This is a genomic window from Plantactinospora sp. GCM10030261, from assembly GCF_042666615.1.
GTDB lineage: Bacteria > Actinomycetota > Actinomycetes > Mycobacteriales > Micromonosporaceae > KBS50.
The window spans coordinates 1-114,843 of the sequence record NZ_JBHTDD010000016.1 but is presented as its reverse complement, the minus strand read 5'-3'; the positions used below and the strand labels follow the sequence as shown (position 1 = coordinate 114,843).

Below are 114,843 nucleotides of genomic sequence, written 5' to 3'. Positions count from 1 at the left end.
CCTCGGACTCGTACTGCGCCGCGACACCGGCGATCAGCCGCTGCTTCTCCGCCTCGGGGATGCCCAGCTTGTCGTAGGTCCGCTTGATGTCCTCGGGCAGATCCTCCCAGCTGGCAGCCTGCTTCTCGGTGGACCGGACGAAGTACTTGATGTTGTCGAAGTCGATCCCGCTGAGGTCGGCCCCCCACGCCGGCATCGGCTTGCGACCGAACAGGCGCAGCCCCTTGAGCCGCAGGTCGAGCATCCAGGCCGGCTCGTTCTTCTTGGCGGAGATGTCCCGCACCACCGCCTCGTTGAGGCCGCGCTGGGCGGACGCGCCCGCGATGTCGGAGTCGGCCCAGCCGTACTCGTACTTGCCCAGGGCGGCGAGGTGCTCCTCCTGGGTGACGGGCTGGACGATCTGCTCGGTCATCTATCTGTCCTCACAGTGGTGACGGTGTTTCCGGTCTGCCGCCGCGACGCGGCGACGGTGTTGCTGGACGTGCGGGTGCCGGCCGGTCGCGGCGCGGCGGTGGCGATCGACGGTCGGTGGGCCTGAGCCGGAATGTGCGTGGTACACACCCCGTCCCCGTGCGCGATGGTGGCCAGCCGCTGCACGTGGGTGCCGACCAGACGCGAGATCACCGCCGTCTCGGCCTCACACAGCTGGGGAAACTCGGCCGCGACGTGGGCCACCGGGCAGTGGTGCTGGCAGAGCTGGCCGCCACTGGCGATCGTCGAGGCGTTGGCAGCGTAACCCTCCGCCGTGAGCGCCCCGGCCAGGGCCTCCGCGCGGGCCAGCGGGTCGTCGCCGGCGCCCTCCATGGCCGCCCGGCAGCGCGCCTCCAGCGCGGCCACCTGCTCGGCGGCGAACGCGTCGACCGCCGGCGGGCCGCCGTACCGGGCGATCCAGCGCAGCGCGGCGGTGGCCATGCCGTCGTACGTGTGGGTGCCGCAGCGCACCCGACCGGCGTCGGTCAGCACGAAGACCTTGGCCGGACGCCCCCGGCGACGGTTGCCGCGAACCGACTGCTCCCGGGGCTCCACGTCGCCATCCGCCTGCATGGCGTCGAGGTGCCGGCGGATCGCCGCCGGGCTGAGCCCGAGAGCGGCGCCGAGCTGGGCGGCGGTGGCCGCGCCGCGGGCCAGCAGCAACTGGGTGACCCGGTCCCGGGTCCGGTCGGTCGCCGCTGGGTGGAGGTCGGCGGTCCCATGGGATTCGACGCTCTCGCGGAGTTCGGCGGCGCCGTGGGGGTCCGCCGGCACGGCGGCATCGGCGGCCGGGCCGGCCACCGATCCGTGCGCACGGAGCGTCCCCACGTTTTTCACAACGCCAACGTTACGTAATTGGCCCTGAGCCCGCAAACTCGGGTCCCGGTGATCCGGACCACCGCGCTCCCGGCGTCGCCGCAGTGATCATAACTACGATGCGTAGGATTCACGCCGTGACCCGAATCTCCCGGTTGCCGCTCCCCCTCGCCCGGCTGCGCCGTCTCGCGCTCGCGTCGATCATCGCGAACGTCGTCATCGTCGTCACCGGTGGGGCGGTCCGCCTCACCGGCTCCGGGCTCGGGTGCCCGACGTGGCCCCGGTGCACCGAGGAGTCCTACGTCAGCACGCCGGAAATGGGAATCTATGGGGCAATCGAGTTCGGCAACCGGCTGGTGAGCTGGGTGGTCGGCCTCGTCGCGATGGTCGGCCTCGTGGCCGTACTGCTGCACCGGCCGCGCCGGCGGTCCCTGGTGACGCTGGCCGCCCTGGTGCTGTTCGGGGTCGTGGCCCAGGGTGTGATCGGCGGAATCACCGTGCGGACCCAACTCCACCCGTCCATCGTCGGGATCCACTTCGTGGGCTCGATGCTGCTCCTGCTGGCCGCGTACGCGTTCTGGAAGCGCACCGCCGAGCCGGACGGCCCGACCCGCCCGGTGGTGCCCGGACCGTTGCGCGCCCTGACCTGGCTCACCGTGGCGGCCAGCGCCGCCGTCGTGCTCGTCGGGGTCGCCGTCACCGGCAGCGGCCCGCACGCCGGAGACGCCGACGCCGCCCGCAACGGTCTGGACCCCGCGACAATCTCCCAGATCCATGCCGACCTGGTCTTCCTGCTGCTTGGCCTGACCGTGGCGCTGTGGCTCGCCCTGCGCGCGGTCGGCGCCCCGGCCACCGCCGTACGGGCGGCCGGCGTCCTGCTGCTTGTCGAACTGGCGCAGGGCGTGATCGGCTTCGTGCAGTACTTCACCAACCTGCCCGCCCTGCTGGTCGGCGCGCACATGCTCGGCGCCTGCCTGGTCTGGCTGGCCACGCTCGCGGTGCTCTGGTCGACCCGGGAACGGCTCCCCGCTCCGCGTCCCGGTGCCCCAGCCGCCGCAGCCGGCACCGGCCCCGCTATCCCCACCAGCGACGCGAGCCACGGTGGCGATCCGAGCGACGGTGGCGACCGGCGTGACTCAGGCGGCCTTGGCGACCCGCGACACGCTGGTGACCTGAGCGGGCTCGGAGATCCGAGCGGCCTCAGCGACGCGGGGATCGACCGCGCGCCGACCACCACCCGCTAGCTGACGCCTTCGCACCGACCGCCCGGCCCTCCCGCAGGCCCACCGACACGCGCCCCGGCCCTCCCGCAAGCCCACCAACACGCGCCCAGGCCGCCGCAGCGGGCGGCAACTGGGCTCGACGGCACCGTCCAGGCGGGACAACCCGGTTCGCCGGTCCGTTGACCGTGATCTCATGATCATTGGAGGAAAACGGTGCGATCTGTCGGCGTGTCGACTCCATAATTTGGCAACGATCAAGAGGGCGCGGGCCGAAGCCGGCCCGGAGCACGGCCGCGCGGACCCCGCACAAGGCCGCGCGGACCCAGCACAAGGCCGCGCGGACCCGAGCACGGGCCGCGAGGCGGGTCAGCCGAGCCGGGCGGCGATCGCCTCGGCCAGCCGGTCCGCCGCGCCCTGCCCATAGGAGAGGAACAGGGACGGCTCGGTCAGCTCCACCTCCACCAGCATCGGTGTGCCGTCCGGACCGGGGATGACGTCGACCCGGGCGTAGAGCAGACGGTCGGCTCCGCCCGGTACGGCCGCCAGCACTCCGTCGGCCAGCTCCAGTTCGGCCGTCCGGGGCTCCCGAGCCTCGATCTTCTCGGCCAGGTAGAGGCCGCTCGTCCCCGGGTCGGGACCGGTAAGCATCGGACCTTTGCGGACCGCGTGACTGAACTCCGGCCCCCGCGGACCGACGACGTACATCAGAGCCGTCTCGCCGGCCTGGTCCACGGCGGTGAGGTACGGCTGCACCATTGCCACTCGGCTGCTCGCGGCGAGCCTGTCCAGGTGGACCACGGCGGCTCGTCGATGTTCCGGATCCGCCAGGTTGTAGCGACCGGTGTCCCGGCTTCCGCCACTGACCGCCGGCTTGATCACGTACTCCCCGGTGGCCGGCGGTCGCCAGGTCTCGTCCGGGGCGATCCACTCGGTCGGCACGGTCGCCACACCGGCGGCGGCGAGCTGCCCGAGATATCGCTTGTCGGTGTTCCACTCCACGATGTCGGCGGGGTTGGCCAGGCCGGGAACGGTGCCGGCCCAGGCGACGAACTCGTCCCGGCGGGTCGGGTAGTCCCAGGTAGAGCGGATCACCGTGAGGTCCGCCCGGGTCCAGTCCACGGCCGGGTCGTCCCATACCGCGGGGACCGCCTCGATGCCGCGTGCCCGCAGCGGGGCGATCAGCAGGCGATCGTCGGGATCACCGTCGGGCAGTTCACCGCAGGAAACGAGAGCGACCCGGGGCAAGCCCCGGGTCGGCTGGTACGCGGACAAATTCAGCGAGCCATGGTACGACGGGCCATCGATCGCCAGAGGTCGTTGCTGGGACGCATCTGGTCCATCAGCTCCCGCTCCCACGCGTTCTCGACGGAGACGCCAGCGCTGGCGCACGCCTGCCGCGCCACGTCGGTGTCCTCGGCGAACTGGTCCGCCCACTCGCCGTCGGATCCGACCAGCACGATGCGGGCTCCCCGCTTCCCGACGTACTCGATGACCGCCTTGGCGCCGCCGTGTCCGGCGGCGAACGCCCGGATACCGGCTACCAACCCGCTGGGGGCCTGCGCTGCCGCCTTTTCGGTCGTCAGCGTCGTATCGGAACCATCTGCCATGGACGAAGAGTAAGCAGACGCGAGGTTCCGTGCGGGCGAGTTACCGACAATATGTGACGGCAATTACCAGAGGGTTTGAACCAAGGCCCATGGAGAATGTCCATTTTCACTGGTTAGCACCCTAGAATTATCCCGAAAAATCGGGCGTAACCCCATATCTAGTGGCCTCGGGCGGCGCTGTCGTCCATCGCCGAACGTAAAACTGTGCACCTGGTGAGAAATTAGACCAGAGTGTCCACGGCGAGCGCGACAAACAGCAGCGTGAGATAAGTCGTGGACCAGTGGAAAAGCCGCATCGGCTTCACCGCGCCGCCGGCCCGCGCCCGCCGGGTCAGCTTGTGCGCCTCGATCAGGAAGACCGCCCCCACCACGACGGCCGGCACCCCGTACACGGGGCCGAGGCCGGCACCCAGCGGCCACACCGCCACCGTGGCCAGCACGGTCAGCCAGGAGAAGATCAGGATCTCGGCGTTGACCCGGCTCACCGGAGCGACCACCGGCAACATCGGGATGCCGGCCCGGGCGTAGTCGGCCCGGTACTTGATGGCCAGCGCGTAGAAGTGGGGCATCTGCCAGAAGAAGACCACCGCGAAGAGCGCCCAGGCCGCCGGTGCCAGCGACCCGGTCACCGCCACCCAGCCGATCAGCACCGGCGTGGCGCCGCAGATCCCGCCCCAGAAGGTGTTCCACGGCGTGGTCCGCTTCAACCACAGCGTGTATACGAGGTCGTAGTAGGCGATCGACGCCAGCGTCAACGCGGTCGCCAGCCAGTTGGTGAAGACGGCCATCAACACCGTCGACACCGCCGCCAACACCAGGCCGAAAATCAACGCGTTACGCGGAGTGACGGTGTGGGTCGGCAGCGGACGACGCTTGGTCCGCCGCATCACCTGGTCGATGTCCCGGTCGATGTAGCAATTGATCACGCTCGCCGCGCTGGCCGCCAACGAACCGCCCACCAGCACCACCGCGACCAGCCAGAGCGAGGGCAGCCCGCCGGCCGCCAGCATCATCGGCGGCACGGTGGTGACCAGCAACTGCTCGACGATGCGAGGCTTCGTCAGCATGACGTAGGCACGAACCACGGCCCGCCAGTCGCCACGGACGGCCGCACCGGGCGCCGCGTTCGCCACTGCCGGCGGCGCGGCGGCGGAGACGGGGCGCTCGGTGATCATGCTCACGATTGCCACCTTCCGGCATCGGCACGGGGTCCTGGCTGGCGACGGCCTCACGTTCCGCTGCCGACGACAGCGTACGCGTCGCCATTCGCGCAGCCCGGCCGACCCGACCACGGTGCGGGCGATCACACACGTCCGGGTGGTTGGCGGGCGATCGCACCCACCGGGGCGCGGGCGCCAACGCTCCCGCCCCGCGCCGCCCCGCCCAGACCCGCCGGAAGCGTCGTGGCGACCGATGACCGTTGCCACTTCTCGGTGGCGACACGTCGGGGTTCCGCACCATTTTCGTACAACGATCATGACGTTGCTCAGGCTGCCCGGTCCGAGTAGCCAACGCTGGGTCGGGGTACCCCCCACCATGGGTGACCACGCGACCGGGCGTTGCCCAGATCACCGCTCGGGCGTTTAGTTGCGCTCGATAGGGTCATCACTGAGGGTTCCGCCCACTTGTTGAGGAGCAGATTCATCGTGGCTGAAAACCGACGCGGGCAGAGCCCGCTGACCTGGTCCGACCTCGACCGCCGGGCTGTCGACACCGTCCGGGTGCTGGCCATGGACGCCGTCGAGAAGTCCGGCAACGGGCACCCCGGCACCGCGATGAGTCTCGCTCCGGCCGCGTATCTGTTGTTCAACCGGCTGATGCGGCATGACCCGACCGATCCGGACTGGGCCGGACGGGACCGGTTCGTCCTCTCCGCCGGGCACAGCAGCCTCACCCTCTACATCCAGCTCTACCTTTCCGGATACGGGCTGGAGCTGTCCGACCTCCAGGCCCTGCGGCAGTGGGGCTCGCTGACCCCGGGACACCCGGAACACGGCCACACCGCCGGGGTGGAAACCACCACCGGGCCGCTCGGCCAGGGTGTCGGCAACGCGGTGGGGATGGCGATGGCCGCCCGCCGGGAGCGTGGGCTGTTCGACCCGGACGCCGCCCCGGGACAGTCGATCTTCGATCACCACATCTGGTGCATCGCCTCCGACGGCGACATCGAGGAGGGCATCAGCCACGAGGCCAGCTCGCTCGCCGGGCACCAGCGACTGGGCAACCTCGTCCTGATCTACGACGACAACGAGATCTCGATCGAGGACGACACCCGGATCGCCAAGAGCGAGGACGTGGCCGCCCGCTACGAGGCGTACGGCTGGCACGTGCAGACCGTCGACTGGCGCGCCGGCCACGCCGACGAGGGCGAGTACCACGAGGACGCGGCGGCGCTGTACAGGGCGCTGGAGGCGGCCAAGGCGGAGACCGACCGGCCGTCGTTCATCGTGCTGCGGACCATCATCGCCTGGCCCGCGCCCAACAAGCAGAACACCGGCAAGTCGCACGGTTCGGCACTCGGCGCCGACGAGGTGGCGGCCACCAAGAAGCTGCTCGGCTTCGACCCGGCGCAGAGCTTCGCGGTGGACCAGGAGGTGCTCGCCCACGCCCGTGAGGTGGTCCGCAGGGGCCGGGACGCGCATGCCGAGTGGAACCAGGCCTTCGACAAGTGGGCCGCCGACAACAAGGAGCGCAAGGCGCTCTACGACCGGATGCGTACCCGTACCCTGCCGGCTGGCTGGACCGACGCGCTGCCGGTGTTCCCCGCGGACGCCAAGGGGGTGGCCACCCGGGCCGCCTCCGGCAAGGTGCTGGGCGCGCTGGCTCCCGTGCTGCCCGAACTGTGGGGCGGCTCGGCCGACCTCGCGGAGAGCAACAACACCTCGATGGCGGGAGAACCCTCGTTCGTCCCGGCCGAGCACGCCACCAAGGAGTTCCCCGGCCACGAGTACGGGCGCACGCTGCACTTCGGCATCCGCGAGCACGCGATGGGGGCGATCCTGAACGGGATCACCCTGCACGGCGGCACCCGTCCCTACGGCGGCACGTTCCTGGTGTTCAGCGACTACATGCGTCCGGCGGTCCGGCTCGCGGCGCTGATGAAGCTTCCCGTGGTCTACGTGTGGACGCACGACTCGATCGGCCTCGGCGAGGACGGGCCGACGCACCAGCCGATCGAGCACCTGTCCGCGCTGCGCGCCATTCCCGGGCTGGACGTGGTCCGCCCGGCCGACGCCAACGAGACCGCGTGGGCCTGGCGGCAGGCGCTGGAGCACACCGACCGGCCCACCGCGCTGGCGCTGAGCCGGCAGCCACTTCCGGTGGTGGACCGGGAGTCGCTGGCGGCGACCGACGGGGTGGCCAAGGGCGGTTACGTGCTCGCCGACGCCACCGACGGCCAGCCGGAGGTGATCCTCATCGGCACCGGGTCCGAGGTCACGCTCTGCCTCGCCGCCCGGGAGCGGCTGGAGGCCGAGGGCACCCCGACCCGGGTGGTCTCCATGCCGTGCCAGGAGTGGTTCCGGGAACAGGACGACGCCTACCGGGAGTCGGTGTTGCCGCGCGGCGTCAAGGCCCGGGTCAGCGTCGAGGCGGGCGTCGCGATGTCCTGGCGGGACCTGGTCGGCGACTGCGGCGAGAGCGTGAGCATTGAACACTACGGGGCCAGCGCTCCGTACCAGGTGTTGTTCGAGCAGTTCGGCTTCACCCCCGACCGGGTCGTGGCGGCGGCGCACGCCTCGCTGGCCAGGGTCGGCACCATCACCGGCAGCACCACCGGCAACTGAGGAGCGAGGGATGACGGACAGATTGGGCGAACTGACCGCCGCGGGCGTGGCGGTCTGGTTGGACGACATTTCCCGGGTACGGCTCACCAGCGGTGGTCTGGACCAACTGCGCCGGGAGAAGCACCTGGTCGGGGTGACCAGCAACCCGACGATCTTCGCGAAGGCGCTCAGCGACGCCGACGAGTACAACTGGCAGCTACGCGACCTGGCCCTGCGGGGCGTCTCCGTGGAGGAGGCGGTCCGGGTGATCACGGCGTACGACGTGCGGTGGGCCTGCGACGTGATGCGCCCCGCCTACGACGCCAGCTCCGGTGTGGACGGTCGGGTGTCCCTGGAGGTGGACCCCAGGCTGGCGTACGAGACGGAGAAGACGGTCGCCGAGGCGAAGGCCCTGTGGTGGCTGGTCGACCGACCGAACCTGTTCATCAAGATCCCGGCGACCGAGGCCGGCCTCCCCGCGATCACCGAGGCGCTGGCCCACGGGATCAGCGTCAACGTGACCCTGATCTTCAGCCTGGACCGGTACTCGGCCGTGATGGACGCCTTCCTCGCCGGCATGGAACAGGCCAAGGCCAACGGCCACGACCTGTCCACCATCGGCTCGGTGGCGTCGTTCTTCGTCTCCCGGGTCGACTCCGAGGTCGACAAACGATTGGATCGGATGGCCGACGAGGCCGCGGACAGTGACGGTAAAGAGCGCGCGCTGGGACTCAAGGGACGCGCCGCCGTGGCGAACGCCCGGCTGGCGTACGAGCGCTACTCCAAGGTCTTCTCCTCGGACCGGTGGCAGGCCCTCGCCGACGCCGGGGCACACCCGCAGCGGCCACTGTGGGCGTCCACCTCGACGAAGAACCCCGACTATCGGGACGTGATCTACGTCGAGGAGCTGGTCGCGCCGGGCACGGTGAACACCATGCCGGAGTCGGTGATCGAGGCGTACGCCGACCACGGCGAGACCCGTGGCGACACGGTGACCGGAGCGTACGACGAGGCCCGTCGGGTGTTCGACGACCTGGCCTCGGTCGGCGTGGACATGGCCGACGTCATCGAGACGCTGGAGCGCGAGGGTGTGGAGAAGTTCGAGGTGAGCTGGCAGGAGCTGCTCGACGGGGTGGCCAAGTCGTTGACCGCCGCCGCCCGCGGCCAGGACAGTCCGAACGAGGCCGCCAAGGACAACGCGCAGGCCGCCGAGCAAGCAGGAGGCAACGCGTGAGCGCGAGGAGTGAGCCGGTTCTGCGAGCCCCGCAGTCGCGAACGAAAGGACAAGCAGCGTGAGCGACGCCCTCCTGCAACCCCCGGTCGACTCGGCGGGCGGACTCGCGGTGCACGGAGCGGCGGCGATCGACGCCGCCGCCCCCGCGTCCACCCGTGCCGCCCTGGTCCAGAACGACGTCCCGCGCCGGCTGGCCGCCAAGGACTCCACCCTGTGGGGAGCGGACGCCGAGGACGAGGCGAAGATCCGACTCGGCTGGGTGGACACCTTCCGCCGCAGCCGCGAACTGCTCCCCCAACTCGCCGAGCTGAAGGCCGAGCTGGGTGACCTGGACCACGTGGTGCTCGCCGGCATGGGCGGCTCGTCGCTGGCGCCTGAGGTCATCGCCCGGACCACCGGGCGGCCGTTGACCGTGCTCGACACCACCGACCCCGGTCAGGTGCGCGCCGCACTGGGCGACAGGCTGGACCGCACCGTGGTGGTCGTGTCCAGCAAGTCCGGCTCGACGGTAGAGACCGACAGCCACCGGCGGGCGTACTGGCAGGCGTTCCTGGACGCCGGCCTGAGTGAGGCCGAGGCGGGACGACACTTCGTGATCGTCACCGACCCGGGTTCGCCGTTGGAGGCCACCGCTGCCGAGATGGGAGCGTTCGTCGTGCTGGCCGACCCGGACGTCGGTGGCCGGTATTCGGCGTTGACCGCGTTCGGGCTGGTACCGGCCGCGCTGGCCGGGATCGAGGTGGCCGACCTGCTGGACGAGGCTGAGGCGGTCGCTGAATCGCTCGTCGGCACCGAGGACAACCCCGGGCTGGCGCTCGGCGCCGCGCTCGGCGCCGCCGCCACCACCGGCCGGGACAAGCTGGCATTGGTCTCGGACGGCACCGGCATCGAAGGGCTCGGCGACTGGATCGAGCAGTTGATCGCCGAGTCGACCGGCAAGAGCGGCGTCGGAATCCTGCCGGTGGTCGTCGAGTCACCGCAGAGCCCGGGTCTGGCCGGTGCCGACGTGCTGTCGACCAGCTACGGCGGCGCCCTGTCCGCCGGCGCCATGCCGGGCGGCGGGACCAGCCCTGACCTGGCCGTCAACGGCCCGCTGGGGGCCCAGTTCCTGACCTGGGAGTACGCCACCGCGGTGGCCGGGGCGGTGCTCGGCATCGACCCGTTCAACCAGCCGAACGTCACCGAGTCCAAAGAGAACACCAACCGGATCCTCGCCGGCGGCCTGCCGACGGAGGAACCGCTGTTCACCGAGGGTGCGGTGCGGGTGTACGCCCCGACGGCCACCCCGCATGACCTCGTCGGCGCCTTGTCCTGGCTGCTCACCGGGGTTCCTGATGGCGGCTACCTGGCCGTCATGGCGTACCTTGACCGGTTCGCCGATGCCGACGCGGCGCAGCTCCGGCCGCTGTTGGCCGCCGCCACCCAGCGGGCTGTGACGTTCGGCTGGGGTCCCCGGTTCCTGCACTCGACCGGGCAGTACCACAAGGGCGGACCGCAGCTCGGATCGTTCCTCCAGATCACCGGCGACGTCGCCGAGGACCTGCCGGTGCCGGGCAAGCCGTACAGTTTCGGGGAGCTGCAGGCGGCGCAGGCCGCCGGTGACCGGGAAGCCCTGGCCGGGCGGCAGCGTCCCCTGCTGCGCCTGCACCTGACCGACCGGATGGCGGGCACGGCCCAGCTACTGGACGCGGCCCGCGCGCTACGGAGTTGAGAATGAGCCAGTCGACGACGACGCAGGGGCCACCCGCGAACCCGCTGCGCGACCCCCAGGACCGGCGCCTCCCCCGCATCCCCGAGCCGTGCGCACTGGTGATCTTCGGGGTCACCGGTGACCTGGCCCGCAAGAAACTCATCCCGGCCGTGTACGACCTGGCCAACCGCGGCCTACTGCCGCCCGGCTTCGTGGTGCTCGGGTTCGCCCGACGGGACTGGGGCGACGGCGACTTCGAGTCGCTGGCCCGCGAGGCGGCCCGCAAGCACGCCCGGACGCCGTGGCGGGACGAGGTGTGGGCCCGGCTGTCCGGCAACATCAAGTTCGTCGGTGGGTCGTTCGACGACGATGCCGCCTTCGACCATCTGGCTCGGACGCTGGAGGAGCTGCGCGACAGCCACGGCATTCCGGGCAACGCGGCGTTCTATTTCTCCATCCCGCCGGCCGCGTTCCCGGTCGTGCTCAAACAACTGGCGCGGACCGGGATGGCGGACAACGAGCGGTGTGGCGGTTGGCGCCGGGTGGTGGTGGAGAAGCCGTTCGGCAGTGACCTGCAGACCGCCAAGGAACTCAACGATCTGGTGGACGACGTGTTCACCCGGGACGACGTGTTCCGCATCGACCACTATCTGGGCAAGGAAACCGTCCAGAACATCATGGCGTTGCGGTTCGCCAACAACCTGTTCGAACCGTTGTGGAACTCCAAGTACGTCGACTCGGTGCAGATCACGATGGCCGAGGACGTGGGCATCGGCAGCCGGGCCGGCTTCTACGACTCGGCCGGCGCCGCCCGTGACGTGCTACAGAACCACCTGCTCCAACTGCTCGCCCTGGTGGCCATGGAGGAACCGACCAGCTTCGACGCCGCGGAGATCCGGGCCGAGAAGCTGAAGGTGCTCAAGGCGATCACCCTGCCCGCCGATCCGCGTACCGGCACGGTGCGCGGACAGTACCTGGCCGGTTGGGTGGGTGGCGAGCGAGCCGTCGGCTACCTCGACGAGGAGGGCGTGCCGTCCGACTCCACCACCGAGACCTACGTGGCGGTGCGCCTGGGCATCCAGAACCGCCGGTGGGCAGAGGTGCCGTTCTACATCCGGGCCGGCAAGCGGCTGCCGCGGCGGGTCACCGAGGTCGCGATCATCTTCAAGAAGGCACCCCACCTGCCGTTCAACCCGGAGGACATGGAGATGCTGGGCACCAACCAGCTCGTCATCCGGGTGCAACCGGACGAGGGCGTGGTGCTGAAGTTCGGCTCGAAGGTGCCGGGCACCACCATGGAGGTCCGCGACATCGCGATGGACTTCCAGTACGGCGAGGCGTTCACCGAGGCCAGCCCCGAGGCGTACGAGCGGTTGGTGTTGGACGTGCTGATCGGTGACCGGACGCTGTTCCCGGACGCGGCCGAGGTGGAACAGAGCTGGCAGGTCGTCGACCCGCTGGAGGAGGCGTGGGAGGGCACCAAGCCGGAGCCGTACCGGGCCGGCGAGTGGGGTCCCCGGGCCGCCGACGAGATGCTGGCCCGCGAGGGCCGGTCCTGGCGGCGGGCATGACCGCGACCAACGAGCGAACCGGGAGGTTCCTGTGATCGGCCTCTGGGACACCAGCGGTAACGAGGTGGTCAAGGCGTTGGCCGCCGAACGGCGCAGTGCTGGCGGCGTGGCCAGCGGTATGGCGCTCACGCTGATCGTGGTGGTCGACGAGAAGCGGGTCCGGGAGGCGGAGGCGGCGGCGACCGTCGCCGCGGCGGCGCACCCGTGCCGGCTGCTGGTGGTCGTCCGTTCGGACATCGAGCGGGAACGCACCCGGCTGGACGCGGAGATCGTCGTCGGCGGCCGGTTGGGCCCGTGCGAGGCGGTGGTGATGCGGATGTACGGCCGGCTCGCGCTGCACGCCGAGTCGGTGGTCATGCCGCTGCTGGTGCCTGACGTGCCGGTGGTCACCTGGTGGCACGGTGATCCGCCGGACCAGATCGCCAACGACTTCCTGGGTGTGGTGGCCGACCGGCGGATCACCGACGCCGCGCAGGCCAAGGATCCGATTGCCGCGCTGCACCAGCGGGCCGTGGACTACGCCCCCGGCGACACCGACCTGGCCTGGACCCGGATCACCCCGTGGCGCACCCTGGTCGCCGGGGCGTTCGACACCACCGAGGCAAAGGTGACTGAGGCGACAATCGTGGCGCCGAGCACCGATCCGACGGCGGCGTTGATGTCCGGCTGGTTGACCGCGCGCACCGGGATCAAGCCGGTGTGGCAGCACACCGACGACTTCCCGCGGCTGCGGTCGGTGCTGCTGCGGTGCGCCAACGCCGACACACTGGAGCTGGTCCGGGACGATTCGCTTGCCACGTTCCGGCGTACCGGGCAGGCGGACCGGCAGTTGCCGCTGGTGCGCCGGCCGCTCGGCGACGAGTTGGCGGAGGAGCTGCGCCGGCTGGACGCCGACCAGGTGTACGCCGCGGCGCTGTGCGCCGAGAGCGGGGTCCGGGGACTGGACAACCGGCCCCGGCAGCGGGTGCACATCTGGAAGGACCCGGTCACGGCGGAGCGCGCCGAGGCCGGTGTCAGCGCGCACGCCGGTCCCAGCGGACCGGCGACCGAGGGCGGTCACCGGGGTACGCCCGCCGAGGCCGGTCCCGGCGGACCGGCCGCGCAGGCCGGGACCGGGGGTCTGGGGAGTTGAGCGAGGCGAGTGTCGTCGTGCACGCCGATCAGGAGGTGCTCGCCCAGGCGGTCGCCGCCCGGCTGGTCGTCGCCCTGATCGACGCCCAGGCCGCCCGGGGCGAGGCCAGCGTCGTCCTGACCGGTGGACGGATCGCGTCCGCCGTCTACCGGGCGATCGGCGCGCTGCCGGCCCGGGATGCGGTCGACTGGCGGCGGGTCGACGTCTGGTGGGGAGACGAGCGGTTCCTTCCCCGGGGCCACCCGGACCGCAACGAGACCCAGGCCCGCGCGGCGCTGCTGGATCAGTTGCCGCTCGACCCGGCCCGAGTCCGTGCCATGCCGGCCGCGGACGGGCCGGCCGGACCGGATCCGGAGCAGGCCGCCGCGACGTACGCCACGGAACTTGCCGCCGCCCGGTCCGGAACGGCCGCACTGCCGCACTTCGACGTGCTCATGCTCGGCGTCGGGGAGGACGGCCACGTCGCCTCGGTGTTCCCGGACCATCCGGTGGCGCACGAGACCCAGCCGGTCAGCTTCGTCCGCGACAGCCCGAAACCGCCTCCCGTGCGCATCACCCTCACCCTCCCGACGATCAACACGGCGGAGCAGGTGTGGCTGGTGGCGGCCGGTGCGGACAAGGCTGAGGCGGTCAGAAAAGCGCTGGCCGGAGCGGGCACGGTGCCGGCGGCCGACGTTCGGGGGGTGCGGCGCACCCTGTGGCTGCTGGACCGGCCCGCCGCGGCGTGACGCACAGACCCATCGGCGTCCGGCGGGCGAGCATCAGTTCTCGGCGCCCTGTCGTTCGTCTCGGGTGGCACGCCGGCGGGCGAGCATCAGGCGATAGCCGAACAGCACCACATAGCCGGTGAGCACCGCGCCGAGCACGCCGGTGCCCCGGCCGCCGGCCGGATGCGCGACCGTGTCCAGGAGCACCCCGAGGACCGCGGCCGCCACCACCAGCGACACGTGATTGGAGGCCCAGAACACCACAGGCGTCATCCGTTCGGGCTTCAGGTCGCGCATCGCCCCGCCGCGGAGTTGGGCGACCAGCCACCCCGACAACACCGCGGTGGCCATCATCGGAATCCAGACCAGCCAGGGCACCCAGCCGGCAAGCGCGAAGCCGGTGAGCATGAGGTAGGCAACCGGCTGGGCGAGCACGATCACGGTTACGGCACGCCGGTAGCCGACGAGGACGGGCAACGTCCGCTTGCCGACCGTGGCGTCGGACCGACGGTCGCCCAGGTTCATCACCATCATCCGGGCCGCCTGCAGCACGGCCGTCGGCAACAGGATGGCCACGAGCAGTCCCGGAACCGTCCCCAGTTGCAGGACGACCGCCACCGCCGGCCACAGGCCGTTGAGAATGGCGGCCACGGTCAACTCTCCCAAACCTCGGTAGTTGAGCCGTGCCGGTGGAGCGGTGTAGAACCAGGCCAGCGCCACGGTGACGGTGGCCAGCAACCGGGCCGGCCAGGACGGCATGGCGACCACCAGCAGGTGGGCGACGGACCAGAGCAGGAATGCGGTTCCGAGGGCGACGACCGGGGCGACCCGGCCGTCCACGAGTGCCCTGCTGCCGCCGGTCCACGGGGTGAAGTACATGTTCGCCCGATCGGCGTCGAGGTCGAAGTACTCGTTGCAGTAGTGGGTCATGACGTGCACCGTCCAGGCGAACACCTGCGCGAGGACGTACCAGCCGAGGTGCAGGGCGTGCCCCTGGTGCACGGCGACCGCCGCGCCGAGCGCGACCGGTAGCAGGTTGTAGAGCAGGAACCGTAACCGGGCGAGTTGGATGAAACCGGTCACCGAGGTCCGCGGAAGGGTGGCTTTCTCCAGCGTCGTCATTCGTCCCCCATGCCACATCGACAACCCGCCCATGGTTGCCGACGGGGCCGCCAGGTTGATTGGCAGAGACGACCATCGGACACCGGCGGAGGCGGTCGGGTAGTCGACGTCACCGGAGGCCATCAATGATCGACTCGGATTGCGGGATGTCGTGGGGTTGCGGGCCCGCAACTCCACGACATCCCGCATCTCGAGTCGATCTCGAGTCGATCCCGCGGTCGATCTCGCGTCGATCCGCGGTCGATCTCGCGTCGATCCGCGGTCGCTCTTGGCGCGAGGCACGACGACCGCGCGGGACCCGGTCAGGGTCGCCGCGCGGTCGTGGGACGCGTGCCGGGACTCGCCCGACGGGCGGGTCAGGCGGTGCCGGCCATCGCCAGCTTGAGCCAGAGCCCCAACCCGACAATGCAGGCGAACCACACGACGCCTACCAGGATCGTGTAGCGGTCCAGGTTCTTCTCAGCCACCGACGAACCTGCCAGGCTGGAGCTGACTCCGCCGCCGAACATGCTCGACAGGCCGCCACCCTTGCCCCGGTGCAGCAAGATGAGCAGCATCAACAGCACGCTGGTGATGATCAGCAGTACGACCAGCGTGTAGGCGAACCAGATCGGCATGGTCTTCGGTCAGTCCTCTCGTGATGAGCCTCACCCGGGTGTCGACCAGGTAGCGGCACGACCGGTGGGCGGGGCCCGTCAAGGATAGCGAGCCGTCAGCGCGCGATGTGCTCCGGGAACCGACAGATGTTGGCGAACTCCTCGGCGTCGATGCTCGCCCCGCCGACCAGCGCGCCGTCCACATCCGGCTGGGCCATGATCCCGGCGATGTTTGCCGCCTTGACCGACCCGCCGTAGAGCACCCGGACCTGCTCGGCCGTTTCCTTGCCGAACGTCTCCGCGAGGCGTTCCCGGACCGCGCCACACACCTCCTGGGCGTTCTCCGGCGTGGCCGTCTTGCCGGTGCCGATCGCCCATACCGGCTCGTACGCGACGACGACCCTGCTCACCTGCTCCGCGGTGAGCCCCTTGAGCGCCGCGTCGAGTTGATCGCAGCAGTGCGGCACGTGCCGCAACTCCTCGCGGATCTCCAGGCCCTCCCCCACGCACAGGATCGGCGTCAGGTCGTTGGCCAGCGCGGCGGCCACCTTGGCATTGACCAGCGCGTCGTCCTCGTGGTGGTACTGGCGCCGCTCGGAGTGCCCGACCATCACGTACGCGCAGCCGAGCTTGGCCAGCATCGGGCCGGAGATGTCGCCGGTGTAGGCGCCCGCCTGGTACGGCGACAGGTCCTGGGCGCCGTACCCGATCGCCAGCTTGTCGCCCTCGATCGCCGTCTGCACGGTACGCAGATCGGTGTACGGCGGCAGCACGACGCACTCGACGTCGGCGAGCTGCTGCGGGTTGAGGCTCGCCGCCAGCTTCTGCACCAGCAGGTTCGCCTCGAAGTGGTTGAGGTTCATCTTCCAGTTGCCGGCCATCAGTGGCCGACGAACGGGACCCGCTGCCATCAGTTCTCCAGTGCGGCGATGCCGGGGAGGGGCTTGCCCTCCAGGTATTCCAGCGAGGCACCCCCGCCGGTCGAGATGTGGTCGTATGCGGACTCGTCCAGGCCGAGCGTACGCACGGCCGCCGCCGAGTCCCCACCGCCGACCACGGTGATGCCCTTGACGTCGGCGATCGCCTCGGCCACCCCGCGGGTGCCGCCTGCGAAGGCCGGCATCTCGAACACACCCATCGGTCCGTTCCAGAACACCGTCCGGGCCGGCGCCAACTCGTCCGCGAAGGCCGCGACCGTGTCCGGGCCGATGTCCAGGCCCACCCGGTCACGCGGGATCGAGTGGGCGGGTACCACCTCGTGCGCGGCGTCCGGGGCGAACGCCGCGGCCGCCACGATGTCCACCGGCAGCACGATCTTGCCCTGCCCGCGGTCCAGCAGCTCCCGGCAGGTGTCCACCATCTCCTCCTCCAACAGGGAGGTGCCGATCGGGTGCCCCTGCGCCTTGAGGAAGGTGAAGCACATGCCGCCGCCGATGAGCAGCCGGTCCACCGTGGGCAGCAGCGCCTCGATCACGCCGAGCTTGTCGGAGACCTTGGAACCGCCGAGCACCACCACGTACGGGCGCTTGGGCTCGCCGGTGAGCTGGGAGAGAACCTCCACCTCCCGCAGCACCAGACGCCCGGCCACGTGCGGCAGCCGCTGCGGTACGTCGTACACGCTGGCGTGCTTACGGTGCACGGCGCCGAACGCGTCGTCCACGTACGCCTCGGCGAAGCCCGCGAGCTGGTCGGCGAAGGCCCCCCGCTCGGCGTCGTCCTTGCTGGTCTCCCCCTTGTTGAAACGCAGGTTCTCCAGCAGCAGGAACTGGCCCGCGGCGAGCTTGTCCGCCTCCGCCCGGGCCGACTCGCCGACCGTGTCCGAGGCGAACGCCACCGGGGCGCCGAGCAGCTCGCCGAGCCGCCCGGCCACCGGTGCCAGGCTGTACTGGGGGTCCGGGGTGCCCTTGGGACGGCCCAGGTGCGAGCAGATGATGACCGTAGCGCCGGCGTCGCGCAGTGCGGTAAGCGTGGGCAGCACCGCCCGGATCCGCCCGTCATCGCTTATCGCACCGGAGCCGGACTCCAGCGGGACGTTCAGGTCGGCGCGCACCAGGACGCGCCGACCCGAAACACCCTCGGCCAGGAGATCATCGAGGGTCCGGATGCTCACCGGGACTGACCCACCAGCTTGACCAGGTCGACCAGCCGGTTCGAGTAACCCCACTCGTTGTCGTACCAGCCGACCACCTTGACCTGGTTGCCGATCACCTTCGTGAGCGGCGCGTCGTAGATGCAGGAGGCCGGGTCGGTGACGATGTCCGAGGAGACGATCGGCTCGTCGTTGTAGGTGAGGATGCCGTTCAGCGGGCCGTCCGCCGCCGCCCGGTAGGCCGCGTTGACGTCCTCGATCGACGCGGCACGGGTCAACTCGACGGTGAGGTCGGTCGCCGAGCCGGTCGGCACCGGTACCCGCAACGCGTACCCGTCGAGCTTGCCGTTGAGCTCGGGCAACACCAGGCCGATCGCCTTGGCGGCGCCGGTGGAGGTGGGGACCACGTTGAGCGCGGCGGCGCGGGCCCGGCGCATGTCGGAGTGCGGGCCGTCCTGGAGGTTCTGGTCCTGGGTGTACGCGTGGATGGTGGTCATCAGGCCGCGCTCGATGCCGAACTGGTCGTGCAGCACCTTCGCCAGCGGCGCCAGGCAGTTCGTGGTGCAGGAGGCGTTGGAGATGATGGTGTGCTTGGCCGGGTCGTAGCTGTCCTGGTTGACCCCCATCACCAGGGTGACGTCGTCGTTCTTCGCCGGTGCCGAGATGATGACCTTCTTGGCTCCGGCGTCCACGTGCGCCTTGGCCTTGTTGCCGTCGGTGAAGAAGCCGGTCGACTCGATGACGATGTCGGCACCGAGGTCACCCCAGGGCAGCTTGCCCGGGTCCTTTTCGGAGAACACCTTGACGTGCTGACCGCCCACGGTGATCTCGTCAGCGCTCGCCTTGACCTCCTCGGAGAGCCGGCCGAGGATGCTGTCGTACTTGAGCAGGTGCGCCAGCGTGGCGTTGTCGGTCAGGTCGTTCGCGCCGACGATCTGGATGTCGGCCCCGGAGGCCAGCGCGGCCCGGAAGAAGTTGCGTCCGATCCGGCCGAAGCCGTTGATGCCAACCCGGATGGTCACAGGTCCCATCTCCTCGCATTCTGGTCCGCCAGCGCGGGCCCAACCGGCGACGGCACGACGTGCCCGCCGGCCCGGAGGGCCTGCGGCTGCTAGTCATCTCGGCCACCTCGCCGCGGTCGCAAGCGACCTGACCGCCCGAGGCGGTGCGTACGACGAGAAGCCTCGCGTTCGGCCTCGTCGCCGTACGCTTGGACCCTATCGGAGCACGGCGGGTCGCGCTGCGCAGGGGCGCAATCCGTACCCCGGACGGCGATTACCGGATCAGACGGCGAGCATGTCGGGGGTGACGGCCGCCTCGGTGTCCGGGATGCCGAGGTCCCGGGCCCGCTTGTCCGCCAGCGCCAACAACCGGCGGATCCGGCCCGCGATCGCGTCCTTGGTAAGCGGTGGGTCGGCCAACGCGCCCAGTTCCTCGAGGGATGCCTGCCGGTGTTCCAGCCGCAGTTGGCCCGCCGAGGTGAGGTGGTTGGGCGCGTCGTCGGCCAGGATCTCCAGCGCCCGGGTGACCCGTGCCGCCGCCGCGACCGCCGCCCGGGCGGACCGCCGCAGGTTGGCGTCGTCGAAGTTGGCCAGCCGGTTGGCGGTCGCCCGCACCTCGCGGCGTACCCGGCGCTCCTCCCAGGCCAGCACGCTGGCGTGCGCGCCGACCCGGGTGAGCAGCGCGGCGATCGCGTCGCCGTCCTTGACCACCACCCGGTCCACCCCGCGCACCTCGCGGGCCTTGGCGGCGATGCCGATCCGGCGGGCGGCGCCGACCAGGGCGAGCGCGGACTCCGGCCCTGGGCAGGTGATCTCCAACGCGCTGGACCGGCCCGGCTCGGTGAGCGAGCCGTGCGCCATGAACGCGCCGCGCCACGCCGCCACCGCGCAGCAGACGTTGGCCGCCACCACGTGCGGCGGCAGGCCCCGCACGGGCCGCCCCCGGACGTCCAGCAGACCGGTCTGGCGGGCCAGCGCCTCGCCGTCCTTGACCACCCGTACGATGTAGTGGCTGCCCTTACGCAGGCCACCCGAGGCCAGCACGTGGATCTCGCTGGAGTATCCGTACACGTCGGCGATCTCCCGGCGCAGCCGGCGGGCCACCGCGCCGGTGTCCAGCTCCGCCTCGACCACCACCCGTCCGGAGACGATGTGCAGCCCACCGGCGAAGCGGAGCAGGGCGGCCATCTCGGCCCGCCGGCAGCAGGGCTTGGGCACGTCCACCCGGCTCAGCTCGTCCTTGACCGCCGCCGTCATCGCCATCGTGTCGCCACCTCATGTGCCGGGTCCGGCCCCGGGCCGGGAGTTCGTACGTGTGTGGTGCCGGGAAGTTCGTATTCGCCTAACGATTCGTACTCACTTAACGATCGGCGCCCAGGAGAGGCACCAGCGCGGTCCCCAGAGCGGACGGATCGTGCCGCGGAGTGCCGTCGTCGACGGCCACCGGGGCGAGCACGAGCCGAGCGCCAAGTGATTCTGCCGCACGGCCGACCGGTTCGGGATCGCCGACCGCCTTGCCGTCGGCGAGAACCAGGTCGATCGAGATACCCGGCAGGTACCACCGCAGGGCCGCGAGGTGATCGGCGACCGACAATCCGAGGGTCTCCTTCTCCGCCGCCAGGTTGAGCGTGACCAGCCGTCTGGCCGGGCTGTCGACGATCGCGGCGGCCAGCTCGGGCACCAACAGGTGCGGAATGACGCTCGTGTACCAACTGCCCGGCCCGAAAATCAGCCAGTCAGCCTGGGCGACCGCCTCGACGGCCTGCTGGCAGGCCGGCGGGGCGACCGGCGCCAGGTTCAACGACTCCACCCGGCCGCGGGTTACGGCCACCGCGTGCTGGCCGCGCACGAGGGTCACCTCGTCGGGTCGGGCCGGGTCCAACCCGCGTACGGCGGCCTCGATCCCCACCGGCTCGCAGGACATCGGCAGCACCCGGCCCACGCTGCCGAGCATGGCACCGGCGTGCTCCAATGCCGCCACGGGGTCACCCAGCAGCTCCATCAACCCGCACAGGACCAGGTTGCCGACCGCGTGTCCGGCCAGCGGATCGCCGGCACCGGCGGGCACGCTGCCCGCGCCCGCCGGAACACTGCCCGCCCGGCCGGAAACGAACCGGTGCTGGAACAACTCCGCGCTGCGGCGGGTGGCCGGATGGTCCCCGGCCAGCGCGACCAGCGCCTGCCGCAGGTCGCCCGGCGGCAGCGCTCCTCGCTCGGCGCGCAGCCGGCCGCTGGATCCGCCGTCGTCACCGACCGTCACCACCGCGGTGATGTCCAGGTCCAGCTCGGGCGCGCACCGCCGGAGCGCGCGCAACGAGGCCGCGAGGCCGTGCCCGCCGCCGAAGGCGACCACTCTGATCATTCGCGCCCCAGATCACGATGGTGGGCGTGCGCCGCGAGCCGGGCCTGCCGCAGCCGGTCGGCCAGTTCCTCCGCGATCGCGACACTGCGATGTTTGCCGCCGGTGCAGCCCACGGCCACGGTCAGGTACCGCTTGCCCTCCCGTTCGAAGCCCGACGCGGTCGCCGCGATCAACCCGGCGTACGTCTCGACGAAGGCCAACGCGCCACTCTGGTCCAGGACGTACCGGCTGACCGCCTCCTCGCGACCGTTGTGCTCCCGCAGTTCGGGAACCCAGAACGGATTCGGCAGGAATCGGGCGTCGAGCACGAAATCGGCGTCCGGTGGCAGTCCGTACTTGAAGCCAAAGGACAGTACGGTGACCCGCAGCCGGCGGGCGTCCTCGCCGCCGAACAGCTCCTCCACCCGGCGACGCAACTGGTTGACGTTCAGGTGGCTGGTGTCGATGATCACGTCGGCCTGCTCGCGAGCCTCCTCGAGCAGGCCGCGCTCCACCGCGATGCCGTCGGCCAGCCGACCGTCACCCTGCAACGGGTGGGACCGGCGGACGCTCTCGAACCGGCGGATCAGCACCTCGTCGTCGGCGTCCACGAAGACGACCCGGGGTTGGAATCCCCGCTCCTTCAACGCCCTGATGGCCTCGGCGAGGTCGGTCGAGAAGGCCCGGCTCCGCACGTCGAGGACCATCGCGGTGCGCCGGGCGGCACCGCCGGCGGCGAACGCCAGCTCCGCCATGTCCAGCATCAACGCCTGCGGCAGGTTGTCCACCACGTAGTAGCCGACGTTCTCCAAAGCCCGGGCGACCGTGCTGCGACCGCCACCGGAGACACCCGTCACGACCACCAGTTTGGTATCCGAGCGCTCCGGTGCCCGGGCCGCCCCGTTGTCGGTGTGCGCCATCCGCGCCTCAGTCACGTCTTCCCGACCCCCCAGCCGTACCGACCATTCCCCCGTAGGCCCGGTTTCCGCGGGGCCCGGTCCGCCCGCGACTCTATCGCGCCGTCGAAGGCGGGTCGGACCGCGACCGAGACCGACCGTCAACTATCGGACAGATCGACACATTGTGACGATCTGTCATCATCCATATGCTCGCTGTGCTCGCCGCCACTTCGGCGAGCCGATCGGAGGCTGTGATGCACGATCTCGGGGACAAGAACAAGTACATGGGCTTCCTCCTCATGAAGGTGAGCCCCGAGTACTTCGCGCTGGGTGAGGAGCGGATTCGGGAGATCTCCCGCGAACACGCCCGCGACATGGCCCGTTTCGCCAACCAGCTCACCCACGTCGTGTGCACCGGCACCAACGGGACCTTCGACCAGGTCACCATCGTCGAGGCGGACAGCCTTGAGGAGATCAACGCCGCCGCCACCGCCTTCCGGCTGGGCGGCAAGGCCCGCTACATCGAGATCAACGACATCGTGATCGGCATGAAGGCCCCGCCCCGCGGCGCCGCCACCCGCCCCCTGGGCCTCTGACCCGAACCCCACCCCCAGCCCCGCCGGGCGTCCCGCTCCCGTTGATCAAGAGGTTCGCGTCAGATTTCCCCGGGAACCTGACGCGGACCTCTTGATCAACACGGGCGGTCCGGCTGGAGTGCCGCGTCCGCAGTGCCCGCAGGTGCCGCGGCGGCGCAGGTGGTACGCGATCGTCGCCACCCCGAGCGCGACGCCCCAGCCGATCCACAGCAGACTCGGCACGTTCAACGCCCAGCCGACCCGGCTGACGTCCGTCCACACGAACATCAGACCGGCCGGGATGGCGGCCACGGCCACCAGCGACGCGGGAACGACCGCGAGAGCCGGCGGCACCCGCCGCCCGGCCCGGAACCAGATCCACCGGGGATAGGTCTCGCCCCAGCGGCTCACCAGTCCATGGGTGAGGACGCCGCCGATGATCGAGGCCACGGCCAGGCCCAGCCCGACCTCCAGCATGCCCGGGGTGTCCTGCATCATCCGCAGGAACTCCGGGGTGATGCCGAGCGGCCACCCGGCGTACCAGGCGAGCCGCGTGACCTCGTACGGCAGCGGGGCGAGACAGGCCGCCAGGACGGCCCACCGGCCGATCCGGAGCAGGGTGGACCGGGACAGCGCGGCCTCCCGGTCGGGCCGCCTACCGCAGCGCGCGCACCCGCCACGGACCCGCCGTTGGTACGCCAGGGTCGCGGCGGCCCACAACACGCCGCCGACGAAGATGACGATCAGGTTGACGCGGTGCCAGTAGAGGATGTCGCCGATGCCGTCCTGCGGTCCCGGCACCCCGGTGAAGGCGAAGATCAGCAGCGCCGGCGCGAACGCGATAAGCGCGATGAGCGTGTAGTCCGGGATGACCAGCGTGAGGGCGACCGCCGCCACCCAGCCGAAGCCGACCAGGCCGACGGCAAGCCGGCCGGTGGTCGCCCCTGGGCCGGCGCCGGCGCTGCGCGCGGCGCCGACCCCGCGCGCCATCGCGATCGCGACCACCGCCCCGACCAGTCCCAGGACGGCGATCACCGGCGCCACGATCTCCACCCGGCTGCCCTCCAGTATGGAGCCGGAGGAGCGATCCGGAACGGTCGGCGCGAACGGGAAACCGGCGCCGCCGGCCCACCAGAACACCCCCAACACCGCGTACGCCGCCGACCAGCCCGCCGCCGCGTAGCCCGACCAGGCCGGCCAGCCGTACGCCACCCTCCGTATTGCGGTCCCGAACACGTGATCCCCCTCGAACGGTGATGGGTTGTCGCGTTCGAGCCTCGTCGCGCCGGTAGGCGCCGGTATCCCGCGCGAGAGCCGACCTTCTCCCCCGACCGAGGCAGCATCGATGATCAACTCTGCGTGGGGCGTGTCGCGGGGTGAGCGTCGGTCGGAACACCCGACCTGCCGCACACCCAGTCGATCATGAATCGATGGGCTGTCAGGACTCCGCGCCGTCGTTACGCAACGCCGCGATGATCGCCTCGGCGGTCCGCCGGCCGATCCCCGGCACCTCGCTGATCTCCTCGACGGTGGCCGCCGACAGCCGCTTCACCGAGCCGAACCTGCGCAGCAGGGCCTTGCGGCGCACCTCACCGAGGCCCGCCACCTCGTCCAGTCCGGAGACCGTCATCCGCTTCGACCGACGCTGCCGGTGGTAGGTGATGGCGAACCGGTGCGCCTCGTCGCGTACCCGCTGCATGAGATAGAGCGCCTCCGAGCCGCGCGGCAGGATCACCGGGTAGTCGTCGTCGGGCAGCCACACCTCCTCCATGCGCTTGGCCAGGCCGCACAGCGCGATGTCGTCGATGCCCAGTTTGGCCAGCGTCGCCGCGGCGGCGGCCACCTGCGGCTGGCCGCCGTCCACCACCACCAGCTGCGGCGGGTACGCGAACTTGCGCGGCCGGCCGGTCGTCGGGTCGACCAGGGCGCCGATCCGGGTCTCTTCGGCGGCGGCGTCGCCGCCCGGGGCCGCGGACAGCTCGTCAGCCGGCCGGTCCGGGTCGCTTGCGGTTTCCACCGCCAGCTCGCCCAGTTCGGCGCGGCTTTCCAGGTAGCGCGCGAACCGGCGGCGCAGCACCTCGGACAGGGCGGACAGGTCATCGGTCGCGCCACGGACCGCGAACCGCCGGTATTCGCTCTTACGTGCCAGCCCGTCCTCGAAGACCACCATGCTGGCCACCACGTCGGTGCCCTGGATCTGCGACACGTCGTAGCACTCGATACGCAGCGGCGCGGTGCTCATGCCGAGCGCCTCCGCCAGCTCGTCGAGGGCCTGGTTGCGGGTGGTCAGATCACCGGAGCGGCGCAGCTTGTGCCGGGTCAGGGACTCCCCGGCATTGCGGCCCACCGTCTCCAGCAGGGCCCGCTTGTCACCGCGTTGCGGCACCCGCAGCGACACCCGGCTGCCGCGCTTCTGGGACAGCCAGTCGGCGAGCGCGTCGGCGTCCGCCGGCAACGCCGGCACCAGCAGCTCCCGCGGCACGTCGGCCTCGCCGTGCTGCTCGCCGTACACCTGGGTGCAGAAGTGGTGGACGAGGTCGCCGGTGGTCAACTCCTCGACCTTCTCCACCACCCAGCCCCGCTGGCCACGGACCCGGCCGTCGCGGACGTGGAATACCTGGACGGCGGCCTCCAGCGGGTCCTCGGCGAAGGCCACCACGTCGGCGTCCGTGCCGTCCCCGAGCACCACCGCCTGCTTCTCGGTGGCCCGGCGCAGCGCCGCCAGGTCGTCGCGCAGCCGCGCCGCCCGCTCGAACTCCAGTGCCTCGCTGGCCTCGCCCATCTCCCGTTCCAGCTTGCGCGCCATGGCGTCGGTGCGGCCGCCCATGAAGTCGCAGAACCCGTCGACGATCCCGCGGTGTTCCTCGGGGCTCACCCGCCCCACGCAGGGCGCCGAACACTTGCCGATGTCCCCGAGCAGGCACGGCCGGCCCACCTGGGCGGCCCGCTTGAACACCCCGGCCGAGCAGGTGCGCGCCGGGAATACCCGGAGCAGCAGGTCGAGCGTCTCGCGGATCGCCCAGGCGTGTGAGTACGGCCCGAAGTAGCGCACCCCCTTGCGTTTGCTGCCCCGCATCACCTGGAGCCGGGGGAACTCCTCGTCGAGGGTGACCGCGAGGTAGGGGTAGGACTTGTCGTCCCGGTAACGCACGTTGAACTTCGGGTCGAACTGCTTGATCCAGGTGAACTCCTGCTGGAGTGCCTCGACCTCGGTGCCGACCATCATCCAGTCCACCCGGACGGCGGTGGTGACCATCTGCCGGGTGCGCTGGTGCAGGCCCCACGGGTCGGCGAAGTAGGAGTTGACGCGGCTGCGGAGGTTCTTCGCCTTGCCGACGTAGATCACCCGACCGGTGGCGTCCCAGAAGCGGTAGACGCCGGGCGACTCCGGGATGGTGCCCGGGGCGGGACGGTAGGTCGCGGGATCTGCCACGGGCCAAGCGTAATCCGTACCTCTGTCAAGATCACCTCAGCGGATGACGGGCCGCTTGTCGGGTGTGGCGGACAAGATGCCCCCTGCTCGCGGTCAGGCCAGGGTGATGCTGTCGCCGGAGACGGTGACGTCGCGGGGCGGCAGCGGCTTCGTCGCCGGCCCGGACTGCGCCGACCCGTCCGCGATGGAGAACCGGCTGCCGTGGCAGGTGCAGTTGATGGAGCCGTTCTCGATCCGGGCCACCGGGCAGTTCTGGTGGGTGCAGATGGCGCTGAACGCCTTGAACTGCCCGGCCGCCGGCTGGGTCACCACCACGCTCTGATCCGCGAAGATCTTCCCGCCGCCGACGGGGATCTCCGACGTCTTGGCCAGCGCGGCGCCGCCGCCGTCCGCCCCGCCCGTCTCGCCGTCCCCCGGTTCGCCGCCGTCCGTCGTGCCGGCACTCGGCTGGGTCGGCGCGCTGTCGTCGGAGTCCGTGCCGCAGGCGGCCAGCAGGACCGATGCCCCGGCCGCCCCGGCACCGGCCAGCAGCGCACGCCGGGTACGGGAGAACGTTGGCTTCGTCGTCTGGTCGTCGTCGCTCATGCAAACCCTCTCTCGGCTGCCGCCGCCGCTGGTCAGCGTACGGCCACGTCCGTTCACACGCAGATGTCCCCACCACGGTTCAACCGCCGCCCGACCTGCGGGTCACGGTCCGTCAGGTGACCGTCCGTGCGGCGGCCTTCGCTCCCCGGCCGCTCGCCTTGCCACCCCCACCGCTCGCCTTGCCCGCGGCCCCGCTCGCCTTGCCCGCGGCCCCGCTCGCCTTGCCACCCCCACCCCTCGCCTTGGAGCTCCCGCCGGTGGCCTTGGTGTTCCGGCCGTCGCCGCTGTTGGCCCGGTTGGCCCGGTCGGTCGCCTCGGCGGCCCCGGCGGCCACCCCGGTAAGCCCCAGGACGGGCCGCAGGTGCTGACCGGTGTAGCTCTCGGGCACCTCGGCGATCTCCTCCGGCGTACCGGCGGCGATCACCGTGCCACCCCGGTGGCCGCCCTCCGGACCCATGTCGATCAACCAGTCCGCCGTCTTGATCACATCGAGGTTGTGCTCGATGGTGATCACCGTGTTGCCCTTGTCGACCAGACCGTCGAGCACCCCGAGCAGCTTCCGGATGTCCTCGAAGTGCAGCCCGGTGGTCGGCTCGTCGAGGACGTAGACCGTGCGTCCGGTGGACCGCTTCTGCAACTCCGACGCGAGCTTCACGCGCTGCGCCTCACCACCGGACAGGGTGGGCGCCGGCTGACCCAGGCGGACGTACCCGAGCCCCACGTCCACGAGCGTCTTGAGGTGCCGGTGGATCGCCGGGATGGCCTCGAAGAAGGTGGCCGCCTCCTCGATCGGCATCTCCAGGACCTCGGAGACGGTCTTGCCCTTGTAGTGCACCTCCAGGGTCTCCCGGTTGTACCGGGCGCCCTTGCACACCTCGCACGGCACGTACACGTCCGGCAGGAAGTTCATCTCGATCTTGATCGTGCCGTCACCGCTGCACGCCTCGCACCGGCCGCCCTTGACGTTGAACGAGAACCGGCCCGGACCGTACCCCCGGACCTTGGCCTCGGTGGTCTCGGCGAACAGCTTTCGGATGTGGTCCCAGACCCCGGTGTAGGTGGCCGGGTTGGACCGGGGTGTCCGGCCGATCGGCGACTGGTCCACCCCGACCACCTTGTCGACCTGGTCGAGGCCGGTGATCCGGGTGTGCCGGCCGGGCACCAGCCGGGCACCGTTGATCTGGTTGGCGAGCACGGCGTGCAGGATGTCGTTGACAAGCGTCGACTTGCCCGAGCCACTCACCCCGGTGACCGCGATCAACTGGCCGAGCGGGAACGGCACGGTGATGTTGCGCAGGTTGTGCTCCCGCGCACCGTGTACGACGATCTCCCGCCCCGGCAGCTGCGGGCGTCGCCCGCCGGGGACCGGGATGGAGCGGTGCCCGGCCAGGTACGCCCCCGTCACCGATTCGGGATTGGCCAGCAGTTCCGGCACCGAGCCGCTGTGCACGATCCGGCCGCCGTGCTCACCGGCCCCCGGGCCGATGTCGACCACCCAGTCAGCGGTCCGGATCGTGTCCTCGTCGTGCTCGACCACGATAAGTGTGTTGCCGAGCCCCTTGAGCCGGACCAGCGTCTCGATGAGCCGGTGGTTGTCCCGTTGGTGCAGGCCGATCGACGGCTCGTCGAGGACGTACAGCACGCCGACCAGGCCGGAGCCGATCTGCGTGGCCAACCGGATCCGCTGCGCCTCGCCACCGGACAGGGTCCCGGCCGGACGGTCCAGGGACAGGTAGTCCAGTCCGACGTCGACCAGGAACCGCAGCCGGGCGTTGATCTCCTTGAGCACCCGCTCGGCGATCATCTTCTGCCGGTCGGTGAGCTCCATCGCGCCGAGCAGGTCGGCGCACTCGCCAACGGAGAGCGCGCAGACCTCGGCGATGCTGCGTCCGCCGAGGGTCACCGCCAGCACCTCCGGCTTGAGCCGGGCACCCCCGCAGGACGCGCACGGCACGTCACGCATGTATCCCTCGTACCTGTCCCGCGACCAGTCCGACTCGGTGTCCGAGTGACGGCGCTCGATCCACTGCACCACACCCTCGAAGCCGGTGTAGTAGGACCGCTCGCGACCGTACTTGTTGCGGTAACGCACGTGCACCTGGTCGTCGGAGCCGTGCAGGATCGTCTTCTGCGCCCGGGACGGCAGCGCCCGCCACGGCGTGTCCAGGTTGAAGTGCTCGGCGTCGCCTAGCGCCTCCAGCAGCCGGAGGAAGTATTCCAGGGTATGGCCGCCGGACCAGGGCTGGATCGCGCCCTCCCGCAGCGTCCGCTCCGGGTCGGGCACCAGCAGCTCCGGATCGACCTCCTTCTTGGTGCCCAGGCCGGTGCACTCGGGGCAGGCGCCGTACGGGGCGTTGAAGGAGAAGACCCGCGGCTCCAGGTCCTCGATCGCGAGGGGATGGTCGTTGGGACAGGCCAGGTGCTCCGAGTAGCGGCGCTCCCGGTGCGGGTCGTCCTCGGCCAGGTCGACGAAATCCAGCAGCACCAGTCCGTTGGAGAGGGCGAGCGCGGATTCGACCGAGTCGGTGAGCCGCCGCTTGGCGCTGGCCTTCACGGTGAGCCGGTCGACCACCACCTCGATGGTGTGCTTCTCCTGCTTCTTGAGCTTCGGCGGCTCGGTCAGCGGATGCACGACCCCGTCCACCCGGGCCCGGGCGTACCCCTTGGACTGCAGCTCGGCGAAGAGGTCGACGTACTCCCCCTTGCGCCCGCGCACCACCGGCGCCAGCACCATGAATCGGGTGCCCTCCGGCATCGCGAGGACGCGGTCGACGATCTGCTGCGGGCTCTGTCGGGAGATCCGCTCACCGCAGACCGGGCAGTGCGGCTCGCCCACCCGCGCGAACAGCAGCCGCAGGTAGTCGTAGACCTCGGTGATGGTCCCCACCGTCGAGCGCGGGTTGCGGGAGGTGGACTTCTGGTCGATCGACACCGCCGGGCTCAGTCCCTCGATGAAGTCGACGTCGGGCTTGTCCATCTGGCCGAGGAACTGCCGGGCGTACGACGACAACGACTCGACGTACCGCCGCTGGCCCTCGGCGAAGATGGTGTCGAAGGCCAGGCTCGACTTGCCGGAACCGGACAGCCCGGTGAACACGATGAGCGCGTCCCGCGGCAGGTCGAGGCTGACGTCACGCAGGTTGTGCTCGCGCGCGCCACGGATGATCAGTCGGTCGGCCACTGTGCGTGTGCTCCCGGGGAGAAAGTGCGGGTCTGTCCGTTACGACGGCGCGAAGATGGCGCCTGCGCAACTCTAGCCCCGGGGTAGGACACTGTCGCCGACCCGCACATTCCCCCAGGTCACCCGCGCCACACCGAGCCGGCGCTCGCGACCCGGCCCAGGCGCCCGACCGGGCCGACCGCACACCGTCAGCCGGCGAACGGCGGGTGGTGGTGGCGACCGGGCCGCTGATCGTGCCGCCGGCGACGGCGCCACTCGACGTCCTGCCGCTTGTCCGCCAGCCGGGCGTCCCGCCGGCCGGTCTCGACCGCTACCTCGCGGTTCAGTCGCTGCCAGCTCTCCCACCGTCGCGGGGCAAGGTTTCCGGACTCCAGCGCGCCGCGCACCGCGCAGCCGGGCTCCACCCGGTGCGCGCAGTCGGCGAACCGGCAGGCCCCGATCAGCTCGGTCACGTCCGCGAAGGCCCGCGCCAGGCCGTCGGTCGCGGCCTGCAACCCCACCGCCCGGATGCCCGGCGTGTCCAGCACCGCGCCACCGCCGGGGATCGGGACCAGCGCCCGGTGGGTCGTGGTGTGCCGGCCCTTGCCGTCCACCCGGCGGATCGCCTGGGTGACCATCGCGGTGCTCCCGACCAGCCCGTTCACCAGCGAGGACTTGCCCGCACCGGACGGACCCAGCAGGCCCAGCGTCCTCCCCGGGGCCGCGTAGGGCCGCAGCGCGGCCAGGCCACCCGGCCGGTGCGCGGTCACCGGGAGCACCGGGACCCCGGGCGCGACCTCGGCAAGCTGATCGGCCAGCGCGGCCGGGTCCGCCGCGAGATCACACTTGGTGAGTACGACGAGCGGCTCGGCGCCGGACTCCCAGGCCAGCGCGAGCAGCCGCTCGATCCGGTCGATGTCCGGTTCCGGATGGACGGGCTCGATGACGGCTGCCGTGTCGAGATTGGCCGCCAACACCTGTCCGGTGGAGTCCTTTCCCGCGGTCCGCCGGATCACCACGGTGTGCCGGGGAAGCACAGCCTCGGCGGTGATCCGGTCGTCCGGCCAGCGCCGGACCAGCACCCAGTCGCCGGCGCACGGCAGGTCGGCCGGATCCTTGGCGGCCGCCGCGAGGACCGCGCCGCCCAGGCTGGCCCGGACCGGGCCGTCGACACCGAGCACGGTGAGGACCCCGCGATCGGCCCGGGTCACGCGGCCGGGGTGCAGGTCGGGACAGCGCCCGGCCCGCTCCGCCAGCGCCGGGCTCCAGCCCAACGCCCAGAGATCAATAGTCATGTCAACCCTTCGGTCGAACGTACGTCTGGGAACGGCTGGCACGGTGACCGGCATGATCCCCACCTCCCTCGCCGGTTCGGGTGACGCGGCCGACATCGACGGTAGGCGCACCGCCGGACCCCTCGAAAGCAATTTCCGGTGCTCCAGGACGACGCCGACCGGTTAGGGTCTGATCCCGTGACCGTTGACCCGCTCGTTCTCGTCGTCGAGGTGGATCGCGCGACCGACCGGCTGCTGGACACAGCGACCCGGTTGGACGAGCCGGCGGTCCGCGGCCCGTCACTGCTCCCGGGCTGGTCCCGTGGGCACGTGCTGACCCATCTGGCCCGGCAGGCCGACGCCCAGGTCAACATGCTGACCTCGGCGCGGACCGGCGAACACCTCCCGGCGTACCGGAGCGAGGAGGCCCGGGCCGCGGACATCGCGGCCGGCGCGGACCGGTCCCCCGCGGACCTGCTCGCCGACCTGCGTACGGCGACCGAACGGCTCACCGACGCGATCGAGGCGATGCCGCCGGAGGCGTGGGCCGCCACGGTGACCGGCCGGCGTGGGCCGCAACCCGCCGCGACCCTGATGTGGGCCCGGCTGCGGGAGGTGGAGGTGCATCACGTCGACCTCGACGCCGGGTACGCCCCGGCGGACTGGCCCGCGGCGTTCGCCCACCACCTGTTGCACGAGGTGGTGGCCGACCTCGGCCGACGACCCGACGCGCCGGCGATGGTGCTGCGGCCGGCCGACGGTCGGGAGTTGACGGTCGGTGAACCGGAGGGCGCGCCCACGATCTCCGGTCCGGCGCCGGTGCTGGCGGCGTGGCTCGTCGGGCGGTCCGGCGCGGCCGGGCTTACGGTGACTCCGGACGACGCCCTACCGACCCCACCCGAGTGGATCTGAGGCCGGACCCGCAGTCACGAAAGGTTTACCGCATGACCTACAGCGGAGACGTCGCCACCGGCGGCCCGACCGATGTACGCGAACTCGACCGGCTGACCGTCACCAAGGTGTCGGTCGGTCCCATGGACAACAATGCGTTCCTGCTGCGCTGCCGGTCCACCGGGGACCAGGTGCTGATCGACGCCGCCAACGAGGCGCCCCGGCTGCTGGACCTGGCCGGGGAGGCAGGGCTGTCCACTGTGGTCACCACCCATCAGCACATGGATCACTGGGTGGCGTTGGAGGAGGTCGTGGCGGCGACCGGCGCCCGTTCACTGGTGCACGTCGACGACGCCGAGGGGCTGCCGATCCCGTCCGAGACGCTGCGCGACGGTGACACCGTCGCGGTGGGTGACTGCACCCTGGAGGTCATCCATCTGGTCGGGCACACGCCGGGCTCGATCGCGCTGCTCTACCGCGACCCCGCCGGCATCCCGCACCTGTTCACCGGCGACTCGCTGTTTCCCGGCGGGGTGGGCAACACCCACCAGGACCCGGCGGCGTTCGCCAGTTTGATCAACGATGTCGAGCAGAAGCTGTTCGACCGGCTGCCGGACGAGACGTGGGTGTATCCCGGCCACGGCAAGGACACCACCCTCGGTGCCGAGCGCCCGGAGGTGCCGACCTGGCGGGCCCGCGGCTGGTGACCAGCACGGCACCGTTCGCGCCGCGTCAGCCCGGCTCGAACGGATTAACGGTGGCCACCCCGGTCCGCGCCATGTCCACGACATTCCGCGTGACCACGATCAGCCGGTGCACTCGCGCCGTGGCCGCCACCAACCCGTCGATGATCGGTGGCGGCTTCGGCGGAACGTGGCGACTCCCATCCAGTCTGTCCAGATGTTGGCTCCACCGTGACTTTCAGCGGGTCTCGCAGTGCCGCTTGAGCGACTCGCCCTCGGTGGTGACGTACCGCTGGATGAGGCCGCCGTAGGCCGCCCGTGCCACCGGCGCCATCCAGCCGTCGAGGTCGAAGGTCAGCGTCACCACGGTTCCGCTCGGGCCCTCGACGACCCGGTGGTCCGCCACGGCCCGCACCGCCGAACTGGTCGACGCCCACACGAATGACCGGCCAGGCTCGAACTTCGTCACGGTCATCACCGCCGGCCGGAGCCGGGGCTGCTCGATCCGGATCCGGCTGCCGAACCGCAGCGGTCCGTCGTCGAGCTGGTCGACCCGACGCACGGTCGGCGTCCAGTCCGGCCACCGGCGAACGTCGGCGAGCACCCGCCAGACGTCCTCGGCGGGTGCGTTGATCGTCACTTCTGTCGCATAGCGCATGAGGGTTCTCCCGCATCGGTTCGTGGGTGCCGCGCCGTCCCGGACGACGCGATGTACCAGATGGTACGTGTACCATCTGGTACATGAGCAGCCGGCAGCGACTCCTGGACGCGACGGTCGAGCAGGTGACCACCCTCGGCATCGGTGACCTGAGCCTCCGGCAACTCGCCGCCGCGCTCGGCACCAGCCACCGGATGCTGATCTACCACTTCGGTTCGAAGGAGGGTCTGCTGGTCGCGGTGGTCCAGGAGATGGAGCGGCGGCAGCGGGACGCGCTGCGCACCACGGCGCCCGACGGCTCTCCGGTGGACCTCGCCCGCCAGTTCTGGCGGCGGATCAGCGACCCCGAGCTGTGGTCGCACGAACGCCTCTTCTTCGAGGTGTACGGCCAGGCGTTGCAGGGCCGCCCGTACGCGGTCCGGCTGCTGGACGGGGTGATCGAAGACTGGGTGGCGCCGGTGGCGACCGGCCTGGAGTCGTTCGGGCTGCCGGAAGCCGCCGCGCGCGCCGAGGCCCGACTGGGTCTGGCGGTGGTCCGGGGCCTGCTGCTGGACCTGCTGGCCACCGGAGACCGGGCCGGCGTCGACGACGCGATGGAGACCTACCTGGAGTCCGTCGCGGCCCGGCTCGCCGCGCTGCCGACCCACTGACGCCACCCGCCCTCCCGCGTCATACGCCGATCCGCAGGTCACCGCCGGTACGACTATCGTGCACCGGGTGAACTGGCTCGACGCGATCGGCTGGACCGGCTCGGCGTTGCTTGTCTGGTCCCTGTTGCAGACCCGCATCCTGCGGCTGCGCGCCCTCAACCTGGTGGGCTGCCTGGTGCTCATCGGGTTCAACGCCGCCGTCGAGGTGTGGCCGATGGTGGGCCTGAACGTGGTGCTCGCCGTCATCAACGTGTGGTACCTGACCCGGATGCTGGCGACCCGGCACGACGACCGGACGTACCAGGTGGTGGAGGTCGGCACTGAGGACGGCTTCCTGACCCACACGCTGCGGGTGCACGCCGCGGACATCGCCCGGTTCAACCCGGACTTCGCCTGGCCGCCCAGCCGGCCGGCGGACCCCGGCCGGCCCGGCGATCCGGGTGGGCCGGCGGCCCCTGGCGGGCCGGACCGCTCGGCGTTCCTGGTGTTGCGGGCCGACGAGGTGGTCGGCGTGGTGCTGGTCCGGTCGGCGGGTGACGGCGTGGCGCGGATCGAGCTGGACTACGTGACGCCCCGGTTCCGCGATCTCACCCCCGGCGAGTTCGTCTACCGGCGCAGCAGCCTGTTCACCGACCGTGGGTTCCGCCGCGTGGTGACTCCCCCGGGCATGGTGGGCGCCTACTACGACCGGCTGGGGTTCCGGCGCAGCGGCCCGTCCTACGTCCTCGATCTGCCGTCGGACCAGCCGGTCGACCCGCGTCAGGTGGCCTGACTCGGGTCCCGCCGCGGACGGGCCGCCGCGGGTCACACCATGACCGGCGACTGCGCTCCTCGGTCGGGCGCCGGTTGCGCGGGCAGGTCCCGGTGCCGCCGGAGCGGACCGATCAGCAGGATCAGGCCGGTCAGCGCGAGCCAGCCGGTGGCGGTCCAGACGGCGGTACGCAGGCCCAGCGCGCCGGCCAGTGCCCCGGCCGCGAGCGTGCCGAGTGGGATCGCGCCGAGGTTGACCAGTTGCATGCTGGAGAGCACCCGGCCCAGCAGGTGGTGTGGGGTGTAGGCCTGCCGGAAACTCTCCTTGATCACGTTGCCGGCCACCACACCCGCGCCGATCACCATGCCACCGACGGCCGCCAGCGCCAGCCGAGGACCCGGTCCGGTGAGCGGGATGAGCAGCCCGAACGGGGCCGCCCCGAGCTCGCAGGCCAGCATGGCACGGGCGGTACCGATCCGCCGGGCGAGGGTGGTCGCCAGCAAGGCGCCGACCACGCCGCCGAGGCTCATCACGGCCATCAGCCCACCGACCAGCGCCGGCCGTACACCCACCTCGCGAACCAGGAAGACCACGAGGATCGACTGGTAGCCGACCAGGCCGAGGTTGGACGCCGCTCCGAACACGGCGAGCACCCGCAGGTAGGGGTCGCGCGCCACGAACCGGATGCCCTCGCTCACCTCCTGACGCAGGCTCGCGTCCCGTTGCCGAACCGCGGGACGCGGCTCGGCGCTGCGGATACCGAGCAGGCAGATGGCGGCGACGGCGAGGCTGGCCGCCTCCACGAGCAACGCGTTCACCGCGCCGATTCCGCCGGCGACCAGGCCGGCGAGGCCCGGACCGCCGACCCGCGCCGCCGCCTCGGTGCCCTGCAACCGGGCGTTGCCTGCCGGAAGGTCGACGGCCGGCACCAGGGTCGGCAGGTACACCTGGTACGCGGTCTGGAAGAACACCTTGGCGGTGCCGGCACCGAGAGCCACCGTCAGCAGGTGCGCGATGGTGAGCAGGTCGAGCCAGGCGGCCACCGGCACACTGACGAGCAGCCCGACGGAGAGCAGCTGGCAGGCGACCATCAGCGGTCGGCGGCGCAGCCGGTCCACCCAGGCTCCCGCTGGCAGGCTGATCAGCAGCCACGGCAGCCAGCTCGCGGTGGAGAGCAGCGCCACCTGGAACGCGCTGGCGTCCAGGGTCGCCACCGCGACCAGCGGCAGCGCCACGCTGGTGGCGGCGGTGCCGAGGGCGCTCACTCCCTGACCGGCCCAGAGCCGCTGGAAGTCGCGGCCCAGGCCGGGCCGCGGGACACGGCGGTGCCGGTGGCCGGGCGAGGTGTCCCCGGAGGTGGTGTCGACCGCGCTCACGGCTTGGCCGGTACGCCGTAGGCGAAGACGAACACCGGCTCGCGGGTCCGCCCGTCGTCCGGGATGTCGCGCCGCTTCCACCGGTCGAGCAGGTCGATGACCTCGCGATTCAGCTCGGTCAACTCCTCCGGGGTGAGTCGCAGCCACTGGTCGGTGGAGAAGGTGCTGTTTCCCCACGCCACCTGCTCGGCCTCGCCGGCCCCGTACCACGCCCGGACCATGCCGATGTGCCGGTCGAGGTTGATGGATCGGGCCGCCTCGGCGACCGCGTGCGAGACCGGGTCGCCGTCGAAGTCGCGATTGTTCCAGGACAGGCCGGGCTGCCCCAGCCGCCACCAGCGTTCGCGCCGGTCCCGGGCGAGTTCCGGCGCCTCCACGACCAGTTCGCAGCCGGCCAGCACCTTGAGGTGGTGGCTCACGTTGGCGACCGCCTGACCGGTCCGTTCGGCCAGCATCGAGGCGGTCGACGGGCCGTACACCTTCATCACGTCCATCAGCCGGCGGCGCAGTGGATGCGACAGCGCGGCAAGCACCCGGGAGTCGGTGATCTGTCGTACCTGGCGATCTTCCATGCCGTCAGGCTGACATCCGCAACGTCGGTTGCGCAAGAAACATTGCGCAATATCGGTTGAGGAACGAGTCGTTTCTGCCTCCCGCATAACGCCCTGTCGGCCCCCACGCGGGCCTCCCTAACCTGGCCGGCATGACGCGAACAGCACTGGTGATCGGGGCGACCGGGCAGGTGGGCCGGGCGGCGGTGGCCGCGCTGGTCCGGGACGGCTGGCGGGTCCGGGCCGGCTCCCGAGGCAGGCGGCCGGCCGGGACCTGGCCCGCGGACTGGGCGGTCGAGCCGATCACCGTCGACCGGGACGACGACGCGTCGCTGGCCGCCGCCGTCGGCACCGGCTGCGACGTGATCATCGACACCGTCGGGTACGGGCGGGGACACGCCGAGCAGGTGCTCCGGCTGGCTGACCGGATCGGCTCGGCCGTGGTGCTGTCCAGCGTCGGCGTCTACGTCGACGACGAGGGTCGCCCGTTCGGGGCCGACGATTTCCGCCCGCCGGAACTCATCCCCGAAACCCAACCCACCGTGCCCGGCCGGGTCGACCCGTTCGGCGCCGACGACTACGCCGGCGGCAAGGTGGACCTGGAGCGGACGCTGCTCGCCGCGGGCGACCGGCTGCCCGTCACGCTGCTGCGCGCCGGAGCGATCCACGGCCCGCACACCACCCAGCCCCGGGAGTGGCACTTCGTCAAGCGGGCGCTGGACCGCCGGCCGGTGCGCATCCTCGCGTACGCCGGGGAGAGCCGCTTCCACCCGGTCTCCACCGCCAACCTGGCCGAGTTGATCCGGCTCGCCGCCGCCCGGCCGGGATCCCGGGTGCTCAACGCGGGGGACCCGGACGTGCCCACGGTCCGCGAGATCGGCGCGGCCATCGGCGCGCTGCTGGACCACCGGCCGGAGGAGGTGCTAATCGACGGACCGTCCCCGGCGCCACCGGTGGGCGGCACACCGTGGACGGTCCCGCGGCCGGTGGTGCTGGACATGACCGCCGCCGGACGCGAGTTGGGCTACCGGCCGGTCACCGACTATCCGGGTTCGCTGCCGGCGACCGTGGACTGGCTGGTGGCCGCCGCCCAGGGCCGGGACTGGCGGGCGGTCTTCACCGACCTGGTCGAGTACTACACCACCGACTTCTTCGACTACGCCGCCGAGGACGCCTGGCTGGCCGCGCGGGACTGACCGGTGGCGGGCCGACGGGTGGCGGATCCGGCCAGCACGTCGGCCGGGATGCCCGGCCACCGGGCGTACGCGCCGGCCAGGAAGTAACCCTGGCCCGGATCCCAGGTGTGGCCCGCCTCCCGCCGGTGATAGACGTAACCGAGCGGGTGCGTCCGGTAGATCGACGCTCCCGCCCGGCGCAGTCGCCGGAGCAGGCCGAGGTCGACCGACCGGGGCACCGGACGCCAGCCCCCGACCGCCTCCAGGTCGCCCCGGCCCAGCAGCATGGTGCCGCCGGCCACGATGTCCCCCTCGGCCTCGGGGACGCCGGACGAGCGCCGGACGGTGGCGTCCAGCGACTCCAGGTAGACGAACTCGGCGCCCTTGCCGACCAGGGCGGCGCCTGAGTAGTGCCGGGCCAGCACCAGGTCCCAGACATGCTCGTCGGAGTACGAGTCGTCATCGTCGATCTTGGTGATCAGGCTGCCGCCCGCCCGCGCGCTGGCCATGCCCAGCACCTCGCCGAAGCTGGTGTCGGAATCGGCGGCCACCACCTGGACCGGACGACCGCTGTCGGACAGCATGGCCCGTGCCTCGGCCGGCAGCGGGAAGCCGTGCGGGCACACCACGAACTCCAACTCGGGATAGGTCTGGTCCAGCAACCCCCGCAGCGCCCCGGCCAGCAGCTCCGGCCGGCGCGTCGCGAGGATCGCGCTCACCGTCGGCAGCCGGCCCAGTGTCGGGAAGCCCGCGACCGCGAGCGGGGGCAGCGCGAACGCGGGATCGTGACCCCGCATGGCCGCCCGCCGCTGCCGAACGCTGCGCGCCTCGGCCGCGAGTGGATCAGCGGTCTCCACCGGGTTGTCGAGTATGGCCCGTAGCTCGGGCGCGAGCAGGTCGGCCACGGCCGACGGCAGGTCGGGGACGTGCAGCGTCGCACCGGTCATCGCCAACTGCACCAGCAGCGCCGCGGTGTCCACCGGCTCGGCGGCGGGCACGTCCCGGCAGTCGACCACGCCCACCTGACGCAGCGTGGCGAGCGTGGCGGCATCCAGACCGGGGCCGTCGACCGGTCGTCCGGCTCGGTGGCCGCGGCCGGACCGCTCGACGACCTCCAGCCGTACCCGGGGGGCGTCCGGCCGGTACGCGGCGGCCCGCCGGCCACGCGGGTTGATCCGCCGCGCGTCGGCCAGCACCAGCCACTCCCCCGCGGGCCCGCGAACCGCGGAGCGGGTGGCCGGCAACACCAGTCCGTACCGCGGGTCGGCCGCCCGCGGCTCGGTGCCGGTCGGGTCGCCGGTGGCCAGCACCACGTCGTACGGCCGGACCTGGGTGTCGTCCGGCAGCGTGGCCCGGGATTCGTGGCGCGGGTCCAGGAACCCCGGCACCGGCCCGTACCCGGTCAGGTCCGGGCTGGCGGGTGCCGGCAACGGCCGGGCCGGAGCGAGCGCACCGAGCACCCCGCCCAGCACCTCCCGCAGCGGCGTCGGACGGCGCATCCGGACCGCGACCGTGGCAACCCCCCGGCCGAGCCGGGGCAACGCCACCCGCTGGCGGAGTACGCCGTCCATCGGCCCCACACCGCCGCCGGACCAGCCGCGCCGCGGCGCCCGCCAGTAGACCACCACCACCCGGGCCGCGACCGTCGGAGCCAGCGCGCGCGGCCCGGCGGCCAGCTCACGGACCCGGTCGACCGACCCGGCCAGGACCAGCACCCGCCGGATGCCGGGAACCCGAAGCACCCGGAGCCCAGCCAGGCGGCTCAGCCGCTCCGACCGGACCGGCGCCGGCCGGTCCAGCAGCCGCCACACCACACGCCGGCGGCTCCTGCCCTCGACCTTCTCATCCGGTACGCCGGCGGCGCACCCGGAGACCTCGTCCATGCTCAACCCGTCCTGATCGCTGACCGGCCACTCGTGGGCACGGCGGCGCCGTCGGCCGGCACCGCGCCGGCCGCCGGCGGCATGCACGTGGGCCGGACCCGGCCCAACAGCCGCCGCCGGGCCTGCCAGCCCGTCATCATCATCTCGAACAACAGGTAGCCGTCAACGGCGACGAGCCGCTGCTTGATGCCCTCGTTGCCGCCCGGCATCGGGGGCGCCACGGCCGGTCGGTGCCGGTGGTACCGCTCGGCCAGCCGCTGGAAGTACCGACGGCGCTGCGCCCGGGGCACCCGACTCGCGTGGCCGAGCACCTGGAGACAGTGCCAGATCATCTTGCGGAAGATCAACGGACGCAGGGTGGCCGCCCGTTCCGGATGTGCCGCCAGGTATGCCATCACCCGGTCCCACTGCTCGAACACCTCGAAGTGCCTGTCGCTCACGGTCCAGGTGATCGCCCCGGCGGGACGCTGCCGGTAGGCGTAGCAGTTCCGGTCGAGCAGGCTGATCCGCTCGGCGGCGATCATCAGGGGCAGGACGAACGCCACGTCCTCGTACCATCCGGGACCGAAGGCGAGGCCGCTGGTGGTGAGGAAGTCCCGACGGATCACCTTGTTGCAGGCGATCCACAGCACGTCGAGCAGGCCCGGCCGGTCGGCGAAGCGGAACACGCCGGGCACCGGGTCGCCCCGGCCCACCCTGCCCAGATCGTGCGACTCCACCCGACCGTCCGGATGGACCCGGGTGTATCCGGTGACCAGCAGGTCCGGTTCGGTCTGGGCGAGCCGGTCGGCGACCGCCCGGAGGGTGCCCGGCGGCAACCAGTCGTCGCTGTCCACGCACCACACGTACCGGCCGGTGGCCCGGGTGATACCCACGTTGCGCGCGTGGCCCAGCCCGCCGTTGCGGGTCAGCGTGACGACCGTGATCCGGGGGTCCCGGGCGGCGTACCGGGTCAGGATGGCGGCCGACCCGTCGTCGGAGGCGTCGTCCACCGCGATCACCTCGATGTCGCGGAACGACTGACCGAGCACTGAGTCCAGGCACTCCGCCAGGAAGTCCTCGACCCGGTACACCGGGATGATCAAGCTGAGCAGGGGCATCGGCGCGCTCCCTCCGTCCGGCGTCTGGACTCACTCTCCACACGCCGGGCGACAGCACCGGGTTGCGCCGGGAAACGTCGGGTGACGGCGAGCGGACCAACTGGCGACCACGGTGCCGCGGTTGGTCACCAGGGAATGTCCGACGGTCCGGAATCCCTTCGCGCCCCTTGTCATCGCGCCTGCCCGGCGCCCCCGCCACAGCGGACGGGTGCGGCTCCATGGGGTCAGCCGGGTCGCCTGCCGCGGGACGGTCAGCCGGAGGTCGTGGGCAGGAACACCGCCGACGGGTACCCCGGCTCGTGCAGGATCTCGCGGCGGCCGGCACGCAACCCGACCGCGCTGCCCAGGGGCTCCCCGGTGCCCGGGTTACGCGCGTACCGCGGATGCGCTCCGCCGCTGACCTGGAGGCGGACCCGGTGTCCAGGACGGAACCGATGGGCCACCGGCCACAGGGTCACCGGCACCCGCAGCACCCCGGCCGCGTCGACCGGGAACCGGCCCGGCTCCACCCGGACCAACCCGTCGCAGACGTTCCACGACCGGCCGCGCCGGTCCACGTCGCACAGCCGCAGGAATAGGTCGAAGTGGGCCAGGTCGCTGCGCACATGGATCTCGGCGGTCACCGGGCCGATCACCTCCAGCGCGGCGCCGAGCGGGTCGCCGGTGTAGAGCAGCACGTCGGGGCGCGCCTCCACCGGCCGGTTGTCCACCGCGCCGGCCCGCTGCGCCACCAGCAGCGGGCCGCCCAGCGACGGGGTGGGATCCGCCGGGTCGTACCAGAACTCGTCGGGTGCCGACGGCACCGGCGGATCCGGCGACAGGCCGGCGTCGGGACACAGGTGCCAGACCGTCCTGGTGGCCGGCGGCGGCCAGTCGGGCAGGTCCCGCCAGCCCACGCCGCCGCCGACGTGGATCCGCACCGGCGCCACCCGCGGGTGCGCCGGGTGTGCCACGCTGCCGGACGGGGCGCCCCGATCGTCCGCGAGATGGGTCCGCAACCAGGCCAGGCCCTCCCGCAGCGCGGCGCCGAACAGGCCCGGGCTGCCGTGCGTCCACGGCCCGACGGTAAGCGACGGCCGGCCACCCGCCGCCCGCAGCGCGGCGTAGTCGGCGAGTTGGGCCGGAAGGAAGATGTCGTGCCAGCCGGACACCATCGCGACCGGGGTCGTCACCTCGGCGATCCGGGCGTCGAACACCCGGGATCGCCAGTAGTCCGCGCCGGGCGTGTGGTGGGTCAGCCACTCCTGGAAGAACCGCACCGTCCCGCCGGTGGCCACCCGGTCGGCCTCGGCGAGCGGCAGGTGCGCCAGCCCGGCGAGCAGCCGGGGTTGACCCCGGCGCAGTTCGACCTGGCGGGCCAACCACGGCACGGTCTGCGCCTCCAGCAGCTCCGCCCAGGTCAACACGGTGTCCAGGGAGAACGAGCCACCCGCGTACGTGGAGTCCCGGGTGCTCGCCGCGGTCACCACGGCGACCATCGCCCGCAGGTCGGGCACCTCGGCCGCCAGCGCCCACTGCACGAAGCCCTGGTAACTGGCGCCGAACATGCCGAACCGGCCGGCGTACCAGGGCTGCCGGCGCAGCCAGTCGACGGTGTCCAGGCCGTCGGTGCGCTCGTGCACGAACGGTTCGAACCGGCCGCCGGAGCCGAAGGTCCCCCGGCAGGACTGCACGACCGCGTGGAATCCCTGGGCGGCCAGCAGCCGGCCGAGCAGCCGGATCGGCCCACCTCGCCCGTACGGGGTGCGGATGAGCACGGTGGGCGCGCCCGGCAGGTCGGGTGCGTAGTGGTCGGTCAGCAGCGGCACGCCGTCGCGTACCCGGACTTTGATCTTCATGGTGGTCCGCACCCGGCGGGCCCGCGCGGGCGGCAGTCCGAGTAGCCGGCCGGCGGCCCGGACGACCAGACCGTCGATCACCGCGGCGTCCCGGCACTGTCCGGCCCGGACGTCCCGGCGCCGCGCATCTCGTCGCGGTGCTCGCGCAGGGTGCCGGTCATCGCGGTCAGGAACTGGTGTACGACCTCGAGTTCCGCCTCGGTGAAACCGGACATCACGCGGTCGCTGCGCCGGCCCAGCGGGCTGAAGAACTCGACGGCGAGGCGGGCACCCGGCTCGGCGTACCGGAGGAAGACCTTGCGCCGGTCGGCGGTGTCCCGGTCGCGGCGGATGTGTCCGGCCCGCTCCAGCCGGTCGATCAGGGCGGTGACCGAGCCGGACGAGAGGTTGAGTTGCTCACCGAGGCGGCCGGGGGTGATGGGTTCGCCCTTTCCCTCGGCGTCCATGACCGCGATCAGCGCCTGCAGGTCGGTGGCGCCGAGCCCGTGCAGGTTGGCGAAGGCGTGGCCGACGTGCTGCGCGTCGAGTGAGTAGTCCCGCAGCGCGTCGACGATCCCGGACTGGAGCACCTCCCGGCGGGTGACCCGCCTGCGGTACATGCCGCCCATCCTGTCGCCGACCTCCCTCGCGTTGCAGCTTACCTCATTCACCGATAATCTCGATAGCCAAGATACTTGACGGTCGGGAGACATCGATGAAATCGGTACCCGGGCTCGGCCACCGACTGGTCGCCCTGATCACCGGAAAGTGGACCGCCTGGCTCGTGCTGGTGGTGGCCGCCGCCGGCTCGGCCCTGCTCATCGCCACCGGAGGCGAGGCCCGCACCAGCAACGACCCCACGTCCGCGCTGCCCGCCGACGTCCAGTCGGTCCGGGTGGCGGAGCTGCAACGCACCCTGCCCGGCGGTCAACTCAACCCGGCGCTTGTCGTCTACGCCAAGGGCGGCGAGCCGCTCACCGCCGACGACGAACAGGCCATCGCCGGCCAACGCGACCGGTTCGCCGAGGTGGCGGTCGACGGCCAGGTGGCGCCGCCGGTCCTCGCTCCCGACCGGCGGGCCGCGCTGGTGCCGGTGCCGCTGCCCGGGGACCTGGACAACGAACGGCTCGGCGACGCGGTCGACCAGGTGCGCGCCGTCGCCCGCGACGGGCTGCCGCCCGGGGTCACCGCCGAGGTCACCGGCGGGGCCGGCTTCACCGCCGACATCGCGTCCTCGTTCGACGGGGCCAACGTCCGGCTGCTGCTGGTCACCGTCACCGTCGTCGCCCTACTGCTCATCGTCACCTACCGCAGCCCCTGGCTGTGGCTGGTGCCGCTGGCCGTGGTGGGCACCGCCGACGTGGTAAGCAACTCCCTGATCGCCATCGTCAGCCGGGCCACCGACATCACCATCGACGGGTCCATCACCGGCATCGTCGACGTGCTCGTCTTCGGCGCCGGCACCAACTACGCCCTGCTGCTGATCGCCCGGTACCGCGAGGAACTGCGCCGCACCGCCGACCGCCGCGCTGCGCTGCGCCGGGCCCTGTCCTCGGCCGGTCCGGCGATCGGCGCCAGCGCCGGCACCGTGGTGCTGAGCCTGCTCACCCTGCTGGCCGCCGTACTCGCGAACGACCGGGCCATCGGCGTGGCCGGCGCCGTCGGCATCACCACCGCCGCGGTGTACGGGCTTGTCGTGCTGCCCGCCGCGCTCGCGGTCTGCGGCCGACGGCTGTTCTGGCCGTTCGTCCCGCGCGAGGGCCAGCCCGACCCGACCCGGACCGGCGTCTGGGCGCGCATCGGCGGCGTCGTGGCCCGCCGGCCGCGGGTGGTGCTGGCGTCCTCGCTGGCGCTGCTGATCCTGCTGGCCTCCGGGCTGTTCGGCGTCCGCCTCGGGCTCAGCCAGACCGAGCAGTTCCGGGTCAAGGCCGAGTCGATCGACGGACTGGCCACGCTGAGCCGCTACTTCCCGGCCGGAGCGGCCGAGCCGACCGTGGTGATCGCGCGCGCCGCCGCCGAGCGGCCGGTGCTGGAGGCCGTCGAGTCGACCCCCGGCGTGGCCAGCGCCCGGGTCACCGAACGCGGCAACGACCTGGTCGCCGTGGACGCCGTGCTGAGCGCCGAGCCGGACAGCGCCGCCAGCTACGACACGATCCGTGCGCTGCGCGACCGGGTGGCCGCCGTGCCGGACGCGGAGGCGCTGGTCGGCGGCGGCGTCGCGGCCAACCTGGACACCCGCGAGGCGGCGGTGCGCGACCTGCGGGTGACCGTACCGCTGATCCTGGTGGTGGTGCTGGCCATCCTGATCCTGCTGCTGCGCTCGATCGTGGCTCCGTTGGTGCTGGTCGGCACCGTGGTCGCCACGTTCTTCGCGGCGCTCGGGGCGAGCAACTTCCTGTTCCAGAACGTGCTCGACTACGCCGCGCTGGACACCAGCGTGCCGCTGCTGGCGTTCCTGTTCCTGGTGGCACTCGGAGTGGACTACAACATCTTCCTGACCACCCGGGGGCGGGAGGAGGCGGCCACCCAGGGCACCGCCCGAGGCATGATCACCGCGCTGGCCGTGACCGGTGGTGTGATCACCAGCGCCGGAATCCTGCTCGCCGCGGTCTTCGCCGTGCTCGGCGTGCTGCCGCTTGTCACCCTCACCGAGATCGGCATCATCGTCGGGATCGGCGTCCTGCTCGACACGCTGCTGGTGCGGACGCTGCTGGTCCCGGCCATCGCGGTCGCCCTCGGTCGCCGGTTCTGGTGGCCCAGCCGGCTCAGCCGACCCGACCGGCCGGCCGACGCGGCACCGGCGGCTGCCCGGGAGCCGGTGGGCAGCGCGAACGGCTAGGGTCGCCGCTGGCGGCGGTGTCCGTCCCGGGTCGCCGCTACCGGGCCGCGGACCGTTCCCTCGGGGAAGCGGTCCGCAGTGCCCGGTCGCGGCTGGCCCAGGCGACGATGAAGAAAACCGTCCAGAAGACGCCGAGCAGCACCGAGGTGACCGTCTCGCTGGCCGTGCTCCAACCCAGATAGAGCCGGGCCGTGACGACGGTCACGATGCCCACCGCCGCGCCGGTCCAGGCGGCCACCGCCGCCGGCCAGTGCCGGCCCCGGGCCAGCAGCCAGGCCATCGTGCACAGGCTCGCCGAGACCACCGCGTTCTGGGTCGGGAAGAGCGTGATCGGCACCGGACCCACGATGTCCTCGCCGCGATCCGGTTGGGTGAGATCAGCGACCATGGCCAGCAGCATCAGCGGCACGAACGCGCCGGCGGTGCCCAGCACGCCCACCAGGTCGGTGCGCCAGGCGCTGGTCCGGCCACGCCCGGTCTCGGGCAGTGCTGACAGCCGGTCCCCCGCCCGGCCACTGCGCGCCAACGGCCGACCCCCCGCCCGGCCACCGAGGGCGAGCGTGAGAATCGCCACGGCGAGGATCAGGACCGGTCCGCGTAGCACGGCGAGAACGCCGACCGCGGCCTCCGCCATGGCCGGCGTGCGCCGGTCGGCGAACCACCCGCTGATCGCCCCGTCCACCACCGACAATCCGCTGTGCCGGATCACGGCGGTGAGCAGCCAGGCCAGGGCCAGACCGAGACCGAAAAGCAGTGCCAGGCCGCTGAGCAGGTTGAGCAGCAGCGTCCAGCCGGCACCGATCCGTGCCGACAACCTGGCAACCAGGGACCCGTACCGCCGAGCCAGCCAACGCGACGGCGGCAACGCCACGGTCCGGTCCGCCAGCGCCCGGACCGGATCGGGATTGCGCCCCAGCCAGCGGCCGACAAGCACCAGGACGACGATGCCGGCGAGCAGCGCGAGAACCGCTCCGGTGGCCTTGCCGAGCAGGTCGGACACCCGTCGGTACGACTCACCGGCCAGGTAGCCCACGACGACCGTGGATCCGACCCAGCCTGCGCCACCGGCCAGGTTCCACGCCGCGAACCGCCGGTAGGGCATGCCTGCGGCGCCGGCCAGCCGGGGTGCCAGGGTGCGGACGAAGGCCAGCCACCGGGCGGCGAGCACCCCCCGACCGCCCAGCCGGTTGATCAACGCCTCGGCCCGGGTCCAGCGATCCGCGCCGACACGGGCCCCCCACCGCCCCTCGCGCAGCGCCGCTCCGCGCCGACGACCGCTGCGGTACGCCCACCCGTCACCGATCGCCGCGGCGACGATCATGATGATCGCGGCCGGTACGAGCCGCAGCGTGCCCGCGTATGCTAGGAAGCCGACCAGCAGCAGGGTGGCCTCCGCGGGCACCAGCAGCCCGACGATCACCGCTGTCTCACCGGCGACGAGCACCGCCGCGAGCACGTACACGAGCCAGGGCGGCGACTGTTGCAGCACCGTCACCATGTCGTGCACGGACATGCCGGACAGCATGCCAGTCGGTGACACCCCCGCAACGACAAGTACTCAGCTTGGGCTCAGGTGGCCCGGGCCCGGACCGAAGAGCCACCCCACGAGAATGGACAGCATGCAGACCCGCTCCGATCTTCGAAACGTCGCGATCGTCGCGCACGTCGACCATGGCAAGACGACCCTGGTGGACGCGATGCTGCGGCAGGCCGGCGCCTTCTCCGCCCGGGCCGAACTCACCGACCGGGTGATGGACTCGATGGACCTGGAGCGGGAGAAGGGCATCACGATCCTGGCCAAGAACACGGCCGTACGGTACGAGCCGGCCGACGGCACCGACCCCGTCACCATCAACATCATCGACACCCCTGGGCACGCCGACTTCGGCGGCGAGGTGGAGCGCGGACTGACCATGGTCGACGGGGTCGTCCTGCTGGTCGACGCCAGCGAGGGCCCGCTGCCGCAGACCCGGTTCGTGTTGCGCAAGGCGCTGCGCGCCCGGATGCCGATCATCCTGGTGATCAACAAGGTGGACCGCCCGGACGCCCGGATCAAGGAAGTGGTCGACGACACATACGAACTCTTCCTCGACCTGGACGCCGAGGACGGCCAGATCGACTTTCCGATCGTCTACGCCTGCGCCCGCGACGGTGTGGCGTCGCTCACCCAGCCGGCCGACGGCACCGTACCGACCGACAGCACCTCGCTGGAGCCACTGTTCCGCACCCTGCTGGACACCATCCCACCGCCGTCGTACGAGGCGGACGCGCCGCTCCAGGCCCACGTCACCAACCTGGACGCGTCGCCGTTCCTCGGTCGGCTGGCGCTGTGCCGGGTCCGCCAGGGCACCATCCGCAAGGGAGAGACGGTCGCCTGGTGCCGCACCGACGGTGAGATCGGAAAGGTCCGCATCTCCGAGCTGTTGATGACCGAGGGCCTGGAGCGCAAACCGGCCGAGCAGGCCGGACCCGGAGACATCATCGCCGTTGCCGGCATTCCCGACATCATGATCGGCGAGACGCTCACCGACGTGAACGATCCCCGGCCGCTGCCGCTGATCACCGTCGACGAGCCGGCGATCTCGATGACCATCGGCACCAACACCTCACCCCTGGTCGGTCGGGTCAAGGGCGCCAAGGTGACCGCCCGGATGGTGAAGGACCGCCTCGACAAGGAGCTGGTCGGCAACGTGTCGCTGCGGGTGCTGCCGACCGAGCGGCCGGACGCCTGGGAGGTGCAGGGCCGGGGCGAGCTGGCGCTGGCCATCCTGGTCGAGCAGATGCGCCGGGAGTCGTACGAGCTGACCGTCGGCAAGCCGCAGGTGGTCACCCGGGAGATCGACGGCAAGGTGTGCGAGCCGGTGGAACGGCTCACCATCGACGCCCCCGAGGAGTACCTCGGCGCCATCACCCAACTGCTGGCCACCCGGAAGGGCCGGATGGAGCAACTGGTCAACCACGGCACCGGATGGATCCGGATGGAGTGGCTGGTGCCGGCCCGAGGACTGATCGGGTTCCGCACCGAGTTCCTCACCGACACCCGGGGCACCGGCATCCTGCACCACGTCTTCGAGTCGTACGAGCCGTGGTTCGGCGAGCTGCGCACCCGCAACAACGGCTCGCTGGTCGCCGACCGGGCCGGTGCGGTGACCTCGTTCGCGATGCTGAACCTGCAGGAGCGGGGCACGCTGTTCGTCGAGCCGTCCACCGAGGTGTACGAGGGCATGATCGTCGGGGAGAACTCCCGCTCCGACGACATGGACGTCAACATCACCAAGGAGAAGAAGCTCACCAACATGCGGTCCTCGACGTCCGAGGAGACCGAGAAGGTGATCCCGCCGCGCAAGCTCTCCCTGGAGCAGGCCCTGGAGTTCTGCCGCGAGGACGAGTGCGTGGAAGTCACCCCGGCGGCCGTCCGGCTGCGCAAGGTGGTGCTCGACCAGACCGCCCGCGCCCGAGCCACCGCCCGCCGCAAACACGCCAACTGACCCCCCGCCCCCACCTTTCTTCCCCGCGATCTTGCACTTCTGGCCCCGACGAAGCGGCACAAATCCCGCGTATCGGTAACCCAAACTCCAAGATCGAGGGGCGGGTCGCGGGGTCGCGGGGAGTGGGGTCGTGGGGAGGGTGGGGTCGTGGGGAGGGTGGGGTCGGATCACCGGGGGGCGGGGGTTACCGTGCCGGGATGAGCTGGCAGGAACTTGACGCGCGGTTGGCCGCCGCGCCCGGCACCGTCTCCGGGTACGTGAGCCGGCCCGGGCGACCGCCCGCGTACAGCCGGCTGGCCGACGTCCCGCACTACGCGGCCAGCACCATGAAGGTCGCCGTCCTGGCCGCGCTCTACCGGGCGGCGGAGGCCGGCACGCTGGACCTGGACGCCCCGGTGCCGGTACGCAACGACTTCACCTCCGCCCAGCCCGGGGCGCCGCGGTTCGCCTGCAACCACGGGTACGACAACGACGACGCCGTCTGGGAGCGGCTCGACCGGACCGCGTCGCTGCGCTGGCTGGCGCACCGGATGATCGTCCGGTCCAGCAACCTGGCCACCAACATCGTCCTCGAACACGTCGGCCGCGAGGCGGTCGCGCAGGCGTGGCGGCTCGGCGGGGCCCGGAACAGCGTCACCGGCCGGGGCATCGAGGACTTCGCCGCCCGCGAGGCCGGCATCACCAACCTGGTCACCGCCGCCGACCTGGCCACCCTGCTGGGCACGCTGACGCTGGGAGCCGAATCCCCCGGCCCGCTTGCCTCCCCGGCGAGCTGCGCCGCGATGCTGGACGTGCTCGCCGCCCAGGAACACCGCGAGGATCTGGCCGCCGGGCTGCCCGTGGGCACCCGCATCGCGCACAAGAACGGCTGGGTCCAGGGCGTCCGGCACGGAGCGGGCGTGGTGTTCCCGGCCGACGCGCCCGCGTACACGGTCGCCTTCTGCACCACGACGGACCTCGCGGACGGCGGGGCGAGCGGCGCGGATCCGGACGACGACGCCTGCCGACTGATCGCCGCCGCCTCGGCGACGATCTGGGCGGCCCGCCACCACCTCTGAGGCGTATCCGGCTCTGAGGCGTATCCGGCCGACCCGCCACCGTCTCTGCGCGGACGGGCGCCTCGGTCATGCGCGGTGCGTCGACAAGGGACCCCGCCACTCAGTCCAGCAGGTTCTTCCGCACCGCCACCAGTTCGTCGTCGGTCAGGCCCAGGCCCCGCCGCAGGTAGGCGTCGAACGAGCCGAACACCCGATCCACCTCGGAGTAGCCGGCCGCCAGGTACTCCGGTCGCACCTCCAGCACCGCCCGCACCGCACCCTCGTCCAGATCCGGCTGGCGACGCCGCAGCGCGGCCAGGATGACCTCGCGCAGGCTCTCGGTCAGCTCGTTGGTGCGCAGGTAGTCCGCCTCGATCGCGGTCCGGTCCACCCCGAGAATGGTCAGCAGGATCGCGGCCAGCCAGCCGGTCCGGTCCTTTCCAGCGGTGCAGTGGAACAGCAACGGCAGGTTCGCGGGGTCCACGGCCAGCCGGGCCGCGGTGGCGAAGCCCGCCCGAACCCGTTCGTCGGCGACGAACCACCGGTAGATCGCCCCCATCGCCCGCGGCGTACCCTCCGCGGCCAGCGCCGCGTACGCGTCCAGGTCATGCCCGAGCAACACGGCCGAGACGTACGTGACCACCGGGTGCCGTGGATCGTGAACCGGCACGTGCACCATCCGCGGCGTACCGGCCAGGCGGTCCGGCGGCGCCGCGTCGATCTCCGGGCGGCCGCGCAGGTCCAGCACACAGGCGACACCGAGCCCGCCCAGCACCGCGACGTCCTCATCGGTGAGCCGGCCCAGCGCCGGCGTCCGGAACAGTACGCCGGAGCGCACCCGACGCCCGTCGTACCCGGTGAATCCGCCCAGGTCCCGGGCGTTCGGCGCCCCCACCAGCGCCGGCCGCCGAGCCGGCAGGGGCGCGGCGGGGGGCACCGGCCTACGGGCGGGATGCGCGGACATACGGGCGAGCGTAAGCGTCGAACGGCCGAACGGCCGAACGGCCGAACGGCCGCTCGCAGCCAGTCAGCCCACGGGTCGACGGTCCGGGTGGGCCGGTGCCATGGATAGGCTGCCCGGCATGTCGATCAGCGCGGTCCGCACCCACCGGCTCTCCGCCGACCTGCACACCCCCTTCGTCACCGCGCTGCGCCGGGCGACCACGGTGGAGACCCTGGTCGTCGAGGTGGTCGACACGGACGGCCGGTCGGGCTTCGGCGAGGCGCCCCAGGTCTGGCAGGTGACCGGGGCGTCGATCGGCGGTTCCCGGGACTGCGTGGAGCAGATGCTCGGCCCGCTGCTGGTGGGCCGCGACCCGGATGACCTGGTGGCGCGCTGCGCCGAAGTCCGCCGGGCCGTGGTCGGCAACGAGGCCGCCAAGGCGGCGGTGGACACCGCGCTGCACGATCTCGCCGCCCGACGGCTCGGTGTGCCGCTGGTCCGGCTGCTCGGTGGTACGACGCTCCGGGTGCCCACCGACGTGACGCTCTCCGCCGGCGCCGCCGGCGACCTGGCGGCCACCGCCACCCGCCGGGTCACCGACGGATTCACCGTGCTCAAGCTCAAGGTGGGCACCGACGCCGCCGGCGACCTGGCCCGGGTACGCGCGGTTCGGGAGGCCGTCGGGCCCAAACCCCGGCTCCGACTCGACGCCAACCAGGGCTGGACCCCGCGGGAGGCGGTCCGGGTGATCACGGCCATCGAGGACGCCGGGCTGGACATCGAGCTGGTGGAACAGCCGGTGCACCGGCGGGACCTGGCAGGACTGGCCTGGGTCAGCGATCGGGTCCGTACCCCCATCCTGGCCGACGAATCGGTGTTCGACGCCCGCGACCTCGTCGAGGTCATCCGGCACCGGGCCGCCGACATGATCAATGTCAAGCTGGCGAAATGCGGCGGCTTGTCGACGGCACGGACGCTGCTCGACCTGTCCGCCACCCATGGTCTCGGGACCATCGTCGGGTCCATGATGGAAGGGCCGATCGGCCTGGGTGCCGCGGCAAGCCTGGTGGCCGCGTACGGCACCAGCAGCGTCTCGGATCTGGACGCCGCCTGGTGGCTGGCCGGGTCACCGGTGCGAGGCGGCATCCGCTACGACGGCGCCACCCTCGTCCTGCCCGACGCCCCTGGTCTCGGAGTCGACGGCATCGGATGAGAACGTTACCGGCGCGTCGGCGGTCCAGGTAGCCTCGGCGGCCGGGACGAGCGGAAGGCGGTACGCAGACGATGACACTGGAACCCGGCATGGAGGCCGTCGTCCGGGTCGCTGTGGCCACGTTGTGGACCCGTCCGGAGGCGGTCCGCCCGGTCGACGGGCCGGCCCTCGCCCGCCGGACCGACATTCCCGGCTGGATCGCCGCCATGAACTCAGACCAGCAGGTGGGCGACTGTGTGCTGAGCCAACTGCTGCTCGGCGAGCGGGTGCTGGTCCAGCAGGTACGCCCGGACGGCTGGGTGCATGTCCTGGCCCTCGAACAGCCCGCCGCCCGCCTCGACCCCCGGGGATACCCCGGCTGGCTGCCCGCCGACCAACTCGTCGCCGGCAATCCGGACGCCGACGACCACTCCGCCGACCGGCAGGTGGTCGACGCGACAGCCACCGCTCTGCACGCCGAACCGGACGACGAGCCGGTGCTGCCCGGAATCGTGCTGGGCACCCGCCTCGTCGCGGCCGGTGCCAGTCGGGACGGTTGGCGCCCGGTCTGGGCGCCCGGACACGAGCGGCCCCTGTGGGCGATCGCCGCTCACCTGGCACCCGAACCCGACCGACCGGCGTCGGCCGCCGAGGCCCTCGACGTCGCCGCCCGGCTCCGCGATGTCCGGTATGTCTGGGGCGGCGTCTCCGCGTACGGGATCGACTGTTCGGGATTGGTGCACCTGGCCTGGCGTCGGCTGGGCGTTCGGTTGCCCCGCGACGCCAGCGACCAGGCCGCCGCCACGACACCCGTGCCGGCTGGCGAGGAACGCCCGGGTGACCTGTTCTTCTTCGCCCGTCCGGGCCGCCGCATCCATCACATCGGCATGGTGTCGGCCCGGGCCGGGCGGGGCGAGGCACCCCGGATGCTGCACGCGTGCTACGTCCATCGGCGGGTCGTCGAGGAGTCGATGCCGCCGGAGCGTGCGGCGACACTGGTCGGCGTACACCGGGTGTAACAGTTCCCGGACGGTCGCCGGCCCGAAAAGCCGGGTGCCGGCAGTTCCGGTCCGCGCGCTGATGGACTTCGGCGCCGGATCGTCGCCGACTACCGCGCCGCTCGCGCCTCGGCCAACTCCCGGCGGCGGTCCCGATTGGACTTCACGAGGCTCGCAACGGTCGCCACGGCCAACGCACCCAGAATGACCGACAGGGACAGCCAGATCGGCACGTGCGGTGCCCACTCGACCGGCCGACCGCCGTTGATGAACGGCAGGTGATTATCGGCGAGCGCCTCCAGGATCAGCTTCACCCCGATGAAGCCGAGCACGAAAGCAAGCCCGAAGTTCAGGTAGAGCAGCCGGTCCAGCAGCCCTCCGAGCAGGAAGTACAGCTGCCGGAGGCCCATCAGGGCGAAGACGTTTGCGGTGAAGACCAGGTACGGCTCCTGGGTGATGCCGAAGATCGCCGGGATCGAGTCCAGCGCGAAAATCAGGTCGGTGGTACCGATCGCGATCATCACGATCAGCATGGGGGTGAACACCCGGCGCCCGTTCTCGCTTGTGGTGAGCTTGGCACTGTCGAAGGACTTCGACAGTGGCAGTGCCCGCCGGCTCCACCGGATCAGCACGTTCTCCTGGAACTCCTCCTCGTCCGGCTCACCCTGCCGGAAGAAGTTGATCGCGGTGTAGATCAGGAAGGCACCGAAGATGTAGAAGACCCAGGAGAACTGCGATATCAGGGCAGCTCCGGCGGCGATGAACCCGCCGCGCATCACAAGCGCCAGCACGATGCCGATGAGCAGTACCTTCTGCTGGTACTGCCGGGGTACGGCGAACCGACCCATGATGATGATGAAGACGAAGAGGTTGTCCACCGAGAGGCTGTACTCGGTGAGCCAGCCCGTGTAGAACTCGACCGCCGGCGTCGCCCCGCCGGCCAGCCAGATGACGCCGCCGAAGATCAGCGCCAGGGCGACGTAGAAGGTCACCCAGAGGCTTGACTCGCGAATCGATGGCTCATGGGGACGTCGCCCGATGATCAAAAGATCGACGAGCAGGATCGCCGTGAGTGCGACAAGCGTCGCGACCCAAACCCAGGCAGACACGTCCAACGCTCTTCCTCCGGCAGACACGTGGCATCGCGTTGTCGGCCTTCATTCTCAGGTACCGGGCGCGATGCGGGCAGCAGTGGCTGTCGGAGGTCTCTTCCGCCGCCCTTCAGAACGACCGACGGTGCCGGGTCCGAGCCGGGTTCACCCGGTCGAACCGTGCTGACGACAACCGTCGCGAGGAATACTCCCCTCCTACCCGCCCATTCTTGCCCATCGACCGGCCTGAGCGCATCCTGGCGCGGCCCTGGCGTCTGTGAGATCACGTACTGTGCCGGGTTGCGTGTCGCGTTGTGTAAGGCAGTGATAACGGAGCACGACACTCCGCCCAATGCTGCCTAGGAGGCTAGGTGTATTGACGGGCATGACGCCGCGTTGTTCCCGTGGGAAATCTTGTGTGTGCCCCGCTTCGACCGGCTGGTGGAGGAGCTGCTCGACTTCCTGTTGAGGCGGCTCGACGAGCCCGGCCTCAACACTGTTGGCCGCGCACGAGCCACGCGGGTGTCGGCAGCCTACTTCGAGGGTGCCGGTGGCCGCGCGGAAACCCGGATAGCGAGGTTCACCGGCTGTGCGACATGTTCACGGCTCTCCCCTGGCGTGCTCTTCACCGATCATGGTGGCATCGCCGTGCCGGCCTGGCCGTGCCTGCCCGTCCGATCGCTGGCGCTCGGTTTCGCCGGGGATCAGCACTACCGAGCGGAACGGAGCCCGGACAACGCCGTCCTAGCCTCCGGGAGGCCGGCTCCCGGGGCGGGTCGCGGAACCGCCACATGTCAGGCTTGACGCATGGTGCTTGAGGTCGCGCTCATCGATGTACTCCCCGATCACGGGGAGGAGTTCGCCGCCGCTTACGCGAAAGCGCGCGAGGCGTTGGTCACCACGCCCGGCTGCCGTTCGGTCCGGATGACGCGGGGGATCGAGTCGCCCTCGCGGTTCGTGCTGCTTGTGGAGTGGGATTCAGTAAGCGCGCACGAGGAGAACTTCCGGGCGACCGAGCGGTTCGTCAGGTGGCGGTCGCTGATCGGGCCGCACTTCGCCGGACCGCCCGTCGTCGAGCACTTCACCGACGTACCGTCCCCGACCGGTTCCTGACCGGTCGGGGACGACACCGGCCGCGAACGACATGACGGCGGTCGCGTCTTCACACGACGGCGATCCCCTGGGAGCCTCGGCGACGGCCACCCGACGGCCAGTGACGAGGGGTGCTTGGCGAGGTCGCGGACGTCCCGAGTCCCGGAGTCAGGGCCGGTACGTCCCGAACGACCAGACGTACCCCTCGACATCTCGGGCCGCATACTCGCGGGAACCGTAGTCGGTGTCCCGCAGTCCGATGGTGATCTCGGCACCGGCCGCACGAGCCCGTTCATGATGGGCATCGATGTCGTCGACTGCCACGTAGACGGACCAGGCGTCGTCAGCCGGCCGGCTGAGCGGACCACTGGTCTGGCCGACCATTATCATGCCATCGCCGAAGGCGAGTTCGGCGTGCGCGACAGAGCCGTCCGGCCCGTCGTACACCTGGTGACGGACGAAGCCGAACGCCGTTTCCAACCAGTCGATGGCGGACTTGGCGTCGGCGTACTTGAAGATCGGATAGAGCGTTCGCATGCCGTCAGTCTGCGCCGGCCGGCGGGGCGGAGATTGGACGAATGTGACCTGAGGCCGGCGGCAAAGCCCCGGCCCGCGGGTGGCAGAGCCCGCGGCCGGCCTGCGGTCGGGGCCTCATGCCGGTCCGGACGGCCAGACCTCGGTTGGCGTGCCACCGGTGAACTCGCGCACCTCGCGGATCAGGTGCGCCTGGTCGAAGTATCCGGCGGTGGCGGCGATGCCCGCCCAACCGTCCACGCGGCCGGGGCGGCTCAGCAGGTCCACCGTCCGCTGGAAACGCAACAGCCGGGCGGCTGTCTTGGGTGGCATGCCCACCGACCGGCGGAAGGTCGCGGCGAAGTGTCGCCGACTCCAGCCAAGCTCGGCGGCGAGCGCGCCGACCGCGACCCGGCCGTGTGCCGTCACGAGTCGCCGCCACGCCCACGCGACGCGCGGGTCGGGCGGCGCGGTGGCCGCCAGCCGGGCAGACAGAACGGCGTCGAGCAGGGCGAACCGCTGCTGCCAACCATCAGCGGACGCCAACCGGTCGGGCACGTCGGTGAGCCAGGGAACGGACAGGTCCCCGAGCGTGACCGCCCGGTTGGCCAGGTCCCGCATCGGTACGCCGAACAGCCGACCGGCGACCAACGGATCCAGGATCAGTTCCACACCCTGGCCAACACCGACGGTACGGGTCACCGCGTACGAATCGAACGTCCCGGCCACGAAGGAGTTCACGCCGGTGACACCCCGGCCGGGCGCCCGTGGGTCCGTGACATCCAGCGGCGCTCCCCAGCCGAGTATCAGCACCGCGAACGCGCCGGCCGACTCGCGGCGGATCAGCACGTCATCCGCCCGCTCAACGTAGCCGTCGTACCGGTCGACGTGCTGCCGCAGCGGCTCCGTCGGTTGCCCGGAGACGATGGACCAGGGTGGTGGCGCGAGGTCGGTCATCGGCTCATTTGACGCCGGCTACGTCCATGCCGCGCAACTCCTTCTTCAGTTCCGCCACCTCGTCCCGGATCCGGGCCGCCAGTTCGAACTGCAACTCGCGGGCGGCGGCCAGCATCTGGTCGTTGAGCTCCTGGATGAGCTGGGCCAGGTCGGCGCGGGCCATCCCCTCGCGGGACGGCTTCGAGGCCGCCGCACGGCTGCGCGTCTCCTTGACCGGAGCCTTACCGCGGGACAGTTGTCGGGCCGCACCGCCGACCTGGGTCCGCTCGGTGTCCTCGGCCTCCCGGTAGATGTCGTCCAGGATGTCGTGGATCTTCTTCCGCAGGGGTTGCGGACTGGTCCCGGTCGCCTCGTTGTGGGCAAGCTGCTTGGCCCGCCGCCGGTTGGTCTCCTCGATGGCGTTGGCCATCGACGGGGTGATCTTGTCGGCATACATGTGCACCTGACCGGAGACGTTGCGCGCCGCGCGACCGATGGTCTGGATCAGCGACCGGCCACTGCGCAGGAAGCCCTCCTTGTCCGCGTCCAAGATCGCCACCAGAGACACCTCGGGCAGGTCGAGACCCTCCCGGAGCAGGTTGATGCCGACGAGCACGTCGTAGTCGCCCTTGCGCAACTCCCGCAGCAACTCGACCCTGCGCAGGGTGTCGACCTCGGAGTGCAGGTAGCGCACCCGGATGCCGTGCTCCAGCAGATAGTCGGACAGGTCCTCGGCCATCTTCTTGGTCAGCGTGGTGACCAGCACCCGCTCGTCCCGCTCGGTACGCTCCTTGATCTCGTGCATCAGGTCGTCGATCTGGCCCTTGGTCGGCTTGACCACCACTTCGGGGTCCACCAGTCCGGTGGGTCGGATGACCTGCTCGACGAACTCCCCGCCGGCCTGATCGAGTTCCCAGTCGCCTGGCGTGGCGGAGAGGAACACCAGCTGGCCGACCCGCTCGAGGAACTCGTCGAACCGCAGCGGCCGGTTGTCAGCCGCGCTGGGCAACCGGAAACCGTGCTCGATCAGCATCCGCTTGCGGGAGGCGTCACCCTCGTACATGCCACCGATCTGCGGGATGGTCACATGGGACTCGTCGACCACGGTGAGGAAGTCGTCCGGGAAGTAGTCGAGCAGGCAGTGCGGCGGGCTGCCGGGCAACCGGCCGTCGATGTGCATGGAGTAGTTCTCGATGCCGGAGCAGAACCCGACCTGCCGCATCATCTCGACGTCGTATGTGGTTCGCATCCGCAACCGCTGCGCCTCCAGCAGCTTGCCCTGCTGCTCCAGCTCCGCGAGCCGCTCGGCCAGCTCGGCCTCGATGCCCTGGATCGCCCGCTCCATCCGCTCCGGCCCGGCGGCGTAGTGCGTGGCCGGGAAGATCATCAGACCGCTCGCCTCACGGACCACCTCGCCGGTCAGCGGATGCAGGTAGTAGAGCTTCTCCACCTCGTCGCCGAAGAACTCGATCCGGACGGCCAGCTCCTCGTACGCCGGGATGATCTCCAGCGTGTCACCGCGGACCCGGAAGGTCCCCCGCTGGAAGGCCATGTCGTTGCGGGTGTACTGGATGTCGACCAGCCGGCGTAGCAGCTTGTCCCGCTCGATCTCCTGACCGACGGCCAGCCGCACGGCCCGATCCAGGTATTCCTCAGGAGTGCCCAGCCCATAGATCGCCGAGACGGTGGCCACCACCACCACGTCCCGCCGGGTCAGCAGCGACATCGTCGCCGAGTGCCGCAGCCGCTCCACCTCCTCGTTGATCGAGGAGTCCTTCTCGATGTAGGTGTCCGTCTGCGGGATGTATGCCTCAGGTTGGTAGTAGTCGTAGTAGGAAACGAAGTATTCGACCGCGTTGTCCGGCAGGAGTTCGCTGAACTCCTTGGCCAACTGCGCGCAGAGTGTCTTGTTGGGCGCCAGCACCAGGGTGGGTCGCTGAAGCCGCTCGACCAGCCAGGCGGTGGTCGCGCTCTTGCCGGTGCCGGTGGCGCCCAGCAGCACCGCGTGCCGATCGCCACGGCGGACCCGCCGTTCGAGATCGTCGATCGCCGCCGGCTGGTCGCCGGAGGGCTGGAACTCGCTGATGACCTGGAAGCGGCCGTCGAGTCGCGGGATGTCGAGCGCCATGCCAGCAACGGTACGCCGCGGGTCCGACATGCTGGGCGACCGAGCGGCCGTCGGCCACGACGATCGGTGGCCGATCGACGCCGATAACGCCATTGTGTGCGTCAGATCACCGCGATACCGTCTGAGGGTAGGCCGCTCGCGGCGGCCGACCGGGCGAACGACCGGATCCGCAACGGTGTCCGTCGCGCCCGGACGCGTTGGTTGCAGCCCCGGCACCGTTCGGCGAGCGCACCGACACGGGTCGCGCCGAGGCGCGGACCGGCCGCCGCGAGCGCCCTTGGCCACCCCTCCGTCCGCACGGAACCACCCCCCGTCCGCACCGTCTCCGGTCCGCCTTCGCGAGGAGATCCACGTCCGGCCGCCGAACTCCCGGTCCGGCCACGCGGACGTCACCTCCGTCCCGATCTCACCGTTGCACACCCGTGAGGACCAGTACCCCCACCGTGGCCCGCCGCCGCCCGGCCACGCTGGCCCTGCTGACCAGTCTGGCGGTCGCCTCCGGGATCGGACTCACCGTCGTCCTCTCGGCACCGGTAGGCCACGAGGATCCGGACACCGCGCGGTCGCTGACCGCCCCCGAGGCCCGCCGGCTGGCATCCATGCGCGTGACGAACCATCGTGACGGCGGCACCGGGATCCGGGCCACGCTGGGCCGGTCCGCCGATCGGGTCGATCTCGCCGGTTGGCTCGACTGGCGACAGGGACTCGCCTATCTGACCGTCCAGGGACCCGGCGCCGGTGCCGACCGGGGGCTGGTGCAGGCCATGCCCGGAGTCCTGGTACGCCGGCCGCCGCCCACCTCCGAACCCTCGGCCACCTCCGAACACTCGGCCAGCAACGAGCCCTCGGCCAGCAACGACCTGCCGCCCACCGTCGATGCGCCACCCGGCGTACCACCGCGGGACGGGTGGCGGGTCCGGCCGGCGGATCCCGCCACGCGACCGCTTGACGCGTTCCTGGCACTGCTGTTCGGTCTGGTCGCCGACCGGCCCGACGAGGCCGAGACGGTGGCGCGCGGACCGTCCCGCTGGGTGGGCCGGGAGCGCGTGGGCCCGGTCGACGTCGACGTACTGGCGGTACCGGTAGCGGTCGCGCCGCCGGCACCGACCGACGACCAGGCCCGCCGGCCACCTCCGGGCGGCGGTGGCCAGCTGGCCGTCCGGTACTGGCTGGACGAGCGAGCCCGGCTGCACCGGCTGGCGACGACCCTGCCCGGCGACGTTCCGGTCGTGGCGGACCTCGACCGGGTGGCCCGGCCGTCACTGATCGCGGTCGACGCGCTGGGCGGCGGCCCGGTGACTCCCCGCGCCGTGACCGACGAGGAGGCCGAGCGATTGGCCCGGATGAGGTCGGTCAACCGAGCCCGTGGCGGCGCCCGCGTCACCCTGCGACTGTCCACCTGGCCGGCCGTCAACCTGCGCGGGGGCGGTTGGCTCGACTGGCGTGCCGGCGTGGCCTACCTGGCCATCCGGGACGTTGACGGGCCGACGACCGTGTTGGTCCGGGCGGACCGGAGGGGGATCGCCAGCCGCCCGGCGGCCGGGACCGCCACCGAGACCCCGGTGGGGTCGGCCCAGGGTCACACAGCGGGCGCCACCCCGGGCCGCACGACCACCCCGGGCCACTCAGCGGGCGCCACCCCGGATCGCACGGCGGACACCACCACCGACCACACGACCACCCCGGATCGGGTGGCCAACGCCATCCCGGTCCCAGGCCGATGGGCCAACGCGGTCCCCAACGGCATGGCGAACGTGGTCCCGGCCCGCGCGGGTGGGGTGACGGCCGGTCCCACCACCGAGGGGACCGGCAGTCCCACGGCCGGCCGCAGCCCGGACCGCACGTCCGTGGCGACCCCGGACCGCGCGGCCGGGCTGACCCCGGACCCCCCGGCGACCGCCACCGCGGACCGGACGACCCGCCCGGACCCGGGCACCATGGCGCCGGACCTGCCCGCGGATGGGCCCGACACGGACCCCGTACCGCCGCTTCCGCCGCCGGTCGACCGACGATGGGCGCTCGACGGCTGGGACCGGCACGGGATCGACGGCGGCGCCATGGACCTGGACCTGCTGATCAGCGAGGGGCTGGCGGCGGGCCGCCGGACGACCGACGCGACCAGGGAGGTCCGCTCCGCCGGCGTGTGGCTGCGATCGGACACCCTGGACGGACGGCCGGTGACCGTGTTCGAGATGCCCAAGGCAGCGGAGGCGGGTGTGCCGCCCGGCCACGCCCGGCTGCGGTACTGGGTTGACGGGTCGGGACTGCTCCGCCGGCTGGAACTGCGTACCCGTACCGGCGCCTTCGCCCAACTCGACCTGACCCCGGAGCGGGTTCCCTACCTGGCCCCGGTGCCGGTGCGATGATCCGCGGGTCCGGGTCGGGAGACCGCGCCGGCTACCCGCACCTGGACCTCGGCTGGCCGCCCCGGGTCGGCGCTGGCATGCCGGCGAACCGGCCCGTCGGCGCTGTCCGGCCCGGCACCCCCGGCGGCGCAGCGGGGGAAGCCGGCCTCGGTCAGCGGTCCCGCGATGCCGTCCAGGTCGGCCCGAACGGCCACGGTGACCTCGATGGCAATCACATCGTGTGCGGGCGCCTCGGGCACGGCGGTCGGTCCGACGTGGTCCACCCGCATGGCCAGGGAGCCAACGGCGTGTCGTATCCGCGCGGCGAGCCGCTCGTACTGTTCCGGCCAGGACGGGTCGGGCTGGTCCAGCACCCGCGGTACGGTGCCGGCCGGTCGTCGGTGCCGCAGGTTCTCCTCGTACGGCACCAGCCGATCCCGCCACACGATGTCGATCTCGCGACGCAGGTCGGCCAGCTCGCCCTCGTTGGTCAGCAGCACATCGGCGGCGGCCCGTCGGCGAGCATCGTCGGCCTGCGCCGCGATCCGCTCCCGGGCCTGGCCCGAGGTCATACCCCGGGTCCGGACCAGCCGGCCCACCCGGACCTCCGGCGCCGCTGTCACCACCAGCACCAAGTGGTACGTCGGGGTGAGGCCCACCTCGACCAGCAGCGGCACGTCGTTGACGACCACCGCGTCCGCCGGCGCCGCCGCGACGAGTGCCGCCGACCGGGCCCGGACCCGGGGATGGGTGATCCCTTCGAGTTGGATCCGAGCGGCGGGATCGGCGAACACGATCCCGGCCAGCGCGGCGCGGTCCAACGCGCCGTCGGCGTCGAGCACCCGTTCACCGAAGGCGGCCACCACATCCCGCAGGCCGTCGGTGCCCGGCGCCACCACCTCCCGCGCGATCCGGTCGGAGTCGACGATCACCGCACCCAGCTCGGCCAGCCGGTCGGCGACGGCACTCTTGCCGGCTCCGATCCCGCCGGTCAGTCCCACCCGCAGCACGGCGCCCAGTCAACCCGTTGACCGGATCGGCGGCAAGCGCGACCCACCGGTCTACCGACGAGCGCGACACACCGGTTCAGGCGAGCGAACGCGGTGCGTGCAGACGTGAATCACGTCGCGCACGACGGAGGTCCCGCCGCCGGTGCCCGGATGTCCGGGCCCGGCTGACGGGACCTCCATGGTGCCGTGCCTGTTACTTGCCGCCAGCGAGCTTCTCCCGCAGCGCGGCGAGCGCCTCGTCGGTGGCGAGGGTGCCGGCCGGCTCCTCGCCCTGCCGGGACGGAGCCGGGGTGCTGGTGGAGGCTCCGCCTCCACCGCCGCCACCACCACCGCCGGTGGTGGCAGCCGGAGCCGGCGGGTTGGCGGCCGCCTCGGCGTCGGCGGCGCGGGAGGTCTGCACCTGCTTGGTGTGCGCCTCCCACCGCTGACGCGCCTCGGCGTACTGCGTCTCCCACGTCTCGCGCTGCTTGTCGTACCCCTCGAGCCACTCGCCGGTCTCCGGGTCGAAGCCCTCCGGGTAGATGTAGTTGCCCTCGGTGTCGTAGGTGGCGGTCATGCCGTAGAGGGTCGGGTCGAAGTTCTCCTCGCCCTCGACGAAGCCCTCGTTCGCCTGCTTGAGCGACAGGGAGATCCGCCGCCGCTCCAGGTCGATGTCGATGACCTTCACCATGACGTCCGAGCCCACCTGGACGACCTGCTCGGGGATCTCCACGTGCCGCTCGGCCAGTTCGGAGATGTGGACCAGGCCCTCGATGCCGTCGTCCACCCGGACGAAGGCGCCGAACGGAACAAGCTTGGTGACCTTACCCGGCACGATCTGCTGGATCGCGTGGGTCCGGGCGAACTGGCGCCACGGGTCTTCCTGGGTGGCCTTGAGCGACAGCGAGACGCGCTCGCGGTCCAGGTCGACGTCGAGGACCTCGACCTCCACCTCCTGGCCGACCTCGACGACCTCGGACGGGTGGTCGATGTGCTTCCAGGACAGCTCGGAGACGTGCACGAGGCCGTCCACGCCGCCGAGGTCGACGAAGGCGCCGAAGTTGACGATCGAGGAGACGACGCCCTTGCGGACCTGGCCCTTCTGCAGCTTGTTGAGGAACTCGGTGCGCACCTCGGACTGCGTCTGCTCCAGCCACGCCCGGCGGGACAGGACCACGTTGTTGCGGTTCTTGTCCAGCTCGATGATCTTCGCCTCGAGCTCGCGACCGACGTACGGCTGCAGGTCGCGCACCCGACGCATCTCGACCAGGGACGCGGGCAGGAAGCCCCGCAGCCCGATGTCGAGGATGAGACCGCCCTTGACCACCTCGATGACAGAGCCGCGAACGACGCCGTCCTCGTCCTTGATCCGCTCGATCGTGCCCCAGGCGCGCTCGTACTGGGCGCGCTTCTTGGACAGGATCAGCCGGCCTTCCTTGTCCTCCTTCTGGAGGACAAGAGCCTCGATGTGGTCGCCGACCGACACCACCTCGGCGGGATCGACGTCGTGCTTGATCGACAACTCACGCGAGGGGATCACGCCCTCGGTCTTGTAGCCGATGTCGAGTAGGACCTCGTCCCGATCGACCTTGACGACGGTGCCTTCGACAATGTCGCCGTCGTTGAAATACTTGATGGTCTCGTCGATCGCGGCGAGGAACGCTTCTTCCGTGCCGATATCGTCGACGGTGACCCGGTTGGCGCTCGAGGTGGCCTCGATGCTGCTCGTCATGTGGGCGGTTGCTCCGGTCGGATGGTTGTCACTACAAACGTGTGTCGCGGTGACCTGTTCGCGCCAACGGACCCGTCGTCGGGCACGGCCGAACGATCACCTGTCGGAGATCATTTGGGCGTATCCGACGACCGCGGACCTGCTCCCTGCCGAGGCACACGATCCGCAAGCGCATCGAACAGCCTACCGTGTGCATTACCACAGCGTGCAAGGGCCGGGGGTACGTGATCCAGCCCGCTTTCCGGGAGTCCCGAGGATACCCGGACATAACAGGATGGGATCGCTCTTGGCGACTCGGACGACCATGGACGGGGATCCACCCACTCGACATGCGGTACGCCGACGCCGCCATCGTCGGTCGTCGGCTGGCCCGCCGCGAGCCGGCCAGCGGCTCGGACGCGGGCCTAGACTGCCGCAGTGACCGACGACCAGCCGGACGATGGTGGGCCCGGCGTGCTCCGGCGCCCAGTGACGGACGCGGAGAGCCGGCTGGCCAACCGCGCCTGGTGGGACGCGGACGCCGACAACTACCAGGCCGAACACGGCGCCTTCCTGGGCGAGGTCGACTTCGTCTGGTGCCCGGAAGGGCTGCGGGAGGCCGATGCCCGCCTGCTCGGTCCGGTGCGCGACGCCCGGGTACTGGAGCTGGGCTGCGGCGCCGCGGCCGCCGCCCGATGGCTGGCCAGCCAGGGGGCCAGGGTGGCCGCCATGGATCTGTCCGCCGGCATGCTGCGGCACGCGGTCCACGACGCCGAGACCTCCGGCGTACGAGTGCCGCTCGTGCAGGCCGACGCGCTCGCGCTGCCGTTCGCCGACACCGCCTTCGACATCGTGTGTACGGCGTTCGGCGCGATCCCGTTCGTCGCCGACTCGGCGGCCGCGCACCGCGAGGTGTTCCGGGTGCTGCGGCCCGGCGGCCGGTGGGTCTTCTCGGTCACCCACCCGATGCGCTGGATCTTCCTTGACGACCCGGGTGAGGGTGGGCTGCTCGCGGTGCACTCGTACTTCGACCGCCGCCCGTACGTGGAGCAGGACGCCACCGGCGTGCCGACGTACGTCGAGCAGCACCGCACCCTGGGCGACCGGGTACGCGAGATCGTCGGCGCCGGCTTCGCCCTGCGCGACATCGTCGAACCTGAATGGCCCGAGGGGCACGACGGGATCTGGGGCCAGTGGAGCCCGCTGCGCGGCCGGCTCTTCCCCGGCACCGCCATCTTCGTGGCCGACAAGCCGGCGACCTGACCCGTTCGCCACCCCGCCGGTACGCGCGATGGCGGCCCTCCGCACCTATCCTGCCCGAGTGGACGCCATTTCCTGGGAACGCTGACAACCGTACGCCGCCGCGGGCATCCCCTGTTACTGGCGGGTCGAGCAGGACCCGGTGCACGTGTACGCGTACCGGCTCAGCGACCTGCCGAACGCGGCGGTCGAGCGACAATACGAACTGATCACCGAGAGCGCCGAGGTGATCGAGTTGACCGAGCCGTTCGACCTCAAACTGCCGATCCGCGAGATCATCCCGTAGCTCCCCGCTGTGACCGGGTCCGTTTCCGGCGCTCCGGTCCGGGTACCCGGGCGGCATGGCCGAGCAGAAGTTCCACCGGGGAGATCACGTCTCCTGGGCCAGCCACAGCGGCCGGGGACACGGGGTCGTGCAGGAGGAGATCACCGAACGGACCCGGATTCGCGGCCGGACGGTGAACGCCTCCCCGGAGGCGCCGCAGTACCGGATCCGCAACGAAGACTCCGGCAAGGACGTCGCCCACCGACCGGAGGCGCTGCGCCATGAGTCCGCGTGACGAGGGCCGCGACACCTACCGGGAGTTCACCGAGGCGGTGAACATGAAGCCCGGTGAGTTGCAGACCTGGCTGGAGACCGAGGAGTCCAAGGCGGTCGGCTGGCACAAGGGCGGCGGCGAGTCGGTGGGGCACGACTCCGGCCGCAAAATTGTCAACCTGCTGCGCCGGAAGAAGGCGGAACTCACCGACGCCGACTACTCGCACATGCGCAAGGTGGTGGGTTACGTCCGCCGGCACATGGCGCAGCGGCCCAGCGGGGACATCCGCGACACCAAGTGGCGGTACTCGTTGATGAACTGGGGCCACGACCCGCTCAAGTGATCCCCACCCGGCGGGTCCGGACCAAACTCAGTGCTCGGCGGTGTGCCAATCTCTGCCGGAGCCGACCGACACCTCCAGCGGCACGGTGAGCGGGTAGGCGCCGCCCATCTCCCGCCGGACCAGGTCGACCATCGCGTCGTGCTCACCCGCCGCCACCTCGAACACCAGCTCGTCGTGCACCTGGAGCAGCATTCGGGAGCCGAGGCCGGACTCGCGCAGCGCGCGGTCGACCTCCAGCATCGCCTTCTTGATGATATCGGCGGCCGAGCCCTGGATCGGGGCGTTGAGCGCCATCCGCTCGGCCATCTCCCGGCGCTGCCGGTTGTCGCTCACCAGGTCGGGCAGGTAGCGGCGGCGGCCGAGGATGGTTTCGGTGTAGCCGTCCTGCCGGGCCTTGGCAACGACCGTCTGCAGGTAGTCGCGCACCCCGCCAAACCGGCTGAAGTACTCCTCCATGAGGCCGCGGGCCTCCTCGGCGGAGATGCCGAGCTGCTGGGACAACCCGAAGGCACTCAGCCCGTACGCCAGCCCGTAGTTCATCGCCTTGATCTTGCGCCGCTGGTCGGCGGTCACCTCGGTCACCGGCACCGCGAACACCGACGAGGCGGTGGCGGCGTGAAAGTCCTCGCCCGAGTTGAACGCGTCGATAAGCGCGGCGTCCGCCGACAGGTGCGCCATGATCCGCATCTCGATCTGGCTGTAGTCGGCGGTAAGCAGGCAGTCGTACCCCTGACCGACCACGAAGGCCCGGCGGATCCGCCGGCCCTCCTCGGTCCGGATGGGGATGTTCTGGAGGTTGGGGTCGGTGGAGGAGAGCCGGCCGGTGGCCGCCACCGTCTGGTTGAAGGTGGTGTGGATACGGCCGTCGTCCGAGACCGACTTGAGCAGCCCGTCCACCGTCGACTTCAGCCGGGACACGTCGCGGTGCCGCAACAGGTGGGCCAGCAACGGATGCTCGGTCTGCACGAACAGCCACTGCAGGGCGTCGGCGTCGGTGGTGTAGCCGGTCTTGATTCGCTTGGTCTTGGGCAGCCCCAGCTCGGTGAAGAGGATCTCCTGGAGCTGCTTGGGCGACCCCAGGTTGAACTCCCGGCCCACCACCGCGTACGCGGCCTGGGCGGCCTCCTTGACCCCGCCGGCGAACTGCGCCTCCAGGTCGGACAGGTAGTCCGTGTCGGCGGCGATTCCCACCCGTTCCATTCCGGCCAGCACCGTGACCAGCGGCAGCTCGACCTCGGCCAGCAGCCGGGTGGACAACTCGCCGTCGCGGGACAGCTCCCCCTCGATGGCTTCGGCCAGGTCGAGGGTGGCCCGGGCGCGGAGCATGAGGTTCTGTTCGACCTCGCCGTCATCGCCGAACCCGGCCAGGGTGAGCTGACCGTCGTCGGGGGCGTCCACCCGCAGCTCCCGGTGCAGGTAGCGCAGCGCCAGGTCGGTCAGGTCATAGGAGCGCTGGTCCGGCCGGGCCAGGTAGGCCGCCAGCGCGGTGTCCCGCACCACCCCGGCGAGAGTCCAGCCGTGGGCGGCGAAGGCGAGCAGGGCGGGCTTGCTGTCGTGCAGCACCTTGGGTCGCTCGGGGTCGGCGAGCCAGGCGCCCAGCGCCGCGTCGTCGCCCGGCTCCAGCGTGGCCGGGTCGAACCAGGCCGCGGCGCCCTCCGCGGTGGCGAGCGCCATCCCGGTGAGGGTGCCGCTCCCCCGGCCGAAGCTGCCGCTCACCGCCACCCCGCAGCGGGTACCGACGGGCAGGTGCGCCTCCAGCCACCCGGCGACCGCGCCCGCGCCGAGCCGCTCGCCGGTCAGGTCGAAGCCCGCCTCGGCCTCCGGCTCGACGGCCTCCAGGTACTGGTAGAGCCGGTCCCGCAGAATGCGGAACTCCAGGGTGTCGAATACCTGGTGCACCGCCTCGCGGTCCCAGCCGGCCCATTGGACGTCGGCCGGGCCCAGCGGCAGTTCCAGGTCCGCGACCAGGCAGTTGATGTCGTAGTTGCGGATCACGTCGGCGAGCCGCTCGCGCAGGCTGTCGCCGGCCTTGCCCTTGATCTCGTCGGCCCGGGCGATGACGCCCTCCACCCCGCCGTACGCGTTGATCCACTTGGCCGCTGTCTTCGGCCCCACGCCGGGGATGCCAGGCAGGTTGTCACTGGTCTCGCCGACCAACGCGGCGAGGTCGCGGTAGCGCTCGGGACCGACGCCGTACTTCTCGGTCACCGCCGCCGGATCCATTCGGGCCAGGTCGGAGACGCCCTTGCGCGGGTAGAGCACGGTGACCTGATCACCCACGAGCTGGAACGCGTCCCGGTCCCCGGTGCAGATCAGCACCGACATGCCCGCGTCGCGTCCCTGGCAGGCCAGCGTGGCGATCACGTCGTCCGCCTCGTAGCCCTCCTTCTCCACCACCGGCACGCGCAGCGCGGCGAGGACCTCCTTGATCAGGCTGACCTGGCCCTTGAAGTCGGTAGGCGTCTCGCTGCGGCCAGCCTTGTATTCCGCGTACTTCTCGGTGCGGAACGACCGGCGGGAGACGTCGAACGCCACCACGATGTGGGTGGGCTGCTCGTCGCGGAGCACATTTATCAACATCGAGGTGAAGCCGTAGACCGCATTGGTGGGCTGCCCGGTGGTGGTGCTGAAATTCTCCACGGGCAGGGCGAAGAACGCCCGGTAGGCCAGCGAGTGGCCATCCAACAGCAGCAGGCGCGGCGGGGTCGTTGCGGTCACGGCAGCGACTCTAGTCCGCCCCTGTGACAACCCGGTACGAAGGAAGGACCCTTGGTGCCGGCTATGTTCTCAGCCGGCTGGCCCGGGACTCCAGGTAACGTTGCTCGGCGATGCTGGCGGTGCGCTTCGCGGCGCGTCGGTAGTCCGCGTACGCCCCGGCCCTGTCGCCGATCTTTTCGAGTAGATGCGCCCGCACGGACAGCAACCGATGATGCCCGGCCATCCGCTCGTCGCCGTCCAAGGTGGCGAGCAGGGCGAGCCCGGCCAGCGGACCCGTGGCCTCGGCGAGCGCGATCGCCCGGTTGAGGGTGACCACCGGGTTCGGCGCGATCCGTTCCAGGATCAGATAGAGGGCGTGCACCTGCGACCAGTTGGTCTCCTCCGCGGTGACGGCGCTGGCGTGCGTGGCGGTAATGGCCGCCTGGAGCTGATAGGGCCCCAACTCCGGCCCGGCCAGCGCCATCTTGACCAGGTCAATGCCCTCGTCGATCAGTTCGCGATCCCACCGGCTACGGTCCTGCTCGGTCAGCGGCACCAGGTCACCGCTCGCCGTCATCCGGGCAGATCGGCGGGCGTGTGTCAGCAACATCAGGGCGAGTAGCCCGGTCACCTCACCGTCCTCGGGCAGCTGCGCGTGCACCATCCTGACCAGCCGGATCGCCTCGTGTGCGAGGTCGGCACGGTAGAGCCGGCGACCCGAGGACGCGGTGTAACCCTCGTTGAAGATCAGGTAGAGCACGTGCAGCACGACCCGGAGCCGCTCGTCGCGCTCGGGGCCTTCCGGGAGGCTAAACGAGCTGCCGGCGGCCTTGACGCGCTGCTTGGCCCGGCTGATCCTGGCCGCCATCGTCGCCTCCGGCACCAGGAACGCTCGGGCGATCTCGGCGGTGGTCAGGCCACCGACCGCGCGCAGCGTCAGGGCGGTCTGGGAGGCCGGGGTCAGCGTCGGATGGCAGCACAGGAACAGCAGGACCAGCGAATCGTCGGTATCCGGCACCTCGTCGGGCACCACCTCGGCGGCCGTCACCGCCTCCCGCTCACGGCGGGCGTGGTCACGGCGCATCTCGTCGATGAACCGCCGGGACGCGACGGTCACCAACCAGCCGCGCGGGTTACTCGGCACGCCCTCGGCCGGCCACCGCACAGCCGCGGCGAGGACCGCCTCCTGTACGGCGTCCTCGCACCCTTCGAACTGGCCGTGGCGACGTATCAACACGCCGAGAACCTGCGGCGTGAGTTCCCGCAGCAGGTTCTCGGCCAGTGCTGTCATGCCTCCAGCCGCCCGCTGGCGAACATCACCTGCCGCACCTCGATCCCCAGACCCTCGATCGCGGCGTCCGGAACCTGTGCCGCCAGCTCGATCGCCCGCTCCTTGTTCTCGCAGTCGATCAGGTAGAACCCGCCCACGAACTCCTTTGCCTCCAGGAAAGGCCCATCCGACACCACCGGCTGACCATTGCGCACCGAAACCACAGCGGCCTGCGACGGGTCGACAAGCGCCTGCGTGGTAATGAACTCCCCGGATGCCTTGAGCGTCTCGATGAACCTGCCGTGCCCCTCGCCCAACGCCGCCGTCTCCGACTCGGTCAGCGCGTCAAGAACGGCCGGGTTGATGTACATGCTGATCAGGAACTGCATCGGTACTCCTCGTCCACGAGCCCCAGGTGGGCCTTCGGTGGGTAGTCGGAGCCGGAGCCGGAGTCTTGACACCCCGGCCTGATTTTCCGCACCAGACCGCACCGCACCACCCGACCTGGGACAGCCACCTTCCCGCTGCGGCAGCACGACAGATCTGCTGCCCGAGCCGATGTCAAGAAGCTCTCGACGGCTCCGACCAGACAACGACCCGTCGAGAGAACAGGAAGTATCGGATATGCGAGTCAACCGTGCCTGGCTGGGGCTGGCCGTCCTCATGTTGCCGACGCTACTCGTCGCGATGGACATGACGGCGTTGCTCCTCGCGCTCCCACAACTGAGCGCTGACCTGGGCGCCACCAATGTCCAGCAGCTATGGATCAGTGACAGCTACGGCTTCGTGATGGCTGGCCTGGTCATCACGATGGGCACGCTCGGCGATCGGATCGGCCGTCGACGGCTGCTGATGATCGGTGGGGCGGCCTTCGCCGTACTGTCGATCGTGGCCGCCTTCGCGGTCAGTCCGCTGATGGTCATCGTCGCTCGCGGACTGCTCGGCCTCGCCGGTGCGACCCTGATGCCGTCCACCCTTGCCCTGATAACCAACATGTTCCGCGACGATCGGCAGCGCGGGCAGGCCATCGCCGTCTGGGCGACCTGCCAGTTCACCGGCGGCGCGCTGGGACCCGTACTCGCCGGACTCCTGCTCCAACACTTCTGGTGGGGATCGGTGTTCCTGGTGGCGGTGCCGGCGATGGTGGTCCTGCTGCTCGCCGGGCCGTTCCTGCTGCCGGAGTTCCGCAGTGACCAGGCCGGTCGGCTGGACCCGACAAGTGTCGGCCTGTCGCTGGCAGCGGTGGTCCTGACGGTCTACGGCATCAAGCAGTTGACCATCGAGAGCGAGACCACCATGCCCACGGTCGCCCTCGTCGTCGGCGCGGCCATCGGTGTGCTGTTCGTACGCCGGCAGTTGCGCCTGGACCTGCCCCTGCTGGACCTGCGGCTGCTGCGCAGCCGGCCGTTCACCGCCGTCCTCGTCGGTCTGGTCTTCGCCGGGATCGCCATGGCCGGCACGGGTCTACTGGTGACCCAGTACCTGCAGGGGGTCCTCGGCTTCTCGCCGATCGCCTCGGCGGTGCTGTTCGCCCCCATGGGCGTGGGTGTGGCGGTCGGCACCATGGCCGCCCCCACATTGGCCCGGCGCATGCAGCAGACGACGGTGATCGCCGGGGGTCTGGTCATCTCGGCGGTGGGCAGCCTGCTGCTGGTCACCGTCGGTACCAGCCGGGCGAGCGGCCTGCCGTTGGTGATGGCCGGCATCGCCGTGCTGGCCCTGGGCACCGGGCCGCTGTTCGCGCTCGGCACCAGCCTTGTCGTCGGATCGGTACCACCCGAGCGCGCCGGTTCGGCCGCGTCGATGTCCGAGACCGGCAACTACTTCGGTGGTTCGCTCGGCTTGGCGCTGATCGGCGTGGTGGCGGCGGTGGTCTACCGCAGCCGGATGGACGGCACGTCCGACTCACTGGCCGACGTGATCGCCGCCGGCCAGCATCGTTCCGAGGGTCAGCACCCGGTGGTCCTGCACGACGCGCGCGAGGCGTTCACCGCCAGCCTGCACGTCACCGGGGCGGTCGCGGCGGTCATCTTCGTCGGCCTGACCGTACTGGTTCTGACCATGCGCCCGGAACGCCGGGTCGAACCGGCCGGGCGTGTCCGGCAGGAGGCGAGCTGAGGGGCGATGTTCGACCAATCCGGAGGTTCGCGCCCCTCACCCGGCGTCAGAGCACCTTGTCCAGGAAGGCCCTGGTGCGCTCGTGGCGCGGGTTGGCGATCATCTCCCGGGGCTCGCCGGACTCGACCACCACCCCGTCGTCCATGAAGACCAGCGAGTCACCAACCTCGCGGGCGAAGCCGATCTCGTGCGTCACCACGATCATCGTCATGCCGTCCCGGGCCAGGTCCTTCATCACGTCCAGCACCTCGCCCACCAGCTCCGGGTCGAGTGCGCTGGTCGGCTCGTCGAAGAGCATCAGCTTGGGCTGCATGGCGAGCGCCCGGGCGATCGCCACCCGCTGCTGCTGCCCCCCGGACAGCTGCCCCGGGTAGCTGCCCAGCTTGTCGCCGAGGCCGACCCGGTCGAGCAGCGCGGCGGCCCGCTCGCGGACGGTCGCGCGCCGTTCCCGCAGCACCCGGACCGGCGCCTCCACCACGTTGTCCAGCGCGGTCATGTGCGGGAAGAGGTTGAACCGCTGGAACACCATGCCGATCGCCCGGCGTTGCGCGGCCACCTCCTTCTCCCGCATCTCGTGCAGCTTGCCGCCGTACTCCCGGTAGCCGATCAGGTCGCCGTCCACCCGGATCCAGCCGGCGTTGATCTTCTCAAGGTGATTGACGCAGCGTAGGAACGTCGACTTTCCGGAGCCGGACGGGCCGAGCACGCAGCACACCTCGCCGGCCTTGACGGTCAGGTCGATGCCCTTGAGGACCTCGACCGAGCCGAACGCCTTGTGCACGTTCTCGGCCTGCACCATCGGAACGTCCCCCAGGGAAGCCGGGGAACCCGGGGAACCGGGCTGAGCGGGAACGGTCACGGCTCGACACCTCCTGCGCCGCCGGCCTCGACGCTCAGGCCGCGCAGCTTCGCCTTGGCCTGCTCACTCCGTCCGCGTCCCTTGCTGAAGTGCCGCTCCAGGTAGTACTGCCCGACCAGCAGGATGCTGGTCAGGAAGAGGTACCACAGGCAGGCCGCCACGAGCATCGGGAACACCTGGAAGGTACGGTTCCCGACCGCTTTGAGCTGGAAGAACAGCTCCCAGGACACAGGTACGAAGGCGACCAGAGCGGTGTCCTTGAGCATCGCGATCGTCTCGTTTCCGGTGGGCGGGATGATCACTCGCATGGCCTGGGGCAGCACCACCCGGCGCAGGATCTGGCCACGTCGCATGCCGAGCGCCTGGGCCGCCTCGGTCTGCCCCTCGTCCACCGATTGGATGCCGGCCCGGACGATCTCCGCCATGTACGCGGCCTCGGACAGGCCCAGCGCCAACATGCCGGCGACAAACCCGGTCAGGATCTCGACCGAGCTGAAGCCGAACAGTCGCGCCTCGAAGTTCTCGACGCCGAACAGCGCGCCGATCTGCCGGTCGAACGGCAGGCCGAACTCGATCCGGGCCCAGAGGATGCCCAGGTTGCCGAACAGGATCGCCAGCACCAGCCGGGGTACGGCCCGGAAGAACCAGGTGTACACCCAGGAGACGCCGCGCAGGATCGGGTTCTCCGACAGTCGCATGATCGCGATGAACACACCGAGTACCACGCCGATGACCATCGACAGGACGGTCAGCAGGATGGTGCCGCGCAGCCCGTTGACGATGGGCGGCCGGAACATCTCGTCGACCATGAACGCCCAGTTGAACGCCTTGTTCGTGACCAGCATGTTGACGAACATGGCGACCAGCACGCCGATCACGGCGATGGCGACCCACCGGCCGGGATGCCGGACGGGCACGGCCTGGATCGGCTCCGGCCGTGCCCGTTCGGAATAGGTTGTCGGACCGGACACGGTCACGGGTTGACGGCGGGTTCGTCGATGCCGCCGGCCTCGACGCCCCACTTCTTCAACGATGCCTCGTACGAGCCATCGTCGATGATGGCCACGACGGCGTCCCGGAGCACCTCGGCCAGTTCGGTCTGGTCCTTCTTGACGACGTAGCCGTACGGCGCCGACTCGTAGATGTCGCCGAGCAGTTCCAGCTGTCCGTTTGTCTGCTTCACCGCGTACGCGCCAACCGGGGAGTCGGCGAGCATGGCATCGTTCTTGCCGCTGACCACGGCGGCGGTCGCGTCGCTCTGCGCCTGGTACTGGTCGATCGTGATGGCCGGCTTGCCGGCGTCGGTGCACTTCTTCGACCGCGCGGTGATGTCGTCGAACTGCACGGTGCCGGTCTGCACGGCGATCTTCTTACCGCACGCGTCGTCAATGTTGATCTTGTTGGGATTACCCGCCTTGGTGGCCCACTGGGTACCGGCGGAGAAGTAGCTCACCATGGTGACGCTCTGCTTGCGCTCGTCGTTGATGGTGAACGAGGAGACGCCGACCTCGTACTTGCCGGAGTCGACGCCGGGCAGGATCGCGTCGAACGGCGCCGACTCGAACTGGGCCTTCAGGCCGAGCTTGGCGGCGACGGCGTTGAACAGGTCGACGTCGAAGCCGATCACGGTCTGGCCGTCGGAGTCGAGGAACTCGGCCGGCGCGTACGTCGAGTCGGTGCCGACCTTGAGCACACCGTCCGACTTGACGGCGTCCGGCACCCTTCCGGCCAGCGCCGGGTCGGCCGCGGCCGAGGCGGCGGCCGACGGACTGCCAGCGGGAGGAGCGGAGTCCTCCTTCTCACCGCAGGCGGCGAGCGGCAGGGTCAGCAGGGCGGCGCCGGCTACACCGATGACGGCCCGACGCCACGAACTGTTCTTGCTCATGAGGGGTGCTCCTTCGAGAGCGGTACGAGGAGGGGGTCATGCCACGCCGAGATATGCCTCTTGCACCGCGGCGTCGTGCAGCAGTTCCTCGCCGGTGCCAGCCTTGACGATCCGGCCGGTTTCCAGGACGTACGCCCGGTGAGCCCGGGAGAGTGCCTGCTGTGCGTTCTGCTCGACCAGCAGGATCGTGGTGCCCTGCTCGTTGATCTCCGTGATGATCTGGAAGATCTGCTGGATCAGCATCGGAGCCAGTCCCATCGAGGGCTCGTCGAGCAGCATCAGCTTCGGCCGGCTCATAAGCGCCCGGCCGACCGCCAGCATCTGCTGCTCGCCCCCGGACAACGTGCCGCCGGACTGCCTGCGACGTTCCTCCAGCCGGGGGAACAGCTCGAACACCCGCCGCAGGTCGGCGGCGATGCCCGCCTTGTCCCGGCGGGTGTAGGCGCCCATCTCCAGGTTCTCCAGCACCGTCATGCCGGGGAAGATTCCCCGGCCCTCGGGTGACTGACTGACCCCGCGGACGACCCGCAGGTCGGCGCGCAGCTTGGTGATGTCCTGGCCGTCGAACCGGATCCGGCCGGCGGAGACCGGACGGATGCCGGAGATGGCTCGCATGGTGGTCGTCTTACCGGCGCCGTTGCCACCGATCAGCGCGACCACCTCGCCCTCGGCGACGCTCAGCGAGATGCCGTGCAGTGCCTGGATCCGCCCGTACAGCAGGCTTATGTCTTCCAACTCAAGCAGCATCGTCCGGTACCCCCAGGTACGCCGCGATCACCCGGGGGTCGTTCCGCACCTCGGCGGGCACCCCATCGGCGATCTTCTTGCCGAACTCCAGCACCACGATCCGGTCCGTGACACCCATGACGAGCCGCATGTCGTGCTCGATGAGCAACACCGTCACCCCGGTGTCGCGGATCCGCCGGATCAGGCCGAGCAGATCCTCCTTCTCCGCCGGGTTGAAGCCGGCGGCCGGCTCGTCGAGGCAGATCAGGGTCGGCCGGGTGGCCAGCGCCCGAGCGATCTCCAGCCGGCGCTGCTCGCCGTACGGGAGGTTGCGGGCCAGGTCGTCGGCGCGTCGCCGGATGCCCACGAACTCCAACAGTTCGTAGCCGAGGTCCCGGCCGTCGCGTTCCTCCCGCCAGTGCCGGGGCAGCCGGAACAACGCGGAGGGCACGCTCGTCTTGTGGTTGGCGTCCGCGCCCACCTGGACGTTCTCCAGGGCCGTCATCTCCGGGAAGAGCCGGACGTTCTGGAAGGTCCGCGCGATGCCGGCCCTGGTGATGGCGAATTTCTTGCGGCCCACCAGGGACTCCCCCTGGAACCGGATGTCGCCGGAGGTGGGCCGGAAGACCCCGGTGATGGCGTTGAAGCAGGTGGTCTTGCCCGCGCCGTTCGGGCCGATGAGCCCGAGGATCTCGCCCTCCCGGATGTCGAACGACACCCCGTCGAGGGCGACCACGCCGCCGAACCGCAGACCCAGGTTGTCGACCTGGAGCAACGGCGGCCGGTCCGCCACCGCGGTGGTCGTCCCGGGCGTCGCGCTCGTCCCGACGGTGCCGCCGGCGCCCGGATCGGCGGCGGTGGATCCGTCACCGGCCCGCTGTGCCGGGGTGGCGTGGCCGGTGGTCTCCGGCCCGGTGGCCGGCGTACCCGTGTCACTCACCGACAACCACCTCCTTCTCGCGATCCTTGAGTTCCTGCGCCCGTCTGCGGCTCGGGATGAGGCCCTGCGGTCGGAAGATCATCACGAGGACCAGGATCAGTCCGAAGAACAGGAAGCGGTATTCGAACGCGTCCTGCCCGGCGATGGTGAGGCCGCGCAGCCGCTCCGGCAGGTACGCGATGAGCGCGCCGCCGAGGATCGCCCCGGCGATGTTGCCCGAGCCGCCCATGACCACCCCCGCCAGCACCAGGATGGAGAAGAACAGGTCGAAGTTCCGTGAGTTGATGAAGCCCTGCTGCCCGGCGAACATCACGCCGGACAGCGATCCGATGGCGGCACCGATGGCGAACGCCCAGAGCTTGAACCGGAACGTCGGCACGCCCATCGCCTCGGCCGCCTCCTCGTCCTCCCGGACGGCGACCCAGGCCCGGCCGACCCGGCTGCGGTCCAGGTTCCGCACGCCGAAGATGACGACGATGATGACGGTCAGTCCGAGCCAGTAGTACGGTCGAGCGTCGATCACGCCGAACAGCGGCAGACCGCCGGCCTTCTCGCCGGGCGGGTGCGGGATGCTGCCGAAGCCGCGCTGACCACGCAGCGTGGGCCACGCGGTGGCGGCGACCCGGATGATCTCGGCGAAGCCGAGGGTGACGATCGCCAGGTAGTCGCCGCGCAGCCGGAGCGTCGGCCAGCCGAGCAGCACCCCGGAGATCATCACGACCACCACGGCGATCGGCACCGTGGCCAGCCAGCTCCAGTTCGTCCCCAGGTCGCTGTCGGGCGAGGCCAGCAGTGCGGTGGTGTACGCGCCGAGCGCGAAGAAACCCACGTAGCCCAGGTCGAGCAGGCCGGCCTTGCCGACCACCACGTTGAGGCCGAGCGCGAGCAGCACGTAGTAGGAGACGGTGAACAGGGTGGTGGCCCAGTCCGTCTCGGTGGTCACGATGAACGGGATGGCGATGTCCGGCAGCGCGTAGAAGAAGACCGCGATCAGGACCAGGGCCACCCAGCGGGCCGGCCGGGGCAGCGTGTGCCACCTGTCGACCACGGATCCGGTACCGGTTCGCATTCGTTCGAGGAAGGTGGTCACGCGCGGGCCCTCCCCAGCGACTCGCCGAGCAGGCCGGTGGGCCGGAACAGCAGGACCAGGATGAGAATCACGAACGCGACGACCGGCGTCCAGTTCGTCCCGAACAGGCCGGAGCCCCAGCCTTCCAGCACGCCGAGCAGCAGACCGCCGAGCAGCGCCCCGCGCAGGTTGCCGATGCCGCCGAGGACCGCCGCCGCGAAGGCCTTGATGCCCAGGTCGAACCCGGCGAAGAAGTGCGTACCGGTGATCTTCAGGTTGTACATCAGCGCCGCGGCGCCGGCCATGATCCCACCGAGCAGGAAGACAAGCGCGATGACCCGGTCCTTGTTGACCCCCATCAGGGCCGCGGTGTTCGGGTCCTGGGCGATGGCCCGGACACCCCGGCCGAGCCGGGTGCGGTTGATGAACACGTCGAGGACGATCATCAGCCCGATCGCCAGCAGGACGAGGAACACCTGGAGGTTGGTGATCGTGGTGCCGGCGATGGTGAACAGTTCCTTCTGCCGGATCAGCGGTGGCGCTCCCCACGGCTTCCTCCGGGTCGCGATGCCGACCGCCTCGGAGATCACCACCGAGGCACCGATCGCGGTGATCAGGAAGGTGAGCACCGGCGCGTTCCGCTTGCGCAGCGGGCGGTAGGCCACCCGCTCCAACAGCACGGCCGTCACACCTGACGTGAGGCAGGCGGCCAGCAGCGCCACCAGCAGGTAGAACAGCATGGCGCCGAACGCCGGAACCGGCGAGTTCTGGTCCAGACCCAGCATGTTCAGGGCGACGATCGACCCGAACGTGCCGACCATGAAGACCTCAGAGTGGGCGAAGTTGAGCAGGCGAAGCACGCCGTACACCAGGGTGTAGCCCAGGGCGAACAGCGCGTAGATCGCGCCCTGGGCCAGGCCCTGGACGCTCAGGTCTCCGAAGTTGGAGAACAACTGGTCGAAATTCACAACGGTCTCCGAACGAGATCGGACAGCGGACGCGGCCGGGAGGATGCCCCCGGCCGCGCCACCGTCGGTTGGCGGACCGCCCTCAGGTGACGATCCGGCCCCACATCACTGCGTCTTGATCTCCTGGTCGGACGCGATCTCGCCGTTGGCGACCTTGTACGCCCAGATCTTCAGGTACTGCGGGTCCAACTCACCGACGTCGGTGAACTTGTAGGTGTTCGCCACGCCCTCGTAGGTCACCCCGTTGATGAACTCGAGCATCTTGTCCTTGCTGGTGTTGCCCTCGTCGAGGCCCTTGAGGAAGATGCCCGCGATGTCGTACGCGATGTCGCTGTAGGTGCCGGAGTCCTGGCCCCACTTCTTCTTGTAGTTCTCGGCGAAGTTGCCCTTGGCCTCGGTGGTGGGGGCGCACGGGCAGGTCAGGATGGTGCCCTCGGCGTTCTCGTTGCCCGCGGCCTCGACGTACCCCGGGTCCTTCACACCGTCCGCGGCGACCATGGTGGCGGTGACCCCGGCGGCGCGCATCTGCTTCACCAGGATGCTGGCCTCCTGGTAGTAGCCGCCGTAGAAGACCGCGTCGGCCCCGGAGGACTTGATCTTGGTGATCACCGGGTTGAAGTCCTTGGTGACGTTCCGCTCGACCTTGTCCTCGCCGACCTTGAGCGGGCCGAGCGAGTCGACGACGTTCTTCGACAGGCCGGCGCCGTACGCGCTCTGGTCGTCGATGACGTAGACCTTCTGCGCCTTGAGCGTGTCCTTGATGTACGCCGCGGCGGCCGGACCCTGCGAGGCGTCGTTGCCCAGGCCCCGGTGGAACATCTTCCAGCCCTTGGTGCTCAAGTCGGTCCGGGTGGCCGACGGGGAGATCATCGGCAGCTGGGCCTCCTCCCACACCGGGGCGGCGGCCTCGGTCTCGCCGGAGAAGGCGGGGCCGATCACACCAATGATCTTGGTGTCCTTGACGATCTCACGGGCCAGACCGACCGCCTGCTTCTCGTCGCCCTGGGAGTCCTTCTCCAGCAGCTCGACCTTGCAGTCGGCGTTCTTCTCGTTGTACTCCTCGACCGCGAGCTTGGCGCCGTTCTTGATGTTGATGCCCAGGTTGGCGGCGTCACCCGTCAGCGCACCGAAGAACGCGAGCTTCAGGCCGCACTTGTCACCCGACGCGGAGCCGCCCTCATCACCGCCTCCGCAGCCTGCGGCTCCGACCACCAGAGCACTGGCGAGCGCGAGCCCGCCGACCACACGTACGAGCTTCTGCCTCAAGGCACGAACCCCTTCTATTCCGGCGTCCAGACGTCCCGGCGTATCCGCCCGCGGGCGTGAGGAACCTAACCACAAAGCCGATCTGCGCCGGGACGTTATCCCACCGGGGAGCGGCCGGGTAGCCCTCTGCATCAGGGGTTGACTAAACCGTTACACGGGGTCATGAGATCGGCCCTGTCGCTGTAAGACATCACGGCAGGGACGGGCCGTTTCCACCCATCGACGACTCGATAACGGACCACCACCGGTCCGATCCTCACGGATCGTGGTCGGGCACCGGGGACCACCAGAGATCCGCGCGCGCGCCGTCGTCGATCGCCGCGACCAGGGCGTCACCGGCGCCGGCCAGCACCACCCGCCGATCGCCACCGCCGGCGGGCAACGGGCCCGCCGGTCCGGCCACCGGACGCCAGTTCGCACCGTCCCCATCAGAGATCCACAACGCGTGGCCGCCACCGTCCGAGGTGGCCGCCACGAGCCGGCCCGCCACGACGGCCAGCCCGCGTACCGTCGGCACGCCGCCCCCGGCCGTCACCGGAAACCCGGCCGACGGCACCCAATCCGCGCCGGGCGGGCCGCCCCGCCAGACGCCGAACCCGTCGTCCCGGGGTCCGACCGCGACCGGACGGCCGCGCACCAGCGCCACCCGCTCCAGCTGGCCGCTGTCACCGCCGACCGGTACCGGTGCCGGTCGCCACCCGCGCCCGTCGACCGAGGTCCAGGCCGCCGGCACCGGGTCGATGTCCCCCCGCCGGTGGCCGACGCCGACAGCCAACCAACCGGCCGCCGTGGCGACCACGTCGAACGCCCGGCTCCGCCCGCCGACCGGTGCGTCCGCGCCACCGGAGACGGTCGCGCCCCCGGAAACCTCCGCGCCGTCGGGCGGCAGCACCTTCTCCGGCAGTACCGCGCCGTCGAACGCGGTGGCGTCCGCCGACCACCAGGTCGTGGCCCCGGCGGTACGGCTTCCGGCGATCACCCAGCCACCCGGACCGCCCGCGATCCGGGTCAGGTCGGCCTCCCCCGGCGCGTCCCCGCCCCGTACCGGCGTGGTCACCTCAACCAACCGGTCACCCGCCGTGGCGCCGCCCGCCGGTCCGCCGGCCGGGTCGCCGCCCACCGGGCGGAAGCCGACGATCCGCGGGTTGCCGTGCGACCCGCCGGTCTTCGCCGCCACCGCCGCCGGTCGGCCGGCACGGCAGCCCACCGCGTAGAGCACGCTCTGCCGGCCGTAGAAGCTGACCACGTCGATCGGCACCGGGTGCCACGACCGCCCGTCCGGGCTGTCCCACGCCGCCGGGCTGGTGCCGCCGGCCGCGTCCACCAGCCCACCCACCAGGAACCACCGCCCGGCACAGCTCACCAGGTCGCGCAGGACCGCCCGTGACGCGCCGGCCGGGATCGGCAGCGCCGCCGGCCGCCAGGCCAGCCGTACCGGTCCATCGTGGACCACGGACCGGACCTGGCAGCCGGTCGTCACGAGCGCACCCACCAACACCGCCGCCACCCACCGCCGAGGCCGCCGTCGCATGCCGGCAGCCTATCGACGCCCGGGCCCGTCGCCCGGGGGAAGGCGACGAGCGGATCAGCGGGCGTCGAGGACAGCGCGCAGGAACTCCTGACTACGCTCGTTCTGCGGATCCGTGAAGATCTGATCCGGCGGACCCTGCTCGATCACCTGGCCCTCGTCGAACACCATCACCCGATGCGAGACGTCCCGGGCGAAGTTCATCTCGTGCGTGACGATGAGCATCGTGATGTCGGTGCTGTCGGCGATCTCCCGCAGTACGTCCAACACGCCGGCCACCAACTCCGGGTCCAGCGCCGAGGTCACCTCGTCCAGCAGCAGCACCTTCGGCTCCATGGCCAGTGCCCGGGCGATCGCCACCCGCTGCTGCTGGCCACCGGACAACTGACCCGGCCGGGCGTCCGCCTTCTCGCTCAGCCCTACCCGGTCCAGCAGGTCACGGGCCCGGTGCTCGGCCTCGTCCTTGGACACGCCCAGCACCCGGACCGGCGGTTCCGTCACGTTGCGCAGCACGCTCATGTTCGGGAACAGGTTGAACTGCTGGAACACCATGCCGATGGACCGGCGGGCCCGCCGCAGGTGCTTCTCGTCGGCGGGCCGCAGTCCGTCCCCGTGACGCATGTGCCACAGCGGCTCCCCGTCCACCCAGATGTGGCCACCGTCCGGCTTCTCCAGCGTCATGAGCAGCCGCAGGATGGTGGTCTTCCCCGAGCCGCTCGGCCCGATCAGGGTGACCCGCTCGCCCGGCGCCACCTCGAAGTCGAGCTCCCGGAGCACCACGTTGTCGCCGAACTTCTTCACCACCTTGTCGAACCGGACGATCGGTTCGGTCGACGGTAGTGGCTCGGTGGTCTCGATGACAGGTTCAGCTACCAAGGCGAATCTCCAATCGTCGCAGCGCGATGGCCGTGGGATAGCTCGCGGCCAGGAAGATCAGACCGACGAGGGTGATCGGCTCGACGTACCGGAAGCTGTAACCGCCGATGGACTGGGCCTGCTGCACCATCTCCGGCACCGTGATCAACGCCAGGAACGGCGTCTCCTTGAACATGGAGATCACGTTGTTGCCCAGCGCCGGCAGCACCCGCCGGATCGCCTGCGGCAGCACCACGTGCTGCCAGGTATAGCGTGGCGGCAACGACAGTGCGGTGCTGGCCTCCCACTGCCCCTTCGGGACGCCCTCGATGCCCGCCCGGTAGATCTCGGCGTAGTAGCAGGCGTAGTGCACGCCCAGACCGATCACGCCGGTGGTCAGCGCGGGCAACGTGATGCCGGCCAGCGGCAGCACGTAGAAGAGGAAGAACAGCTGCACCAGCAGCGGCGTGCTGCGGACAAACTCGACGAACGCGCCGACGAGTTGGGCGAGCACGGGCACCCGGAGCCGCCGGATGACCGCGAACACCAGACCCAGCGTGGCGCCGAGCAGGGTACCCAGCACCGTCGCCACCAGCGTGTACCGGACGAACGCGGACAGCAGGTCCGGCAGGATGTCGAACGCGTAGTCCCAGTCCCAGGTCATCCGGGGACACCCGCCTTCGCCGGACGGAACCGCGCCCAGAGGCCACGCCGCGCCGGCTCGACCTGGCCGATCGCCGCCTTCGCCCGTCGCTCCAGGACCCGCACGCCGAGGGTGAACAGGTAGGCCAGCCCCAGGTAGACAAGCAACGCCAACCCGAAGATGTAGGCCTCATATCCCTCGGCGGCCCGGAACTGCTGGGTCACCGCGGTCACGTCGACCACCGTGACCGTGTAGACCAACGGCGTCGACTTGAGCAACTGGATCAGCAGGTTGCCGAACGGTGGGATCATGCCGACCACGGCCTGCGGCAGGATGACCAGCCGCATCCGCTGGTACGCCGACATGTTCACGGCCACGGTCGCCTCCACCTGGGCACGGGGCACCGCGTTTATCGCCCCACGGACCACCTCCGCGCCGTACGCGCCGAAGTTGAGGGAGAACGCCACCACGCCGACGGCCAGCGGTTGCAGGGTCCAGCCGAAGGCCGGTAGCACGAAGAACAGCCACCACAGCTGGACCAGCACCGAGGTGCCGCGGAAGAACTCGATGAAGACCCGCGCCACGAAGCGCGGAAGCCGGCCCTTGGCCTGCGCCAGCAGACCGAAGACGAATGAGACGACCAGTGCCCCGGCGGCGCCCAGCACCGTGACCAACACGGTGATCCAGACGCCGCCGAGGAGGTCGTCGACCCAGGGGGTGAAATCGGCGACGAAGTCCACGACTGTCCCGGGTCAGCCCTGGCAGAGCTTCTCGGTGGTCAGGTCGGCCGGTGGGATCGTCTCCGGGCCGAAGCCGAACGGCTGGATCAGCTCCAGCAGCTTGCCCGACTCCTTCAGCTTGGCCAGTTCCCCGTTGAACGCCTCGCGCATGGCGTTGTTCTCCTTGCGGAACACCGCCGCGCCAGCGCCGAGCTGCTCCTTGCCGTCGATCACCGGCGTGAACGGCTCGGTAAGCGTCAGGCCGGAGTCCTGCTCCTGCTCCAGCATGTTGCGCAGCGAGATGGAGGTCAGGGCGAAGGCCTGGACGCGATTCGCCTTCAGCGCCGACAGCGCGTCCCGCTGGCTGGCCACCTCGACCAGCTTGGTGACGCCCTGCTTCTTGGCGTGGATGCCCTCCACGGCGCCCGGCATCACGCCCAGCGTGATCCCGGAACTGGCTACCGACTTGTAGTCGGTGATCTGCTGCGGGTTGCCGTTCGGCACCAGGAACGCCTGCGGGGCCACGTACACCGGCTCGGAGAACTGCGCCTGGGCACACCGCTCGGGCAGGATGAACATGCCGGCCGCGACCACGTCGAACCGCTTCGCGTTCAGACCCGGGATCAGCTGGCCGAACTCGACCTGCACGCCGCGCAGTTCGTCGATGCCGAGCGCCTTCCAGATCTCCCGATGCACGGCCGGCGCCTGACCGGTGAGTTCACCACCGTCCTGGTACGCGTAGGGCGCCTCGCCGGCGAATCCGACCGTGAGATATCCGCGCTCCTTCGCCTGCTCCAACAGGTTGCCGGCACCGCCGGCGTCGCCGCCGGTACCGCTCGGCTCGGTGCGCGAGCAGCCCAGCAGAGCGGTGGAGGTCGCCGCCACACCGGCCGCGGCAGCGAGTCGAAAAAGATCTCGTCGAGATGTTCCTCGGTTGAGTGCCACAGCTATTCCCTTTCCAGGTATTTCGCCGGGGGTCCGGGTGCCCGACGATAGTCACAAGACCGGTAAAAACTAAAAAATGCTCGCCTATTGTGATCGGACCTTTATCACTCTCCGCACTCGCAGGCGCGCGGCCGAAGACCACCGGTCGAGGCTGGGTCAAGTTGCTCTTGACCAGCGTTAATAGGTGAACAGCGATGGGATTTCAGTCGATTACTGGACGCCCACCCCAACCGGATCGCTACACAGCGAAACCACGACGACGCTCAACGCCGGCAACGCCTCGCACCACGTGCACAGGGCGGCCACGCGTCATCGCGGCGTCTCCCGGACGCCGGCCAGCCACCGCACGGCGGAACCCCGCCGGGGGGAACGGTGGGAACCCCACCGTTGGCGCGGCAGGAACCCCGCCGCGCGGACTTGACCTTACCGGCTTGAGCAGGGCCGCCGACCAGCCCCCCGGCGGCGGCATGACCGGACGGGGGTACGACGGTCGTACGAACGGCCGTCGCAGAACGCGGACGGCCCCGTCCACTTGAGCCGTACAGAGCGGGATGACGCGGGCTTCAACCCACCGTGGGGGCGCCGTCGGCGGTGCTGGCGGAGCCGGCCGCGAGGTCCTCGGCCAGGATCCGGTCCGCCACGTCCCGCATGGTCATCCGGTGGTCCATCGCCGTCCGCTGGATCCACTTGAACGCCTGCGGCTCGGTCATGCCGTACGCCGTCATCAACGCGCCCTTGGCCCGCTCGACCGTCTTGCGGACCTCCAGCCGGTCGGTCAGGCTGGCCACCTCGGCCTCCAGCGCCGCGACCTCGGCGTACCGGGACAACGCGATCTCGATCGCCGGCACCAGGTCGCTCTTCTGGAACGGCTTCACCAGGTACGCCATCGCGCCCGCGGCCCGGGCCCGCTCCACCAGGTCGCGCTGGCTGAACGCGGTAAGAATGATCACGGGAGCGATCTGGGCGGCGGCGATCCGCTCGGCGGCGGCCAGGCCGTCCATGATCGGCATCTTGATGTCGAGAATCACCAGGTCCGGCTTGATATCCTCGGCCAGCCGGACGGCGGTCTCCCCATCGCCAGCCTCACCCACGACGTCGTAGCCCTCTTCGACGAGCATCTCAGCCAGATCCAGCCGGATCAGCGCCTCGTCCTCGGCGATGAGCACCCGTCGGCGCTCCGCTCCCGCCTGCGTCTCGGCCACGAGCCCGTACCCCCACACAATCGCCACCACCGCGAACCCGAACCGGGTGTCGCCGACCTTAGCCTAGTAGGTAGTCTTGACCCGGCCGGACCGCCGTTCCGGCACGAATGTCCCCGTACTCCAACGGTAGAGAGACGGAGCTCAAACCTCCGACAGTGTGGGTTCGAATCCCACCGGGGGCACCACCAGCGGCGATGCGCATCCGCTCGGCGTGTCGAGGGTGACGAATCGTCGTACCCAGGCTCGGGCGTCGAGCCAGGGCCCGGTTTCTCGCCGGTCACACGGTGGCACAGGTCGCCAATGAGTTCGGGCTGCCATACACAACTGTCCGGCACTGGTGCCACGATCGCCCGGAGGCGGCTGCCCGGCACCGCGTCAGCCGATGCTTCCGGTGCCATCCCTCGCCGGCCGGGCCGATCGATTCAGCCAAGTATGCGTACCTGCTCGGTCTCTACCTCGGCGACGGCCATCTCGTCACGTCGGCTCGGGTTCCCGTGTTACGGATCTACTGCGCGAGTTCCTGGCCCGGCATTACCGAGAGTGCGATCTTGCCATGCGGGCGGTGCTGGCAACGGCCGTGCAGCGAGTCACGAAGGTCGGCTGAGTGGCGGTGCAGAGCTACAGCAAGCACTGGCCGTGTTTGCTGCCCCAGGAGTCGCTGGACGCGCTCGGCATCGCCTGGCGGATGAACCGACCCACCTCGCTGTCGGTGGCCCGCCGGGAGGCGGTCGCCGCCCTAAACCGGTACGTCGGCCCCAAGACCTGACCCGGGTCTGGACGATTCTTGTCGTACGGCCGTTCGATGATTGCTTGGTGCACTCCCCCGAAGTCAGGGACCGGGCGCGCCGGCTGTACCTGTCCGGCCGGACCGTCTCCGCCACCGCCAGGTCGGTCGGGCTTCCCTACCGCACGGTGTGGGACTGGTGCCACGGGCGCGTCGCCCCCGCTGTCCGTGGCACGGCCGCGCGTTGCTTCCGGTGTCATCCGGGCACCGCACCGCCGCCTGACGCGGCAACCTACGCCTACCTGCTCGGGCTCTATCTGGGTGACGGCCATCTGGTCACCCGGGTCCGGGTGCCGGTGCTACGGATATCCTGCGCGGAGCGGTGGCCGGGTCTCATTGACGCATGCGAGTCCGCGATGCGCGCGGTGCTGGCGGGGTCGGTCCAGCGGGTCCCGCAGGTGGGCTGCGTGTCGGTGCAGAGTTACGGCAAGCACTGGCCATGTCTGCTGCCCCAGCACGGCCCCGGCAAGAAGCACGAGCGGGCCATCGCGCTGACCGACTGGCAGCAACCCATCGTCGATCGCCATGCGGGCGACTTCCTGCGCGGGTTGTTCCACTCCGACGGCGCCCGGTTCGCAAACACCGTGACGGTTCGAGGTAAGAGTTACGTCTATCCGCGGTACATGTTCGTGAACCTGTCGACGGACATCATGCGGCTGTGCCAGGAGTCCCTGGACGCGCTCGGCATCGCCTGGCGGATGAACCGACCCACCTCGCTCTCGGTGGCCCGCCGGGGGGCGGTGGCCGCCCTGGACCGGTACGTCGGTCCGAAGACCTGATCCGGGACGGCCCGCGCCATGTCGCCCGCCGTGGCGCCGCGCCGCCGTCAGGCCGCCGTCAGGCCGGCCGTCGCGCCGGCCCGCCGCCGAAGGTGGTCGCCGCCACGAGCGCCGCGATCAGGTACAACGCCGCGCCGGCGAGGTACGCGGCGGCGTACCCGGAGGTGAGCGCCTCGGGGGCGGCGGTGCTGCCGGTCCGGGCGGCGGCGAGCGCGGCAAGGGCCGCCAGGCCGACCGCGCCGCCGATCTGCTGGCTGGTGTTGAGCAGCCCAGAGGCGATTCCGGCGTCGCCTGACGGGACGCCGTGGATACCGACGACGGTCGCGGTGACGAAGGTGAGCCCGAGACCCACGCCAGCGACGAGTTGCGCCGGCAGCAGGACTGTCATCGGGTGGCTGCCCGGGGCGAGCAGACTGAACCATCCCATGCCGACGGAGGCGAGCACCAACCCCCCGACGGTCACCGCCCGAGGTGAGGTGGCAGCGAGCAGCCGCGGCCCGATGACACCGGCGGCGAGGCCGATGCCGAGCGCGAACGGCAGGTACGTCAGTCCGGCCCGCATCGCGCCGTAGCCCTCGACGACCTGCATGTAGAGGGTGAGGAAATAGAAGGTGGCAAACATACCGGCACCGGTGAGGACGAAGACCAGGTTGGCACCGGCGCGACCGGCGTCGCGCAGCACCCGGGCGGGCAGCATGGGCGCGCGGGTTCGCCGTTGGATGGCCAGGAAGCCGAGCAGGACGGCGGCGGCGAGGGCGAGCAGCAGCAGGGTCACCGGATCGGCCCAGCCGGAGGTGCTGGTCCGGGTGATGGCGTAGACGAGCGTGCCGAGACCGAGCGTGGCGGTGATCGCACCGGGCAGGTCGACGGACCCCCGGTCCCGTTCGCCCTCGACGAGCACCGAGGTGCCGGCCAGCACGGCGAGGGCGATGGGCACGTTCACGAAGAGCACCCAGCGCCAGCTCAGGTACTCGGTGAGCGCACCGCCGAGGAGCAGTCCCACCACCGACCCCAACCCGCCCATGGCGCCGTACACGCCAAGGGCCCGGACCCGGCCGGGTCCGGCGGGAAACGTCGTCGTCAGCAGGGACAGCGCGGTCGGCGCGGCGATGGCGGCACCGACGCCCTGCAGCGCCCGCGCGGCGATCAGCACCGTCCCGTTCGGCGCGAGTCCGCCGAGCAGCGAGGCGACGGTGAAGACGACCAGGCCGAGCCGGAAGACCCGCCGCCGGCCGAACAGGTCGCCAGCGCGCCCCCCGACCAACAGCAGCCCGCCGAAGGCCAGGGCGTACGCGGTGATCACCCAGTTCAGGTCGGCGGGGGCGAGGTCGAGGGACCGCTGGATGCGCGGCAGGGCGACGTTGGTGATGGTGCCGTCCAGCACGAGCATGAGTTGTGCCGTGGCGATGACGGCCAGGGCGGCGCCCAGCCTGCGCTCGGGTGGGGCGGTGGTGGTGGCGGTGGTGGTGGTCGGGGTGGATGACGACATCCGGGGCTCCTCAGTGGCCGGTGGACGCGGTGGTGGACCAGGCGCGCAGGTCGGCGTAGGCCGGGCGCCACTGGGTTCGGTACGCCTCGCGGATCGGCGCGGGCATTCCGTCGAGGACCTTCTCGACGGTGGCGGGATCCACCTCGTCGAGCACCCAGGGCAGATAGCGGGGGAGGTCGTCGCCGATCCGGGCGCGGTGTTCGGCGCCGAAGTCAGCCCACTGCTGGTCGGTGAGGGTGGCGTCGATCAGGGCCAGCGCCTCGGTCTCCTCGTGCCGCAGGTGTCCGGTGAGTTCGGTGCGGAGGGCGTCGACGGCGGCGGCGAGGCGCTCGGGACCGGCTTCCGGGTCGGCCAGCGCCGCGTCGACGGCGGCGAGCAGCGGGTCGATCGCGGCGTGCTCGGCTTCCATGGCGTCGAGCAGGGCGAGATCGTCGGGTCGTCCGGCGAGCGCGCGGGTCATCGCGGGCCACACCGCGATGTCTTCGGCGGTGTGATGCACCCGCAGGTACGTGGTGAACAGCTGCCAGCCGAGCGCGGAGCGCAGGAGCTGCCGGGGATCGTCGTCGGCGCGGGCGGTGATCCGGGCGAGCCGGTCGAGGTCGCGCCGCAGGGCGTCGTGGAAGGTGTACATCATCGTCATGTCGAGCCGGTGGCCGGTCCCGCTCATGGGTCGAACTCCAATCGTTCGATGACCTAATGTTTATATCACTAACGTTAGTCCTACTAATGATTGAGTCAATCGCTAGTCGCGCCAATGACGTTGTTAGGCTGATCACATGGAGTCGCCGGACGCCGCGCCCCCGGCCCGGATGAGGGGCCTGCCGAGTTGGCTGATGTCGCAGTCCGCGGCGTACGGATACCGGCTACTCACCGAGGCGATGGCCACCGTCGACGCCCGCCCGTACCACTACCGGCTGCTGGCCACCCTCGCCGAGGTCGGGCCGCTCAGCCAGGCCCAGCTCGGCCGGCGCAGCGCCATCCACCTCAGCGACGTGGTGGCCGCGATCAACGAACTCGCCGACCGGAAGTTCGTGGTCCGGTCCCCCGACCCGGCCGACCGACGGCGCAACATCATTACCATCACCCCGGCCGGTCACCGGCAGCTCGACGAGCTGGAGAAGCAGGTGAGCCGGATCCAGGACGAGCTGCTTGCCCCCCTCGACCCGGCGGAGCGCGGACAGCTTGTCGCGCTGCTGGCGCGGATCCGGGAACACCATGCGGTCCGGACCCGGTCCCGGTCGGACGAGGACCTCAGCAGTCGCTTACCGCATGATGCCCCGGGTGGAACAAAACCCCACCCGCTGAGTTGATCCCAGGTGTGATCGACGTACCGCTCTCCGTCCTCGACCTCGCCCCCGTCGCCACCGGCGCCACCGCCGGTGACGCCCTGCGGCACACCACCGAGCTGGCCAGGCGCACCGAACAGCTCGGTTACCGGCGCTTCTGGGTCGCCGAGCACCACAACATGCCCGGCATCGCCAGCTCCGCGCCGGCCGTACTGCTGGCCCACCTCGCCGCCGCCACCACCCGGATCCGGGTCGGTTCGGGCGGGGTGATGCTGCCCAACCACCCGCCGCTTGTGGTCGCCGAGCAGTTCGGCACCCTGGAGGCCCTGCACCCGGGACGGATCGACCTGGGTATCGGCCGAGCACCGGGGACCGACCAGATGACGGCGCTGGCGCTGCGCCGCACCATGGAGGGGCTGTCCGCCGAGGGGTTCCCCACCGAGCTGGCCGATTTGATCAACTACTTCACCGGCGACGACCCGGGGCCGATCACCGCCACCCCCGGCCGCGGCCAACGCCCGGACATCTGGCTGCTCGGCTCCAGCGGGTTCAGTGCCCGCCTCGCCGGGCTGCTCGGCCTGCCGTTCTCGTTCGCCCACCACTTCAGCGCCGCGAACACGCTGCCCGCGCTCGCGCTGTACCGGGAGTCGTTCCGCCCGTCCCGCTGGCTCGACGCCCCGTACGCGATGGTGGCGGTGAACGCGATCTGCGCGGACACCGACGGGCGGGCGGACTGGCTGGCCGGTCCCGGGATGCTGTCGTTCCTGCGGCTGCGCTCCGGCCGGCCGCAGCCGCTGCCCACCCCGGAGGAGGCGGCGGCGTACCCGTACAGCGCGGCCGAGCGGGAGTTCGGCGCGCAGCGCCGGGAAGGCCAGGCGTACGGCTCGCCCGACACCGTCCGGCGGCAGCTCACCGACCTGCTGGCCGCCACCCGCGCCGACGAGCTGATGCTCACCACCATGGTGTACGACATCGACGACCGGATCCGGTCCTTCGAGCTGATCGCCGAGACGGTGGCCGGCGGCCTGCCCCGCTGACCACGGAGGTGACGTGTCCGCTTGCCCGGACCCCACCTCCATTGATCAACTGGTGCCATGGCCACGCACATGGATCCCGAGGAGTTCCGCCGGCACGGACACGCGCTTGTGGACTGGATCGCCGACTACTGGGCCGGGCTGCCCGGCCGCCCGGTGACGCCGAGCGAGGCGCCGGGTGCCGTGGCGGCCCGGCTGCCGGCCGGTCCGCCGGAGCGTGGCGACGGCCTGACCGGCCTGCTGGACGATCTCAACCGGGTCGTCCTGCCCGGAGTGACGCACTGGCAGCATCCCGGGTTCTTCGGCTACTTCCCGGCCAACACCTCCGGGCCGAGCGTGCTGGGCGACCTGGCCAGCGCCGGCCTGGGCGTCCAGGGCATGCTCTGGGCGACCAGCCCGGCCGCCACCGAGGTGGAGATCGTGATGCTCGACTGGCTGGCCGATGCGCTCGACCTGCCGGCGCGGTTCCGGTCCACCTCCGCCGGTGGCGGCGTGATCCAGGACTCCGCGTCCTCGGCGACGCTGGTGGCCGTGCTGGCCGCCCTGCACCGGGCCAGCGGTGGTCGGTGGCGGGAGGCCGGCGTCGACCGTCGCTACCGGGTTTACGCGTCCACCCAGGGCCACTCGTCGATCGAGAAGGCGGCCCGGATCGCCGGGCTCGGCGCCGACGGGGTCCATCCGGTGGCGGTGGAGCCGGCCACCCTGGCGATGGATCCCGCCGCGCTGCGCGCCGCGATCGAGGCCGACCGGGCGGCCGGGGTCCTGCCGGCGATCGTGGTGGCGACAATCGGCACCACCTCCACCACCGCGATCGACCCGCTGCCGGCCATCGGCGAGCTGTGCCGGGAGTACGGGATCTGGCTGCACGTGGACGCCGCGTACGCCGGTTCGGCGGCGGTCTGCCCGGAGCTGCGCTGGTCACACGCCGGATTGGAGTACGCCGATTCGTACTGCTTCGATCCGCACAAGTGGCTGCTCACCGGGTTCGACTGCGACGCGTTCTGGGTGGCCGACCGCGCCGAGTTGGTGGCCGCGCTGACCGTACTCCCCGAGTACCTCCGCAACGCGGCAAGCGACTCGGGCGCGGTCGTCGACTACCGGGACTGGCAGGTGCCGCTGGGCCGGCGGTTCCGCGCGCTGAAGCTGTGGTTCGTGCTGCGCTGGTACGGCGTCGAGGGGCTGCGGGACCACATCCGCTCCGGCGTCGGCCTCGCCGCGGAGTTCGCCGACCTGGTGCGCGCCGACGACCGGTTCGAGATCGTCACCCCGCACCCCTTCTCGTTGGTCTGCTTCCGACTGCGGGACGGCTCGCCGTCCACCGGGGCGGCCGACACCGACACCGACACCGACACCGACCGGGTCAACGCCGAGCTGTTGGCCAGGGTGAACGCCACCGGCCGGATCTATCTCACGCACACCAGGGTGCGCGACCGGTACACGCTGCGGCTGGCCGTCGGCGCGCCCGCCACCACCCGGGAGACCGTCGAAGATGCCTGGCGGCGGATCCGGGACACCGCCACGGATCTGCTCGACGGTAAGGCGGCGGCGTAGCGCGTCCGCCGACCCATCGCCAACCCCGCCACGGCCACGGCACCATGACCGCCTCCGGCCACCCCCAACCGTGTGTGCGCGCCATCCCGTTGGTCCGGACCGCTTCGACAGGGGCCGGCGCGACATGGGCAGCGGGACACCGGAACGCCGGACACCGAAACGCCGGACACCAGACGCTGGAGGGCGAATGAATCGGCGGGGTCAGACCCAGGCTTCGGGATCGGCGGTCAGCTCGGTGACCCGCGACGGCAGCGTCCCGGCCGCCACGTCGGCCACCGTGACCAGCTCCAGGATCTGCCGTTCGTTGGCTCGCAGCGCGATCCACACGTCCCGTAGGGACCGGGCCGCACCGCGATAGCCGAGTTCCTCGGGACGCTGGCCGCGCACGTTCGCCAGCGGCCCGTCGATCACCCGGATCACGTCGGCGAGAGAGATCTGCTCGGCGGGCCGGGCCAACCAGTAGCCACCCTCCGGCCCGCGCTGCGCCTGGACCACCCCACCCCGCCGCAACTGGAGCAGGATGCTCTCCAGGAACTTCGGCGGGATCTCCTGTGCCCGGGCGATCTGTTCGGCCGTGACCAGCCGCCGTGCCCCGGTGCGCAGCGCACCCGCCCGGCCCCGGCCGGTGTCGGGACCGGCGTCGCCGACCAGGGCGCTGGACTGCGCGGCGAGTTCCGCGACGGCACGCAACGCATAGTCGACCCGGGCGGAAAGGCGCATAGCGCAAGGCTAGCCCCACGGACCCGGGCCACCGGTCCCGGGGCCGTCAACATGATCGTCTAGTCGTGACGTCAGCCACCGACCCGGCGCAGCAGCCCTTCCTGGACAGCGCTGGCGATCTGCCGACCGTCGAGCGTGAACATCCGGCCGGTGGCCAGGCCCCGGGCGCCGGACGCCGACGGGCTCCAACAGTCGTACAGGAACCACTCGTCGGCCCGGAACGGTCGGTGGAACCACAGCGCGTGGTCCAGGCTCGCCCCCACCACACCACCGGGCCCCCACACCTCGCCGTGCACCGACAGAACCGAGTCGAGCAGGGTCAGGTCGGAGGCGTACGTCAGCGCGCAGGCGTGCAGCAGCGGGTCGTCGGGCAGCTTGCCGTCGATGCGCATCCAGACCCGTTGGTGCGGGTCAGCCGGCCGGCTGCCGGGACGCACCCAGCCCGGTTCGCCGACGTAGCGCACGTCGATGGGGCGCGGGATCTGCCCCCAGATGCCCAGCCGCTCCGGGTACCGGGCCAGCCGGTCGGCCATCGTCGGCACCTCGTCCGGCGGCGGCACGTCGGGCGGCGTGGGAGCGTGGTGGTCGAGCCCTTCCTCCTGCCGCTGAAACGAGGCGGACATGAAGAAGATCGGCTTCTCGTGCTGGAGCGCCACGGACCGCCGGACCGAGAAGGACCGGCCGTCGCGGATGATCTCGACCTGGTATGTGATCGGTTCGGCCGGGTCGCCGGGTCGGACGAAGTAGCCGTGCAGTGAGTGGACGAACCGGTCCGGCTCGACGGTCCGCCCGGCCGCCACCAGGGCCTGGCCGGCGACCTGGCCCCCGTACACCCGTTGCGGCCCGACGGGCGGGCTCATCCCGCGGAACGTCGTCTCGTCGACCGGCGCCAGGTCGAGCACGTCGAGCAGTTGGTCGACCGCGGCCTGGCCGACGAGAACGGCACCGGTCATCGTCGCGCCCGGGCCGCCGCCGCGTCCACAAGCGAACCGAGCTGGTGGACGCGCAGGGTGTTGGTGGAGCCCGGGGTGCCCGGCGGGCTGCCCGCCACGATGACCACGAGGTCACCCGGGTTGCCCCGGCCCAGGCCGAGCAGTGCCTGGTCAACCTGGCGGAACATGTCGTCGGTGTGTTCCACGAACGGCATGAGGAACGTCTCCACCCCCCAGGAGAGGGCGAGCTGGGCCCGGACCTCGGGCACCGGGGTGAAGGCCAGCAGCGGCAGATCGCAGTGCAGCCGGGACAGCCTGCGCACGGTGTCGCCGGTCTGGGAGAAGGCGACAAGCGCCTTCGCGCCGATGTTCCGCGCGATCGCCGAGGCCGCCGAGGTGAGCGCGCCACCGTGGGTCCGGGGGTCGTGTTGCAGTCGGGGCACCCCGATCGAACCCGACTCGGTGGTCGCCACGATCTTGCCCATCGTGCTGACAGTGAGGATCGGGTACTTCCCCACGCTGGTCTCGCCGGACAGCATCACCGCGTCCGCGCCGTCGAGGACCGCGTTCGCCACGTCGGACGCCTCGGCGCGGGTGGGGCGGGAATTCTCGATCATCGAGTCCAGCATCTGGGTGGCGACGATTACCGGCTTGGCGTTCTCCCGGCACAGCTGCACGGCCCGCTTCTGCACCAGCGGCACCTGGTCGAGCGGAAGCTCGACGCCCAGGTCGCCGCGGGCCACCATGATCCCGTCGAACGCCGCGACGATGGCCTCCAGGTTGTCGACCGCCTCCGGCTTCTCCACCTTGGCCAGCACCGGACGGTGAATGTTCACCTCGCTCATGATCCCGTGGACCAGTTTGACGTCCTCGGCGGATCGGACGAACGACAGCGCCACCAGGTCGACGCCGAGTCGCAACGCGAAGCGCAGGTCCTCGGTGTCCTTCTCCGACATGGCCGGCACGCTGACCGCGACGTTCGGCAGCGAGACACCCTTGTTGTTGGAGACCGGCCCGCCCTCGGTGACCAGACAGCGGATGTCGTTCTCGCTGACCGCGCTGACCTCGACCGCAACCTTGCCGTCGTCGATGAGCAACCGGTCACCCGGCTTGACCTCCTGCGGCAGCTTCCGGTACGTGCAGGAGACCCGGTCCCGGGTGCCGAGAATGTCGTCGCTGGTGATCACGACCGAGTCACCGGTCCGCCACTCGTGCGGGCCGTCGGCGAACCGGCCCAGCCGGATCTTCGGCCCCTGCAGGTCGGCGAGGACGGCGACCGCGTGCCCGGTGACCTCGGCCGCCTTGCGTACCAGGTGGTAAACCTGCTCGTGGTCGGCGTGGCTGCCGTGGCTGAAGTTGAGCCGGGCCACGTCCATACCCGCCTCGACCAGGCCCCGGATCCGCTCCGGTGACGAGGTGGCCGGACCGAGTGTGCAGACGATCTTCGCGCGGCGTGTCACGCCCATCAGGCTAGTCTCTCCCCCAGATCGACCCACTGGCCGACCCCCGTCGGAAATGGGAACGTTTGTCCAACGTCCGACGGCGACTGGATGGCCGTCGGCAGGCACGCCGGGAACGTTGCGCGGGCAGCGCTGACCGCACCCGGAAGCGTACCGCCGCGAACCATCCGCCCGCCGTCCGGCCGGACGGTCCCGCGGACCCCGCCGGATCCGCCTGACCGCGCCATCGGTCAACCCTCCGGGGCGGCCGGAAACACAAGCGAACCGGCCGGCGCCAGAAAGGTCAACACGTCCACCCGGTACAGCCCGGCCCGCACCGCCGGATCTGCCTCCACCAACATCCGTACGTCATCCACCGAACCCGTGCGGCTCAGCCCGAAACCGCACGGCGGGTCGGGGTGCCTGGCCCGCCCGTCGACCGCCCCGGCCACCAGGAGCACTCCCCGGTCACGCAGCGCGTCCAGGTACCGGGAATGCTCGGCCTGGAGCCGGCGGGCGGTCTCGGTACGCAGCGCCCGTCCGGCCGGACCGGGATAGAACACGATGCACTCGTACGTGTCGAGCGCGTAGTCCACCCGCGGTGTGTCGACCATGTCGGAAGCGTCCCACGCCGGTGCCACCGGTCGGGCCGGTTCACGCGTCCCGCGCCGAGGGCCCGCTCAGCCCGCGGCGGCGGGGGCCAGCGCCTGGGCCAGCAGGGTGCCGCTGTCGCCGAGCTGGTCGGTCTGGCCACCCCACCGGATCTCGAGCCGCTCTCCGCCGTGCAGGGTCAGCTCGTACTTCGGAGGGAACTTGCGCACCAGCGGCGCCGCGACGATCTCCTCGTACGGGATGAAGCGGCTGCCCTCGGCGGTGAGCTGCTGCCGCCACTGTCCGGACTCGATCAGCTTGGCCACCCGACGCTTGGCCATGCCGGTCTTGTACCTGGCGATGCCCGGAATCAGCAGGAGCCCGTGGCTGAGGATCAACACGTCGGTGCGCTTCCCACCGACGATCATGGTGACGACGGCGCCGTGCACCTCCGACTTCTCGGTCCCCACCCGCTGCTGGACGTGCCGGGCCGCGGTGGGGTCGATGCCCAGCGCGGCGAGCCGGCGCCGGGCTTCCGGTTGGGTGACCGGATCGAGCGCCAGCGTGGCGGTGCCGGTGAGGTCGAGGTCTGCCCCGTCCCGGCCGAGCAGCCGGATCGGCCCGCTCCACGACGGTTGCCAGTAGGCGGCCGAGGAGCGCAGCGCGGCGAGGCTGAGCAGCGCGGCGAGCGGCTCGGCGAAGAGCTTGCCCGCCTCCTCCCTGGTGGCCTGCGGGAAGACCGGCCGGGCCAGGTCGTTTAGCCGGCCGGCCCCGATCAGGTCGAGCACCGCCCCCACGTGCGGCACCGGCTGGTCGACCGCCCGGGACAGGGTCCGCAGCAGGTCGTCCACGTTCGACTGCAGGTCGGCGGTGGCGGTGGCGGGCAGGAACGTGTCCCACGGCAGGACGGTGTGCTGCCCCCCGGTGAGGATCCGCTCCTGGAGGGCTCGACCGGCCCGATCGGGCGCGGGGATCAACGTCCAGGCGGGCCGGTCGTCCACGAACGCGGGCACCGCCGGGGACGCGGCGATCGCGGCGAGCCGGACGGACAGCGGCGGGTGGGTGTCCCAGCGGGACCGCGTCTCCTCGGGCTGCTGGCTCCGCAGTTCCGCGATCTCGTCACCCCGGGCGCGCAACAGCTCACGGAAGCCGCCGAACAGGTCGTCCGGGGCGTACCCGAACTCCAGTCCGGGACCAACGTACCGCCGCAGGTAGAAGGCGAAGGCGGCGCCGAGCACGCGGATCTCGCGCAGGGCGCTGGCGGCGGCCTCCCGGCCGGCGACCCGGACCGACGCCTGGTCCGCCTCGATCTCCTGCTGGCGTCCCACGGCGTTGTGTACGACGACGAAGAGCTTCCCGTACTGCTTGAAGATCCAGCCGGCCAGATTGCCCGACCCGATGTAACCGATGGTGCGGCCCATCGCCTCCCGGCCCCGGTACGAGATGCCCGCCCACCTGGTGTGCCGCCCGGAGTAGTGGCCCAACTCGTGCGCCAGCACCGAGCGCAGTTGGGCCACGTTGAACGCCTGCAGCAGCGGCATGCCGATGAGCATGTAGCGCTTGCCGGCGACGAGCCCCATGAGCTTGGCGTGTTCCGACACGGCGGCGTTGACGTCCGGAACCAGGTAGATCTCGTCCGGTGCCCGGGTACCCACCACCCGGGCGATGTCGTCCACCATCCCCCACAGCTGCGGCGCGACGTCGCGCCGCAACGGCAGTCCGCGGGGCGGTTCGATCTTGGCGCGTACCGCCTTCCAGGTCCCGTAGCCGACGGCCCAGACGGTGGCCAGGAAGACGGCGATGCCGACCTTGGCGGCGAGCGCCCCGGTGGTGACCGACCCGATCCAGATGGCCAAGGCGATTCCGGCGGCCAGTTGCCCCAGCGCCAGAAGGTAGAAGCCGGCAAGCATGGCGACCGAGATGGCCGCGCGCAGCGCGACGGTCATGAGTGTTCCTCCCCCGTTACCCGACGTCGTTCAGCCGGGTCTCCAGGCATGTCCCGCCCGAAGCGTTCGGAAGGTATCGCCTCGCCGACCGAGGAACAAGACCGGTCGCACCTTCCGGGTCGAACGGTGGCCCGGTACGGCACTCAGATGGGGGATCCGATCACCGAGTGGCCTGCGGGGCCGGGTCGGTCGGCCGGCCGGACATCGGTGATCCGGACGCCGCTGCGGGGCAGCGTCGGGATCCGGTGCAGCGGGATCGACAGATCCTGTTCCGGCACCGTGTAGTCGAGCCGGGCGAGGCGGACGACAAGCGCCGACAGGAGCGCCACCGTGATCTTCTCGCCGGGGCAGCGATGTCCGGTACGGGGATCGCCGCCACCCTGCGGCACCAGGTCGAACTCCCCGACCGCCCGGTCGACGAACCGATCCGGGTGGAAGGCGTACGGGTCGGGCCACAGGTCCGGGTCGTGGTTCTGGCCGTACAGGTCGAGCAGGACCATCGCGCCCTCCGGGATCGGGGCGCCGTGAAAGGTCAGGTCCCGCACGGCCGTGCCGCCCACGAACGGCGCGAACGGATAGAACCGACGTACCTCGTGGGTGAATGCCTCGACGAAGCGGCTGTCGCCCGAGCGCAGCCGGGCCCGGTGCTCCGGCCACCGGTGCAGCGCGTGACCGGCGAACGTGACGAACCAGGTCACCGCCACCGTGGGTCGCAGCACGTTCAGCAGTTCGACTGCCGCCAGTTCCCGGTCCAGCGGCGAACCGTCGAGGTCCCGGTGCGCGGCGACCGCGGCCAGCGCGGAGTCGGCCGGCGCCTCGGTCTGGCCGTCGCGCACCGCCTCGACGAGCGCGCCGAGACGGTCCTGCAGCCGGCCACGGGCCCGGCGCGCCCGCCAGTGCCGGGGACCGGCGGTCGCAAAGCCGTCGACCAGGGCCATCAGGTCGGCCGCCAGCGGTCCGACCTCGCCCTCCTCCAGCGGCACCCCGGTCCACTGGCAGACCCCCCGGGTGAGCACCCGAGGTACGTCGTCGAAGAGCACCACCTCGTCCCGACCAGCCCAACTCGACACCGCGACGTCCCAGGCCGCGGTCGTGAGGTCGACCAGCCGGGTGATGCCGGCGGGGTCCATCAGCAGTCCGAACAGTTCCTTGCGCCGCCGGTGTGCCGATCCGTCCATCGTGTGCACGGCGCGCTTGCCGAAAAGCGTCCCCTGGACCGGTTCCGGGATGGCGCCGTGCCGCCGGATGTGGTTCTCGTCGTAGAAGAACCGGGCCGCCTCGGGCCCGCAGATCCCGACGGCGGGTTGGCCGAGCAGACGGGTCCGGACCATGTCGCCGTCCGCCCGGCGACGCCGGTTCGGCAACCAGCCGTATCCCTCGATGGCCAGCGGCAGACTGCTGTCGACGGTGGGGAAGGGCGCCATGGCGATCTCCTTCCCCGGCGCACCGGAACGAAACCGCCTCGCGCGGTCGTCCGGGGCAGGCGCGAACGGACTGGTCACCTCGCCTTGACCTGAACCGCGGTTGAGCAACCACGGTGGATGACATGCGACGACAGCCTCTCGACGGACCGCCGGAACACCGGATCCCGCCGCGCCACCGCACCGGCCGGTGGGTCCGGTTCGCCGCCATCCTGGCCGCCGGCGACCTCGGACGACCGGCTACCGAGCGGATCCTGCTGGCCGGCGGATCATTCGGCGACGATGGTCAGCCGGCGGGCAGGGCGTAGCCGGGTATCGACGGCCAGCGCACGGTGAGCACCACGGATGCCTCCTCGGCGTACCAGGAACGGTCGATGCCGCGACCCCAGACGACATAATCGCCCGGCACGGAGAGCACCACGGTCCGGTCCGGCAGCTCGACCCGGAAACCGGCCGGAGATCAGGATCAGCAACGCGGTTCGGACCTCGCCGGTCGCCCACGCGGCGCGCCGGTCGCCGGGCGGATGGACACCCCACGGCCCCTTATCGACGCTATGCGGCATAAGGAGCCGTTCCATGTCACAGAACCTGATGAATGTGGTCGGCGATCACCTGGGGCGCCATCCAGAAGGCGCTGTGGTCCTGGTCGGGCAGCACGAGGAACTCGGCGTTCGGCAGCAGGTCGACGAGTTGCTTGGCGCCGGCGTGGAAGAACTCCGGGCTGTTCGCGCCGACCACGGCCACGGTCCGGGTCGCGTGCGTCCACCGGTCGGCGGGCAGCGGCCGGCCGTCCTGCGTACCCGCCAGGATGCGACCGTCATAGCTGATCGTGTGGGCGTACCGGGTCATGACCTCCCACGACGGGTCTGCCTTCATCGCGTCGATGTACTCGGGCGGCACCCCCACCGCCTCGACCATCAGGTACTCGACGGCCTCGCTGCGCCTGCCGGCCCGGACCAGTTCGTCGAGGTGCGCGACGTAGTCGGCGGGGACCGGCGGGCGGCTGTCGTCGACGATGAACGGCACCTCGTACAGGTAGAGCCCGGTGACCTTCGCGCCGAGTGCGGTGGCCGCGTCGAGCGCCAGCACCGTGCCGGCCGAGCCACTGGCCAGGTACGCGCTGCCGCCGACCGCGTCGATCAGGGCTTCGATGTCCGCCACCTCCCGGCGCGGCTCGTACGGCTGGGTGTCCCCGCTGTCGCCGCGGCCCCGGCGGTCGTAGTTGTGCACGGTGTAGTGCCGGCTCAGCTCGCCGGCCAGCGTGTCGAGGCCGTGCCGGTCGCTCGCGGTGGTGCCGATCAGGACGAGTGCGGGTCCGGCGCCGGTGGTCTCGTACGCGATGGCGGTGCCGTCGGCGGAGTTGACGGTGTTCATGGTTGCGCTCCCTGGGATTCGTGGTCAGGCGACGGTGGTGAGGTGTGCGGCGAGTCGGTCGAGGGCCTCGAGGTAGCCCTCCACCATGCCCATGGCCTCGGCCTGGGTCAGCTCGTCCAGCGAGTTGAAATGGGTGGTGATGGTCAGCCGGGTCGCGGCCCCGGCCGGGTCGAAGGTCACGAAGTTCTCGGTGCCGGCGTCCTCACCGGCGGTCCGCCACATCTCGTCGGCGAAGGCGTCGACGTAGGTGAGCCGCCGGTTCTCCTGCACCTCGCGATAGACGGCGACGCAGCGCACCAGCGCGGATCCGCCGCCGGTGGGCGCCATGCTGAACCGCCAGCGACCGCCCGGCCGGACGTCCATCTCGTGCACCGTGGTGGTCCAGCCACGCGGACCCCACCACCGCGCCACGTGCTCCGGCCTGGTCCAGCTCAGCCAGACTGTCGACACCGCGGCCGACAGGGTGCGCTCGATGATGAGCTGCCGCGTCTCGGGGATCTTGGTGACGGTGGTCCTACCGCTCATCGCGGGTCTCCTCGGCGTCGGTACGGGCGTCGGTCTCGGGGGTTGTCGCGCCCTGGCTTTCGAGCACCGCGAGGTGCTCGTCCAGTGCGTCGAGGCGGTCGGCCCAGATGTGGGCGAACGTGTCGAGCCACATGGTGATCTCCTTGAACGGCTCGGACCGGAGGCCGTAGATGCGCCGCTGCGCGTCCTTGCGCGCCTCGACGATTCCGGCGTCCGCCAGGACCCGCAGATGGCGGGAGACCTTGGGCTGTATGACGTCGAGTTCCGCGACCAGGTCACCGACCGCCCGGGGGTGTGCCCGCAGCAGTTCGACGATCTGGAAGCGGGTCGGCTCGGCGATGGCCGCGAGCCGCTCCTGCAGGCGTGACGTCCTCATGCCATCGAACATACCTCACGGCGTATATATGACGCAAGTAATTAAATGGCGAGGGCCCGGAGCCTCCCGAGGCACCGCGGCGGGCCCCGCCCATCCGCTCGGCTACGCTCACGCCATAACCCGACGGGAGGCTCATGTTCGCGGTCCAGCTCACCGACGACGCCCAGCTCCGGCCACTCGAACCGTGGCAGGCCGAAGAGTTCCTCGCACACATCGACCGGTCCCGCGACGTGGTGGACCCGTGGGTACCGTGGGCCAGCCGCAGCACCGACCTCGACTCGGCCCGCGCCATGCTCCAGCGCTTCGCCGACCGGCAGGCGGCCGACACCGGCAGGTTGTACGGCATCTGGCTGGACGGCACCCTGGTCGGCACGACCATGTTCGTCGGCTTCGACGCCGCCGGCGGGGTCTGCGAGCTGGGAACCGCCGTGGAACCGGCGGGTCAGGGCCGCGGCTTGGCGACCCTGGCGGCGCGGTTGCTCATCGACTGGGCGTTCCGGGTGCGCGGCCTGCACCGCGTCGAGTGGAAGTGCCGGCCGGAGAACGTGGCCAGCAGCAACATCGCCCGACGCCTCGGCATGACCCTGGACGGCACGCTCCGCCAGGAGTTCGACTACCAGGGAAAGCGTCATGACACCGAGGTATGGTCACTGCTCGCCGACGAGTGGCCGGGGCGAGGAGACTGAACAGCACGGCCGTCGCAGGTGAGGGCGGGGACGCAGGTCCCAGGTTGGGGTGGACAAGGGGGAGGTGGGTGTGGCCGATGCGGGCGATGCCGTGCGCTGGCTGCACCTGAGCGCACCAGGTAGTGGGCCGGACGAGCTGTCCGCGCTGGTGAGCCGCGCGGCGCCGGCGATCGGCGCCACCGAAATCGTGATCTACCTCGCGGACTACGCGCAGGCCGAACTCGTACCGATGCCCGGTGGCCCCGGACGGGACGTCCTGCCCATCGAGACGACGCTGCCCGGCCGCGCGTTCACCACCCTCGACCTCCAGCGCGCCGTCGACGCCGGTGAGCGGGTCTGGGCGCCGCTGCTCGTCGGCTGCGAGCGGATGGGCGTCCTGGAGGTCGTCTCGCCAACGGCCGGGAATCCGGAACTGGACCAGCCGGTACGCGAACTCGCGGCAAACATCGCCCAGCTGCTGAGCAACCGCCGCTCGTACGGCGACCTGGTCGAACGGCTCCGGCGGCGGCTACCCATGCAGGTCGCCGCCGAGATCGTGTGGGGCCTGCTGCCGCCACTGACCTTCGCCACCGACGACCTCATCGTCACCGCCATCCTCGAACCGTGCTACGACGTCGGCGGGGACGTGTTCGACTACGCCCTCAACGGCGACGTGCTCAGTGTCGGACTCTTCGACACCTGCGGGCACGGGATCAAGGCGAGCACGCTCGCCTCCCTGACAATCGGCGCCTACCGCAACGCCCGCCGGTGCGGCCTCGACCTGGCGGCCACGGCGATCAGCATCGACCGGTGGATCCGGTCCGAGCATCCGAATCTCTTCGCGACCGGCCTCCTGGTCGAACTGGACCGCGCCACCGGCCGGTTACGGATGATCAACGCCGGTCATCCGGGTGCCATCCTGCTCCGTGGCCACCGGGCTATCCGGGAGTTGCCCGGTCCCACCGCCCTGCCGCTGGGCATCGGCCACTTCGCCGCCGACGGACCGCGGGTGTACGAGGAGGAACTGCACCCCGGCGACCGCCTGCTCGCGTACACCGACGGCATCACCGACGCGCGCAGCGCCGACGGCAGCGTGTTCGGCGTGGACCGGCTCGTCGACTGCGTGGACCGGGCCCTGAACGACCAGCTACCCACTCCCGAGACGATGCGTCGCCTGGTCCGCGCCGTCCTCGCCCACCAGGACAACCAACTCGGCGACGACGCCTCCGCGCTGTTGCTCGAATGGCGGCCACCGCACAGCCCACTCGCCCACCTCGGCGGGCTCGTCGCCAACGACCCCGCGAGCTGACCTGCCGGGTGCCCGCGGACCCCGGTGGTTCCTCGGCGGGGTGAGGCCGCCGCCGATCGACCCATTGCGCTACCCTCACGGCATGCGCACCAGCCTCCTTCTTGGCCCGCCGCTCTGAGCGATCGACGATCGCCTCGGAGCGGCCACCCTCCCCATCGGGAGGGTTTTTTGTTGCCCAGAAAAGGTTCTACGAGCATCGACGACGGCGTCGACCGACAAGCGAGGAACGCGAGAGGCAGATGAACGAGCAGCGGACCGAACCGCCACGGGCGGACACCACCCAGCCGGCGGTGTACGACGTCTCCGCCGTCCAGCACAAGTGGCGGGCGGTCTGGGACGAACTCGACCTCTTCCGGGCGGCCGACGACGGCCAACGGGACCGGCGCTACGCCCTCACCATGTTCCCGTATCCCAGCGGTGACCTGCACATGGGGCACGCCGAGGTGATGGCGCTGCACGACGTGATCGCCCGGTACTGGCGGCTGCGCGGGTTCGACGTGCTCAACCCGATCGGCTGGGACTCGTTCGGGCTGCCGGCGGAGAACGCCGCGATCCGGCGCGACGAGCATCCGGCGACGTACACCTACACGAACATCGAGACCCAGGCCGAGTCGTTCCGCCGGTACGCGGTTTCCTTCGACTGGTCGCGCCGGCTGCACACCAGCGACCCCGAGTACTACCGGTGGACCCAGTGGCTGTTCCTGCGCTTTTGGGAGCGTGGGCTGGCCTACCGCAGGCACAGCCCGGTCAACTGGTGTCCGGCCGATCAGACGGTGCTCGCCAACGAGCAGGTCGTGGGTGGCCGGTGCGAGCGGTGCGGCGCCGAGGTGACCCGGCGCGAACTCGCCCAGTGGTACTTCCGGACCACGGCGTACGCCCAGCGGCTGCTCGACGACATGCGGCTGTTGGAAGGATCCTGGCACGATCCGGTGCTGACCATGCAGCGCAACTGGATCGGCCGCAGCGAGGGCGCCCACGTCGACTTCGAGATCGAGGGCCGGACCGAGCCGGTCACCGTGTTCACCACCCGTCCCGACACGGTGTACGGCGCGACCTTCTTCGTGGTCGCCGCCGACGCGCCGCTGGCCGACGAGATCTGCCCGCCCGAGCGGCGGGCGGAATTCGAGGCGTACCTCGCCGAGGTGCGCAAGGCGTCCGACATCGACCGGTTGTCGACCGACCGGGCCAGGACCGGCGTCTTCCTGGGCCGGCACGCGGTGAACCCGGTGACCGGGGACCGGATCCCGATCTGGGCGGCCGACTACGTGCTGGCCGACTACGGCACCGGCGCGGTTATGGGGGTGCCCGCGCACGACCAGCGTGACCTCGACTTCGCCCGCGCCTGCGGGCTGCCGGTGCGCCTGGTCGTCGACACCGGGGAGCCGGACCCGGCGGTGTCCGGCGTCGCCACCACGGGTGACGGGGTCTACGTCGACTCCGGTGAACTGACCGGCCTGACCGACAAGGAGGGCGGCATCAGGCGGATCGTCGAGCGGTTGACGGCGGACGGCCGGGGACGGGCCGCGGTGACCTATCGGCTGCGCGACTGGCTGCTGTCCCGGCAGCGGTTCTGGGGCTGTCCGATCCCCATCGTCCACTGTGCCCACTGTGGCGAGGTGCCGGTCCCCGACGACCAGTTGCCCGTCGTCCTGCCGGACCTGCGCGGCGCGGACCTGAAGCCGAAGGGGGCGTCGCCGCTCGCCGCGGCCACCGACTGGGTGCGTGTCGACTGCCCGACGTGCGGCGTGCCGGCCCGCCGGGACACCGACACCATGGACACGTTCGTGGACTCGTCCTGGTACTTCCTGCGGTACTGCTCCCCGAACCACACCGACGGCCCGTTCGATCCGGAGGCGGTACGCCGGTGGATGCCCGCCCGGCAGTACGTGGGCGGGGCGGAGCACGCGATCCTGCACCTGCTCTACGTCCGGTTCTTCACCAAGGTGCTGTACGACCTGGGGATGGTCGACTTCGTCGAGCCGTTCTCGGCGCTGCTCTGCCAGGGCCAGGTGGTCAACCAGGGTCGGTCGATGAGCAAGTCGCTGGGCAACGGCGTCGACCTGGGCGACATGATCGACAAGTACGGCGTGGACGCCGTCCGGCTGACAATGGTCTTCGCCGGCCCGCCGGCGGAGGACATCGACTGGGCCGACGTCTCCCCCGCCGGCTCGGTACGGTTCCTGCACCGCGCCTGGCGGCTGGCCGGCGACGTCGCCTCACCACCCGGCGTCGACGTCACGACCGGGGACGCCGGGTTGCGCCGGAGCACCCACCGGACCCGGCACGAGGCGGCGCAGCTGATCGAGAGCCAGCGGTTCAACGTCATGGTCGCGCGGCTCATGGAGTTGGTGAACGCCACCCGTCGGGCGGTCGACTCCGGCTGTGGCGCGGCGGACCCGGCGGTCCGGGAGGCCGCCGAGACGATCGCGATCCTGCTCGGACTGGTCGCCCCGTACACCGCCGAGGAGATGTGGGAACGGCTTGGACACCGGCCCAGCGTCGCCGCCGTGGCGTGGCCGGACGCCGACGAGTCGCTGCTTGTCGAGTCGACGGTGACGGCGATCGTCCAGGTGGACGGCAGGGTGCGGGCGAAGCTCGCGGTGCCGCCGTCGATCGGCGCCGCCGACCTGGAGGCGCGGGCGCTTGCCGATCCCGCCGTTACGCGGGCGCTGGCGGGCCGGGCCGTCCGCCGGGTCGTGGTGCGGGAACCCAAACTGGTGAACGTCGTCGGCGGCTGAGCGGCGACGTTTTGGGGGGCACCGGCCGTCGCACGGTTGAACTATGGTCGGTGGCGTGCCGTCCGACCAAGGCGTGACTCGCCCGCCGCTGGCCGTCGCCCCCGTCACCGCCGTCGCCGGCCTGCTCGCCGTGGTCATGGTCGCCACCAGCGGCGCCTACGGCTATCACCGGGACGAGTTGTATTTCCGACTACTCGGCCAGCAGCCCGCCTGGGGGTACGTGGACCAGCCGCCCGCCACCCCGCTGCTGGCCCGGCTGACCACCGAGCTGTTCGGCGACCACCTGTGGGCGCTGCGGCTGCCGGGCGCCCTGATCCTGGCCGGTACGACCGTGCTCACCGCGCTGCTCGCCCGCGAGTTCGGCGGCGGCCGGGGTGCGCAGACGCTCGCCGCCATCGGCACCGGCACCACCTTCCCGCTGATCTTCGGGCACGCGTTGTTCACGGCCTCGTTGGACATGGTGGTCACGGCCGCCGTGTTGCTCTGCGTGGCCCGCGCGCTGCTGCGCGACGACCGCTGGTGGGTGGCCGTCGGTTGGCTGACCGGCCTGGGGCTCTACAACAAGTTCCTGATCGTGCTGCCGCTGCTGGCGATCGGCGCCGGGCTGCTGCTCGTCGGTCCGCGTCGGGTGCTGGCGTCCCGCTGGCTGTGGGCCGGGGTGGTGCTGGCGCTGATGCTCGGCGCGCCCAACCTGACCTACCAGGCGACGCACGAGTGGCCGCAGTTCGCGATGGCCCAGGCGATCGAGGAGAACAAGGGCGACGAGTCCCGCGTCCTGTTCGTACCGCTGCAACTGGCGCTGCTCGGCATGTTCGCCGTGCCGATCTGGATCGCCGGCCTGGTGCGGCTGCTGCGGGACCCGGCGCTTCGGTCGGCGCGGGCGCTCGGCGTGGCGTACCCGGTCATCTGCGTGCTTGTGCTGGTCCAGGGCGGGCAGCCGTACTACTCGCTCGGTCTGGTCCTGCTCCTGTTCGCCGCGGGCTGCGAACCGACGCTCCGGTGGGCGGCGGGACGCGGCCGGCGGGCCCTGCTCGCCGGCGCGCTTGTGGTAAACGCCGTCATGTCGGCGGTGGTGGCGTTGCCGGTGCTGCCGGTCAAAACCCTTGCCGACACCTTCGTCCCGCACATCAACCAGGCCACCAGCGACCAGATCGGCTGGCCCGAGTACGTCGCGCAGATCGCCTCGGTGGTGGACGGCCTGCCGGCGGCGGAGCGGGAAAGGGCCGTCATCATCACGGCCAACTACGGCGAGGCCGGGGCACTCGACCGGTACGGCGACCGGTACGACCTGCCACCGGTGCGCAGCGGGCACAACGAACTCTGGTACCGCGGCCGGCCGGCCGACGACGCGGATGTCGCCGTCATTGTCGGTTTCGACGGCGGCCCCCGGCTGTCCCGGGCGTTCGCCTCCTGCGTCGTCGCCCGCGACCTGGACAACGGTGTCGACATCCCGAACGAGGAACAGGAGCTGGATGTCCGGGTCTGCCGCGACCCGCGGCGGCCGTGGGTCGAACTGTGGCCGGAGTTCCGACACTACGACTGATCATCGATCGGCCCCCCGCCGGGGGCTGGCAACGCCGCCCGACCGTCAGGCGACGGCGACGCCGCTCCGCCGGACGACGGTGACGCCGCCCGACCGCCAGGCGACGGTGACAGCGCCTCGCCACCCGACGGTGCCGCCGCCCGGCCACCGACGGCATGCGACAACCGCAGGCTCGGCCGCTCGACCGCCCGGTGGAACACCTCGGCCACCACCAGCGACACCGGCACCGCCACGGCCAGGGCCACCGGGACGGGCGGCGTACCACCCAGCACCAACGCCGTCGACACGACGATCGGCTCGTGTACCAGATACAGGCTGAACGACCGCGAACCCAACCAGCGTGGCACCGGACGATCCAGCGCGGCGCCGGCCGCCGGCCACCGGATCACCAGCAGCACCGCCAGCGTGGCGCCCGCGACCTGCACCGTCCACGCCGCCAGCACCAGCGCCGTACCGGGGGCCGGCAGCACCGCCAGCAGCAGCCAGTGCGCCGTCAGGGCGACCACGCAGCCGGCGACCACCGTCCACCAGCACAGCACCGGCCGACGAACCGCGTCCAACCCGTCGAACAACCGGCGCAACCGGTCCTCGTTGAACGCGAGGAACACCCCGCAGACGAAGATCGGCAGATACCGGCCAGCGAACCCACCGAACGACGCGCCGAGAAAGACCAGCGCCGCCAGACCTGTCGCCCCCACCGCCAGCGGCCACCGCCGCAACCACCGGCCGACGACCAGATACGCCGGCAGCAGCAGGGAGAACAACACCTCCCACTTGAGCGACCAGAGCGCCGTGTTGGTGAAGCCCGGTCGACGGAGCAACACCAGGTCGTGCAGCACCCGCCCGGTGTCGGACATCGGCGCGTGCAGGTTCAGCCACCAACTCGCGCCCGGCCGGTCGCCGCGCGGCACCAGCAATGCCCAGACCAGCGCCAGCAGCACCGCTCCCCACACCGGGGGATAGAGCCGCAACAGCCGGCGCGGATAGTAGCGGCGCCACCGCGTCGGCCGACCACGCGCCGCCGGCAGCGCCAGCACGTAGCCGCTGAGCACGAAGAACAACACCACGGCCTCGGCGCCCGCCCAGGCCAGGTGCAGCGGTGTGTACGTGAGCAGCCAGTCCACCCAGCCGCCGGCCGGCCGCGGGTCGGCGACGTACCCGGCGGCCAGCTCCGGCCGGATCAACAGGGTGTGGTGGAGCAGGACGACGAACGCCGCCACGCCGCGCAACCCGTCCAGCGCCGACACCCGCCGGACGGGGCCGACGGTCGGGGGCGGGGGGCGGCCACGCCGCGACCACCACGATCGCGGTTGGCTGGGCAGCCGTGCGGCGCGGGCAGCTGGACGCGGCGGCATGGCCGCCAAGGTAGGCCCTCAGGACCCCCTCCCGCCGGTTACGACACGGCGCTGAGCTGCCAAAACAACGGGCGGATAGCCGACAGCCGGGTCACCGGGCGGCCGGCTGCTCGCCCGGTCGGACCAGGCCGGTCTCGTACGCCAGCACGACGGCCTGCACCCGGTCGCGCAGGTTCAGCTTGGCGAGGATCCGCTTCACGTGGGTCTTGACCGTCGACTCCTCCACCACCAGTGCCGTCGCGATCTCCCCGTTGGACAGGCCACGGCCGATCAGCTCCAGCACGTCGCGCTCGCGCGGCGTCAACCCCAGCAGCCGGCGACCGGCCGCCGGATCCAGCGGCCCCGACTCCCGGGCCACCCGGTCGATCACCGTACGGGTCACCGACGGCGACAGCAGCGAGTCGCCCTCGGCGATCGTGTGGATAGCGGCCATCAACTGCTCCGGGCGGGTGCGTTTGAGGACGAAGCCTGAGGCCCCGGCGCGCAGCGCCCCGAAGACGTAGTCGTCGTCCGAGAACGTGGTGAGGATGAGCACCCTGGTGGGTGAACCGGCGGAGACGATCTCGCGGGTGGCGGCCACCCCGTCCAGCACCGGCATCCGGATGTCCATGAGCACCACGTCGGGCCGCAACTCACGGCTCAGCTCCACCGCCCGGCGACCGTCCCCCGCCTCGCCCACCACATCGATCGACTCGTCCACCGACAGCACCGCCCGGAGCCCGGCGCGCATCAGGTCGTCGTCGTCCACCAGCAACACCCGCAGCGCACTCATCCGGTCCACCTCACGTATCGCGGCGGGCGGCTCACCCGGGAGCCTCGTGCGGCAGGACGGCCCGGAGCCGGAAGGCGCCGCCCTCGGTGCCGGTCTCCAGGCTGCCGCCCAGCATCAAGGCGCGCTCCCGCATCCCCACGATGCCGTGCCCGCTGCGCTGGGCGACCGCACCGGCGATCCCGCCCGAGGCCGCCACCCGCCCGTTGCCGGTCCCCTGTCGCCGGTCGGCCACCACCGGATTCGTGACGTCGATCTCCACTCGCCCCGGCCCGTGAGCCACCCGCACCGTGGCGCTGCCAGCGCCGTGCCGGGCGGCGTTCGTCAGGGACTCCTGCAGGATCCGGTACGCCGCCCAGGCCACCCCGTTCGGCAGCCCGTCGCGGGGCCCGGTCAGCTCGGTCACGAGCCGCAAGCCGTCGGCCCGGTACCGCTCCAGCAGGTGCTCCACCGCCTCGGGGGTGGCCGGCGCCAGCGGCGCCTCGGTGCCGTCGTCGCGCAGCACGTGCACCAACCGGTCGATGTCACCGATGGTCCCGCGCGCCACCTCCTCGATCGTGGCGATGGCCCGCTTGGACCGCTCCGGGTCACGGTCATGCAGCAGCCGGGCGGCGCCGGCCTGCACGAGGATCACATTGATCGCGTGCCCCGCCGAGTCGTGCAGTTCGCGCGCGATCCGGGTGCGCTCCTCGGCGACCGCCAACCGGCGCTCCCGCTCGGCGTCCCGGGCCGTACGCGTCGCCCGTTCCTCCAGCTCGACCAGCCGCTCGCGACGGATCCGGCTCAGCTCGCCGAACACCCAGGTGCCGGCGACCGCGAAGGCCCAGAAAATCGTGCCGGAGACCAGGCCCTCGCCCCAGCCGACCCCGGCGATGTAGGGGCTGGCCGCGATCGGCACGAAGATCGCCGCCGCCACCCGGGCCCCCCAGCGGTACGTACGACGGGGATCCCCGCCGTACGCGAACGCCAACGAGTGCACGGCCACCACCGGGCCGAACGGGAAGTCCAGCGGAAACCGCAGCACCAGCAGCAGCGCGGTGGCGGCGGCGACCACCAGGTAGACGGTGAACGGTGCGCGCCGGCGCAGCGCCAACGGAAGCGAACCGGCCATGGCGAGCAGCACGCCCCGGTCGTCCAGCCGCACCGCCTCGGGTGACGGCGTACCGAACCCGTGCAGGGCGAGCACCAGGACAGACGCGGCGAACACCAGCAGGGCGACGCCCGCGTCGATGGCGATGGCACGGCGGGTCACGAGCCGAGCGTAACCGGCAGCGGCCGGCGGCCGAGTCGCCCGACAGGAGCATCCCGCCTCCCCCGACGGGGGTACGGCGGGTTCGCCCAGCGGGAGGTTTCCGGCCGGCGATCCCGATTCCTACCGTCGATCACGCTCAGTCACGCGTATCAGGAGGTCGTTTCCCATGGTCGACAATACCCGGGCACCGGCGGACGGTCCGCCCGCGAGTCGGTTCGCCCGGCTCGCCGGCTGGTCGTACCGGCATCGCTGGCTGGCCCTGCTGGTCTGGCTGGTGGCGGTCGTGGGGGTGAGCGTCGGAGCGCAGGCCGCGGGCACCGCGTACCGCAACGACTTCTCGCTGCCCGGCACCGAGTCGCAGCGGGCCCTGGACACGCTGCGGGCGGAGGCGCCGGTCGCCGCCGGCAGCACCGTGCAGATCGTGCTGGCAGACCCGGACGGGCTGCGCACGCCGGACACCCAGCGGCGGGTGACCGCCATGCTCGCCGAGGTCGACGCCCTGCCGCACGTCGCGGCCGTCGGCGACCCGTACCGGGATCCGGGTTCGTTGTCCGCCGACGGCACCATCGGGTACGCCACGGTGACGCTCGACGTCCAGGCCACCGACATGCCGGCGGAGGACACCAAGACGATCGTCGAGACCGCCCAGCGTGCCGAGAGCGACGGGTTGCGGGTGGAACTCGGCGGCGAGACCGTGCAGGGCGTCGAGGAGGGCGGCGGCGGTCCGGCCGAGGGCATCGGCATGCTGGCCGCCCTGGTCATCCTGGTGTTCCTGTTCGGTTCGCTGCTCGCGGCCAGCCTGCCGCTGGTCATCGCGATCTTCGCGGTGGCGACCGCCATCGGCCTGGCCATGCTGGCCTCCAACGTCGCGACGATCGCCGAGTTCACCACACCGCTGATGATCCTGGTCGGGCTCGGCGTCGGAATCGACTACGCACTGCTGCTGTTCTCCCGGTTCCGCACCGAGATCCTGGCGGGTTACGACCGGGCCGAGGCGACCCGGCGGGCGGTGGACACCGCCGGCCGTACCGTGCTGTTCGCCGGTCTGACGGTCATCGTGGCCCTGCTCGGCCTGGTCGTGCTCGGCCTGGGTTCGTTGCAGGGCGTCGCGGTGGCCGTCGGGCTCACCGTGCTGGCCACCATGCTTGCGGCGCTCACCCTGCTGCCCGCGCTGCTCGGGCTGATGGGCGGGCGGATCGAACGCTCCATCCACAAGCGGTCGGCGAAGTCCGGCCGGGACGGCCAGGGCTGGCGCCGGTGGACCCTTGGTATCCAGCGACGCCCGTGGACGGCCGCGCTGCTCGCCACGGTCGCGCTGCTGGCGCTCAGCGCGCCGGTGCTCGGTATGCGCCTGGGCATCGCCGACGCCGGCAACAACGCCGAGACCAAGACCAGCCGCCAGGCGTACGACCTGCTGGCCGAGGGATTCGGCCCGGGTTTCAACGGCCCGCTGATCGTGGTGGTGGAGGGTGACCGGGCGGACGCCGAGGCGGCCCGGGAGGCGGCTCGAGGCACCGACGGTGTCGCGGAGGTGCCGCCGCCGGTTCCGCTCGGTGACGACGTGTCGATGCTGATCGTCGTGTCCGACGCCAAACCGCAGGACGCGCGTACCCAGGAACTGGTGGACCGGCTGCGAGCGGACGTGCTGCCGCCGGTCGAACGGACGACCGGGGCGCAGCTCATGGTGGGTGGCCCGACGGCGGCCACGGTGGACTTCGCCGCCGCCGTCTCCGCGCGGATGCCGCTGTTCGTGCTGGTCGTGGTGGGCCTGTCGAGCCTCCTGCTGCTCCTGGTGTTCCGCTCCGTGTTGATTCCGATCAAGGCGGCGGTGCTGAACCTGCTCAGCGTCGGCGCCTCACTCGGTGTCGTGACGCTTGTCTTCCAGCACGGCTGGCTCGGCGGCCCGCTGGGCATCCAGCCGGGGCCGATCGAGGCATTCGTACCGATCATGATTTTCGCGATCGCGTTCGGGCTGTCCATGGATTACGAGGTATTCCTCCTCGCCCGGATGCACGAACACTGGGAACGGCACCGGGACGCGCCGGCCGCCATCCGCGAGGGCATGGCCACCACCGGCCGGATCGTCACCGCCGCGGCGGCCATCATGGTGGTCGTCTTCGGGTCGTTCCTGCTCGACCCGGGCAGGATGCTCAAGCAGTTCGGTCTCGGCCTTGCCGTGGCGGTCCTGGTCGACGCGCTCGTGATCCGCTGTCTCATCCTGCCGGCGGTCATGCATCTGTTCGGCACCCGCGCCTGGTGGCTGCCGGCACCGCTGGCCCGGATGCTGCCCCGGGTGGCGCTGGAGAAGGTCGAGGACCCGCACCCGGAGCCGGTCGGAGGCGTGCGATGAAAATCCTGATCTGGGCGGTCATCGGCGCCGTCGGAGGTCTGGTCTTCGGGCTGCTGCTGAGCGAATTCATCGCGATCACCGGCATGCTGCTGTCGGAACGACCAACGGGCGTCAAGTTCCTACCGGTGTACCTGGCCGTCGCGTTCGCCGCCGTCGGGGCGATCCTGGCGGCCGTGCGCGATCGCCGCCGATAACGGCGGTCCGTCCCGAGCCGTCACCGGCGACGGCTCGGATCCGCCACCGCACCAGCGAGAGGGGCGGCGCCTGCACGGGGAAGCGCCGCCCCTCTCGCTGGTCCGGCACGCGATCGTCGGGTCGATCATGCAAGATCTTCGACCGGGGTTTCGCCCATCGACCCGTTTACGTCGGATGTCCGGATCGCCGTGGCCGGCGTCACCCGCGGGCCGGAATCCCCGACCCCACCCCCGCGTTGAACACCCCAGACGCGCGCACCAGCAGCCCAGCCCCACGCGCGTCGAGCACCCGGCCCGCCAGCGGCCAGCACGTCAAGCCGGCCCGGCCCCGCGCGGGGAACATCCCGGCCCACCCACCGGTTACACCCCCCCGACGCCGAGCACCACCGCGTCCCCGCGCCCACCGTGAACACCCCGAGGCGCACAAGACACCACCACACCCAGCCCGACGGAACCCCCACC

Annotated in this window: 99 protein-coding genes, 1 tRNA gene and 3 pseudogenes (1 of these 103 only partly in view); 38 read left to right on the top strand and 65 right to left on the bottom strand. The window is 71.2% G+C overall.

Annotated elements, in window-relative coordinates; genetic code table 11:
- Both sufB and ACFQUZ_RS19845 read right to left on the bottom strand, forming a co-directional pair.
- Positions 1-412: the beginning of a Fe-S cluster assembly protein SufB gene (gene sufB, locus ACFQUZ_RS19850; RefSeq protein WP_377444233.1), read on the bottom strand. Its footprint begins 1,019 nt before the window's first position; only the first 412 of its 1,431 coding nucleotides appear in the window; the start codon lies at positions 410-412; the stop codon falls past the left edge of the window.
- Positions 409-1,134, bottom strand: coding sequence for a helix-turn-helix transcriptional regulator (locus ACFQUZ_RS19845; RefSeq protein WP_377444365.1), 726 nt, complete (start codon positions 1,132-1,134; stop codon positions 409-411). The genes sufB and ACFQUZ_RS19845 overlap by 4 nt, the downstream gene beginning before the upstream one ends.
- 272 nt (positions 1,135-1,406) lie before the next feature.
- Between ACFQUZ_RS19845 and ACFQUZ_RS19840 the strand changes: the two genes are divergently transcribed.
- The gene (locus ACFQUZ_RS19840) at positions 1,407-2,531 is read left to right on the top strand and encodes a heme A synthase (RefSeq protein ID WP_377444231.1); all 1,125 of its coding nucleotides are present in this window, start codon (positions 1,407-1,409) and stop codon (positions 2,529-2,531) included.
- Between the two features lie 345 nt (positions 2,532-2,876).
- On the opposite strand, the gene ACFQUZ_RS19835 is transcribed toward ACFQUZ_RS19840, so the two are convergent.
- The 3 genes from ACFQUZ_RS19835 to ACFQUZ_RS19825 all read right to left on the bottom strand — a co-directional run bounded on the left by ACFQUZ_RS19835 (position 2,877) and on the right by ACFQUZ_RS19825 (position 5,298).
- Complete coding sequence (locus ACFQUZ_RS19835; RefSeq protein WP_377444362.1) at positions 2,877-3,788, bottom strand: RimK family alpha-L-glutamate ligase; 912 nt, start codon at positions 3,786-3,788, stop codon at positions 2,877-2,879.
- Positions 3,785-4,117, bottom strand: a complete 333-nt coding sequence (locus ACFQUZ_RS19830) for a hypothetical protein (RefSeq protein WP_377444228.1) — start codon at positions 4,115-4,117, stop codon at positions 3,785-3,787. Before ACFQUZ_RS19830 ends, ACFQUZ_RS19835 begins: the two co-directional genes overlap by 4 nt.
- A gap of 221 nt (positions 4,118-4,338) precedes the next feature.
- Positions 4,339-5,298: a heme o synthase gene (locus ACFQUZ_RS19825; RefSeq protein WP_377444225.1), complete on the bottom strand. Its 960-nt coding sequence runs from the start codon at positions 5,296-5,298 to the stop codon at positions 4,339-4,341.
- A 465-nt stretch (positions 5,299-5,763) separates the two neighbouring features.
- Here ACFQUZ_RS19825 and tkt point away from each other — a divergent pair, with 465 nt between their 5' ends.
- From tkt to pgl, 6 genes and pseudogenes are all read left to right on the top strand, one after another.
- Positions 5,764-7,902 (top strand): transketolase, encoded by a 2,139-nt coding sequence (tkt, locus tag ACFQUZ_RS19820; RefSeq protein WP_377444222.1) that lies wholly within the window; start codon positions 5,764-5,766, stop codon positions 7,900-7,902.
- A gap of 10 nt (positions 7,903-7,912) precedes the next feature.
- Positions 7,913-9,115: a transaldolase gene (gene tal / locus ACFQUZ_RS19815; protein WP_377444219.1), complete on the top strand. Its 1,203-nt coding sequence runs from the start codon at positions 7,913-7,915 to the stop codon at positions 9,113-9,115.
- Positions 9,116-9,173: 58 nt separating this feature from the next.
- On the top strand, positions 9,174-10,826 hold the full coding sequence (locus ACFQUZ_RS19810; RefSeq protein ID WP_377444216.1) for a glucose-6-phosphate isomerase: 1,653 nt from the start codon (positions 9,174-9,176) through the stop codon (positions 10,824-10,826).
- Between the two features lie 2 nt (positions 10,827-10,828).
- Positions 10,829-12,376 (top strand): glucose-6-phosphate dehydrogenase, encoded by a 1,548-nt coding sequence (gene zwf / locus ACFQUZ_RS19805; protein ID WP_377444213.1) that lies wholly within the window; start codon positions 10,829-10,831, stop codon positions 12,374-12,376.
- Positions 12,377-12,407: 31 nt separating this feature from the next.
- Positions 12,408-13,406: pseudogene (locus tag ACFQUZ_RS19800) on the top strand (glucose-6-phosphate dehydrogenase assembly protein OpcA); the annotation flags it as partial.
- 98 nt (positions 13,407-13,504) lie between these two features.
- The gene (pgl, locus tag ACFQUZ_RS19795) at positions 13,505-14,236 is read left to right on the top strand and encodes a 6-phosphogluconolactonase (protein ID WP_377444212.1); all 732 of its coding nucleotides are present in this window, start codon (positions 13,505-13,507) and stop codon (positions 14,234-14,236) included.
- A 33-nt stretch (positions 14,237-14,269) separates the two neighbouring features.
- On the opposite strand, the gene ACFQUZ_RS19790 is transcribed toward pgl, so the two are convergent.
- From ACFQUZ_RS19790 to rapZ, 8 genes are all read right to left on the bottom strand, one after another.
- A complete protein-coding gene (locus tag ACFQUZ_RS19790; protein ID WP_377444210.1) occupies positions 14,270-15,337 on the bottom strand; it encodes a prenyltransferase in 1,068 nt (355 codons plus the stop codon).
- Between the two features lie 356 nt (positions 15,338-15,693).
- On the bottom strand, positions 15,694-15,954 hold the full coding sequence (secG, locus tag ACFQUZ_RS19785) for a preprotein translocase subunit SecG (protein ID WP_377444208.1): 261 nt from the start codon (positions 15,952-15,954) through the stop codon (positions 15,694-15,696).
- Between the two features lie 95 nt (positions 15,955-16,049).
- A complete protein-coding gene (tpiA, locus tag ACFQUZ_RS19780; RefSeq protein ID WP_377444206.1) occupies positions 16,050-16,844 on the bottom strand; it encodes a triose-phosphate isomerase in 795 nt (264 codons plus the stop codon).
- Positions 16,844-18,043 (bottom strand): phosphoglycerate kinase, encoded by a 1,200-nt coding sequence (locus ACFQUZ_RS19775; RefSeq protein WP_377444204.1) that lies wholly within the window; start codon positions 18,041-18,043, stop codon positions 16,844-16,846. The genes tpiA and ACFQUZ_RS19775 overlap by 1 nt, the downstream gene beginning before the upstream one ends.
- The gene (gene gap / locus ACFQUZ_RS19770; RefSeq protein ID WP_377444360.1) at positions 18,040-19,044 is read right to left on the bottom strand and encodes a type I glyceraldehyde-3-phosphate dehydrogenase; all 1,005 of its coding nucleotides are present in this window, start codon (positions 19,042-19,044) and stop codon (positions 18,040-18,042) included. Before gap ends, ACFQUZ_RS19775 begins: the two co-directional genes overlap by 4 nt.
- Positions 19,045-19,305: 261 nt before the next feature.
- Complete coding sequence (whiA, locus tag ACFQUZ_RS19765; RefSeq protein ID WP_377444202.1) at positions 19,306-20,286, bottom strand: DNA-binding protein WhiA; 981 nt, start codon at positions 20,284-20,286, stop codon at positions 19,306-19,308.
- Positions 20,287-20,383: 97 nt separating this feature from the next.
- On the bottom strand, positions 20,384-21,385 hold the full coding sequence (locus ACFQUZ_RS19760; RefSeq protein WP_377444200.1) for a 2-phospho-L-lactate transferase CofD family protein: 1,002 nt from the start codon (positions 21,383-21,385) through the stop codon (positions 20,384-20,386).
- A complete protein-coding gene (gene rapZ, locus ACFQUZ_RS19755; RefSeq protein WP_377444358.1) occupies positions 21,382-22,284 on the bottom strand; it encodes an RNase adapter RapZ in 903 nt (300 codons plus the stop codon). The genes ACFQUZ_RS19760 and rapZ overlap by 4 nt, the downstream gene beginning before the upstream one ends.
- A 233-nt stretch (positions 22,285-22,517) precedes the next feature.
- Here rapZ and ACFQUZ_RS19750 point away from each other — a divergent pair, with 233 nt between their 5' ends.
- On the top strand, positions 22,518-22,859 hold the full coding sequence (locus ACFQUZ_RS19750) for a hypothetical protein (protein WP_377444198.1): 342 nt from the start codon (positions 22,518-22,520) through the stop codon (positions 22,857-22,859).
- Positions 22,860-22,904: 45 nt separating this feature from the next.
- Here ACFQUZ_RS19750 and ACFQUZ_RS19745 read toward each other — a convergent pair whose 3' ends face one another.
- The 5 genes and pseudogenes from ACFQUZ_RS19745 to rsgA all read right to left on the bottom strand — a co-directional run bounded on the left by ACFQUZ_RS19745 (position 22,905) and on the right by rsgA (position 31,311).
- Positions 22,905-24,050, bottom strand: coding sequence for an NYN domain-containing protein (locus ACFQUZ_RS19745; protein WP_377444196.1), 1,146 nt, complete (start codon positions 24,048-24,050; stop codon positions 22,905-22,907).
- Positions 24,051-24,276: 226 nt separating this feature from the next.
- On the bottom strand, positions 24,277-26,271 hold the full coding sequence (uvrC, locus tag ACFQUZ_RS19740; RefSeq protein ID WP_377444195.1) for an excinuclease ABC subunit UvrC: 1,995 nt from the start codon (positions 26,269-26,271) through the stop codon (positions 24,277-24,279).
- Between the two features lie 93 nt (positions 26,272-26,364).
- Positions 26,365-26,856, bottom strand: a complete 492-nt coding sequence (locus tag ACFQUZ_RS19735) for a Rieske (2Fe-2S) protein (protein WP_377444194.1) — start codon at positions 26,854-26,856, stop codon at positions 26,365-26,367.
- 238 nt (positions 26,857-27,094) lie between these two features.
- Positions 27,095-30,037, bottom strand: a pseudogene (gene uvrA, locus ACFQUZ_RS19730) (excinuclease ABC subunit UvrA); the annotation flags it as partial.
- Between the two features lie 188 nt (positions 30,038-30,225).
- A complete protein-coding gene (gene rsgA / locus ACFQUZ_RS19725) occupies positions 30,226-31,311 on the bottom strand; it encodes a ribosome small subunit-dependent GTPase A (protein ID WP_377444192.1) in 1,086 nt (361 codons plus the stop codon).
- Between the two features lie 177 nt (positions 31,312-31,488).
- On the opposite strand from rsgA, the gene ACFQUZ_RS19720 reads away from it, so the two are divergent.
- Both ACFQUZ_RS19720 and ACFQUZ_RS19715 read left to right on the top strand, forming a co-directional pair.
- On the top strand, positions 31,489-32,202 hold the full coding sequence (locus ACFQUZ_RS19720) for a maleylpyruvate isomerase family mycothiol-dependent enzyme (RefSeq protein WP_377444191.1): 714 nt from the start codon (positions 31,489-31,491) through the stop codon (positions 32,200-32,202).
- A 32-nt stretch (positions 32,203-32,234) separates the two neighbouring features.
- A complete protein-coding gene (locus ACFQUZ_RS19715) occupies positions 32,235-32,888 on the top strand; it encodes an MBL fold metallo-hydrolase (protein ID WP_377444189.1) in 654 nt (217 codons plus the stop codon).
- A gap of 214 nt (positions 32,889-33,102) precedes the next feature.
- On the opposite strand, the gene ACFQUZ_RS19710 is transcribed toward ACFQUZ_RS19715, so the two are convergent.
- Complete coding sequence (locus ACFQUZ_RS19710; protein WP_377444188.1) at positions 33,103-33,522, bottom strand: SRPBCC family protein; 420 nt, start codon at positions 33,520-33,522, stop codon at positions 33,103-33,105.
- 83 nt (positions 33,523-33,605) lie between these two features.
- Between ACFQUZ_RS19710 and ACFQUZ_RS19705 the strand changes: the two genes are divergently transcribed.
- Together ACFQUZ_RS19705 and ACFQUZ_RS19700 are read left to right on the top strand one after the other, a co-directional pair.
- Complete coding sequence (locus tag ACFQUZ_RS19705) at positions 33,606-34,172, top strand: TetR/AcrR family transcriptional regulator (protein ID WP_377444186.1); 567 nt, start codon at positions 33,606-33,608, stop codon at positions 34,170-34,172.
- A gap of 67 nt (positions 34,173-34,239) precedes the next feature.
- Positions 34,240-34,944 carry a hypothetical protein gene (locus tag ACFQUZ_RS19700; RefSeq protein WP_377444185.1) on the top strand — a complete coding sequence of 235 codons (705 nt, stop codon included), beginning with the start codon at positions 34,240-34,242 and terminating at the stop codon, positions 34,942-34,944.
- 32 nt (positions 34,945-34,976) lie between these two features.
- On the opposite strand, the gene ACFQUZ_RS19695 is transcribed toward ACFQUZ_RS19700, so the two are convergent.
- Complete coding sequence (locus tag ACFQUZ_RS19695) at positions 34,977-36,299, bottom strand: MFS transporter (RefSeq protein ID WP_377444183.1); 1,323 nt, start codon at positions 36,297-36,299, stop codon at positions 34,977-34,979.
- Positions 36,296-36,871, bottom strand: coding sequence for an ArsR/SmtB family transcription factor (locus ACFQUZ_RS19690; protein ID WP_377444181.1), 576 nt, complete (start codon positions 36,869-36,871; stop codon positions 36,296-36,298). The genes ACFQUZ_RS19695 and ACFQUZ_RS19690 overlap by 4 nt, the downstream gene beginning before the upstream one ends.
- A 131-nt stretch (positions 36,872-37,002) precedes the next feature.
- Here ACFQUZ_RS19690 and ACFQUZ_RS19685 point away from each other — a divergent pair, with 131 nt between their 5' ends.
- A complete protein-coding gene (locus ACFQUZ_RS19685; RefSeq protein ID WP_377444180.1) occupies positions 37,003-38,046 on the top strand; it encodes an NAD-dependent epimerase/dehydratase family protein in 1,044 nt (347 codons plus the stop codon).
- On the opposite strand, the gene ACFQUZ_RS19680 is transcribed toward ACFQUZ_RS19685, so the two are convergent.
- The 4 genes from ACFQUZ_RS19680 to ACFQUZ_RS19665 form a co-directional block, all read right to left on the bottom strand.
- Positions 38,007-39,908, bottom strand: coding sequence for a hypothetical protein (locus ACFQUZ_RS19680; RefSeq protein WP_377444178.1), 1,902 nt, complete (start codon positions 39,906-39,908; stop codon positions 38,007-38,009). The two genes, ACFQUZ_RS19685 and ACFQUZ_RS19680, sit on opposite strands and share 40 nt — an antisense overlap.
- Positions 39,909-39,910: 2 nt before the next feature.
- Complete coding sequence (locus ACFQUZ_RS19675) at positions 39,911-41,008, bottom strand: glycosyltransferase family 2 protein (protein ID WP_377444177.1); 1,098 nt, start codon at positions 41,006-41,008, stop codon at positions 39,911-39,913.
- A 251-nt stretch (positions 41,009-41,259) separates the two neighbouring features.
- Complete coding sequence (locus tag ACFQUZ_RS19670; protein WP_377444176.1) at positions 41,260-42,927, bottom strand: CocE/NonD family hydrolase; 1,668 nt, start codon at positions 42,925-42,927, stop codon at positions 41,260-41,262.
- Complete coding sequence (locus ACFQUZ_RS19665; protein ID WP_377444174.1) at positions 42,924-43,445, bottom strand: MarR family winged helix-turn-helix transcriptional regulator; 522 nt, start codon at positions 43,443-43,445, stop codon at positions 42,924-42,926. Before ACFQUZ_RS19665 ends, ACFQUZ_RS19670 begins: the two co-directional genes overlap by 4 nt.
- A 95-nt stretch (positions 43,446-43,540) precedes the next feature.
- On the opposite strand from ACFQUZ_RS19665, the gene ACFQUZ_RS19660 reads away from it, so the two are divergent.
- On the top strand, positions 43,541-45,664 hold the full coding sequence (locus ACFQUZ_RS19660) for an MMPL family transporter (RefSeq protein WP_377444172.1): 2,124 nt from the start codon (positions 43,541-43,543) through the stop codon (positions 45,662-45,664).
- 37 nt (positions 45,665-45,701) lie between these two features.
- Here the strand turns inward: ACFQUZ_RS19660 and ACFQUZ_RS19655 are convergent, their stop codons facing one another.
- On the bottom strand, positions 45,702-47,171 hold the full coding sequence (locus tag ACFQUZ_RS19655) for a DedA family protein (RefSeq protein ID WP_377444356.1): 1,470 nt from the start codon (positions 47,169-47,171) through the stop codon (positions 45,702-45,704).
- A 112-nt stretch (positions 47,172-47,283) separates the two neighbouring features.
- Between ACFQUZ_RS19655 and typA the strand changes: the two genes are divergently transcribed.
- Together typA and ACFQUZ_RS19645 are read left to right on the top strand one after the other, a co-directional pair.
- Positions 47,284-49,152 (top strand): translational GTPase TypA, encoded by a 1,869-nt coding sequence (gene typA / locus ACFQUZ_RS19650; protein ID WP_377444170.1) that lies wholly within the window; start codon positions 47,284-47,286, stop codon positions 49,150-49,152.
- 197 nt (positions 49,153-49,349) lie between these two features.
- Positions 49,350-50,210 (top strand): serine hydrolase, encoded by an 861-nt coding sequence (locus tag ACFQUZ_RS19645; protein ID WP_377444168.1) that lies wholly within the window; start codon positions 49,350-49,352, stop codon positions 50,208-50,210.
- 100 nt (positions 50,211-50,310) lie between these two features.
- Here the strand turns inward: ACFQUZ_RS19645 and ACFQUZ_RS19640 are convergent, their stop codons facing one another.
- Positions 50,311-51,108 carry a tyrosine-protein phosphatase gene (locus tag ACFQUZ_RS19640; protein WP_377444353.1) on the bottom strand — a complete coding sequence of 266 codons (798 nt, stop codon included), beginning with the start codon at positions 51,106-51,108 and terminating at the stop codon, positions 50,311-50,313.
- A gap of 163 nt (positions 51,109-51,271) precedes the next feature.
- Here ACFQUZ_RS19640 and ACFQUZ_RS19635 point away from each other — a divergent pair, with 163 nt between their 5' ends.
- Both ACFQUZ_RS19635 and ACFQUZ_RS19630 read left to right on the top strand, forming a co-directional pair.
- Positions 51,272-52,345: a mandelate racemase/muconate lactonizing enzyme family protein gene (locus ACFQUZ_RS19635; RefSeq protein WP_377444166.1), complete on the top strand. Its 1,074-nt coding sequence runs from the start codon at positions 51,272-51,274 to the stop codon at positions 52,343-52,345.
- A 71-nt stretch (positions 52,346-52,416) separates the two neighbouring features.
- The gene (locus ACFQUZ_RS19630) at positions 52,417-53,343 is read left to right on the top strand and encodes an NlpC/P60 family protein (protein ID WP_377444164.1); all 927 of its coding nucleotides are present in this window, start codon (positions 52,417-52,419) and stop codon (positions 53,341-53,343) included.
- A gap of 89 nt (positions 53,344-53,432) precedes the next feature.
- Here ACFQUZ_RS19630 and ACFQUZ_RS19625 read toward each other — a convergent pair whose 3' ends face one another.
- Positions 53,433-54,437 carry a TerC family protein gene (locus ACFQUZ_RS19625; RefSeq protein WP_377444162.1) on the bottom strand — a complete coding sequence of 335 codons (1,005 nt, stop codon included), beginning with the start codon at positions 54,435-54,437 and terminating at the stop codon, positions 53,433-53,435.
- A gap of 783 nt (positions 54,438-55,220) precedes the next feature.
- On the opposite strand from ACFQUZ_RS19625, the gene ACFQUZ_RS19620 reads away from it, so the two are divergent.
- Positions 55,221-55,526, top strand: a complete 306-nt coding sequence (locus tag ACFQUZ_RS19620; protein ID WP_377444160.1) for an antibiotic biosynthesis monooxygenase family protein — start codon at positions 55,221-55,223, stop codon at positions 55,524-55,526.
- Positions 55,527-55,673: 147 nt separating this feature from the next.
- Here ACFQUZ_RS19620 and ACFQUZ_RS19615 read toward each other — a convergent pair whose 3' ends face one another.
- From ACFQUZ_RS19615 to uvrB, 3 genes are all read right to left on the bottom strand, one after another.
- On the bottom strand, positions 55,674-56,042 hold the full coding sequence (locus ACFQUZ_RS19615) for a VOC family protein (protein ID WP_377444158.1): 369 nt from the start codon (positions 56,040-56,042) through the stop codon (positions 55,674-55,676).
- Between the two features lie 114 nt (positions 56,043-56,156).
- Complete coding sequence (locus ACFQUZ_RS19610; protein WP_377444156.1) at positions 56,157-56,975, bottom strand: helix-turn-helix domain-containing protein; 819 nt, start codon at positions 56,973-56,975, stop codon at positions 56,157-56,159.
- A 4-nt stretch (positions 56,976-56,979) separates the two neighbouring features.
- Positions 56,980-59,082: an excinuclease ABC subunit UvrB gene (uvrB, locus tag ACFQUZ_RS19605; RefSeq protein ID WP_377444154.1), complete on the bottom strand. Its 2,103-nt coding sequence runs from the start codon at positions 59,080-59,082 to the stop codon at positions 56,980-56,982.
- Positions 59,083-59,504: 422 nt separating this feature from the next.
- On the opposite strand from uvrB, the gene ACFQUZ_RS19600 reads away from it, so the two are divergent.
- Positions 59,505-61,448: a hypothetical protein gene (locus ACFQUZ_RS19600; protein WP_377444153.1), complete on the top strand. Its 1,944-nt coding sequence runs from the start codon at positions 59,505-59,507 to the stop codon at positions 61,446-61,448.
- Here ACFQUZ_RS19600 and coaE read toward each other — a convergent pair.
- Both coaE and rpsA read right to left on the bottom strand, forming a co-directional pair.
- Positions 61,421-62,437 carry a dephospho-CoA kinase gene (gene coaE, locus ACFQUZ_RS19595; RefSeq protein ID WP_377444151.1) on the bottom strand — a complete coding sequence of 339 codons (1,017 nt, stop codon included), beginning with the start codon at positions 62,435-62,437 and terminating at the stop codon, positions 61,421-61,423. The two genes, ACFQUZ_RS19600 and coaE, sit on opposite strands and share 28 nt — an antisense overlap.
- Positions 62,438-62,630: 193 nt before the next feature.
- A complete protein-coding gene (gene rpsA, locus ACFQUZ_RS19590) occupies positions 62,631-64,148 on the bottom strand; it encodes a 30S ribosomal protein S1 (protein WP_377444149.1) in 1,518 nt (505 codons plus the stop codon).
- Between the two features lie 417 nt (positions 64,149-64,565).
- Here rpsA and ACFQUZ_RS19585 point away from each other — a divergent pair, with 417 nt between their 5' ends.
- From ACFQUZ_RS19585 to ACFQUZ_RS19570, 4 genes and pseudogenes are all read left to right on the top strand, one after another.
- Positions 64,566-65,390, top strand: a complete 825-nt coding sequence (locus ACFQUZ_RS19585) for a class I SAM-dependent methyltransferase (protein WP_377444147.1) — start codon at positions 64,566-64,568, stop codon at positions 65,388-65,390.
- A 139-nt stretch (positions 65,391-65,529) separates the two neighbouring features.
- Positions 65,530-65,673 (top strand): hypothetical protein, encoded by a 144-nt coding sequence (locus ACFQUZ_RS19580; protein ID WP_377444145.1) that lies wholly within the window; start codon positions 65,530-65,532, stop codon positions 65,671-65,673.
- 55 nt (positions 65,674-65,728) lie between these two features.
- Positions 65,729-65,947 carry a DUF2945 domain-containing protein gene (locus ACFQUZ_RS19575; protein WP_377444143.1) on the top strand — a complete coding sequence of 73 codons (219 nt, stop codon included), beginning with the start codon at positions 65,729-65,731 and terminating at the stop codon, positions 65,945-65,947.
- Positions 65,934-66,266: pseudogene (locus ACFQUZ_RS19570) on the top strand (DUF3140 domain-containing protein); the annotation flags it as partial. The gene ACFQUZ_RS19575 and the pseudogene ACFQUZ_RS19570, both read left to right, overlap by 14 nt.
- Before the next feature lie 30 nt (positions 66,267-66,296).
- Here the strand turns inward: ACFQUZ_RS19570 and polA are convergent.
- The 3 genes from polA to ACFQUZ_RS19555 all read right to left on the bottom strand — a co-directional run bounded on the left by polA (position 66,297) and on the right by ACFQUZ_RS19555 (position 70,625).
- Complete coding sequence (gene polA / locus ACFQUZ_RS19565) at positions 66,297-68,987, bottom strand: DNA polymerase I (RefSeq protein ID WP_377444141.1); 2,691 nt, start codon at positions 68,985-68,987, stop codon at positions 66,297-66,299.
- A gap of 61 nt (positions 68,988-69,048) precedes the next feature.
- Positions 69,049-70,257 carry an RNA polymerase sigma factor gene (locus tag ACFQUZ_RS19560; RefSeq protein WP_377444139.1) on the bottom strand — a complete coding sequence of 403 codons (1,209 nt, stop codon included), beginning with the start codon at positions 70,255-70,257 and terminating at the stop codon, positions 69,049-69,051.
- Positions 70,254-70,625, bottom strand: coding sequence for a YciI family protein (locus ACFQUZ_RS19555; RefSeq protein WP_377444137.1), 372 nt, complete (start codon positions 70,623-70,625; stop codon positions 70,254-70,256). Before ACFQUZ_RS19555 ends, ACFQUZ_RS19560 begins: the two co-directional genes overlap by 4 nt.
- A 235-nt stretch (positions 70,626-70,860) precedes the next feature.
- On the opposite strand from ACFQUZ_RS19555, the gene ACFQUZ_RS19550 reads away from it, so the two are divergent.
- Complete coding sequence (locus tag ACFQUZ_RS19550; RefSeq protein ID WP_377444135.1) at positions 70,861-72,354, top strand: MFS transporter; 1,494 nt, start codon at positions 70,861-70,863, stop codon at positions 72,352-72,354.
- A 46-nt stretch (positions 72,355-72,400) separates the two neighbouring features.
- Here ACFQUZ_RS19550 and ACFQUZ_RS19545 read toward each other — a convergent pair whose 3' ends face one another.
- The 14 genes from ACFQUZ_RS19545 to ACFQUZ_RS19480 form a co-directional block, all read right to left on the bottom strand.
- Entirely contained in the window at positions 72,401-73,153 is a 753-nt protein-coding gene (locus ACFQUZ_RS19545; protein ID WP_377444351.1) for an amino acid ABC transporter ATP-binding protein, read from the bottom strand.
- Between the two features lie 56 nt (positions 73,154-73,209).
- Positions 73,210-74,184, bottom strand: a complete 975-nt coding sequence (locus ACFQUZ_RS19540; protein WP_377444133.1) for an amino acid ABC transporter permease — start codon at positions 74,182-74,184, stop codon at positions 73,210-73,212.
- 2 nt (positions 74,185-74,186) lie between these two features.
- Positions 74,187-75,098 (bottom strand): ABC transporter substrate-binding protein, encoded by a 912-nt coding sequence (locus tag ACFQUZ_RS19535; protein ID WP_377444131.1) that lies wholly within the window; start codon positions 75,096-75,098, stop codon positions 74,187-74,189.
- Between the two features lie 36 nt (positions 75,099-75,134).
- A complete protein-coding gene (locus tag ACFQUZ_RS19530) occupies positions 75,135-75,845 on the bottom strand; it encodes an ABC transporter ATP-binding protein (protein WP_377444129.1) in 711 nt (236 codons plus the stop codon).
- The gene (locus ACFQUZ_RS19525) at positions 75,835-76,617 is read right to left on the bottom strand and encodes an ABC transporter ATP-binding protein (protein ID WP_377444348.1); all 783 of its coding nucleotides are present in this window, start codon (positions 76,615-76,617) and stop codon (positions 75,835-75,837) included. Before ACFQUZ_RS19525 ends, ACFQUZ_RS19530 begins: the two co-directional genes overlap by 11 nt.
- A gap of 139 nt (positions 76,618-76,756) precedes the next feature.
- On the bottom strand, positions 76,757-77,833 hold the full coding sequence (locus ACFQUZ_RS19520) for a branched-chain amino acid ABC transporter permease (RefSeq protein ID WP_377444345.1): 1,077 nt from the start codon (positions 77,831-77,833) through the stop codon (positions 76,757-76,759).
- Between the two features lie 17 nt (positions 77,834-77,850).
- On the bottom strand, positions 77,851-78,801 hold the full coding sequence (locus ACFQUZ_RS19515) for a branched-chain amino acid ABC transporter permease (RefSeq protein ID WP_377444127.1): 951 nt from the start codon (positions 78,799-78,801) through the stop codon (positions 77,851-77,853).
- A gap of 105 nt (positions 78,802-78,906) precedes the next feature.
- Entirely contained in the window at positions 78,907-80,067 is a 1,161-nt protein-coding gene (locus ACFQUZ_RS19510; protein WP_377444125.1) for a branched-chain amino acid ABC transporter substrate-binding protein, read from the bottom strand.
- Positions 80,068-80,323: 256 nt separating this feature from the next.
- Entirely contained in the window at positions 80,324-81,598 is a 1,275-nt protein-coding gene (locus tag ACFQUZ_RS19505) for a hypothetical protein (RefSeq protein WP_377444123.1), read from the bottom strand.
- A 54-nt stretch (positions 81,599-81,652) separates the two neighbouring features.
- On the bottom strand, positions 81,653-82,471 hold the full coding sequence (ehuA, locus tag ACFQUZ_RS19500) for an ectoine/hydroxyectoine ABC transporter ATP-binding protein EhuA (RefSeq protein WP_377444121.1): 819 nt from the start codon (positions 82,469-82,471) through the stop codon (positions 81,653-81,655).
- Positions 82,461-83,114 (bottom strand): ectoine/hydroxyectoine ABC transporter permease subunit EhuD, encoded by a 654-nt coding sequence (gene ehuD / locus ACFQUZ_RS19495; RefSeq protein WP_377444119.1) that lies wholly within the window; start codon positions 83,112-83,114, stop codon positions 82,461-82,463. Before ehuD ends, ehuA begins: the two co-directional genes overlap by 11 nt.
- Entirely contained in the window at positions 83,111-83,833 is a 723-nt protein-coding gene (gene ehuC, locus ACFQUZ_RS19490) for an ectoine/hydroxyectoine ABC transporter permease subunit EhuC (protein WP_377444117.1), read from the bottom strand. The genes ehuD and ehuC overlap by 4 nt, the downstream gene beginning before the upstream one ends.
- 12 nt (positions 83,834-83,845) lie before the next feature.
- The gene (gene ehuB, locus ACFQUZ_RS19485) at positions 83,846-84,697 is read right to left on the bottom strand and encodes an ectoine/hydroxyectoine ABC transporter substrate-binding protein EhuB (protein ID WP_377444116.1); all 852 of its coding nucleotides are present in this window, start codon (positions 84,695-84,697) and stop codon (positions 83,846-83,848) included.
- A gap of 623 nt (positions 84,698-85,320) precedes the next feature.
- Positions 85,321-85,959, bottom strand: coding sequence for an ANTAR domain-containing response regulator (locus ACFQUZ_RS19480; protein ID WP_377444342.1), 639 nt, complete (start codon positions 85,957-85,959; stop codon positions 85,321-85,323).
- Positions 85,960-86,068: 109 nt separating this feature from the next.
- Between ACFQUZ_RS19480 and ACFQUZ_RS19475 the strand changes: the two genes are divergently transcribed.
- The 3 genes from ACFQUZ_RS19475 (at position 86,069) to ACFQUZ_RS19465 (ending at position 87,522) form a co-directional block, all read left to right on the top strand.
- Positions 86,069-86,144 (top strand) — tRNA-Leu (locus ACFQUZ_RS19475).
- Between the two features lie 419 nt (positions 86,145-86,563).
- Positions 86,564-86,725, top strand: a complete 162-nt coding sequence (locus tag ACFQUZ_RS19470; RefSeq protein ID WP_377444114.1) for a hypothetical protein — start codon at positions 86,564-86,566, stop codon at positions 86,723-86,725.
- A gap of 47 nt (positions 86,726-86,772) precedes the next feature.
- Positions 86,773-87,522 carry a transcriptional regulator gene (locus tag ACFQUZ_RS19465; protein WP_377444112.1) on the top strand — a complete coding sequence of 250 codons (750 nt, stop codon included), beginning with the start codon at positions 86,773-86,775 and terminating at the stop codon, positions 87,520-87,522.
- Between the two features lie 58 nt (positions 87,523-87,580).
- Here ACFQUZ_RS19465 and ACFQUZ_RS19460 read toward each other — a convergent pair whose 3' ends face one another.
- The gene (locus ACFQUZ_RS19460; RefSeq protein WP_377444110.1) at positions 87,581-89,011 is read right to left on the bottom strand and encodes an MFS transporter; all 1,431 of its coding nucleotides are present in this window, start codon (positions 89,009-89,011) and stop codon (positions 87,581-87,583) included.
- 10 nt (positions 89,012-89,021) lie between these two features.
- Complete coding sequence (locus tag ACFQUZ_RS19455; protein ID WP_377444108.1) at positions 89,022-89,678, bottom strand: hemerythrin domain-containing protein; 657 nt, start codon at positions 89,676-89,678, stop codon at positions 89,022-89,024.
- Positions 89,679-89,787: 109 nt separating this feature from the next.
- Between ACFQUZ_RS19455 and ACFQUZ_RS19450 the strand changes: the two genes are divergently transcribed.
- Genes ACFQUZ_RS19450 through ACFQUZ_RS19440 form a run of 3 tightly spaced genes read left to right on the top strand, consistent with a single transcriptional unit; the run spans position 89,788 to position 92,882 of the window.
- A complete protein-coding gene (locus tag ACFQUZ_RS19450) occupies positions 89,788-90,321 on the top strand; it encodes a MarR family winged helix-turn-helix transcriptional regulator (RefSeq protein WP_377444106.1) in 534 nt (177 codons plus the stop codon).
- Positions 90,322-90,329: 8 nt separating this feature from the next.
- Positions 90,330-91,334, top strand: coding sequence for an LLM class flavin-dependent oxidoreductase (locus tag ACFQUZ_RS19445; RefSeq protein ID WP_377444104.1), 1,005 nt, complete (start codon positions 90,330-90,332; stop codon positions 91,332-91,334).
- Positions 91,335-91,391: 57 nt separating this feature from the next.
- Positions 91,392-92,882, top strand: coding sequence for a pyridoxal-dependent decarboxylase (locus tag ACFQUZ_RS19440; protein ID WP_377444102.1), 1,491 nt, complete (start codon positions 91,392-91,394; stop codon positions 92,880-92,882).
- A 201-nt stretch (positions 92,883-93,083) separates the two neighbouring features.
- On the opposite strand, the gene ACFQUZ_RS19435 is transcribed toward ACFQUZ_RS19440, so the two are convergent.
- The 6 genes from ACFQUZ_RS19435 to ACFQUZ_RS19410 form a co-directional block, all read right to left on the bottom strand.
- Entirely contained in the window at positions 93,084-93,602 is a 519-nt protein-coding gene (locus tag ACFQUZ_RS19435) for an RrF2 family transcriptional regulator (RefSeq protein ID WP_377444100.1), read from the bottom strand.
- A gap of 71 nt (positions 93,603-93,673) precedes the next feature.
- The gene (locus ACFQUZ_RS19430) at positions 93,674-94,555 is read right to left on the bottom strand and encodes an acyl-CoA thioesterase (RefSeq protein WP_377444098.1); all 882 of its coding nucleotides are present in this window, start codon (positions 94,553-94,555) and stop codon (positions 93,674-93,676) included.
- Positions 94,552-96,000, bottom strand: a complete 1,449-nt coding sequence (gene pyk, locus ACFQUZ_RS19425; protein WP_377444096.1) for a pyruvate kinase — start codon at positions 95,998-96,000, stop codon at positions 94,552-94,554. Before pyk ends, ACFQUZ_RS19430 begins: the two co-directional genes overlap by 4 nt.
- 224 nt (positions 96,001-96,224) lie before the next feature.
- Positions 96,225-96,587 carry a YciI family protein gene (locus ACFQUZ_RS19420; protein ID WP_377444094.1) on the bottom strand — a complete coding sequence of 121 codons (363 nt, stop codon included), beginning with the start codon at positions 96,585-96,587 and terminating at the stop codon, positions 96,225-96,227.
- 66 nt (positions 96,588-96,653) lie between these two features.
- Positions 96,654-98,510 carry a M48 family metallopeptidase gene (locus ACFQUZ_RS19415; RefSeq protein WP_377444092.1) on the bottom strand — a complete coding sequence of 619 codons (1,857 nt, stop codon included), beginning with the start codon at positions 98,508-98,510 and terminating at the stop codon, positions 96,654-96,656.
- 143 nt (positions 98,511-98,653) lie between these two features.
- Positions 98,654-99,934 carry a cytochrome P450 gene (locus ACFQUZ_RS19410; RefSeq protein WP_377444090.1) on the bottom strand — a complete coding sequence of 427 codons (1,281 nt, stop codon included), beginning with the start codon at positions 99,932-99,934 and terminating at the stop codon, positions 98,654-98,656.
- Positions 99,935-100,056: 122 nt separating this feature from the next.
- Here ACFQUZ_RS19410 and ACFQUZ_RS19405 point away from each other — a divergent pair, with 122 nt between their 5' ends.
- A complete protein-coding gene (locus ACFQUZ_RS19405) occupies positions 100,057-100,239 on the top strand; it encodes a hypothetical protein (protein ID WP_377444088.1) in 183 nt (60 codons plus the stop codon).
- On the opposite strand, the gene ACFQUZ_RS19400 is transcribed toward ACFQUZ_RS19405, so the two are convergent.
- From ACFQUZ_RS19400 to ACFQUZ_RS19385, 4 genes are all read right to left on the bottom strand, one after another.
- Positions 100,218-100,340, bottom strand: a complete 123-nt coding sequence (locus ACFQUZ_RS19400) for a hypothetical protein (RefSeq protein WP_377444086.1) — start codon at positions 100,338-100,340, stop codon at positions 100,218-100,220. The two genes, ACFQUZ_RS19405 and ACFQUZ_RS19400, sit on opposite strands and share 22 nt — an antisense overlap.
- 170 nt (positions 100,341-100,510) lie before the next feature.
- Positions 100,511-101,305, bottom strand: coding sequence for an alpha/beta fold hydrolase (locus tag ACFQUZ_RS19395; RefSeq protein WP_377444085.1), 795 nt, complete (start codon positions 101,303-101,305; stop codon positions 100,511-100,513).
- 24 nt (positions 101,306-101,329) lie between these two features.
- Positions 101,330-101,830 carry an SRPBCC domain-containing protein gene (locus ACFQUZ_RS19390; protein ID WP_377444084.1) on the bottom strand — a complete coding sequence of 167 codons (501 nt, stop codon included), beginning with the start codon at positions 101,828-101,830 and terminating at the stop codon, positions 101,330-101,332.
- A complete protein-coding gene (locus ACFQUZ_RS19385; RefSeq protein ID WP_377444082.1) occupies positions 101,820-102,206 on the bottom strand; it encodes an ArsR/SmtB family transcription factor in 387 nt (128 codons plus the stop codon). Before ACFQUZ_RS19385 ends, ACFQUZ_RS19390 begins: the two co-directional genes overlap by 11 nt.
- 134 nt (positions 102,207-102,340) lie before the next feature.
- On the opposite strand from ACFQUZ_RS19385, the gene ACFQUZ_RS19380 reads away from it, so the two are divergent.
- The 4 genes from ACFQUZ_RS19380 (at position 102,341) to ACFQUZ_RS19365 (ending at position 108,461) form a co-directional block, all read left to right on the top strand.
- Positions 102,341-102,892 (top strand): GNAT family N-acetyltransferase, encoded by a 552-nt coding sequence (locus ACFQUZ_RS19380; protein ID WP_377444080.1) that lies wholly within the window; start codon positions 102,341-102,343, stop codon positions 102,890-102,892.
- Positions 102,893-102,962: 70 nt separating this feature from the next.
- Positions 102,963-104,180 carry a PP2C family protein-serine/threonine phosphatase gene (locus ACFQUZ_RS19375; protein WP_377444079.1) on the top strand — a complete coding sequence of 406 codons (1,218 nt, stop codon included), beginning with the start codon at positions 102,963-102,965 and terminating at the stop codon, positions 104,178-104,180.
- A gap of 239 nt (positions 104,181-104,419) precedes the next feature.
- Positions 104,420-106,918, top strand: coding sequence for a leucine--tRNA ligase (leuS, locus tag ACFQUZ_RS19370; RefSeq protein WP_377444077.1), 2,499 nt, complete (start codon positions 104,420-104,422; stop codon positions 106,916-106,918).
- Positions 106,919-106,973: 55 nt separating this feature from the next.
- Positions 106,974-108,461, top strand: a complete 1,488-nt coding sequence (locus ACFQUZ_RS19365) for an ArnT family glycosyltransferase (RefSeq protein WP_377444075.1) — start codon at positions 106,974-106,976, stop codon at positions 108,459-108,461.
- Here the strand turns inward: ACFQUZ_RS19365 and ACFQUZ_RS19360 are convergent.
- The 3 genes from ACFQUZ_RS19360 to ACFQUZ_RS19350 all read right to left on the bottom strand — a co-directional run bounded on the left by ACFQUZ_RS19360 (position 108,452) and on the right by ACFQUZ_RS19350 (position 111,837).
- Positions 108,452-109,708, bottom strand: coding sequence for an acyltransferase family protein (locus tag ACFQUZ_RS19360; protein WP_377444073.1), 1,257 nt, complete (start codon positions 109,706-109,708; stop codon positions 108,452-108,454). The genes ACFQUZ_RS19365 and ACFQUZ_RS19360 overlap by 10 nt on opposite strands.
- A gap of 199 nt (positions 109,709-109,907) precedes the next feature.
- Positions 109,908-110,588 (bottom strand): response regulator, encoded by a 681-nt coding sequence (locus tag ACFQUZ_RS19355; RefSeq protein ID WP_377444072.1) that lies wholly within the window; start codon positions 110,586-110,588, stop codon positions 109,908-109,910.
- A gap of 31 nt (positions 110,589-110,619) precedes the next feature.
- Complete coding sequence (locus ACFQUZ_RS19350; RefSeq protein ID WP_377444070.1) at positions 110,620-111,837, bottom strand: sensor histidine kinase; 1,218 nt, start codon at positions 111,835-111,837, stop codon at positions 110,620-110,622.
- Positions 111,838-112,003: 166 nt separating this feature from the next.
- Here ACFQUZ_RS19350 and ACFQUZ_RS19345 point away from each other — a divergent pair, with 166 nt between their 5' ends.
- Entirely contained in the window at positions 112,004-114,187 is a 2,184-nt protein-coding gene (locus ACFQUZ_RS19345; RefSeq protein WP_377444068.1) for an MMPL family transporter, read from the top strand.
- Positions 114,184-114,381, top strand: coding sequence for a DUF5957 family protein (locus ACFQUZ_RS19340; protein WP_377444066.1), 198 nt, complete (start codon positions 114,184-114,186; stop codon positions 114,379-114,381). The genes ACFQUZ_RS19345 and ACFQUZ_RS19340 overlap by 4 nt, the downstream gene beginning before the upstream one ends.
- The last annotated feature ends 462 nt before the right edge of the window (positions 114,382-114,843 follow it).

Excerpts from the sequence above, each read along its gene's own strand:
- ACFQUZ_RS19840 (WP_377444231.1), top strand. The coding sequence starts at position 1,407 with ATGCGTAGGATTCACGCCGTGACCCGAATCTCCCGGTTGCCGCTCCCC.
- ACFQUZ_RS19830 (WP_377444228.1), bottom strand. The coding sequence starts at position 4,117 with ATGGCAGATGGTTCCGATACGACGCTGACGACCGAAAAGGCGGCAGCG.
- tal (WP_377444219.1), top strand. The coding sequence starts at position 7,913 with ATGACGGACAGATTGGGCGAACTGACCGCCGCGGGCGTGGCGGTCTGG.
- zwf (WP_377444213.1), top strand. The coding sequence starts at position 10,829 with ATGAGCCAGTCGACGACGACGCAGGGGCCACCCGCGAACCCGCTGCGC.
- ACFQUZ_RS19790 (WP_377444210.1), bottom strand. The coding sequence starts at position 15,337 with ATGACGACGCTGGAGAAAGCCACCCTTCCGCGGACCTCGGTGACCGGT.
- secG (WP_377444208.1), bottom strand. The coding sequence starts at position 15,954 with ATGCCGATCTGGTTCGCCTACACGCTGGTCGTACTGCTGATCATCACC.
- tpiA (WP_377444206.1), bottom strand. The coding sequence starts at position 16,844 with ATGGCAGCGGGTCCCGTTCGTCGGCCACTGATGGCCGGCAACTGGAAG.
- whiA (WP_377444202.1), bottom strand. The coding sequence starts at position 20,286 with ATGGCGATGACGGCGGCGGTCAAGGACGAGCTGAGCCGGGTGGACGTG.
- ACFQUZ_RS19760 (WP_377444200.1), bottom strand. The coding sequence starts at position 21,385 with ATGATCAGAGTGGTCGCCTTCGGCGGCGGGCACGGCCTCGCGGCCTCG.
- rapZ (WP_377444358.1), bottom strand. The coding sequence starts at position 22,284 with ATGGCGCACACCGACAACGGGGCGGCCCGGGCACCGGAGCGCTCGGAT.
- ACFQUZ_RS19750 (WP_377444198.1), top strand. The coding sequence starts at position 22,518 with ATGCACGATCTCGGGGACAAGAACAAGTACATGGGCTTCCTCCTCATG.
- ACFQUZ_RS19735 (WP_377444194.1), bottom strand. The coding sequence starts at position 26,856 with ATGAGCGACGACGACCAGACGACGAAGCCAACGTTCTCCCGTACCCGG.
- rsgA (WP_377444192.1), bottom strand. The coding sequence starts at position 31,311 with ATGACTATTGATCTCTGGGCGTTGGGCTGGAGCCCGGCGCTGGCGGAG.
- ACFQUZ_RS19715 (WP_377444189.1), top strand. The coding sequence starts at position 32,235 with ATGACCTACAGCGGAGACGTCGCCACCGGCGGCCCGACCGATGTACGC.
- ACFQUZ_RS19710 (WP_377444188.1), bottom strand. The coding sequence starts at position 33,522 with ATGCGCTATGCGACAGAAGTGACGATCAACGCACCCGCCGAGGACGTC.
- ACFQUZ_RS19705 (WP_377444186.1), top strand. The coding sequence starts at position 33,606 with ATGAGCAGCCGGCAGCGACTCCTGGACGCGACGGTCGAGCAGGTGACC.
- ACFQUZ_RS19690 (WP_377444181.1), bottom strand. The coding sequence starts at position 36,871 with ATGGAAGATCGCCAGGTACGACAGATCACCGACTCCCGGGTGCTTGCC.
- ACFQUZ_RS19685 (WP_377444180.1), top strand. The coding sequence starts at position 37,003 with ATGACGCGAACAGCACTGGTGATCGGGGCGACCGGGCAGGTGGGCCGG.
- ACFQUZ_RS19680 (WP_377444178.1), bottom strand. The coding sequence starts at position 39,908 with ATGGACGAGGTCTCCGGGTGCGCCGCCGGCGTACCGGATGAGAAGGTC.
- ACFQUZ_RS19675 (WP_377444177.1), bottom strand. The coding sequence starts at position 41,008 with ATGCCCCTGCTCAGCTTGATCATCCCGGTGTACCGGGTCGAGGACTTC.
- ACFQUZ_RS19665 (WP_377444174.1), bottom strand. The coding sequence starts at position 43,445 with ATGTACCGCAGGCGGGTCACCCGCCGGGAGGTGCTCCAGTCCGGGATC.
- ACFQUZ_RS19660 (WP_377444172.1), top strand. The coding sequence starts at position 43,541 with ATGAAATCGGTACCCGGGCTCGGCCACCGACTGGTCGCCCTGATCACC.
- typA (WP_377444170.1), top strand. The coding sequence starts at position 47,284 with ATGCAGACCCGCTCCGATCTTCGAAACGTCGCGATCGTCGCGCACGTC.
- ACFQUZ_RS19645 (WP_377444168.1), top strand. The coding sequence starts at position 49,350 with ATGAGCTGGCAGGAACTTGACGCGCGGTTGGCCGCCGCGCCCGGCACC.
- ACFQUZ_RS19635 (WP_377444166.1), top strand. The coding sequence starts at position 51,272 with ATGTCGATCAGCGCGGTCCGCACCCACCGGCTCTCCGCCGACCTGCAC.
- ACFQUZ_RS19630 (WP_377444164.1), top strand. The coding sequence starts at position 52,417 with ATGACACTGGAACCCGGCATGGAGGCCGTCGTCCGGGTCGCTGTGGCC.
- ACFQUZ_RS19620 (WP_377444160.1), top strand. The coding sequence starts at position 55,221 with ATGGTGCTTGAGGTCGCGCTCATCGATGTACTCCCCGATCACGGGGAG.
- ACFQUZ_RS19615 (WP_377444158.1), bottom strand. The coding sequence starts at position 56,042 with ATGCGAACGCTCTATCCGATCTTCAAGTACGCCGACGCCAAGTCCGCC.
- ACFQUZ_RS19610 (WP_377444156.1), bottom strand. The coding sequence starts at position 56,975 with ATGACCGACCTCGCGCCACCACCCTGGTCCATCGTCTCCGGGCAACCG.
- uvrB (WP_377444154.1), bottom strand. The coding sequence starts at position 59,082 with ATGGCGCTCGACATCCCGCGACTCGACGGCCGCTTCCAGGTCATCAGC.
- rpsA (WP_377444149.1), bottom strand. The coding sequence starts at position 64,148 with ATGACGAGCAGCATCGAGGCCACCTCGAGCGCCAACCGGGTCACCGTC.
- ACFQUZ_RS19575 (WP_377444143.1), top strand. The coding sequence starts at position 65,729 with ATGGCCGAGCAGAAGTTCCACCGGGGAGATCACGTCTCCTGGGCCAGC.
- ACFQUZ_RS19560 (WP_377444139.1), bottom strand. The coding sequence starts at position 70,257 with ATGACAGCACTGGCCGAGAACCTGCTGCGGGAACTCACGCCGCAGGTT.
- ACFQUZ_RS19555 (WP_377444137.1), bottom strand. The coding sequence starts at position 70,625 with ATGCAGTTCCTGATCAGCATGTACATCAACCCGGCCGTTCTTGACGCG.
- ACFQUZ_RS19550 (WP_377444135.1), top strand. The coding sequence starts at position 70,861 with ATGCGAGTCAACCGTGCCTGGCTGGGGCTGGCCGTCCTCATGTTGCCG.
- ACFQUZ_RS19545 (WP_377444351.1), bottom strand. The coding sequence starts at position 73,153 with ATGGTGCAGGCCGAGAACGTGCACAAGGCGTTCGGCTCGGTCGAGGTC.
- ACFQUZ_RS19535 (WP_377444131.1), bottom strand. The coding sequence starts at position 75,098 with ATGAGCAAGAACAGTTCGTGGCGTCGGGCCGTCATCGGTGTAGCCGGC.
- ACFQUZ_RS19530 (WP_377444129.1), bottom strand. The coding sequence starts at position 75,845 with ATGCTGCTTGAGTTGGAAGACATAAGCCTGCTGTACGGGCGGATCCAG.
- ACFQUZ_RS19520 (WP_377444345.1), bottom strand. The coding sequence starts at position 77,833 with ATGCGAACCGGTACCGGATCCGTGGTCGACAGGTGGCACACGCTGCCC.
- ACFQUZ_RS19505 (WP_377444123.1), bottom strand. The coding sequence starts at position 81,598 with ATGCGACGGCGGCCTCGGCGGTGGGTGGCGGCGGTGTTGGTGGGTGCG.
- ehuD (WP_377444119.1), bottom strand. The coding sequence starts at position 83,114 with ATGACCTGGGACTGGGACTACGCGTTCGACATCCTGCCGGACCTGCTG.
- ACFQUZ_RS19460 (WP_377444110.1), bottom strand. The coding sequence starts at position 89,011 with ATGTCGTCATCCACCCCGACCACCACCACCGCCACCACCACCGCCCCA.
- ACFQUZ_RS19455 (WP_377444108.1), bottom strand. The coding sequence starts at position 89,678 with ATGAGCGGGACCGGCCACCGGCTCGACATGACGATGATGTACACCTTC.
- ACFQUZ_RS19450 (WP_377444106.1), top strand. The coding sequence starts at position 89,788 with ATGGAGTCGCCGGACGCCGCGCCCCCGGCCCGGATGAGGGGCCTGCCG.
- ACFQUZ_RS19440 (WP_377444102.1), top strand. The coding sequence starts at position 91,392 with ATGGCCACGCACATGGATCCCGAGGAGTTCCGCCGGCACGGACACGCG.
- ACFQUZ_RS19435 (WP_377444100.1), bottom strand. The coding sequence starts at position 93,602 with ATGCGCCTTTCCGCCCGGGTCGACTATGCGTTGCGTGCCGTCGCGGAA.
- ACFQUZ_RS19430 (WP_377444098.1), bottom strand. The coding sequence starts at position 94,555 with ATGACCGGTGCCGTTCTCGTCGGCCAGGCCGCGGTCGACCAACTGCTC.
- pyk (WP_377444096.1), bottom strand. The coding sequence starts at position 96,000 with ATGGGCGTGACACGCCGCGCGAAGATCGTCTGCACACTCGGTCCGGCC.
- ACFQUZ_RS19420 (WP_377444094.1), bottom strand. The coding sequence starts at position 96,587 with ATGGTCGACACACCGCGGGTGGACTACGCGCTCGACACGTACGAGTGC.
- ACFQUZ_RS19415 (WP_377444092.1), bottom strand. The coding sequence starts at position 98,510 with ATGACCGTCGCGCTGCGCGCGGCCATCTCGGTCGCCATGCTTGCCGGC.
- ACFQUZ_RS19410 (WP_377444090.1), bottom strand. The coding sequence starts at position 99,934 with ATGGCGCCCTTCCCCACCGTCGACAGCAGTCTGCCGCTGGCCATCGAG.
- ACFQUZ_RS19405 (WP_377444088.1), top strand. The coding sequence starts at position 100,057 with ATGCGACGACAGCCTCTCGACGGACCGCCGGAACACCGGATCCCGCCG.
- ACFQUZ_RS19395 (WP_377444085.1), bottom strand. The coding sequence starts at position 101,305 with ATGAACACCGTCAACTCCGCCGACGGCACCGCCATCGCGTACGAGACC.
- ACFQUZ_RS19390 (WP_377444084.1), bottom strand. The coding sequence starts at position 101,830 with ATGAGCGGTAGGACCACCGTCACCAAGATCCCCGAGACGCGGCAGCTC.
- ACFQUZ_RS19385 (WP_377444082.1), bottom strand. The coding sequence starts at position 102,206 with ATGAGGACGTCACGCCTGCAGGAGCGGCTCGCGGCCATCGCCGAGCCG.
- ACFQUZ_RS19380 (WP_377444080.1), top strand. The coding sequence starts at position 102,341 with ATGTTCGCGGTCCAGCTCACCGACGACGCCCAGCTCCGGCCACTCGAA.
- leuS (WP_377444077.1), top strand. The coding sequence starts at position 104,420 with ATGAACGAGCAGCGGACCGAACCGCCACGGGCGGACACCACCCAGCCG.
- ACFQUZ_RS19355 (WP_377444072.1), bottom strand. The coding sequence starts at position 110,588 with ATGAGTGCGCTGCGGGTGTTGCTGGTGGACGACGACGACCTGATGCGC.
- ACFQUZ_RS19345 (WP_377444068.1), top strand. The coding sequence starts at position 112,004 with ATGGTCGACAATACCCGGGCACCGGCGGACGGTCCGCCCGCGAGTCGG.
- ACFQUZ_RS19340 (WP_377444066.1), top strand. The coding sequence starts at position 114,184 with ATGAAAATCCTGATCTGGGCGGTCATCGGCGCCGTCGGAGGTCTGGTC.